This is a genomic window from Flavobacterium sp. 21.1 (assembly GCF_057801535.1).
The window spans coordinates 286,582-401,924 of sequence record NZ_JBYNXA010000002.1; the positions used below are offsets into that span (position 1 = coordinate 286,582).

The following is a 115,343-nucleotide window of genomic DNA, read 5'->3' on the forward strand; positions in this document are numbered from 1 at the left end:
ATGCAGGATATTGTAAAATATTTCCCTAATCTTACTGATAATCAGATAGAACAGTTTCAAAAACTGGAAGAATTGTATAAAGACTGGAACGCAAAAATCAATGTGATTTCGAGAAAAGATATTGATGAATTGTATACCAAACATGTGTTGCATTCGCTAGGAATTGCAAAGGTGATGGAGTTCAAATCGGGCTCTAAAATTCTGGATGTGGGAACAGGAGGAGGATTTCCCGGAATTCCGCTGGCGATTTTATATCCGGAAGTTGATTTTTATCTGATTGATGTGATTGCAAAGAAAATCCGCGTGGTAAATGAAGTAGCCAAAGGACTGGGATTACAAAATGTGAAAGCGGAACAAATGCGGGCCGAAAATGTTAAGGATGAATTCGATTTCGTGGTAAGCCGTGCAGTGACCAATATGCCGGATTTCTATCAATGGGTGAAGGATAAAATAAAAAAGAAACAGAATCACGATTTGAAAAATGGAATCCTATACTTAAAAGGAGGCGATTTAACCGAAGAATTGCAGGGTTTTCCAAAAGCAACTCTTTATGATTTATCCGACTTCTTCGAGGATGAATTTTTTGAAACCAAAAAAGTAGTGCACTTGCCGCTGAAGTATAAAGTTTAAAAATGAAAAGCCTCATGGGATAAGAATAAAAAAGCCGAATCAAGATTGATTCGGCTTTTTGTTTTTATGATGTTCGCGTCTTATTTTAAGAAAGCATAACGATAATCTGTCGGAGTAACGAAAGTTTCTTTGATTGTTCTCGGCGAAACCCAACGTAACAGGTTTAAGATCGATCCTGCTTTGTCATTCGTTCCTGAAGCTCTTGCTCCTCCAAATGGCTGCTGACCTACAACTGCTCCCGTCGGTTTGTCGTTGATATAGAAGTTTCCGGCAGCATTTTCCAATGCTTTTGTAGCTTCCACAATCGCATAACGATCTTGGCTGAAGATGGCTCCTGTCAAGGCGTAGCTTGAAGTTCCGTCAACTAAAGCTAATGTTTCTGTCCATTTCGCATCTTCGTAAACGTAGATTGTCAATACAGGTCCGAATAACTCTGTACACATAGTGTTGTATTTCGGATTTGTAGTTAAGATAACCGTTGGCTGAATGAAATATCCAACCGATTTGTCATAACCTCCACCAGCGATGATTTCCGCATCTGCATCTTTTTTAGCCTGATCAATGAATCCTGCTAGTTTGTCGAAAGACTGCTCTGAAATCACAGAAGAAACATAATTGCTCATGTCTTCCGGTGAACCCATTTTGATGGTAGCTAAGTCCGCCAACAATAATTCTTTAACTTCTGACCAGATTGAAGCCGGAATGTAAGCTCTTGAAGCAGCAGAACATTTTTGTCCCTGGTATTCGAAAGCACCTCTTGTTAAAGCAGTGGCAACCTGAGCCGGAATAGCAGAAGGATGTGCAAGAACGAAATCTTTTCCTCCTGTTTCTCCTACGATTCTAGGATATGTTTTGTAAGTGTTGATGTTCTGACCGATTTTTGCCCACATGTCATTGAAAACTCCGGTTGAACCTGTAAAGTGGATACCTGCGAAATCAGGACTTGCCAATAACGTATCGGAAATCATTCCTGAATTTCCCGTAATCATGTTGATAACACCGGCAGGTAAGCCCGCTTGTTTGAATACTTCCATGATAACGTTTGCAGAATATACCTGCGTTGCAGCCGGTTTCCAGATTACAACATTCCCCATTAAAGCAGCGGATGAAGGTAAGTTTCCTGCAATAGCCGTAAAGTTGAAAGGAGTGATGGCGTACACAAATCCTTCTAACGGACGGTGCTCCATTCTGTTCCAGATACCTTCGGATGAAATTGGTTGTTCTGAGTAAATTTGCGACATGAACTGAACGTTGAAACGTAAAAAGTCGATCAACTCACAAGCGGAATCAATTTCTGCCTGATGCACTGTTTTTGCTTGAGCAATCATAGTGGCAGCATTGATTTTTGCGCGGTATGGTCCGGCTAATAGTTCAGCGGCTTTTAAGAAAATGGAAGCTCTTTGTTCCCAAGGCATGTTTGCCCATTTTTTCTTTGCTTCCATGGCTGATGCAATCGCTTTTTCGATATGCTCTTTGTCAGCTTCATGGTATTGTCCTACCACGTGTTTGTGGTCGAACGGAGGCGTCATGTTTTTGGTTTTTCCGGTACGGATTTCCTCAGCGCCAATATATAAAGGTACATCAACTGTACTGTTGAACATTTGTTTGAAAGCTGCAGCCACAGCTTCTCTTTCAGGGGTTCCGGGAGCGTAAGTTTTAACAGGTTCGTTAACCGCTGTCGGAACATTGTAAATTCCTTTTGGCATAATTTGTTATAATTTGAGTTATCAAAATTTCGCGAAGCGAAGATACAAATTATTAGCCAATTAGTTAATCGGTTAATTGTTAATGCTTTTGTAATTTTTTGGCTTAATTTAAAGCAAAAGGTGCGCTAAGTTTGAAGGTTGGAATGATAACGCGGAAGCTTCTCGTGGAAGTAAAATTCACCATGTTAAAATAACCTCGCATAGCGCCGAAAGGAGAGGTAAGCAGGCAACCGGAACTGTAGATGTGTTTTTCTCCCGGTTTTAGTACCGGTTTTTTTCCGATAACGCCTTCTCCGTCAACAATTTCAATATTGTTTAAGGAATCATGGATTTCCCAGTGGCGTGAGTTTAGCTGAACCGAATCTTTACTTTGATTTTCTATGGTCACTTCATAACTAAAGGCAAAATGAATCTTATAGTTTTTGAAGTAAGTGCCCTCAAAACTAGTTAACACAGAAATTTTAATGCCGCTTGTTATTTGTGAAACCATAATTTTTTATAAAAATGGGTTTAGTAACTCCAAAAATAGCAAATTATTTATTTTCGTTTGTAAAATTTATAACTTTTTTAATTGGTTATGTTTGTTGATGTAGCTATGCCTTTACCAATAACTCTATCGTAACGATCATTGTTCCCTCTGTAATAAACAAGAACGAAATAATTGTTTTCGGTCTGCCAGTAATTTCCGTCTACCGCATTTTTATAGTCCGCCACACCGTTTTTGTCTACGACTGTGTATTCGTAATTCGTAAAACCTTGTTTGATCAGAAGCGCTTTTTCATACAAGCCTTTTTCTGCGTTGTAATCCATTTTATATTCCGGTGTCAAGGCAAAGTTGTTAAACATTCCGCCAATATAAATATCACTTTTGTCCATAAAGTTATTCGTGTTCAGCATGAAATATACCCAGGCGTAATCGGCTTCGATGTTATTGTCCTCCGCATTGATGTTGTTGGGCAGGAAACTTCCGTTGATGTCGGGGTAATACGAATATTGGAGTTTTCTTCTCGCTGTGTTCATGTAGAGGTGCGAATTGTAAATCTCGCCGGCACTCACATGTGCTACATTGTTGGCCACGGCTCTGATGTCTTTGTTTTCGAAATTTAAAAATTCATTACCGGCCCAGAATTGGGTTTCCGTGTTATATCGGTAAATCAATTCGGCACCGATAGTATATTGTGGTTTTATGTTGTAAATGCCTTTGTCTAATCTTCCGTTTTGAAGCAAGGCGACTTTTACATTCTGGTTCGGATTCTGAAGAAGGTAATTTCCGGTATTGATCGTAAAATAGAGTCCCTGCATTTGCTCGATCATCGTTAAGTCACGGGAGCGTTTTACCTGTACCGCAACAGGAACGCGGTCTTCGTAAATGATGAATTTGCGGGAGAAAACCAATTCCTGACTGGAATTGAAAATTTTCAGCATGTAATTGCCGGTTAATATGATCTGATTGAATTTATTCGGGAAATTCTGTGTGTAATGGGAATAAAGCTGAAGCGTGTTGAACGAATTTTTGTAATTAATGATACGTTGATTGTCGATTCCCCTCATGTATTCGGCTTTGCCTAAATCAGTCGGCGTCCAGTCATAATTATACTGAGTCAGTGTGAAGTAGTAATCGGCTTCGTTTCCGTAAACATCATCAAATTCAAATTGAAAAGCTTCTCCTAAACGAAAAATGGGAATCGTAACATTGCCATTCTGTATGAAAGCAGCGGTTTTAATGTTAAAAGGCGGAGCTACTTCGTTTTCAACCTGGGCAAATGAGTGAAAAAAACTCGAGCATAGCAATAAAAGAGTATATACTGTTCTTTGGGTCATCTGTTGAATCTGATGGAATTTAAAATGTAAATATAGTGATTAACATTGATTATTACAGGTTTTTCATTTTTCTGATTTAGAAGGGTTTTTGAGCGTTGTGTTAAAGTATTTATAATAAAAAACCTACTTTAAAATTATATGAATAGCTTTACAGGAAAGATCGGGTCAATCAATCAAAAACCGAACAGTTAAACAAAAAAAACGCTGCCGAAGCAGCGTTTTTTTATTTATAGCAAACCGGAATGATTTCGCCTTTTGCCAGGCAATATTCTGTTACCAGTTCGGGTGCGATCTTGTTTGTGTAATCTTCTTCAACAACTCTGAAACCGATACTTCTTAATTTGTCGAAATAATCTCGTCCGTAAACGCGAACGTGATCGTACTGGCCGAAAATTTTGGCGCGTTCCTTCGGATCGGTTATCGTATCGTCAGCGAATGTTGTGCTTCGGGACAAATCTTGCGGAATCTGGAATATGCCCATTCCGCCCGGTTTTAAAACGCGGTAAAGTTCGTGCATTGCTTTGGTGTCATCGGGAATATGCTCCAGAACGTGGTTACAGAAAATGATGTCATACGAATTGTCTTCAAAAGGCAAATTGCAGATATCGGCTTTTACATCGGCCAACGGTGAGAATAAATCTGTAGTGGTATAGTCAATGTTTTTTTGTTTTTTGAAACGCTTGTAGAATTCCTGTTCCGGTGCAAAGTGCAGTACTTTTTTCTTTTCGGAGGCTGTAAAAAAATCGGTTTCATTTTTCAGATACAGCCAAAGCAAACGATGTCTTTCCAAGGATAAGGTGCTTGGTGACAAAACATTGTTGCGCTGTGTTCCGTAGCCGTAAGGTAAAAACATGCGAAAACTCTTCCCGTCGATTGGATCAGTGAACGTACTTCCCTTTAACAAAAATGCTAAAACGGGACGTACCACTATACTCAAACGAATCAGGATCGGTCGCGGAATCGTATTTAAAATGAACTTGAAAACCTTCTTCATTAGATTACTAACGGTTGTTTTCTGAACTCATTTTCTTCGTTAGAAGTGATTCCCAATGCTTGGTAAATATAAGCGAAAGTGGAAAGCAATTCCGGTTTTCCGTCGATAATTGCCACATCATGTTCAAAATGTGCCGACGGTTTATTATCGGCCGTAGTAATCGTCCAGCCGTCTTTATGTTGTTTGATGTTTTTGGTTCCCTGATTGATCATTGGTTCGATTGCTACTACCATACCTTCAACAAGCAATTTACCGCGTCCTTTTTTCCCGTAATTCGGCATTTCGGGAGCTTCGTGCATGGTTCTTCCGATACCGTGACCTACCAATTCGCGCACCACACCATAGTTAAACCCTTCGCAATACTTCTGAATGGCATTACCGACATCTTCCGTACGGTTACCTACTTTTAATTCACGGATACCCACATAAAGCGATTCTTTAGTGACTTTCAGTAATTTTTTGGTAGCTTCATTGACTTCCCCAACTTCAAAAGTATAAGCATGATCGCCATAAAATCCGTTTTTAAGCGCACCGCAATCTACTGAGATAATATCGCCGCTTTCCAATGGTTTGTCCGTCGGAATTCCATGAACCACCTGAGCGTTCGGACTCATGCAAAGTGAGTTCGGAAAACCGTACATTCCTAAAAAAGCAGGTGTTGCGCCGTGATCGCGAATAAACGCTTCGGCTAATTTATCTAAATACAAAGTGCTTACGCCGGGTTTGATTTCTGAAGCAATCATTCCCAGGGTTTTAGAAACGATCAGAGCACTTTCGCGCATCAATTCAATCTCTTCACGGGTCTTAACGATAATCATATCTTCAAATTGTTGGTCTGCAAAAATACACAATATTCTTATGATAAATTTTTATTTGGTATTTCGTTATGACTTTTGTCACGATTTCGTAACTTAATGGGGTTTAAATTTACTTAAAAATAGGGCGTATGAGTAAGTATGTATCGGCAGCAGAAGCTGTCAAAGTAGTGAAATCCGGAGACCGGGTTTATGTTCAGGCTGCCGCTGCCGCACCGTCTGTTTTGACCAAAGCACTGACTGAAAGAGCATCGGAATTGCGTAATGTCGAGATATGTCATCTCCATACCGAAGGAGAGGCGCCTTATGCTAATCCGGATTTGGCGGAGAGTTTTCACGTGAATTCGTTTTTCATCGGAAGTAATGTCCGCCACACGCTTGCTGCCGGAAACGGTTCTTATACTCCTGTGTTTTTGAGTGAATTACCACAGTTGTTCCGGAAAAAAGTGCTTTCGTTAGACGTAGTTTTTATTCATGTTTCTCCGCCGGACAAGCATGGTTATTGCTCCTTGGGGGTTTCTGTGGAAGCAACTCTTGCAGCTGTCGAAAATGCGACAATCGTAGTAGCGCAGGTTAATCCGAGAATGCCAAGAACGTTCGGTGACGGTATCTTGCATGTTTCCGAAATTAATTATCTGGTGGAAGTTGATGTTTTAATTCACGGTCATGGTATGGCTGAAATTTCTCCCGAAGAAGAGAAAATCGGAGGTTTTGTTGCCAGTCTGATTGAAGACCGAAGCACGCTTCAAATGGGTATCGGTTCCATTCCGAATGCAGCATTGGCCAAACTGACCAATCACAAGAATTTAGGACTGCATACCGAAATGTTTTCCGACGGCGTAATAGACCTTATTGAAAATGACGTTATCAACTGTGATTTCAAAGGGGTAAACCGAGGTAGGGCTTTGGCAACTTTTTTGATAGGTTCCCAACGTTTGTATGATTTTGTGAATGACAACCCATTTATTGAAATGAGAGAGTCATCGTATGTGAATGATACATCTGTGATAAGACGAAATCCGAAAATGGTAGCGATCAATTCGGCCATAGAAGTGGATGCAACCGGACAGGTGTGTGCCGATTCAATTGGACCAAGAATGTATTCGGGCGTTGGCGGACAAATGGATTTTATCCGTGGCGCTTCTTTAAGTGAAGGCGGAAAAGCAATTATTGCATTGCCTTCAGTTACAAAAAGAGGCGAGAGCCGAATTGTTCCCTATCTGAAGCAAGGAGCTGGTGTGGTTACTACACGTTCGCATGTGCAGCACATCATCACCGAAAACGGTATTGCGAATTTGTATGGGAAAACATTAAAACAGCGTATGTCTGAAATGGTGAAAATTGCCCATCCTGATCATCAGGAGTGGATAGAAAAAGAATATTATAAAATGCTGAAAGGTTTATAGAAAAGGGCAGCCTGATAGCTGCCCTTTTTATTTTATCGCTTCATGGCAAAATGCCCTCTAAACTCTTTGGTTACATTGTTTTTGGTATAAATTAATTTGAACCAATAATCATCCGACGGGAGCACTTTGCCGTTGTAAGTTCCGTCCCATCCTTCTCCGGTAGGGCTTAGTTCTTTCAACAGTTTTCCATATCGGTCAAAAATCAGGATTCTGATCGCGTCCAGGATTCTAGAGCCTCTGATGTTCCAGGTGTCATGGTAACCGTCTCCGTTTGGTGTGAAGTAATTAGGGAAATCCACCACACTGAAAGTCGTACTGGTTTCTCCACATCCGTATTTGTTTTTAACGGTCAATATGTAGTCGGCTTCATATAAGTCGGTGAACACATTGCTGGTTTGCCAACCCATATTGTTTACAGAATACAGATAATCGTCCGAAGCAGGGAATGCTATGGCTGTTACCGTATTGTCAATTCCGAAAGCGATTAATTCAGACGGATTTGCGCTAACGGAAAACGGAACAAAAGAATTTTTGGTAGTGAAATTAAATATTGAGGAACAGTTGGCCGCATTGGAAATATTGGTCACTCTTACGGAATACTGACCTTCGACGGATAGGCTACATATACTTGAGTTTTGTCCTGGGAGTTCATTTCCGGACACAGCATTATAACCATTATACCAGACAAAAGTATAGTTGCCTCCGGATAAATAGGTGTCGATGATGGCCGGACTTGTCACGTTGAAATCTTTGTCGACACAGATGATATAAGGATCAGTGTCGAGTTTGTTTTCAGGATAAGGACGCACAAAAAGTTCCAACTCAAGTATTCTGAAACAACTGATGTGCGTTTCGCTGTCGATGTTTACTTTACTGTTCAGTCGGACATACACTCTCTGATAATCTTTAACAGTATTTGTAAAGTTTAATGGATTTGCAATGATATTGGCGTTATTGGCAATTGCATCATTTTGATCAACATAGTATTTGAAATCTATGTCTGAAATAGGTGTGCTTCCCGCCATTTGTGCCTCTCTTGTTCTTAAATTGAAACTTTCATATCCGTAATCATTGCAAAGTTCGATTGGAGTCGGATTATTGGCGTCTCCCGGCAAATCCATTACAAATAAATTCAGGGTCGTTGTGCTGTAACAGTTGTTGTTGGACGGATCAGCTACTTTAATGAATATTGTAGTCGTTCCCGAGGTAAATGTATTCGGAGTAGGTATCGCATTTCCGGCAATTAAATCAGCATTGGACTGATAGAAAGTCACCTGTAAAACCGGATTGTTACGGGTTATTTGCGGAATTCGGATCGTTAAATCGAATGTGGCTGAATTTGTTCCGCAGAGTTTAATCGGTGAAGGTTGTGAAATCAGAGGATTCGGATAAACACGGATGTCGAAATTCACAATAGAAAAGCATTGCGACACGGAATCAAATAATCTGATAAAAATGGTTCTCGTTCCGACGGTTAAAGGAAGCGCCGTATTCGGGTTTATCGGACTTACGTTGTTCTTTGCATCGTTAAAAGTTGCGAAATAGCTGGTCTGGACCGTTGGGCTTTGGCCTGCAAGTGCTTCAGGGTCTTTGGTATTTAATAGAAAAGTGTCCGACTCGCAAAGGTTTACGACAGAAACAACAGTTTGAATAGGGGGTGTTTTAACCGTTACTGTGAAAGTTCCTATACCATCACAATTGTTATTGGTTTCGATTCTTGTGTAAACTAAAGTTACCCCTATTGGTAATTGGGAAGTGTTGGTCAGCGGATTTAATTCTGTCGAAGCATCGGAAGGCGTCGAATAGAACGCAATGTCAACATTCGTGCTAGGGAAATAGGTGTTTTTGATTAGTAGTCGTTGCGTATTGAAATCAGCATAACCATAGTTCAAATTTAATTCCGGGCAAACAGGGGCCATGTTCGGATACGTGCTAACGCTGGTTGGATTTACTTCTAAATTTATTGTTCCTACGCCCAACGAAGTACAATTCGGAGTAATGGCCTCGTTGACGATTTTTACGTAGATAGTCTGTAAAAAAGGCGAGGTGGAGTTTATGTAATGAACCGGATCAGGTATCAGATTGGTCAAAGCGGCGTCCTGATAAAAATAAAGGGTCAGTCCCGGTGTATTGTTTGTTAAATAATTATAGGCCTGCATCAGGTTGATTTCTGCGATACCGTCGAGGGTCGGAGCAATATAATCACACTGTTCCATAGTTAGTGGTGCCGTATTGATCACCGGAAGCGCATTTATTCGAACTGATACAGAATTAGATTGGTTTGTACACAAAGCCTGTTCAGTGGTCTGCAGATAATAGGTTGAAGAGGAATTTACTGCTTGGTTCGCAGCTGCTACTGTATAGGTACTTCCGTTTGCACCAGGAATTGGATTCCCGTCCTGATACCATTGATAGGTAAGGGCGGAGTTTAAAGCACTGTTTGCATTAGCTGATGTTATGGTAAAACTGCTGCCTTCGCATATTGTTGCATCTGATGCAATGGTTACATTTGGATTTGCGATCAGATGTATCGTGTTGGAAACAGCTTCCAGACAAGGGTTGTTGTATGTTTTTACAAAATAATCTCCGGGTAATGTGGGTGTATAGTTGGCTGACGTAGCGCCGGCAATTGCAGTATTGTTCAAAAACCACTGGTAAGTTAAAATATCTACCGTATTGTTTAACTGCGCACTATTGGTTATGATGCTGCTTAACGTTGGACTGGTATTTAAACATTGCGTACCGCTATTTGAAATGCTGACAGCCGGTGTGCTGTGGAATTTTAAAGTTATTTCATCAAAACTTTGTCTTAATCCGACAGTCGAACCTGATGGATTGGTAGTGATGTCATACGCGGTGCTCATTACTTTGTAAAGGCCGCTGTCAGAAACAGTAATGGTGTTTGTTGATGAGGTGGAATTGCTTGTTGAGGTCAGTAACACACCATCTTTATACCAGGTAAAATTAAAGCGAAGATAGGAAGGGATTCCGGGGAAATCTGAAGTGTCAACTCGTGCCATAAGATCTTTAGTCTGTGGCTTGCAATAATCGAGTTGTGTAATTTCCTGACTGGCCGTATCAACTATATCTACAGAAGATAAGAAATCACAATCCGAACTTCCCGTTCCTGCAATCTGTGTAATCTGAATATTTCCCGGAACGTTAGAATAATTGTCGATCAAAAGAACATACAATTGGCCATTGACTGCGTTAGGAATGTTTACATTTTCAATACTGCTGGCGGACCAGCTGCAATCTACTTCTCTAGGAACGTCTAACTGACTGCAAATATTGGTTAGGTTGTTAAATGGGCCCCATAAAACGAAATCCACGTCTGTTCCGGCGCCAGATAAACTGGTTTGTGATATTTGCAGCGTTATCGGACCGCTGTTCTGGATTTCAATAAAAAACCAGGTCGGGCCATGAAACTGTTCACCTATACATGAGGTATTGAACGTTTCGCTGTTTCCTCCGGTTGAGTTTGAAAACGGGATATTTGTCGCGCAGGATTGGTAGAGTTGATAATTGGCTTCCAGCTGGGCACAGGATGACGCGCCTCCTTGAGCAGCGAGATTGCCCGAAATCAGCAGAAATAGCGCTGTAATTAATTTAACAACAGATTTCATTTTTGTTATTTTGGAGAGAAGCAAATGTATGAAATAATTTAGGCCTATTCTGAAAGTCAGAAGACTTTAATTTGTAGGATTAATATAGGTCACTTTTTGCCATGATATAGAAACTGTTGCGTGAGGATTTTATTGTGTGAGATTGTTTATTGATTGTAGAAAAAAATCGCGCGTACATAATGTACGCGCGATAGGAATCTTTTTGCGACTTGTTATCTGTTTGTTACTTAGACTGTTAACTATAATAGTCCCTTAGTTTTGATAAGCATGTTTGTAACTTTGTCCTGAAAGGATTTTAAGCATGTCTTTTTCAAGGGTCTCCATAGGTCGCTCTACGATGCGGTGTATTTCTTTTCCGTTTTTGTAGAAAATAAACGTTGGAACATTGGTGACGTCCAGTCCTTTTTCGAATTGCTCCGGTGTCTTTTTGTTTTTATCAACCGTAATCAGGGTAATATTTGCATTGTCGAACTGCAAGGCTTCCAGAATCTTGTAAAATCCTGGTACCTGTTGCTGACTGTCTTCACACCATGTCCCCATAAAAACAGTAATCGAAACATCTTTTATATGTTTTTTTAATTCGGCTATCGTGGCCGCATTTGGTTTATAGTTTTCATGATTCGGACTGTACCAAAGGCTATAAGGTACTTTTAATAACGCTTCTTTAGGCTGTTTACCAATTAAAGTGTCTTTGGTTTGGACTACCGTGGTTTCCGAACTCATAATAGGAATTGACTTTGATTGCGCATTACAAAACGCAACCGAGGCAGTAATTGCTAATAATGTGAAAATCGTTTTCATAGTTTAGTGAGTATAATTCGGAATAATTTCTTCAATCATTTTGTTTCCGTCTGCATCGCAATAGGTACAAGTCATTGCACTAAAATCGCAAATCCATTTGTAAACGCCTGCTTCTGCTGCCTGATTACAGAATGTTTTGTAATCGGTTTGTCCGGCCTGATGAATTTTAAGAGCGTGTTCCAATGCTAATGTTGAAGGATCATTCGATATTTTTATGGTTTCATATTTCGGTTTATCGCTTACAGTGAAATCATTTGTTCCGAAGTAAACGGTTGTTCCGTCAGCCACTAAATTTTCATATTTCAGAACACCAATGTTTTTCAGTTCGCTTACATAGCGAGGAAAGTCAGCTCCTGATTTTACATAACTGTGCGCTTCATGAATCTGATCCAATGCGAAAGCGGATAATAAAGAATGTCTTGTCATGGCTTGCGGCTTTTCAACGCCCATTAATTCTAGGATCGTCGGAGCTATATCACCTAACACACCGTTATAAATATGTTTCAATTCCTTATCTACCAAAATAAGCGGAACCGGATTGGTAGTATGTGCCGTGTTCGGGCTTCCGTCCGGATTGATCATGGTTTCACAGTTTCCGTGATCGGCAATTACTAATGTAGTGTAATTATTCTCCAATGCCGTTTCGATAACTTGTTTTACGCAGATATCTACGGCTTCGCAGGCTTTGATTGCGGCGGACATAACGCCTGTATGTCCGACCATGTCTCCGTTGGCAAAATTCAAACATACAAAATCCACTTCGCCTTTTTTCAACTCAGCAACCAAAGCGTCTTTTAATTCGAAAGCGCTCATTTCCGGCTGTAAATCGTAAGTAGCTACTTTTGGTGACGGACATAAAATGCGGCTTTCGCCAACAAAAGGTTCTTCGCGGCCTCCGGAAAAGAAAAATGTTACATGCGGGTATTTTTCGGTTTCGGCGATTCGGATTTGTTTTTTGTTGTTTCTCTCAAGAACTTCACCCAAAGTTTCAGTGATGTTGTCTTTGTCGTAAATCACATTGACATTCTCAAAAGTATCATCATAATTGGTCATCGTAACGTAATACAACGCCATTTTGTGCATGTTCTGTTCGTGGAAATCTTTCTGAGACAAAGCTTCGGTTAATTGTCGGCCTCGGTCAGTTCTGAAATTGAAGAAAATCACGACATCATCTTCCTGAATCGTAGCAACCGGTTTGTTGTTCATGTCGACCATTAAAATCGGTTCAATGAATTCATCCGTTACATGATTGTGATAACTTGTCAATATGCTGTTTACGGCGTTAATGGAATGGATTCCGTTTCCGTTTACCAGCAGGTCATATGCTTTTTTTACGCGTTCCCAACGTTTATCTCTATCCATCGCATAATATCGACCTATCACAGAAGCCAGTTTTGCAGAAGAATTTTGCAGGTGCTCCTCTAAATCCTGAATGTATTTTGCACCCGATTTCGGATCTACATCGCGACCATCGGTAAAAGCATGAACAAACACATTTTTTAGCCCGAAATCCTGAGCGGCATCTAATAAACCTCGTAAATGAGAAGTATGGGAATGTACACCGCCATCGGAAACCAAACCTAAAAAATGTACATTTTTATTGTTTTCCTTAGCATAGGCAAAAGCGTCATTCAGCACTTTTTCCTGATTTAATGATTTGTGCTCAACAGCCAGATTGATTTTAGCCAGGTCCTGATAAACAATTCGTCCGGCGCCAAGATTCATGTGACCTACTTCCGAATTTCCCATCTGGCCGTCCGGTAAACCAACGTTTAATCCGTCGGTTCTTAGTTGGGCATTCGGGTATTTGGTATATAAACTGTTTATGAAAGGAACGTTTGCATTGTCGATTGCAGATACTTTCGGATCGGGAGATTTTCCCCAACCGTCCAAAATCATTAAAATTACTTTTTTATTCATGGTGTTACAGCCAGTTTTTGGCTTTGTTATAATCAATAAAATATTTGATACTTACAGAAAAAGTATGAGTCAGATCATTCTGTAAAGTATTTGCTAAGTTATCAATTATATTTTTATTTAAACGCTGTTCGTAATGCGTTGAATAATTTCTGTATAGTACAGACACCTGACTTCCCGGCGCAAACCACCAAACGTAGGACAAATCATAATTCCATGACTTAAAATTGTCGTTGTTGTTTTGTTTGTACTCCGTATTAGGTTCGTAATAACCGTTGTCCAGAAGTGTCAGATAGTTTTTGATTTCCGAATAAGACCAATAATAACGCACTTTCAGATTAAAAGTCATTTTGCTGTTGATGGCATATTTTCCGCCAAGTGAATTTTCAATGGTTGTTACATTTCTGTTGGCGAAAATGATATCTGTGTCGGTTTTGTCCACATAACCTTTGTCGTTATTGTCCCGGGCCATATTCAGTCCGTAAGTCAGAAACATTTTGTCGCTGAAACGGTAACGCGGACTCAGGTTAAATCCGTACGAATTACGCTTGGTTTGTTCATAAACGTAGAAGTATGGATTGAAATCGATCGCAAACGGATTGTTGTAATTGGAAGAATAATAGATATAGCTGCCTATACTTTTCGGACGATACACGTAACGGCCCGCAGTTCTCGGCTGATAAAAATCGTAGGTTACTATCGGATTTAAATCGATCCCGATTCCGAAGTCATCATTCTTTTTGTTTGATGCATTCATACTTCCGCTGAACCAGGCATTCTGAACTAATCCGGTATCGTTTTGCCACTCAAGAGAACTGTTCGCATTCAGATAAAAGGAATTGAAAAGTTTGGTGGGATTTAAGATTCGGTAACTGAAATTAGCAAATACATTGTGATAATTGTTGGTGAAATTAATTCCAAGGTCGTTGATGTCATAATCCTTCGAAACATAATTCCCTCCTCCGTTGAAACGGTATTTTCCAAAAGTTTTCGCGAAATACAGATTGGTGTTGAATCCGTTTTTGTCTTCTACATCATTAATATGGTTGTACTTGAAATTTCCTGAAAGTTTATACGTATTTGCTTTAGTGTTCAGGTCGAATAGCACAGCGGAAACATTCGCATCTTTAAAACTTCCGTCCCGCATAACATTAGTGTTTACAAAACTGATCGAAGAGTTTTTTCTGAAACGCTGGTCAAATACCAATACATTATAATTAGCTAAAGGTTCTACTACTACGCCTCTTCTTTCACCTGTCGCAGTATTGACTACGGTTGCCTTTGTTTCTTTTGTAACCGCATTTAATACGCCGATCCCCAATCCTTTCGAGGTTCTGCCTGAAACTTTTAGCGCGTTTAGAAGGTCAATCGTTTTGGGCATTTTTTCTACTTCTTCGTTTTCACCTAAAACCACATCTCCGGAAGGCGTGCTTCCGATTCTTCTGGAATAGAACAAGTTGCCTTTATTAAACAAATCGGTACCTTCGGTAAAGAAGCTTCGGTTTTCATTCAGTTGTTGTTCGAAGGGTCCGAGATTCAGGATTTTATTGTCGAAGGTCGTCTGCCCGAAATCCGGTACTAAAATGGCATCCAGGGTAAACGAGTCGTTGATTCCGTATTTGATATCCATTCCGCCTTTAAAAGTAGTCTCGGTTCCTTCTTCATTATGATTTACATAACCTGACGCATAGGGAATGAAGAACAGTCGGGTAGGAGGTTTGATGTTTTCGATTCCGGTCAAAATTCCGGCCTGCTGGGTGATGTTCCCGATATTGGCGTCGATTCGGTTCCAGGCATATTTTTGTTTTTTGTAGCGTACTTCCCTAAACAGGTTCAATCCCCAAACCTGCTTATCCTTAGATGAAAATCGGATAGCAGCATATGGGATTTTCATTTCCACGACCCAACCGAAATCGGTTATTTTCACGGCGCTGTGCCACACGGCATCCCAGGAATAGTCTTCGCCGGTTTCCTGAGTGGCGATACAGTCCATTTGTGTTCCGGCAGCGCTGACGATCAATCGGAAATCCTGTTGCCCGTCGTTGTATCCATTCAGGAACACGCCAAAATGATCGGAGGTTCCAAAATTATCTCTTTGGGTGATTTCTTTAAGAAGGGTTTCTTTTTTCTGATACATTTCCGCACCTACATAGATACCTTCATTGTCGTATGCGATTCGTACGATGGTTTTTTCTTCCGGAAGCTCCGGTTTTCCATTGTCCGGCTGAAACATTACGAAATCGGTTGCTTTTTCTGCTGTGCTCCAGAACGGTTCATCTAATTTTCCGTCTATCGTAACATTTTGATCTGTTTTTAGGGCAGTAAGTGTCTTTTTAGCTGGAGTATTCGGCGTTCCCGGCGTTGGATTGTCTTGCGAAAAGACTATGGTAGAACAAATAAAGCTTAAGAAAAAGGACAGCTTTAATTTCATTTTTTTTTGATTTTTTTGATGATTGACATGTCAAAGATAAATATTTCCGGAAACCCTTGTAAATATTAAGAAATGTTTAACTACGAGGATTTTGCACTATCGACGAAATGTTAAATTTTACCGACAAAATGCAAAAAAAATTTGGTAGTCTGAATTATTTATATACTTTTGGCTTATCACAAATGAAGTATAACAAAAAGAATATCAATGAGTTACAGATTATTTACAGTTTTATTTTTATTCCTTTTGTCGTTCAAATCAGTAGCGATAAATGAAAATGGTGACCCGAAAGCTTTGGCCTCAACTACCAAATCTTCAATAGAATTAAAAGTTAAAGATTTATATAGTTCTTTACATTTGAATTCATTCACTCTGCCTAAAATGGAAGCTTTTTCCAAAGCGGTAAGTGGTTATATTCAGTTAAAAGCACAAGGAGTGGTTCAAAAAGATATTTTGACGATAGTGGACTTTAGTTTGTCTTCAACTCAAAAACGTCTTTGGGTAATCGATATGATAACCAATACTGTATTATTACAGTCGGTAGTGTCTCACGGCAGAAACAGCGGTGAGGAATTTGCGAATTCTTTTTCAAACGAATCAAATTCCAATAAAAGCAGTTTAGGTTTTTACACAACGGGCGAAACCTATAACGGAAAACACGGGCTTTCTTTGAAATTGGATGGTTTGGAGTACGGAATCAACGATAATGCAAGAAACAGAGCTGTTGTAATGCACGGTGCCGATTATGCTGCCGAAAGCATTATCAGACAGCAGGGAAGATTAGGGAGAAGTCAGGGATGTCCTGCGATTCCTTATGCGCTTCACAAAGAAATCATCAATCTGATAAAAAATAAATCTTGTTTGTTTATTTATCACCCGTCAAGAACTTATGAAAAACAGTCAAAACTAACTTTGTAGTTTTTCCGATAGACCGGCATCGAGATTGTAAATGTCCGGCCGGAACTGAAATCCATCCTCGTTTATCCACGCTGTCCAATACAGCAGATGAATGAAGATGGGTTTTTTTATAGGAATTCCCGAGGTTTTTTCAGTTGCGATTATTTTTTCAACCCGTTTCTGGTTCATCACATTTGCATCGGTTTCAAGAATGTAATAGGCCAAATCAAGCGGGTTTTCTACGCGTACGCATCCCGAACTTAAAGACCGTCCGGTCAATGCGAACAATTCTTTATGATTAGTGTCATGCAGATAGACCAGATGTCCGTTCGGAAAATTAAATTTAACACGGCCCAATGAATTATTGTCTCCCGGTTTTTGAACATATCTGTAATTATTGGGTTTCTCAGCATTCCAGTACTGCGGATTCACTTCCTGTCCTTTGGAATCGTAGATCGTTATTCTTGTTGCTGCAAAATAACCGCGATTTTGTGAGGCGGTGGGACCTAAATCTTCTTTTATGATCGTTGGGGGAATCGTCCATGTAGGATTGATGACCAGGTTGCTTAAATGGGAGGATAAAACGGGGGTCTGACGTGTATCTTTTCCAACGACTACGTTGTGTGTTCGTACGGTATCTTTTCCTTTTATCGCGTAAAGTTTAAATTCAGGGATGTTGATGATGATATAATCGTCGCCGAAGTGTCTCGGAAACCACCGCCAGCGTTCCATATTCGCAAGAATTTGATTCTTGCGCTGTTCTTTGGAAACATTCATGGCGTTGACTGTATTTTTGCCAATAACCCCGTCAGCGAGTAAACCATGGCGTTTCTGAAAACGTTTTACGGCTTCAACAGTTTTGCGGTCGTAAATGTTTGTGAAGACACTGTCTTTGTTCGTATAGTCTCCCCAGTATGTTAATCTTTTTTTGATTTTCCTGATCGCCGGTTTTATATCGTTTGGATTTATTTTGTCTTTATCACTAATTATGATGGAATCAAAATGATCCTCCGGCATTTCGTTTATTTTTTTAAGACTCTTTTTTAACAGCTGATAGACCATATGATCCGGTTTTAAAGTGTCTAATGTTTTTTGAACATCGTGATGTCTGATGGCCTCCTGAAGCAAATTGATGGCTTTGATCTTTTTATTGCCGGTATCCCAATTGCCGTACAATTGTTGAGGGTTTAACTTCCCATTATATAAGTGGTTGGCAAATTTGTGGAATGATTCTGTTAAAAGGATGTCAAAATTGACCATTTCATCCGGAGTCAGTTTTGTTTTTGTATTGTCCTGTTTTTCAAGTGCGCTTAATTTGTAATCTTCCGGATTCAAACCTTCGCTTCCGGAGTCTTTTACTAAATCGATCAGGGCTTTTCGGTCTTCGTTTTCCGTCCAAACGGTTCTGAAAAGATTGTTGCGGTAGAATTCTTTAACCTGCTCGGATTTATCCCAAAGCAAAGTACTGTCAAAAGCAATGGATTTCGGAGAATATATAGGAATTACCTTTGGAGGATCCTGCTGGCTGTTTTTTGCCAGAACAACTTCTTTTTTACAGTTCATAAAAAGTATGGGGAGTAAAAAAAAGAGGTATTTGCAGGACATGATAAATTTTATTTTTATGATTTGTAAGTTACAAAAAATACTGTCGCTGTCATTGCTTTTTAACATTTTAAAGGCGTTTATACATAATAAAATGAGGGCCGACCCCTTCAATTTCAAAAACATCGCCTTTCGTTTTATAACCTAATTTTTGGTAAAAGGAGACGGCTTTTTGTCTTGCGTTGAACCAAATCAGTTTGCCACTTTTTTCTTTTACGTAATGTTCCGCTTTTTTAACTAATTGTTCACCGAAACCCATGCGTTGGTGGTTTTCAAGAACAGCCATGCCCCGCATCTGGAACTGGTTTTCTATGGTACAATCCGGATATTTTGTTTTGTATATTGAAACGACGGCCAATAATTCTTCGTTTTCGGAAAGGCCAAAGTGTGCCGTGGTTCCTAAATTATCGCCATCGAAATGACAACTTTCGATTGGTTTGCCCGGTCTTAAAACGGGCTGTCTGACAGAAAATGTGTCTTCGGCTTCAATTTGACGGATTAAAATCATAAATTTTCAGTTGTGTTTAATGATAATAACTTGCTAAAAATAAATCGATTATCTATTAGATGACGAAATACTCTAAAAGTTGCTTCAAGTTACACGATATTTTTTAAAAAAAAGTTTGTTTGGAAGAAAAATATTTGTCTATATTTGCACCACAATAATGCGGAAGTAGCTCAGTTGGTAGAGCTCCAGCCTTCCAAGCTGGTTGTCGCGAGTTCGAGCCTCGTCTTCCGCTCCTAAACTTAGATGAAAGTTTTAAAAGATCATCACCTGCGGAAGTAGCTCAGTTGGTAGAGCTCCAGCCTTCCAAGCTGGTTGTCGCGAGTTCGAGCCTCGTCTTCCGCTCCAAGCCTCAAGCGAAAGTTTGAGGCTTTTTTGTTTTTATTAGTTTTCGAACAATTAGTTAGACTACTTTAAACAAGGTCATTATTATTTCGAACGCGATCAGAATAATGATGATCCATTCCAAACGATGGCTTTCCCGCACATTCAAAACATCTGTAAACAGCGTAAGGTTGTCTTCAACGATCTGTAATCGGTAGTCCAGATCTTTAAAGCGGGGATGGATGTCAAAATTATTCTTCAAATTGCGATTAAGAAGGTTGAGTCCTTCATTGTCCCAAACAAGATTGGGGTCGTCCAGGATGTATAAATTGTCAATGATGCTGTTTTTGACATTCAATACTTTTCCGATGTATTTAAGCAAATCGGTTTTTGAGATGCTCAGCCTTCCTTTCTGCTCCAGCTCCAGAATGTAGTGTTTTGATGAAGTGATTAATTCGTCGGTAAGCATTTCATAGTATTCCAGAGCAACGGACTGGCCGGTGTTGAGCATAACGATTCGAAGCAATGCAGGGTCAATCTGAGAAACGACCACATAATCGTTTTTTACCGTAAATCTTTCCACCGGGCCGTTGGTTCGGATGAGGTATTCTTCGAATAAATTTAAATCGACAGGATTGGTGGCGTAATTTTTAACGAAGTTCAGGAATTCGCTTTTGGCAATCGCATCATAATTAGCAAAAACAACCACGCCATAGTCAAAAATATACAAATAACGGTCGCTTTCCGTAAGTGCATAAAATACTTCGGAAGTGGAACCCGAAAAAGCCTCGGTACGAAATTCGGTGCGAAACTTTTTGATATTAAAGGATTCAGCAATCTGGATGGCTTCGATTCGAATTTCCATAACCAACTGATTTCTACAAATTTAAGAAAAATTTCTTACTAAATTTCTAGAAATCAATGGTTTTAATGCTTTATTTCAGGTGCGATAAGTCAGTTCCGCTTTCAACTTCTACCGCTTTCTGATTCTGTTTGAACAATCGTGCCGGCAATGTTCCTTTTAAGGTGATTTTTTTACCATGCACTTCCAGCCAGCTTCCTTCGCGTAATCCCAAAACGGGCTGTGAATTGAAGTTGTGAAATTCGTTAATACGTGTCTCGCGGGTTTCCCCCATATGCGTAGAACCTTCAATTGGGTCAAGGTAGTGCGGATTGATATTGAAAGGAACGAACGCGAGTGTATTAAAACTTGGCGGATAAACAATCGGCATATCATTGGTGGTTCCCATGGTAAGTCCGCAGATGTTACTTCCGGCAGAAGTTCCAAGGTAAGGCGTGCCGTTTTTTACGACTTGCTCCAATGTTTCAATGATTCCGGTTTTATATAGTTGTGTAACTAACAGAAAAGTATTTCCGCCACCGGTAAAAATACCTTCCGCCTGTTGTAATGCTTCAATCTGATTTTCGAATTCGTGAATGCCGTTTACCGCAATGTTGATTTTTGAGAAGGCCTCGCTCACTTTCTTGGTATAATCATCGTGTGAAATTCCGCCCGGTCTCGCATAGGGAATGAAAAGGATTTTGCTGATTCCGCTGAAATGTGTTTTTAAAGTTGGAAGCAGGTATTCCAAATAACTTCCTTCATATAAAGTAGAGGTGCTGGCAATAATTATTCGTTTCATTTTTAAATCTTTGTGACAAAGGTATAGAATTTCAAAAATGAATTGTAGGATTCGGATTTCCGGTTTAACAAAAAATTACAAATTTGTTGGCAGAAATTGGCAAACTTCGCAGATACTTTTACAATCCGATTGGTTTTTTTCTTTTTGCGTTTGGATTCTCTTATTTTGCCGCTGATGCCGGTTTATCGAATTGTCGTCGGATTTTTTAAGAAAAAACGATTATTTGCATTGCGCATGTTTCAGGAATTCAGATAATTAGCGTAACTTTAAGGTGTAATGTTTTCACTACAGTTTTGAGTTATCCGGCAGTTGAGCTAGTGTTTTGGGTTGCAGTTCCAACAAACTGTTTTAAAATTAGTGTAGATGAAAAATATATTACTATTTGTTTCTTTTTTTATTGTGACGGTCTGCGCTGCTCAAAATGCAAAACTCCTTAACGGGAAGGTAGTTTCTGCGGGTAAGGATCTGCAGGGAATTACTGTTTTAAACCGGTCGTCAGGAAAAGAAGTGGCGACTTTGGAAGACGGGTTGTTTTCCATTTATGCAAAAGCAGGTGATACGTTGGTTTTTACCGCGGTCCAGTTACATGAGAAAATCGTTGTAATTGAAAAAGAAGATTTCGATTATCTGCCTTTTTTAGTGAAAATGAAAATGAAAGTAACGCAATTAAAAGAAGTTGTAATTGTTGATAGTGGCATAGATGCAGTTAGTCTGGGGATTATTCCGAAGGGGATGAAAACCTACACCCCGGCAGAACGAAGGCTGATGACGGCAGGTGATTTCAGACCGATTGATCTGTTGGGGATTTTGGGAGGAAGTTTGCCGATAGAGCCGATACTTAATAAAATTAACGGAAGAACCGACAGGATCAAAAAAGAAATTATAGCAGAACGATCAGAAATGCTGCAAGGGAAACTTTCCGGCATGTTCGAGGAATCGTATTTTATTGACGAATTAAAGATACCGCCCACTTATCTAAATGGCTTTTTTGTATTTGCAGCCGAAAATCAAAAATTGGCAACTGTGGTGAAACAAAAAAACAAGTCGCTGATAAAGTTGGAGTTAGTGCAACTGGCGTCAGAATACCTGAAACGATTGGCTGATGAAAAGTAAAATTCTTTTTGTTTTTCTGCTGATGGTAACGGTTTGTACAGCTCAGGATTCCAAACTGCTCAACGGAAGAGTGGTAGCTGATCTTAGAGATTTGGAGGGTATTACTGTGAAAAACCTTGCCTCCATGAAAGAAATGTCGACACGGTACGATGGATCGTTTGCCATGTATGCAAAAGTGGGCGACACTTTGCTTTTTACCTCGGTGCAGTTAAATGACAAGCGAATTGTCATTGAAAAAGAGGATTTCGATTATCTGCCTTTTTTGGTAAAAATGAGCGTTAAGATTATTCAGTTAAAAGAGATTGTAATCGATAAAAGCAACATCACGGCAGAAAGTTTAGGATTGGTGCCGAAAGGAATGAAAATACAGGCCCCTGAAGAAAGAGCTGTAAGAAGGTATTATACGGCACAAACGGGACCATTTGAATCCCTGATTTATGCGCTGGACGGAACGGCCAAACGGCGGAAGAAAGAAATTGGTGTCGTAGTGAGGAATTTACAGTTACAGGACAAACTTAAGCAGATGTTTAATGAAGCTTATTTTGTTGACGAACTAAAGATTCCATCGGAACATTTGTATGGGTTTTATGTTTTTGCTGCCGAAAATCAGGGATTAGCGAATATTATGCAGCAGAAAAACAAATGGCTGATAAAATTTGAATTGATAAAACTGGCTTCAGAATATAATAAAAGAGCGTCCGATGAAAACTAAATTGCTTATTTTTCTGATGCTGTTGTCGTTAACCGCGATGGCTCAGGATGTTAACCGGGTATTGCTCAGAGGAGTAGTGATTGCTGATTCTCTGGACGTGGACAATATTGTTGTGAGAAACACCACATCAAAAAGAATAACCATCACAGATGATAAGGGGAATTTCAGCATGTTCGTCAAAGAAAAGGATACGCTGGTTTTCAGTGCTATCGCCTTTAATTCCTCGGTTTTAGTGATCAATAAAGTACACCTCGAAGATAAAGTGGTTAAAATTCGTCTTTCGGTTAAAGTTACCGAACTTGATGAAGTTCTGGTGCGGCCTTACACCTTAACCGGTAATCTGGAAACAGATTCCAAAAACCTCAGAATCAAAACGGTGGACGTGGATTCCAAAGAAATTGATTTTTCAAACCCTGTTCCGAAATACAATAAAGTAGATAATTCTTTGGCGCAAATCACACCGGGAAGCGGTAACAGTTTCAGTGGTGTGGATTTTGTCGCACTAGGGAAAAAGGCGTCTAAGGCTATTTTTAATCACAAGCCCAAAGAAAAGAAAATCGAATATGTTACCGAAAAAGTCTTCGCTGAAGGTGTCAAGGAAAAATTCGACCCGCAGTTTTTCACCGAAACCCTTAAATTAAAACCCGAAGAAATCGATTTGTTTTTAGCCTACTGCGACGATACTTCTCCAAAAAGCAGAGCGCTGCTTAATCCGAAAAACGAATTCGAACTGATTGAGTTTCTTCAAAAAAAAAGTGAAGAATATCATAAAAAAAATCGGTAAATAGTTTCTTTTACTACATTTGGCACATGAGGAAATATTTTCAGTATTTTTTCCCTGTGTTCCTTTTCGTTGTGCTGAGCTCTTTTGCTTTGCACAAATTCTATGTTGGTGTTTATCAGATCAATTATTCCGATAAGAAAAAAGAGGTGCAGCTAACGGCCCGTATCTTCATTGATGACATCGAAAAAGCACTCGAGGCCAAATACAAAAAGAAGCTGTATCTGGCAACTCCGAAGGAAATTGCGGAGACCAACGAACTTCTCAAAAGTTACCTTTCTGAAAAAATGCAGTTGTCCGTAAACAGAAAGGCCAAAACCCTGAAATTTTTAGGCAAGGAAACCGAGGATAATGTGTTAATCTGCTATCTTACTACTTCTGTGCCCGAAAAAATTACATCGATGGGAATGCACAATTCCATATTGACCGAAATATTTCCCGAACAACAAAATATAGTTCATTTCAATATAAACGGTAACAAAAAAAGTTTGTTGCTGACAGATAGTGAAACAGACGGTGATTTTGAATTTTAGACAAAAACAAACAATAGATAGAATATGAGAAAATCAGTTTCAGTTTTTTCATTGGTTGCGTTGGCGATCCCTTTTATAAGTTTAGCGCAGGAAACAAAGCCTGCTGATAAAAAGAGAGAGCCCGGACATGGAGATACAAACAAGTTCAGCCAGATGTACCATGAAATGGCGACCCCGAATTCCTACCGAACGGCTTCAGGAGCTCCGGGACCGGCTTATTATCAGCAACAGGCAGATTATAAAATCGACATCGAACTGGATGATAAAAACACTAAATTATACGGATCGGAAACGATTACCTATCATAATAATTCACCGGAAACGCTAACTTATCTTTGGGTTCAGCTGGATCAGAATGAAAAGAAAAGAGATGGGAAATCACCTTTGACGCAAGGACAAAGAGTTGGTAGCGCAATGTCTACGGGCGAGTTTTCAAGACAGTTCATGCAGCCTCGTTTTGACGGCGGATTTAACATCGAATATGTAAAAGATTCCAAAGGAAGACCAATGCAATATACCATCAATCAAACGATGATGCGTATTGATTTGGAGAAACCGCTTAAAAAAGGCGATAAGGTTTCTTTCGATATTAAATGGTGGTACAACATCAACAATTATATGGTAGACGGAGGTCGTTCCGGATACGAACATTTTGATAAAGACGGAAACAATCTGTACGTAATTGCACAGTTTTACCCGAGAATGGCCGTTTATAATGACGTGGAAGGATGGCAAAACATGCAGTTCTGGGGTTCCGGTGAATTCGCGCTCCCTTTCGGAAATTTTGAAGTAAATATCACTACGCCTGCCGACCACGTTTTGGAAGGAACGGGAGTGTTACAGAACAGAAAAGATGTATATAATGCCGAGCAGGTAAAGCGTTACGAACTGGCAGAGAAAACCTATGATAAGCCGGTTGTGATTGTGACCCAGCAAGAAGCGGAAGAAGCAGCAAAAGGTTTTTCAACTGAAAAGAAAACATGGAAATTCAAAGCAACGAATGTTCGTGACTTCGGATTCTCAACTTCAAGAAAATTCATTTATGATGCGATGGCCGTTAAATTGGAAAACGGTAAAACGGTAATGGCAATTTCTTGTTATCCGCCGGAAGCCAATCCGCTTTGGGGCGATAATTCTACCCGAGTAGTGGCACATACGTTAAAATCCTATTCAAAATATACTTTTGATTATCCTTATCCGAAAGCGATTTCGATTTCTGCGGAAGACCAGGGAATGGAGTATCCGATGATCTGCTGGAACTATGGTCGTCCAGATGAAAAAGGTTATGTAAGCGATAGAATCAAATACGGAATGATGGGTGTGATCATCCATGAGGTAGGACACAATTTCTTCCCGATGATCGTAAACTCTGACGAGCGTCAGTGGACATGGATGGATGAAGGATTAAATACATTTTTAGAATATCTGACAGAACAAAGCTGGGATAAAAACTTCCCTTCAAGTCGCGGACCGGCGGCTAAAATTGTTCCGTACATGAGCGGTGATCAGAAGTTCTTAGAGCCGATCATGTCGAATTCAGAAACAATCTACAACTTCGGTGCTAACGGATATTCAAAACCCGCTACCGGACTGAATATTCTTCGTGAAACCATTATGGGACATGACTTGTTTGATCATGCGTTCAGAACATACGCACAACGTTGGAAATTCAAGCATCCGACTCCGGAAGATTTCTTCAGGACAATGGAAGATGCTTCAGCTGTGGATTTAGACTGGTTCTGGAGAGGGTGGTTCTATTCAACGGATTATGTTGATATCGGTATTAAAGAAGTGAAACAATTTTACGTAACTGAAAATCCAGGTAAAGCAGTTCAGGAACAATTCAACCGCAGAGGAAGAAAAATCAATTCGGGAGAGCCAATGGTCTACATGGTTGCTGAAGGAGGAGAAGATTTCAAACCGGAAGTGAAGAAGCCATTGAACATACAAGATGTAAAAACATTGTCGGAATATGTGAACCGTCTAAGTCCTGAAGTCCGTAATGAATTAAAACAACCGAAGTATTTCTATGAAGTGGAATTCGACAAACCGGGAGGAATGATGATGCCGGTAATCGTAGAATTGCAGTTTGAAGACGGAACGAAAGAGAACCACCATTTCCCGGTACAGATCTGGAGAAAAGGAAACGATACGGTAAAACGCGTTTTTGCTACAGAGAAACCATTGAAGAAAATCCAATTGGATCCGAAGCTGGAAACGGCGGATATTGATGTAACTAACAATACCTGGCCAAAAGAAGAAGTGAAGTCAAAATTTGACGAACTCTCCCAGAATACAAAATAATTGAAAAAAGCCATCTTAAACGGATGGCTTTTTGGTTTTTAATAACATATTCCATTTTAAAACTTTGTAACTTTGTCGCATTACAACCCGTAATTACAAAATTATGTTCGGAGTAGGAGGAGGAGAAATAATCCTCATTATATTTATAGCTTTGATGTTGTTCGGATCCGATAAGATTCCGGATATCGCACGTACTTTAGGTAAAGGTATGGCGCAGCTTAAAAATGCCACAAACGATATCAAAAATGAAATTCAGAAAAGTGCCGAAGCAAACGGATTGAATGATCTTAATGATCTGAATCCGATGAAGCAATTGGATCTGACTTCCGATATTACCAAAGAAATTGATAAGGCCAAAGAAGATATCGAAGATATGACCGGTCCGATTAAAAGACAGATGTAATTTTGGAAAAAATCATTCAGTTAGATAAACAACTTTTCGTTTTCCTAAACGGATTGGGGTCGGAACAATTTGATGGCTTTTGGCTGTTGATTACCAAACAGCTTCATTGGGCTCCCGTTTTTTTATACGTTTTTTATCTTCTCTACAAAAAGTTAGGCTGGAAACATTTGTTTTTAATTCTTATTTCCATTGCGGCTTTAGTTGCCTTTAGCGATCAATTTTGCAATCTCATAAAAAACAATGTACAACGATTGAGGCCATGTAACGATTTGGAAATTAAAAGCATTATCCGAATTGTAAAAGCGAGTGATACCTACAGCTATTATTCCGGTCACGCAGCCAATTCAATGGCATCAACCCTATTTGTGTTTTTGATTTTGAAGAAATATTACAAATACGCTTTTCTGCTGTTTCTGTTTCCGCTGATATTTGCTTATAGCCGAATTTATCTGGGCTTACATTTTCCGAGCGATATTCTTTCAGGCTATTTCTTCGGAGCGTTATTCGGATACGGCTTTTCAAAATTGTACCTGATTTTCAGAAAGAAATATTTTCCCGAGAGTATATAAAAAATCCCGATTTCAGATCGGGATTTTGTTTTTTATATTACTCTGCTCATGGTCAATCCGTCGCGAATCGGAAGTAAAACTGTTTCCACTCTCGGATCGTTTTTTAGGATTTCGTTATATTCCAACAGTACTTTAGTGCTCTTGTCATTGGCTTTAACTTCTTCCAGTACTTTTCCGCTCCATAAAACATTGTCCGATAAAATCAGACCGCCTTTGTTCATCATCGGCACAATCATATTGAAATAGTGGATGTAGTTTTCCTTGTCGGCATCGATAAAAACCAAATCGAATTTCTTATTTAATGTTGGGATGATTTTCAAGGCATTGCCTAAATGTTGATGAATCTGCTTTCCCCATTGCGATTGGTCGAAATATTTTCTTTGGAAGTCATACAGTTCTTCGTTATTATCGATGGTGTCCAAAGTGCCATTTTCCGGTAGGCCTTCCGCCATACATAAAGCAGCATATCCGGTGTAAGTTCCGATTTCAAGAATGTTCGTCGGACGGATAAGTTTCGACATCATGCTTAGGAAACGCCCCTGAAAATGTCCGCTCAGCATTCTGGGTTGTAATATTTTCTGGTGGGTTTCCTTATTTAGGCGCGCTAACAACTCCGGTTCGTTTTCGGAATGTAGCGCTACGTAGTCTTCTAGAGCTTCGGATATAAAATGCATAGTATTATGATTTTGGTTTCGCGTTTGTTTTTTGGAATAAATCGATTAGGTATTGTATGTTTTTTTCTTCGTTAATTGTAGATGGGTAAAGCCTGATATCGTATTGAAAATCTCCTCTGCCACCTACCAGAGAATATTTGAATAAATTGTCTTCAGTATAACTAAAGGTGTAAAAGGTGACATTGTCAGTAATGTGTTCTTTTATATCAGTAATTTGTTTTTTTACAGTTGTAATATTTGATTTGGCAATTCGTAATTTCATTTCGGCCATTTGTCTTGTATAAGTTCTGATATCCATTCCGGCTTGGTAGTATCCACTATCTCTAAAAAGGCCTATAGAAAATTCAATTTGGTCTTTTTTATCGTTTTCTAAACCGTATGAATGATATCCTACATTTGTCCCATTATGTAATTTGGTGATTTTTGTCCAATGACCAGGAAGACTTATGGTGTCGAATTTATAATGACTTGTAATATAACTAACGTTTTTTGATGCGTCGTAAGTTATAATTTTATCTGGATTAGTTCTGTTTTTGACAGAAGCGCAGTTGATTAGTAAAAAACCGCAAAGGATGAAGACATATTTCATTTAAAAAAGTTTTCACACAAATTTACAAATTAAGCAAGAACCAAATCCATAAATTGTAATTAACTTTGCGCCATGCAAATGGAGAAGAAGGATATACGTGCTTTAACCAAAGACCAGTTACGCGATTTTTTTGTGGCGAATGGCGATAAAGCTTTTCGTGGGAATCAGGTATACGAATGGTTGTGGCAAAAGCGTGCGCACAAGTTTGAGGATATGACCAATGTTTCCAAACACACGCGTGAAATGCTGGAAGCGAATTTTGTGATCAACCATATTAAGGTGGATACGATGCAGCGCAGTTCGGACGGAACAGTGAAAAATGCGGTTCGTTTGCATGATGATCTGATTGTGGAATCGGTTTTGATTCCGACCGAAACCAGGACAACAGCCTGTGTTTCCAGTCAGGTTGGCTGCAGTCTGGATTGTAATTTCTGTGCTACGGCGAAACTGAAAAGAATGCGTAACCTGAATCCGGATGAAATTTACGATCAGGTGGCAGCCATTGACAGTGAAAGTCGTTTGTATTATAACCGACCTTTGTCAAATATCGTTTTCATGGGAATGGGAGAGCCTTTGATGAATTATCCCAATGTGATGAAGGCGATCGATAAAATTACTTCTCCGGAAGGATTGGGCATGTCGCCAAAACGAATTACGGTTTCCACTTCGGGGATTTCCAAAATGATCAAGAAGATGGCTGATGACGAAGTGAAATTCAAACTGGCGGTTTCCCTGCACTCTGCCATTGAGGAAATCCGAAACGAAATCATGCCGTTTACTAAAGATTTCCCATTGCCGGATTTAAAAGAAGCCTTGGAATATTGGTACAAAAAAACAAAAAGTAAAGTTACTTACGAATATGTGGTTTGGCGAGGAATCAACGATGATAAAAAATCGATCGATGCTTTGGTGAAATTCTGCAAATATGTTCCGTGTAAAGTGAATCTGATCGAATACAACCCGATTGATGACGGTCATTTTCAGCAGGCTTCCCAACACGCCATTGAAGATTATATCATCGCTTTGGAAAGAAATGACATCGTAGTCAAGGTACGCCGAAGCAGAGGAAAAGATATAGATGCCGCCTGTGGTCAGTTAGCCAATAAAGAAGCATAAACAAAAACGTTCGCCAGTAAAGCGAACGTTTTTGTTTTAATAAGTTACCAGACTTTTAGTTTCCGAAAGTAAAAGGGGTAGCTGCTCCGCCGTCGATCGAAATGGTGCCGGTATTATCGCAATGCCCGTCTCCGTAATCTACTACTGCGGTATGATTATTTCTGTTTATTGTAATTACACCGAAAACCAATTTGTACGCACAGGCAATTTCTACTCTTAAAGGAGTTGTTATCGTGGATGTATACGAATGGTTTGTGCCTATTGTTGACCAGTTTCCTGTAATGTGGTATACATTGTCAAGGAAAATCATCGGCGTATCATATCCTACGATTAATTCTCTTGTTCTTGTTCCGGTTCTGGAATACATGTTTCCGTTTGGAAGCGTAATGTCTAAATCCAAATCAATAACCACGACGGGATGTGGCGTGGCAAGTGCGCTCGTTTGGTGAATTGTTCTTGAAAGCGTCTTGGTACCTTCCACTAAAATGTTATTATAATAGAAATTGTTGAAGTTGTAGGTCCACACATAAGGCGATTGCTGGAAATCCGTACTGCCGCTGATAATAATCTGGCCTCTTAGCATTGCTCCGTTGTAGTATTGGCATCCGGTAGTGCCAAAATCAACAACACTGGTCCAGGTATTTCCGCTTACGGTTGTGGTAACGGTGGCGCAATCCGGTAAAATAGAATGATGAGTTCTCATTCTTGCTGAGCTTTGTGCATCCAACTGGTCTTCTGCAATTTCAGAAATATCGTTCGATATGGCATCTATTTTTGCATTCACGCTAACGTCGTCAGCAGTCATCTGGTTTGCATTGCTGTTTTCCTCGTCTTTATTACAGCCAATCAAAGAAAGGGCCATGATAAGTACAATCGATTTTAAAAAATTTCTTGTTTTCATAAAGGCAGGTTTTAGTTATTTCTAATAGATGCAAAATACTTAAAAAGGTTTAACGGAAAAACAATATTTTTTATTTCATATAGAATTGTATCTTTGAATTCTACGAAGCAAATTACGATTTCGTTTTCTATAAGTAAAAAAGCACAAGCCCATTAAATGAAAGTCGTTGAGCAGATAAAAGAGCCAATCAGCATGGAGATGGAACTTTTCGAGCGAAAGTTTCGGGATTCCATGTCTTCCAAAGTGGCGCTTTTAAACAGGATTACGCATTACATCGTTAACAGGAAAGGGAAACAGATGCGTCCGATGTTTGTTTTTCTTACTGCTAAAATGGTGTCGGGCGGGACAGTAAATGAGCGCGCCTATCGTGGTGCTTCAGTAATTGAGCTGATCCATACTGCGACTTTAGTCCACGATGATGTGGTTGACGACAGCAACCGAAGACGTGGCTTTTTCTCCGTGAATGCCTTGTGGAAAAATAAGATTGCCGTGTTAGTTGGTGATTTCCTGCTTTCAAAAGGTTTGCTTCTTTCGATTGACAATGGCGATTTCGATCTGCTTAAAATTATCTCGGTAGCCGTTCGGGAAATGAGCGAGGGGGAGTTGCTTCAAATTGAAAAAGCCCGCCGACTGGATATCACAGAAGATGTTTATTATGAAATCATCCGCCAAAAAACCGCTACCCTAATTGCAGCCTGTTGTTCGCTTGGCGCCTGTGCTGTTTATCCGGATAATGATGAGGTGATCGAACGCATGCGTAAATTTGGTGAACTTATCGGGATGGCATTTCAGATCAAAGACGATTTATTCGATTATACGGATGACGCCATCGGAAAACCAACCGGTATCGACATCAAAGAACAAAAAATGACCCTGCCCCTCATTTATGCCCTTAACAACTGTTCTTCCAAAGAAAAAAGCTGGGTGATCAATTCGGTTAAAAATCATAATAAAGACAAAAAACGTGTTCGTGAGGTGATTCAGTTCGTAAAAGACAAAAACGGATTGGGTTATGCCGAACAAAAGATGGTGCAGTTCCAAAAAGACGCCCTTCAACTCATTGAAGATTTTCCCCATTCTGCCTATAAAGATGCCCTTACGTTGATGGTTAATTATGTGATAGAAAGAAAAAAATAATGATCAGTGTGCTGTCGTAGTAATCGATTGTGAAGGCTGCGAACATGAATGATTATTTTTTTTGATTTTTTTTCACTTTAGATACAACCATTTTTAAACTTCACTCGTCTATGCTAATAGAAGTCGGTTATCAATTGATGATCTGGTTTCAAAACACATTTTTTGAATGAAAGTAATAGACTTACATCAGGACGAAAAAGAAATCATACAGTTGGCTGTCGAGAACAACCGACATGCTCAGCATAAGATCTATTCTAAATACGCGCCGAAGATGTTAAGTGTGTGCCGACAGTATATAAAGGATGTGCATCAGGCAGAAGATATAATGATTACGGCTTTCATGAAAGTGTTTTCAAATCTGAAGGCTTTTGAACACAAAGGCAGTTTTGAAGGATGGATCCGAAGGATAATGGTGAACGAAAGTATTTCTTTTCTTAGAGTGCAAAAACAGATAAAGTTTACGGAAGATGAGAATTATTTTGAAGAACGGTTCAATAACATTGAAAGTCAGTTTTCTGTAGAAGATATCCAGTTTTTGATAGACAGTCTCCCGGATGGTTACCGAATGGTTTTTAACCTTTATGCGATTGAAGGATACAAACATCAGGAAATTGCGGAAATATTGAACATCAGTGAAGGAACATCCAAATCACAATTGTCACACGCCCGAAAAATGCTCCAAAGTCAGGTGAATAAACTTAAAAATTATGAAAATGGAACCGAATAAAATGGAAGAGGAATTCAGAAAAAAACTGAATGGAAGGGAGATTCAGCCTTCGGATGTGGCATGGGACCGTTTGGATGCGATGCTTTCGGTGGCCGAAAATAAAAAACCGAAACGCAATTACAGATGGTTATACATAGCTGCGGGTTTTGCACTTTTTTTCGCCATAGGTTTGTTTTTGTTTCAACAGGAAAACGACAAACCTGAAATTAAGATGAATGATTCGACGGTTGTGAAATCCGAAGATAATCAGAAAACTTCGGAAGAGTCAGATTCAGTAATTAGCAATAGTGTGATTTCTGTTTTTAATAGTGGAGCTTCAGTCGCTGATAGTAGTCCGGTTGAAAAAACAAGATCAGTTAAGAAAAAAACGCCTAAGAAAGGGGTGATAGAAACGAATCAGCATAGTGTAAAAGAAGAAGTTGCAGATGTTGTTGTGGATAAAATGCCGGAAATTCAGAAAGTAAAGCCGGAGTCCGAAAAATATTTAGCGAATGTTGATCTGTCTAAAGAAAAACCGCAGGTGAAAGTCAGCGCCAATTCACTACTGAACTCGGTGGAAGGAGAATTAAATCAGGAATTCAGAGAGACAACCTTACAGCGTTTAAACCGTAATTTTAAAACGGTAAAAACAGCTGTAGCCAACAGAAATTACGAGTAATCAATCAAAAATCGAACAGTTAAAATTTTAAATTATGCAAAAGATTATTTTTTATGTAGTGGTCATGTTATGCTTTTTTGTAAGTAAGGTCACTGCGCAGGAAACCTTTGAACAACGTGCCAATGCGATTTCAAAGAACATTGAAAATATTACCAAAGAAGAAAAGCAGTCTTTGAAAGAAGAGGTGGAAGAAGTAAACGAGAAACTTCAGGCCGGAAAGCTGACTCAGGATGAAGCGGATAAAAGAAAAATAGAATTGGCGACAGAACACGCTAATAATATTGAAAGAAGAGTGGCTGTGGAACAGGAAAAATTAAATGTTTTGGTTCAGGAAAAAGTAGATGGGAAATTGCAGGATACCATCAAAATAAAGAAAAAATACACAATTACTTTTCCTGAAAGTGATTATCATAAAAAGACAAAAAGAACCACATCTCAGTTCGTGTTGGCCTTCGGAGTTAATAATTTAGTGACCAACGGTGCTGTCGCAAATTCAGATTTCGGATACTGGCGTTCTACGTTTTATGAGTGGGGAATTACGGGAAGAACCCGTATAGGACATGAGTACAGTCCGGTTCATTTGAAATATGGATTCTCTTTCATGTATAATATTCTTCATGCTACAGACAATCGTTATTTCGTTGATGCCGGTGAGCAGACGGTGTTGGAAACTTATCCGGTAAATCTGAAAGATAATTGCACTTATTTTAAAAATGTATATGTTGCGGTTCCGGTGCACTTGGAGTTTGATTTTTCAGAGAAAAGAGAAATTGACGGAAAAATGTATCGCCGCTCACATAAAGGTTTCCGTTTTGGAATTGGAGGATATGCGGGATACAATACCAATTCAAAACAATTCCTGTCTTATGAAATCGATGATTATAAGATCAAAGAAAAACAAAAAGGGGATTGGAATGTGAACGATTGGATGTATGGATTAAGTACATACGTAGGGTATAAAAACACGAGTTTGTATGTGAAATACGATTTGAACCCGGTATTTGAAAATAATACGGTGGATCAGCGTAACGCGTCATTAGGATTGCGATTTGATTTCAATTAATTTGTTTTAGTTACATACTTTTGTAGCCCTTTCAGAATTTCGATTCTGAAAGGGTTCTTTATTTATAGTGCTTTGTTTGTATTTAAAAAACTGTAACTTTGGTGCATTCCAAAAACTAAAATTTTTCAATTCATTTTGATTTCACAAAACACCATAGAAACCGTTTTTGAAACCGCTCGTGTAGAGGAGGTTATTGGCGATTTTGTGCAGTTAAAGCGCGCCGGTAGTAACCTGAAGGGGCTGAGTCCGTTTTCGAACGAAAAGTCGCCCTCGTTTATGGTGTCGCCGGTGAAACAGATTTGGAAAGATTTCAGTTCGGGAAAAGGCGGTAATGCCGTAACCTTTCTGATGGAACATGAGCATTTTTCTTATCCGGAAGCGATCCGCTATCTGGCAAGAAAATATAATATCGAAATTGAAGAAACCGAGCAGTCCGATGCGGATAAAGAGGAAGCCAATGAAAAGGAAAGCATGTATCTGGTTTCTGAATTTGCCCAAAAGTATTTCCACAATGTTTTAATGCATACCGATGAAGGAAAAGCTATCGGCTATTCCTATTTCAAGGAGCGCGGATTTACAAAAGATACTATCGAAAAATTCGGTTTGGGTTATTCTCCGGAAACCTGGGATGCGCTGACCTTAGAAGCACTTGGTAAAGGATATAAATTGGAGTATCTTGATAAAACCGGACTCACAATCGTAAAAGAAGGAAAGCAGTTTGACCGTTTCAAAGGTCGGGTGATGTTTCCAATCCAAAGTATATCGGGACGTGTTTTAGGATTTGGTGGCCGAATTTTGACCAATGATAAAAAGGCAGCCAAATACCTGAATTCACCGGAAAGTGATATTTACCACAAGAGCAAAGTCCTTTACGGAATTTTTCACGCCAAACAGTCTATCGCTAAATTGGATAACTGTTTTCTTGTTGAAGGATATACGGATGTAATCCAAATGCATCAGGCCGGAATTGAAAACGTAGTGGCTTCATCCGGAACGGCTTTAACTCCGGATCAGATACGATTGGTTAACCGACTTACAAAAAATATTACGGTACTTTTTGATGGTGATGCGGCCGGTCTTCGCGCTTCTATCCGCGGAATTGACCTGATTCTGGAAGAAGGTATGAACGTGAAGGTTTGTACGTTCCCTGAAGGGGATGATCCGGACAGTTTTGCAAAGAAAACGCCGTATGATGATCTGGTGGCTTACCTAAGCGAGAATGCAATGGACTTTATACAGTTCAAGGCTTCATTGCTGATGAAGGAAGCTAAAAATGATCCGATCAAAAAAGCGGAACTTATCAGGGATATGGTAATCAGTATTTCCAAGATTCCTGATAAGATCAAACGCGAGATCTACATTCAGGAATGTTCGCGAATCATGGATATTTCCGAGGATGTGCTTTTCAATACGTTGGCGCAGCTTGTGCAGAAAGATATTCAGGAAGTCGGTAAAAAGCAAAAAACAGAACAGAAAGCTTTTGAAGTAGTGAAAAGTACTCCGGAAGCGACTTCTGCGGCTGTGGATGTTCAGTATGAACTGGAACGAAAAATCATCGAGATCTTACTTTTATACGGAACCGCACAAGAAGAATTCGAAGATGTGTTGCTCAGAACCAATGAGGAGGGTGAAGTCATTGAAGTGAAAGAGATGAATAGTCACAAGGTCTACCAGCGTGTTTATCTTAGTCTGCAGGAAGATGAGGTTGAATTGGCAAATCCTTTATTTCGTGCGATTTATAATGACCTGATCAATTATTTCCACCAGAATGAGAAGTTTGAACTGGAGCAATACCTGATGCGTCTTAATCCGGAACTGGCACAGGAAGTAACGCATATCCTGATGGAAGAGGAAAAGGAAACGCTGCATAATTGGGACGCACAACAAATTGTTGTAAAACAAAAAAACCAAACGATAAGCCAATATGTTTCAGAAACAATATTGACTTTACGTTGGTTTTTAGTGGATAAGATTATTAGTGACTTAAAGAACAGTATTTCAAATGAACCTGAAGCAGACAATTCTGAAATCTTGTCATCCGCTATCGATTATTACACACTGATCAACTCATTTTCGTCCAAGTTAGGTAGAGTTCTTTCCCGATACAGTTAAACGATTTCAAGCGTTTTTGCTTTATTAACTAAATCAACTAAATTTGTTACATGTAGTTTTGTTAACAAGCGTAACTTATAAGTGCTGATGGTTTTTTCGTTCAGAGTTAGCAATTTTGCGATCTCTTTGTTCTTCTTTCCATCACTCAGGTAACGTAAAACTTCAATCTCTCGTGAAGATAATTTTCTATACAAGCGATCCGATTTTTTACCTTTGTTAAGCAGTGCAAGATTCTTTTTTACTGCATCACTAAAGATGACGGCTCCTTCGTTAACTTTTTTAATAGCGCTTTCTAATTCTTCTAGTTTAGAGTTTTTATGAATATAAGCAGATACACCCGCTTTTAAAGCATTAGGTGCGTAAATTTGTTCTCCTAAATTAGTGAAAACCACAACTTTAGTGTCAGAATAGTCTCTTATCAGAGACTTAACCAAATTGATACTAGACAGCCCTTCTAACTCTAAATCAAGAATGACAACGTCCATAGATTTTTTCTTTAGTACTTCGTCCAAATCGTCCAAATTACTAACGACACCTACTAGACTGATATCCGGATTGTCTTTAAAATAGGCTCTCACCCCAAACTGTACGACAGGATGATTGTCGGCTAAACACACTTTTATCATTTCATCAAATATTAATAGTAATTATCTTGTAAAGATACAAAAAATATATAATGTACTGATAATCAATGAAAGAAATTTATTTCAATTCATTTGGCACAAAACATACGGGAATTGGCGTCATTTTGTGCTGATTTACAGTATTTAAACGTAAGAAAATTCTGAAAACATCTTTTTCGCGTCCTTCAAAATCTTCTTCTTTTTTTCCATCCACTAATGCCTGCATAGCGATTTCAAGTTCGTCATAAGTTGCTCCTAACTGATCTTCGTCGCTTCGGTCGGTCTCCTGGTCTGCATCCGTAAATAATCCGTCAGTTGGTTTTGCCGTTAAAATGCTTTCCGGAACCTGAAGATAAGTGGCAAGTTTTCGGACCTCGCTTTTTAATAAGTCGGCAATCGGGCTGATATCCACACCACCGTCGCCATATTTCGTGAAGAAACCAACGCCGAAATCTTCAACTTTATTTCCGGTACCAGCTACCAAAGCGCTGTGTAATCCGGCAAAATAATAAAGGGTCGTCATTCGCAACCTGGCACGCGTATTGGCTAGTGTAAGATGTAACAAATCCTGATTTTCCGAAACAGGAACTTCGGTTCGGAATTCTTCAAATACCGGTGTCAGATCTGCAACCGTACTTGAAACATTAGGGAATTTTTTCTTTAATTGTTCGATGTGTTCTTTTCCTCTGGAAACCTGGTTCGGCGCCTGGTGAATCGGCATTTCTACACATAAAGTGGGGAATCCGGTTTGAGCACATAATGTTGAGGTTAATGCGGAATCGATTCCACCCGAAATACCAACAACAAAACCTTTTACTTTTGCGTTTGTAGCATAATCGCGTAACCACGTAACTATTAACGTGTTGATTTTATCGGCCTGAAAACTATCTGTTGAAGTCATGATTATTTATGATTTTTTTTTAAAAGTGTGGCGTATATTTGCGCCGAATTTATTTGCTATAAAAGTATAAATTTTGACAAAAATTATGAAGAAGTATTTGTTGCTGGTTGTTTTTGCTGCTTTTGCTGTTTCTTGTAAAAAGGAAGACAAAGTGACGGAAGCAGTTGAGGCTATCCCGGTTCAAGTTAAAATTGAACGTTTTGATAAGCTTTTCTATGAGTCGAATCCCGAAGAATTGGGGCAATTGAAAAGTAAATACCCTTTTTTCTTCCCGGCCGGTAATCCTGATACCGTTTGGACAAACAAAATAAAAAATCCGCTGTTGCGCGAATTGTACGGGGAAGTAGAAAAGAAATACCCGAACAATTCGGCTTTTGAAAATGATCTGGAAGAGCTCTTCAAACACATTCAGTATTATTATCCGGAACAAAAAACACCAAAAGTAATCACGTTGATTTCCGAAGTAGACAGAGAAGTTAAGGCGATTTACACAGACAGTCTTGTGTTACTTTCATTGGATACGTACTTAGGGAAAGACCACCGTTTTTACGAAGGATTTCCAAAATATATGCGACAGGGATTTGAGCCTTCCCAAATGATGCCGGATCTGGTAAGTAGTTTTGCGATAGGTAAGATAGCGCAACCGAAAGACAGAACGCTTCTGTCGCAGATGATTTACTTCGGAAAGGAATTGTATCTGAAAGATAGGTTACTTCCCGGTGCAACAGATGGTGCAAAGATTGAATATACAGAAGATCAGATCAAATGGTGTAAAGAAAATGAAAGCGAAATGTGGAAGTATTTCATCAATAATAAATTGTTGTATGATACCGATACCAAGCTGATGCAGCGTTTCGTGGCCATCGGTCCGTACTCGAAATTCTATTTGGAGATCGATAATGAATCGCCGGGGAGAGTCGGGCAGTGGCTTGGATGGCAAATCGTTCGTTCCTATATGGAAAACAACGACGTGACCCTGCAAAAGATGTTGGCAATGGATGCTAAGGAAATATTCGATAATTCAAAATACAAACCAAAGAAATAATGGCAAATACAATAACTTCCGAAATTAAACTGACTGTTGAATTGGACGAAAACCGCGTGCCGGAAAAAATAAAATGGACGGCACAGGACGGCGGCGTGAATAATGAAGAGGCAAAGGCGATGTTGCTTTCTATCTGGGACAGCAAGGTGCAGGAAACCTTACGTATCGATTTATGGACGAAAGACATGCCGGTGGATGAAATGAAAGTGTTCTTTCATCAGACCTTAGTAGCAATGGCCGATACATTTCACCGTGCTACCGAAGACGAAAAAATGACAGCGACAATGAGGGATTTCTGTGATTATTTTGCAGAAAAACTGGAGCTGAATAAATAAAAAAACGCGGTCATTTGACCGCGTTTTTTTATTTAAAACCCATTACTGTTAAATATCTCCTGATTCACACCGTCGATGAATTCCAATAACGGTTCTCTTCCGGTTTCTTCCGTAGATGAGGTGACGAAATACTGTGGCATTTCTTCCCAGTTATTCGCTAATAATGCTTTTCTGTAAGCGGCAACATGCTGATCTATTTTACCGCGGCTTATTTTGTCGGCTTTGGTGAAAATAATGCAGAACGGAACTTCGGTCTCTCCTAAGTAGGTGATGAATTCCAGATCTATTTTCTGTGCTTCGTGGCGAATGTCGATCAAAACGAAAGCGCAAACCAATTGCTCTCTGGTTTCAAAATAATCCGTGATGAACTTTTGGAAAACTTCTTTTGTTTTTTTTGAAACGCGGGCATAACCATAACCGGGCAAATCCACCAAAAACCAATTACTGTTTATTTTGAAATGATTGATTAATTGCGTTTTTCCTGGTCTTCCGGATGTTTTTGCCAAATTTTTATGGTTGGTCAGCATGTTGATCAATGACGACTTTCCAACATTAGACCGGCCAATAAAAGCGTATTCCGGAAGCGGTTCTTTCGGGCATTTGCTAACTTCAGAGTTGCTGATTATGAATTCGGCGGTATTGATTTTCATAGTTTCTTAAATTTAAAAAGTTACAGTTGCCTGTAACTTTTCATATTATAAATTCGATTTTTTTAGCCAGTCCATCATTAATCTGTTGAACTCGTCCGGATGTTCCATCATGGCAGCGTGGCCGCAATTTTCAATCCAGTATAAATCAGAGTTTGGTAATAATCGGTCAAAATCCTCTGCAACGTTCGGAGGCGTAACGATGTCGTTTTTTCCCCAGATAATACAGGTTGGTGTTGTCATTTTTGGCAGATCTTTCGCCATGTTGTGACGAATAGCACTTTTAGCGATCGTAAGCGTTTTGATCAGCTTGATCCTGTCATTTACCGTTGCATAAACATCATCTACAATTTCCTTGGTAGCGACTTTTGGATCGTAGAAAACATCTTCCGCTTTTTTTCTGATGTATTCGTAATCGCCTCTTTTTGGATAGCTTTCGCCCATGGCACTTTCATATAATCCTGAACTTCCGGTGATCACCAATCCGGCCATTTTTTCGGGATACATTTTAGTGTGGTATAAAGCAATATGTCCGCCAAGTGAATTCCCAAGTAAAATTACTTTGTCAAATCCTTTATAAGTGATAAAGTCTTTTACGAATTTCGAAAAAGCCTTCACGTTTGTCTTTAAAATATTGTTGGTGTACAATGGTAATTCAGGAATTACAACTTTGTATCCGTGTTTCGGAAAGAAATTCGCAACGCCGTCAAAGTTGCTTAAACCTCCCATAAGTCCGTGTAAAATAATGATAGGCGTGCCTTCTCCAGCTTCAAAATATCGGTATTTGCCTTCGCTTTTCAACATGTTTTTTTGGTGTATAATTATCCAATATCAATATCAGACAAATATATGATTTTCTCCACAAATAGGAAGCTTTGGAATTGAAATTCGAAAATACTTTCTTATTAAAACGGAATTCGGCGGTAATAAGTTAGTAATCAATAAATTTCGTTTGCAGTTTCACAAAAAGATCTTCTATTCTGATTTTTTTGAATCGGTAATAAATGTTATTAAAAGAAGGTGTTTTTTGAATATTTTTTGCTGATTCTTTTAAAATCTTAAACTATCGCTAATTATTAAGAATGAACGATTTAGCATATTTTCTTACGAACAGGTTGCAGAGTGGAAAAACTTATCAACAAAGTGGGAGTTTGTGGTAAAAAGTGGTAAAAAAATCCATACTTTTGCTATAAATCATTTCAAATACGATTTAAGTTGACGAACATAATCGGGACATATGAGTGTAAAATCGATGCAAAAGGAAGGCTGATGGTGCCTGCGCCTTTGAAGAAGCAATTGCCTTCTTTGGAGAGCGGTTTTGTATTGAAACGCTCTGTTTTTGATAAATGTGTGGAGCTTTGGCCGAAGTCGGAATGGGATGTGATGATGCTGAAAATCAACAAGCTGAATCGTTTCGTAAAAAAGAACAATGATTTTATCCGCAAGTTTATGGCGGGTGTGAAGATGGTGGAAATTGACGATGCGGGCCGGCTTTTGATAACCAAAGATCTGATAGATTTTGCAGGCATTTCAAAAGATTTGGTACTGACTTCAAAAGTGAATATTATCGAAATCTGGGATAAAGATCTTTATGAGGAATCAATTTCCGGTGATGATATGGATTTTGCTGATTTAGCTGAAGATGTAATGGGTAATTTAAATGACGATGAAAATGGAATATCATAATCCGGTATTGCTGAAAGAAACGGTGGATGGTTTGGATATCAAGCCGGACGGAATTTACGTGGATGTGACTTTCGGCGGCGGCGGGCATTCGAGAGAGATTATGCGTCGTCTGGGGCCGAACGGAAGATTGTTTGCTTTCGATCAGGATACGGATGCGCTTGCAAATGCTATCGATGATGAGCGCTTTACTTTGATCAATGAGAATTTCCGTTTTATAAAAAGGTTTCTTCGTTTTCACGGAGTTCGTGAAGTGGATGGGATTTTAGGTGACTTAGGAGTTTCGTCGCACCAGTTTGATGTTCCGGAACGCGGTTTTTCAACCCGTTTTGAAGGTGAATTGGACATGCGAATGAATCAGAAGGATGCGATAAGTGCTTACAATGTGGTAAATGAATACGCTGAAGCAGATTTGCGTCGCATATTCGCTGACTATGGTGAATTAACAACTGCAAAAGGGCTTGCAAATGCAATCGTTCAGGCCAGAGAAACGCACCCGATAAAAAATACAGAACAATTAAAACAGGTGTTGAGCCGATTTTTACCGGCACACAAAAGCAATAAGATTTTAGCACAGATCTACCAGGCGATTAGAATTGAGGTGAATCAGGAAATGGAAGTGCTGAAAGAATTTTTAGAGCAGTCTCTTGAGGTTTTGAAGCCGGGCGGAAGATTAAGCGTGATTTCGTACCATTCCTTGGAAGACCGATTGGTAAAACGTTTCATGAAAAACGGGATGTTTGAAGGAGAGCCGGAGCGTGATTTCTTTGGAAGATTCGAAGTTCCGTTCAAATTAATAGGTAAGATGGTTGTGCCTTCCGATGAGGAAATCAAGATCAATAGTCGTGCACGAAGTGCCAAATTGCGAATAGCAGAAAAGAAATAAAAAATGAAGGGCGGAGTATACAGTTTGCTGAAGGCAAAATTTCTGATCGACGACGATGCATTAAAAAACTGGAAGTTTATCGTTTTCCTGATTTTGCTGGCCATGATAATGATCGGAAATGCACACCGATACGAGCAAAAGAATTACAGAATTACCGAGCTGACCAATGAAGTGAAAGAATTGCGATCAGAATTTGTAGACCGACGTTCGGAACTGATGGAACTCAAAATGGAATCAACGATTTCGACGCAGATGGAACCGCACGGGATTTTACCGTCGTCCGTTCCGCCGAAGAAAATAAAAGTGAAAGAAGAAGAAAGCAGTATTCTTAAAAAGATATGGCAGTAGAAAATAAAAATATTTCGTACAGAATTTATTTGGTAGCCTTCATGATTTTCATGATGGCTATTTTCGTTGCTGTAAAACTGACCAACATCCAGTGGGTAGAAGGTGATCATTACAGGCAATTAGCCAAGGAAAGAACGGTGCGAAATATGGTGATCCCGGCCAACAAAGGGAATGTTTATTCTGCTGACGGGAGTTTGCTCGCAACTTCGATTCCGAATTACACCATACGTTTTGATGCTGTAGCGCCGAAAAAAGAACATTTTAATGATAATGTAAAAGCTTTGTCGGATTCGCTTTCCGTAATGTTTGGTAAACCATCCGGGTTTTATCAGCGAGAATTGCGAAAAGCAAGAACGAATAAAAACCGTTATTATCTGGTTGCTCGAAAACTGAGCTATACCGAATATATGCGCATAAAAAGTTTTCCGCTTTTCAATTTAGGTGCTTATAAAGGAGGTGTCATTACAGAGCAAAAAACGGTTCGCGAGCACCCGATCGGTAAAATTGCAGAAAGAACTATTGGTTACGAGCGTTTTGATGAGAGCGGTAAAGAAACCCGTGTTGGTATCGAAGGAGCGTTTGGCGAATATATCAACGGGAAAGACGGAAAACGTCTGATGCAGAAAATCGCTAAAAACCAGTGGAAACCCATTAGTGATAATAATGAAATTGAGCCTCGTGACGGTTACGATATCATTTCAACCATCGATGTATATATTCAGGACATTGCACATCACGCCTTGCTGAAACAGTTGGAATATTACCAGGCGGATCATGGATGCGTGGTAGTGATGGAGACAAAAACGGGTGAAGTAAAAGCAATTTCGAATTTAGGCCGCGCGGAAAGCGGATCATACTACGAAACAATTAATTACGCTGTAGCAGAATCACACGAACCGGGATCAACATTCAAATTAGTGGATCTGATTGCTTTGTTGGACGATGAAAAAGTAGACACGAGTCATGTGTATGATTCAAAAGGGGGCGATATCACTTATAGAGGAAGACATGTTCGTGATTCTCATAAGGGAGGTTATGGGAAAATTTCACTGGCCAGAGGTTTTGAAGTGTCGTCTAATACAGTTTTGGTACAGGCAGTTTATGAAAATTATAAAAACAATCCGGAAGAGTTCGTGAACCGTCTGAATGGTTTAGGCTTGAATAAGCCTTTGGGATTGCCGTTTAAAGGAGAAGGAAAACCAAGAATTCCACAACCTAGTGAAAAGAGTTGGTCGGCTATTTCACTTCCATGGATGGCTTTCGGTTATGGGGTTTCCATGACGCCATTGCAGACACTTACGTTGTATAATGCCGTTGCGAATAATGGAGAAATGGTAAAACCGAAATTCGTTCGTGAGATCAAGGAATGGAATAAGGTGATCAAGAAATTTGATAAAGTGGTGATCAATCCGAAAATCTGTTCGGACGAGGCTTTGGCAAAAATTAAAGCGATTTTGGGGAATGTGGTCAAAAAGGGAACCGGTTCAAAATTGTATTCTAAAGATTTCTCCATGGCCGGGAAAACAGGAACAGCTCAGGTGGATTACCATAAAGGCGACGGAAACATGTATTACGCTTCGTCTTTTGTTGGATTCTTCCCTGCTGATGAGCCAAAGTATTCCTGCGTAGTGGTAGTTCATAAGCCTAATGTGGCAAGCGGATATTACGGAGCAGACGTGGCCGGGCCGGTTTTCAAAAGAATCGCACAAAAGATTTTTACCGATGTACCGTCTACAAACGAAATCAAAACGCTGAATGTGAAAATCACACATCAGGAAAAAAATTACGCTGAATATTATAATAGAGCGCAGAAAAAAGAGAATACCGTTCCTAATGTAAAAGGTATGGCCGGTATGGATGCCATCGCTTTGCTGGAAAACTTCGGGATGAAAGTAAAAATAGTCGGAAGCGGAAAAGTGAAACGGCAATCCATCCAACCGGGACAACGATTCAACAGAAATCAAATCATAACCATAGAATTATTGTGATGATTTTAAAAGACATATTATATAAAGTAGCCATTGAAGCCGTAAAAGGTTCCACTGATATCGAGGTGAATAAAATCGAATTCGATTCAAGAAAGATCGTTTCGGATGATGTTTTCGTGGCTATAAAAGGAACCATTTCCGATGGTCATGATTTTATAGAGAAAGCTATCAATCTTGGGGCTACTGTAGTAGTTTGTGAAACCTTTCCGGATTTAATTATCGACGGAATCACTTACATTCAGGTTAAAGATACCAGCTCTGCTTTGGCTTTTATGGCGGCTAATTTTTACGGAAACCCGTCAGCAAACCTTAAATTGGTAGGTGTTACGGGAACCAACGGGAAAACAACAATTGCATCCCTATTGTTTCAGTTGTTCAAAAAAGCGGGATTTAAAGTAGGATTGCTTTCCACCGTTAAAATTCTGGTAGATGAAACGGAATACAAAGCTACACATACAACGCCGGATTCACTTACGATTAACCATTATCTGAATGAAATGGCTGAAGAAGGGTGTGAGTTTTGTTTCATGGAAGTAAGTTCGCACGGAATCCATCAGAAAAGAACGGAAGGACTTCATTTTGTAGGCGGAATTTTCACAAACCTGTCACACGATCATTTGGATTACCATACCACTTTCGCGGAATACCGTGACGTGAAGAAGTCATACTTCGATAATTTGCCGAAATCAGCTTTTGCAATTTCAAATATCGATGACAAAAACGGAGCTGTAATGCTTCAGAATACGAAGGCCAAGAAACTTACGTATGCTCTGAAATCGTACGCGGATTACCGTGCACAGATTTTGGAAAACCAACTTTCCGGATTGTTGCTAAAGATTAACGATCAAGAGGTTTGGGTGCGTTTAATAGGTTCGTTCAATGCCTATAATTTGCTGGCAATCTATGCAACTGCGGTAGAATTGGGTTTGGAAAATCTTGAGGTTTTACGACTGTTAAGCGAATTGGAAAGTGTTTCGGGACGTTTTCAGTTCATTGTGTCGGACTCGAATATTACGGCTATTGTTGATTATGCACATACGCCCGATGCTTTGGAAAACGTATTGAAAACCATCGTCGATATCCGGACTAAAAACGAACAATTGATTACTGTTGTAGGCTGCGGAGGGGATCGCGATACTGCCAAAAGACCGATCATGGCCAAAATTGCTTCCGAAATGAGCGATAAAGCCATTTTTACTTCTGATAATCCAAGAAGTGAAGATCCGGAAATGATTATAGCTGAAATGGAAAAAGGTGTGGAGCCTCAAAATTTTAAAAGAACGCTTTCGATTACCGACAGAAAGCAGGCGATAAAAACAGCCTGTCAACTGGCGCAAAGCGGAGATATCATTCTGATTGCCGGAAAAGGACACGAAACCTATCAGGAAATTCAAGGTGTCCGTCACGATTTCGACGATATGAAAATAGTAAAAGAATTATTAGATCAATTAAACAAATAAGATATGCTGTATTATTTATTTCAATATTTAGACAAGACATTGGATGTGCCGGGAACGGGAGTATTCCAGTATATCACCTTTCGATCGGGTTTAGCCATCATTTTATCGTTGATGATTTCCACCATATTCGGAAAAAGGATCATCAACTATTTACGCCGACTTCAGATTGGAGAAACCGTTCGTGAGCTAGGTTTGGAAGGTCAGACACAAAAAGCGGGAACGCCAACCATGGGTGGTTTGATCATTATTTTTTCGACACTTATTCCGGTATTGTTATTGGCAAAACTGGATAATATTTATGTGATTTTGCTGATTGTAACCACGCTTTGGATGGGGACTATCGGTTTCATCGACGATTATATCAAGATTTTCAAAAAAGATAAAGAAGGCTTAAAAGGGATTTTCAAAGTTATCGGACAAGTAGGTTTAGGTTTGATTGTGGGTTCTGTTTTGTATTTCCATCCGGCCGTTACGGTTAGAACAGATACATCGACTACCGATATTTTTAAAGAGGGTGCTGTAGTTTCGGCAATGGCCAAAGAAGAGAAATCTACCGCAACTACGATTCCGTTCTTCAAAAACAATGAAATGGATTATGCGGAATTGTTAGCATGGGCAGGCGATGATTACAAAGATTATGCTTGGCTGATTTTTATTCCGGTTGTGATTTTTATCATCACGGCAGTTTCAAACGGAGCGAACTTAACAGACGGGATTGATGGTCTCGCCGCGGGAACGTCTGCTATTTCGGTGCTCACCCTCGGAATTTTTGCCTTTGTGTCGGGTAACATCATTTTCTCGAATTACCTGAACATTATGTACATACCCAATTCCGGAGAAATGACGGTCTACATTGCGGCCTTTGTAGGGTCGCTCATCGGGTTTTTGTGGTACAATACGTTTCCGGCATCGGTATTTATGGGTGATACGGGAAGTTTGACCATTGGAGGTATTATCGCTGTTTTAGCAATCGCTGTTCGCAAAGAACTTTTGATTCCGGTTTTATGCGGAATCTTCTTAGCGGAAAATTTATCTGTGGTGCTTCAGGTTTCATACTTCAAATACACTAAAAAGAAATTTGGCGAAGGCCGACGAATTTTTCTGATGTCGCCGCTGCATCACCACTATCAGAAGAAAGGTTATCACGAAAGTAAGATTGTGACCCGATTCTGGATCGTGGCCATATTGTTGTCGATTTTTTCACTAGTATCCTTAAAATTACGATAAGATGAGGCTAGTGATTTTAGGAGGAGGAGAGAGCGGAGTAGGAACCGCTATCCTGGGAAAGAAAAAAGGCTACGATGTTTTTGTTTCGGATTACGGAGAGATACGGAATAATTATAAGGAAGTGTTGATTTTAAATCAGATTCCGTGGGAAGAAAAACAACATACTGAAGAATTGATTTTAAACGCAGATGTGGTTATGAAAAGCCCCGGTATTCCGGATAAATCAAACATCGTAAAGCAGCTCAAAAAAAACAACGTTCCTATTATTTCTGAGATCGAATTTGCCAGTCAGTTCATTGATTTTATTACCATCGGGATTACGGGTAGTAACGGTAAAACGACAACGACAATGTTAACGCATCATTTGCTGAAACAAGGCGGGATGAATATCGGAATTGCCGGTAACATCGGAAAAAGCTTTGCCTGGCAGGTGGCTGAAAATAAATTTGAAGCTTACGTTTTGGAATTAAGCAGTTTTCAGTTAGACGGAATTGAGAATTATCGCCCGCATATCGCGGTGATGACCAACATCAGTCCGGACCACCTGGATCGTTACAATTACGATTATAATTTATATATCGAGGCTAAATTCCGAATTACAAAGAACCAAACCGAAGAGGATTATTTTATATACGATGACGATGATGAGGCAATAGTGAAATGGTTATCCGAAAATACAATACGAGCCAAAAAAATTCCTTTCTCGCTGATCAAAGAATTAGAAGAAGGTGCTTATGCAGACGAACAAAACATAACAACTCACATTAACAACGAAGAATTTACTATGCCAATCAACGAACTAGCTTTAGAAGGAAAACACAATGTGAAAAACGCAATGGCGGCTACAACAGTGGCTCAGTTAATGCGTATCCGTAAAGAAACTATCCGTGAAAGTCTGTCCAATTTCCAGGGCGTGGAACACCGATTGGAAAAAGTGCTGAAAATTCAGAATGTACAGTATATCAACGATTCTAAAGCAACGAATGTTAATGCGACCTTCTTTGCGCTTGACAGTATGAACACGCCTACAATCTGGATTGTTGGTGGCGTTGATAAAGGAAATGATTACAGTGAGTTAATGCCATTGGTTCGTGAAAAGGTAAAAGGAATCATCTGTCTTGGCGTGGATAATTCGAAAATAATGAAAGCGTTTGAAAACGTGGTTGATGTTATGATTGAAACAGCGAATATGACGGATGCAGTTAAAATTGCGCAGCGCATGGCCGAAAAAGGAGATACGGTTTTATTATCGCCGGCTTGTGCCAGTTTTGATCTGTTTGAAAACTATGAAGACCGCGGTAAACAATTCAAAAACGCGGTGCAGAATTTATAATAAGTGGGCTTTAGAACAGCAAACAAATACTAATACACTCAGCGCCTCTGTGCCTAAGTAACTTAGAAACGTAAAAGAAGATGAAAGAACTAATTGGTAAACTTAAAGGAGACAGAGGAATTTGGGCATTCGTGGCCCTATTGTCGCTATTTTCCTTTATGCCTGTATTCAGTGCGAGTACCAATCTTGTGTATGTGGTAGGAAATGGTTCGATAGTTGGGCATTTGATCAAACATTTGGTGCATGTTTTTATCGGTTTCTGTTTTATTTATTTCGTTCACAGAACGCCATATCATTACTTCAAAGCATTTTCCTGGTGGCTCATGCCGCTGGCCCTTATCTTGTTATTGTTTACAATGCTTCAGGGGAATACTATTGGTGGTGCCAATGCGAGCCGATGGCTGACAATTCCGTTTGCGGGAGTGTCGTTTCAGCCGTCTGCCTTTGCTTTTATTGTTATGATGGTCTATGTGGCGCGTTATCTTTCGAAGATCGAAGAAAAAGAGTATACTTTTAAATCCTCCCTATTTGAACTTTGGATGCCGGTTTTCGGTATAATCGGTCTAATTTTGCCGGCCAATTTTTCCACTGCAGCCCTGATGTTTTCAATGGTTTGTATGCTGGTTTTTGTTGGGAAGTACAGACTGCAGTATCTCTTCACGATTATCGGGATGGGAATTGCCGGTTTATTAATGTTCATCTTGATTGCCAAAGCCTTTCCGGATAATAAATTAACCAGTCGTGTTAATACCTGGATGAGCCGTATCGAACGTTTCCGTTCTGATGAGGAAAATGAAGACGATTACCAGATCGAAAAAGCAAAAATTGCTATTGCATCGGGTAAAATATACGGATTGGGTCCGGGGAAAAGTGTCCAGAAGAACTTTCTGCCGCAGTCATCCTCAGATTTTATCTTTGCCATCATTGTAGAAGAATATGGTTTGTTGGGCGGATTTGCCATTATGGGATTGTACCTGTTGTTGTTTTTCCGATTCCTGATTGCGTCGCATAAAGCACCAACAATGTTTGGAAAACTATTGATTGTCGGACTTGGATTTCCGATTGTTTTTCAGGCGTTCACCAATATGGGTGTAGCTGTTGAATTGCTGCCGACGACCGGACAAACACTACCTTTAATCAGTAGCGGAGGAACGTCCATCTGGATGACCTGTATCGCGGTCGGAATCATATTAAGCGTAACTAAAAAAGAAGAAGAAATTGCGCAAATCGAAGCGGAAGCTAAATTGAGGGACGAAGCATTGCAACGCATTATTGACCGTGAAGTGTCGCTTGAAATGGAAAGTGCAAACGAAAATGAAAATGGAAGTGTTAATGAAATCAATGAGATAGTCGACAGAGCTAAAAAAGCACAGAACGGTGAAAATTATTCCATAGAAGACCAAAGCGATAATCCGATGAATGCGGTTTTGAATAAGAAGTAGGTAGGAAGAGGATGGACTATAGAATAAAGAGAATATAAAGAACTTAGAGACTTTGTGTCTTTGCGGCAAATAAGGAATAACTCAGCAACAAAAAAAATGAAAAACAATCCAAAATTCATAATCAGCGGAGGAGGAACCGGAGGGCATATTTACCCTGCGGTGGCAATTGCAAACGAGCTGAAAAGTCGTTTTCCGGAGGCTGATATCCTTTTTGTGGGTGCCAAAGATAAAATGGAGATGCAGAAAGTGCCACAGGCAGGTTATCCGATCAAAGGGTTATGGATTGCAGGAATTCAACGAAAACTGACTTTAGAAAACGCGATGTTTCCGCTGAAACTAATTTCAAGTTTGTCCACATCATTCGGGATTATTAGAAATTTCAGACCGGATGTGGTTGTAGGAACCGGAGGATTTGCCAGCGGGGCTGTTTTGAAAGTGGCTTCCATGATGGGAATTCCAACGGTAATCCAGGAGCAAAATTCCTATCCCGGAATCACGAACAAACTGCTGAGTAAAAAAGCGAATAAGATTTGTGTAGCGTACGAAAATTTAGAGCGCTTTTTTCCAAAAGAAAATATGATACTAACCGGCAATCCGGTGCGTCAGGATTTGATTTCGATCAGTGAGAAAAAGAACGAAGCCCAAACACACTTCAATTTGGATTCTTCCAAGAAAACCTTGCTTGTTTTAGGCGGAAGTTTGGGGGCGCGAAGAATTAACCAATTGCTCGCAAAAGAATTAGATTTTCTGCTATCGCAAAATATTCAGATTATCTGGCAATGTGGGAAACTATATTTCGAAGAATACAAGCATTTCTCGGGCAAAGAAAATGTTCAGGTGCTTGCCTTTATAGATCGTATGGATTTGGTTTATGCGGCAGCTGATGTAGTGATTTCCCGCGCTGGTGCTTCTTCAGTGTCTGAACTGTGCATCGTTGGTAAACCGGTAGTTTTTATCCCGTCACCCAATGTGGCTGAAGACCATCAAACCAAAAATGCAAAAGCGATCACGGATAAAAATGGTGCTATTTTGCTTAAAGAGGCGGAATTGGATGCGCAGTTTGAAATTGTTTTTCAGCAATTGATTTCTAATGAAGAACAACAAAAGCAATTAAGCGCAAACATAAAGCAATTGGCTTTGCCTAACGCTACAAAAAATATAGTTGATGAGATTGTAAAACTGATAAAATAATCTTTAAATTATTAAATCGTTCAATCTTTAAATTAAGAAAAAACATGAACCTAAATCAAATACAGAACGTCTATTTCATTGGAATCGGAGGCATCGGAATGAGCGCCCTGGCCCGTTATTTCAAATTCATCGGAAAAAATGTGGCGGGTTATGATAAAACGCATACGCATTTAACGGGAGAATTGGAGGAAAGCGGTATTTCGATCCATTTCGAAGACGATGTGAATTTGATCGGTCAGGAATATTTGAACAAAGAAAATACGTTGGTGGTAATTACGCCGGCTGTGCCTAAGCATCATTCGGAATGGAATTACTTTCTCGATAACGGATTCGAAGTGAAAAAACGCGCCGAGGTTTTAGGGATAATTACCAAAGATACGTTCTGTTTTGCTGTGGCCGGAACACACGGAAAAACGACGACTTCCAGTATTTTGGGGCATGTACTGTATGAAAGTGGGGCCGATGTTACTGCTTTTTTAGGAGGAATTGTGGAAAACTACGATTCAAACTTAATAGGGAGCGGGAAAACCGTAACGGTGGTGGAAGCAGACGAATTTGACCGTTCATTTTTACACCTGCATCCTAATATTGCCTGTGTGACTTCAATGGATGCGGATCATTTGGATATCTACGGTGATGCGTCAGCGATAGAAGCTTCGTTCGTGGAATTTGCGAATAAAATCGAAGACAAAGAAAATCTTTTCATTAATAACGGATTGCCATTAGATGCGATAACGGTTGGTGTAGATGATGGTTCTGATTTTGTGGCAAAAAACATAAGAATAGAAAATGGTTGGTATGTTTTTGATGTGAAAACGCCAACGGAAGAAATAAAAGATTTGCGATTTGGCCTACCGGGCAGACATAATCTGACCAATGCTTTGCTGGCTTTGGCGATGGCACGTACTTTCGGCACCCCGACCGAGGACATTGCCAAGGCTTTTTTAACATTCAAAGGAGTAAGACGCCGTTTTTCATTCCAGATCAGAAGACCCGAGTTTGTGTATATCGATGATTATGCACATCATCCGACGGAAATAAATGCCGTACATCAGGCGGTTCGCGAGCTGTATCCGGGTAAGAAGGTATTGGCTGTTTTTCAGCCCCATTTATTCAGCAGAACTAAGGATTTTGCAGATGATTTCGCCAAGAGTTTATCGCAGTTTGATGAAGTGATGTTGATGGAGATTTATCCGGCCAGAGAATTACCGATGGAAGGGGTTACTTCTCAGTGGCTATTGGATAAGATGAAAAATGATAATAAAAGACTGGTTCAGAAGGAAGAATTGATTTCCCTGATGAAAGCATCTGATGCTCAGGTGCTTGTTACAATCGGAGCAGGAGATGTCGGCGAAATGGTGCCGGATATTAAAAAAGCCTTAGAAGATAACAGAAGTCATTAATAAATTGCAAGCATTCAATTGCCAGTGCATTGAATACTATGGGAAAATAAACTTGATGAGATGAAAAAGATTAAATGGACAGACGTTCGGATAGTGCTCATGATAGGAGTGCTGATTTTTCTGTATTCGTTCTCGGCAAAACGAAATGAAGACAGAAAACTGGTAAAAACGGAAGTTAAATTCATTGGCGAAAACACGCCTTTTGTCACCGATGAAATGGTTAATAACTTGTTAATACAAAATTTTAACAGTGTTACGAGTATACGAAAAGATAAAGTAGATTTGAATAGATTAGAGCGTGAACTCGATCATCATGAAATGATTGCTGACGCACAGGTTTACGCTACTGTTGACGGAACTCTAAAAGCACTCGTAACGCAAAAGACCCCAATCGCTAGAGTGAGTAACGAAAGAAGTTCATATTACATTGACTACGAAGGGAATAAAATGCCTTTGTCGGATAATTTTTCCGCAAGAGTGCCGCTTGTTTTAGGGGAAATAAATGAAGAAAACAGAAAAGGTCTGACGGAAGTGTTTCAAAAAATTCACGATGATGATTTTTTGAAAAAAAACATTACCGGCGCTAAGATTTTGGAGTCAGGAAGCTTATTGATGACGAACAGGAATTACAATTATGAGATTCTTTTCGGTAAACCGATCAATGTTGATAAGAAGTTTAATAATTACAAAGCGTTCTTTCAGCATGCGATCAAAGACACTTTGATAGGCGAGTATAAAATGATTAATTTGAAGTTTACACAGCAGGTTGTGTGCACCAAATAGAAGGAGATTATGGAAAAAGAAAGTATTGCAGTAGGGTTAGACATCGGGACAACGAAGATCGTTGCGATGATTGGCAAGAAAAATGAGTATGGGAAGTTAGAGATTTTAGGCGTTGGAAAATCCAAAAGCCTTGGTGTAGCTCGCGGTGTTGTGAATAATATTACGCAGACAATCCAGTCGATCCAGCAGGCTATTGTTGAAGCGGAGGCGGATTCCGGTTACAAGATCAATGATGTGGTGGTTGGTATAGCCGGTCAGCATATTCGTAGTATTCAGCACAGCGATTACATCAGCAGAAGCAATCCTGAAGAAGTAATCGGAGATGCGGATATCGATTTGTTGATCAATCAGGTGCACAAACTGGCGATGTTGCCGGGGGAGGAAATCATCCATGTGTTACCGCAGGAATTTAAGATTGACGGTGAAGCCGAAATAAAAGAACCTATCGGGATGTATGGCGGACGTTTGGAAGCCAGTTTCCACGTGGTGGTAGGTCAGGCGTCTTCCATCAGAAATGTGGGTAGATGTATTAAAAGTGCCGGATTGGATCTGTCGGGATTGACTTTAGAGCCATTGGCGTCTGCAGATGCGGTTTTAAGTCAGGAAGAAAAGGAAGCCGGAGTTGCTCTTATCGATATCGGTGGGGGAACAACAGATTTGGCTATTTTCAAAGATGGGATTATTCGTCATACCGCCGTTATTCCTTTTGGAGGTAACGTAATTACTGAGGATATCAAGGAAGGCTGTTCGATTATTGAAAAACAGGCGGAATTATTGAAAGTAAAATTCGGTTCGGCTTGGCCGGGTGAAAATAAAGACAATGAAATTGTTTCTATCCCTGGATTAAGAGGTCGTGAGCCTAAAGAGATTTCGTTAAAGAACCTTTCAAAAATTATTCATGCCCGTGTGGTTGAAATCGTTGAGCAGGTTTTTGCGGAAATCAAAGCTTACGGACACGAAGATCCGCGTAAAAAACTGATTGCAGGAATTGTGTTGACCGGAGGTGGGGCACAATTGAATCATATCAAACAATTAGTGGAATATATTACGGGTATGGACACTCGAATCGGATATCCAAACGAGCATTTGGCTGGAAATTCTGATGAGGAAATATCAAGTCCGATGTACGCCACTGCTGTTGGTTTAGTAATGAACAGTATTCGTAATAATACCAGAAGTGCAACGCCTTTGGTACAAATGAAAAAAGAAGAGCCGAAAATTGAAATCAGACCTCAGGTTGTAATTGAGGAACGAGTAGAAGAAGTTTTGGAAACGGTAGAGCCAATACAGCCGGTGCAACAGCATGTGACTTATGAAAAGCAACCGCAAGTAGTACACGAATCTACCGGAGATAAAATAAAGCGAGGCTTTTTTGATAAATATATAGACAGAATTAAGGAATTTTTAGATAACGCAGAATAAAACCGATACAGTATGGAAAGCAATTCAGATTTTGGAAGCATCTCATTTGATTTACCAAAAAATCAATCAAATGTGATTAAAGTTATTGGTGTAGGTGGAGGTGGTAGTAATGCCATCAATCACATGTTTAAACAAGGGATTAAAGGAGTAGACTTTATTGTTTGTAATACCGATTCACAGGCGTTGCAAAACAGTGCGGTACCAAATAAAATCCAGTTGGGCGTTAATTTGACGGAAGGTCTTGGGGCAGGTGCAAATCCTGAAGTAGGACAGCAATCCGCTTTGGAAAGCATCGAGGAAATTGAAAAAATGTTGGATGTCAACACTAAAATGGTATTCATTACGGCAGGTATGGGTGGTGGAACTGGAACAGGAGCTGCTCCGGTTATTGCCCAGTTGGCAAAGGAAAGGGATATTTTGACTGTAGGGATTGTTACCATTCCGTTCCAATTTGAAGGTAAAGTTCGTCAGGACCAAGCGTTATCTGGTGTTGAGAGACTTAGAAAACAAGTGGATTCCTTAATCGTTATCAATAATAATAAGTTAAGAGAAGTTTACGGTAACCTTGGTTTTAAGGCCGGATTCTCTAAGGCTGACGAGGTTTTAGCAACAGCTTCACGCGGTATTGCGGAGGTAATTACGCACCACTATACGCAAAATATCGACTTGAAAGATGCTAAAACTGTATTGTCTAACAGTGGAACAGCAATTATGGGTTCGGCAACGGCATCCGGTGAAAACCGTGCAAAAGATGCTATTATCAATGCATTGGATTCTCCATTGTTGAATGATAATAAGATTACAGGCGCTAAAAACGTATTGTTGCTTATCGTTTCGGGAACAAATGAAATTACCATTGACGAGATCGGTGAAATCAACGATCATATTCAGACAGAGGCAGGTTTCAATGCTAACATTATTATGGGGGTTGGTGAAGACGAATCATTAGGAGATGCAGTAGCGGTGACTATCATCGCGACAGGCTTTAACGTGGAACAACAGGCAGAAATTGTAAATACAGAGCCAAAGAAAATTATTCACACTTTAGAAGGTGAGCAAAAATTGGTTCAGGATTTAACTCAGAAACCGATTGTGCCGTCATTTGATTTTTCAATCCCGACAGAACAGCCAAAAGCTGAGCCGGTTGTAGCGGAAGTTACGCCTGCAGTTGAGGAAAAGGTTGTATTTACGTTGGAAGAGGAGGTGGAAGTTGTTGAAGTAAAAAAGCCGATGGCAGAAGTGGATTTAATTCCGACTTCTGAATTCATCAATAACTTAGACGTATTTTTCGAAATCGTTTCCCCGGCCGTAGAACAGCCAAAATTTGAAATTAAAGACGTTCGAGAAATAGAGGTTTTCGGTGCAGAGATTGTAAGACCGGAAATTATTAAATCTGAGATTGAGCAAGTTCAGGAGCAAATTACTTTTTCTTTTGATCTGACTAACGGCGGTGTTTCTACCAACGATGACCGTATGGTTTTTGACCTGACGGAAGAAACCCGTGAAATGAAGGTTAACGAACCGGTTCAGGTAGTTCCTGTAACGGAAGTAAATCAGTCAGGTGTGATTCGTTATTCTTTGGATGATTACATGGAAAAAGAAAACGAGTTGGCTAATTCAAAACCGGTAGTGGAAGAAGTGAAAGAAGAGCCAATTCCGGCTGAGTTGAACTTCACCATGAAAAAGACGGAAGAAGCTCCGGTAGCGACAATTCCGACTCCGGCGCCAGTACAAACGCAAGCACATTACGACGAAATTTCTCCGGTAGAAATGACTATTGAAGAAACATTGCGTATGCGTGCTGAAGAGCGCAAAAGAAAAATGAAGGAGTTCAATTATAAATTCAACAACAGCGCAACCCGTGTTAATGAATTGGAAAAAGAACCGGCTTATAAAAGAATGGGAGTGGATTTGAACTCGGCTTCCATCGATAACAGTAAATCCCGCATGTCTTTGGGAATGGATAGTAACGACGATATTCAGTTGCGTTCCAACAATTCCTTCCTTCATGATAATGTGGACTAACTAACCTTTTTTGAGAAACCTTTAACCCGAAGCAGTAATGTTTCGGGTTATTTTTTTATCTTCGCATAGCAAAATAAAAATGAGTTTTGTCCTGCTGGTTTTAGAGAAAAGATTTAGGGATAAGTCTTTGAATTTTAGGATCAAAGTCGGATAATCGAATAAATAGATACAGAAATATGAGTTTAGCAACAAAAATCATGGACGAAATGAAAACCGCCATGAAAGCAAAAGATACAGTAGCTTTGGAAGCTTTACGTGCGATAAAATCAGAATTGTTATTAGCGCAGACCGCTTCAGGCTCAAAAGAAGAAATCTCGGAAGCAGAAGAGATCAAATTATTGCAAAGACTTGTAAAAATGCGTAAGGACAGTGCAGCTATCTTTACAACTCAGAACCGTCCTGATTTAGCAGAACCGGAATTGGCTCAGGTAGCAGTAATCGAGAAGTTCCTGCCGGCTCAGCTTTCTGAAGCGGAAGTAGAAGCGATAGTGGCAAAAATCATTGCGGAAACCGGAGCATCAGGAATTGCGTCTATGGGTAAAGTGATGGGATTGGCTACTGCGGAGTTGGGTGGAACCGCTGAAGGAAAAACCATTTCTGCTATCGTAAAAAAATTATTGGCATAAAATAGAATATAGAGAATAGAACAAAGAGAATAGACTTAAGAAGTTTGAAACAGTCTTTTTTCTATTTTCTTTGTTCTATTCTCTAAATACCGGCCTCGTAGTTCAACTGGATAGAATATCAGATTTCGGCTCTGAGGGTTGGGGGTTCGAACCCCTCCGAGGTCACTAAAAAAGTCTGTTTATAAGACTTTTCAGAGCTTTTAGTTAACATTTAGTTAACCGCTTAAAAAAATGCCCTTAATTATTAATTCAAGGGCATTTTTATTCTGTTATTTGAGTTTCGTACAAACTTCTTTTATCGTTTCTGATAACTCTTTAAAAAGTAAGTCTTGAACTTGATAAACTTCTTTATCATTTAACTTTTCGATTATGAAAGAATTTAATTCATTTAAAAATTCAAAATCAGAACTTAAATAATCTTTAATATTGCTTGATGAATATCTACTGCCAAGTAAGTCATTGAGCTCTGACAATGTTTCGTTCTCAACAGATTCTAATATCTCAAACAATTTCTTTGGTACTAAAAGTTCAAATAACATTTTTTGTCCTTGATACTTATCAAAGATATCTTTAATCAATTCATGATTGTTTTCTGCAAGAGCAACTATTAATTGATTGACTTTGGTAGCTTCTTTTTTTGCTTCGATGGCATTATGAGCCTCTTTTATTAAATTAGAAATGATTGTGTCGTCTTTATCTCTTCCGAAATGAAAAATAGATTTGTAAAGTTTATTGTCGCTTTCCTCTCTTAATTTTGCAATTTGAATACCATCAGATAAAGCGCTTTGGATTTCTTGAATAGAAACTTGTATTAATTTGTTTTCAGAAAAAAAATTAAAAAAACTCGAAATTTGTAAATAATCATAGATGCTATATTTGCCCTCTTTTGAATATCCAAGAACCTCTTCAGAAAGCTTTGAAAATTCGTCGTTTTTCAAAACTCTAAAACCATAATTTAACAATTTTCTAAAAGCTAAAATTTCTTTTGGGATTACTACAGGATACCTTGATTTTAACTCGTCTGATAATTTTTCTTTGTCAAGATAACCAGTTAAAATGAATTGATATATCGAAGCATAAAAGTGATATTTGGTAATGTTATTTTGTAAATATTGTTCATGAAATATTTCTAATTCAGATTTAGGTTCTTCTTTTTCAGTTTCGTTAGTTACAAAATAACTGTTTTCTTTAGGTTTCGAGAAGTTGAACAAAGTGAATGCGGAATCTATGCCATCATATCCTTTAAAATCTTCATAATCATTTGAAGTCAATTTGCCAGCTTTAAATTCAATAGTCATAATTAAAGAGAATAATAAAACTTCATCAGTATAGTCAATATGATTTTTTAAAGTGGAATAGATTTTATTTAAACTTTCGAGGTAAAAAGCTATGTTTCTTAGGTTTTCTTCTTTGTATTCAGATAATAGACTAAGGATAAAATCACTCTTACTATGTAAAAATGTATAAAAATCTTTATCAGAGGTTTTATACTTTTCAATTATTAGAGGCAAAGTGTCCTTTAAACTATTTTTAAAATTGAGAATACGACCTACTACTTTTTCTTTTATTGAATTATAGTTTTCTTCTTTAATGTTTGCTATTTTACTTTCGTCCGATAAGAATACTACCTTTAAATTTTTGTGTTCAACAAAATCATTTACATATCCTAATACTTCTGATAAAGGCACTTTACAGCGCTCTAAATCATCAAAGCAGATAATTTTATTTGAAAACAAAGTTAAATCAATCTCGACGTCCTTAATGATGTTTTCAGGGTCAATACTCCATTTACCTTTAATTAACTCAAATAATATATTTTTTGTGAGATTACCTGCCGAGGCAGTTTTCTTTACATCTAACTTGTTTAAAAGGGGGATTAGTTTGATTTTTAATTGATAATCAAGAGTTTCAATTTTATTAATTCCATTCAGTGATAAATAAACTGGTGTTATATTCGCTTTTTCTGAAAGTTCAGTTAGTTTAGTTTTCCAAAAATATGTTTTGCCACTACCCCAAGAACCATTGATTAAAATGGCATAATTGGTTTTTTCAGTTGCCAAGTAATCTTCAAAAATGTCTTCAATGTATTTACTTTCCATAAATAAAGTTTCATATCAATGGGTTTATAAAAAACGGCTCTATTTCGAGCCGTGTAATTCAATTTGTGAAAATCTTAGTATGACTTCAAATGTTATTTTTTAGTTTTCTCATATAAATCTATAACATCTTTTTTCAATGTATTTATTTCAACATCTTTAGAGACTGGAATTTGGTTAACAGCCTCAATGAGTTGCTCGATATATTCTGAATCAATTAAAATTTCCTCTCTTGCATAATTCAGTATGGCTATCCAGTTCAATTCTCTATGATTTATAATTTTTGTTTGATCAATAGCATCCAAATACAACTTTCTGCCTATATCAATCATTCCTTTTCTGAAAAAAGCTAAACCTTGAGTAGCTGTTAAACATGCTTGTGTTATTTCATCATAGTCAGAAATATTTTTAATCTTATCCAATTCGATAAACGCATCATTAGGTCTGCCGTCAAGTGTTAATGAGTATGCCAAATTGTTTATTAGCATTGGGTCATTTGGATGACTAATAAGACCTGCATTTAAAAACGAAATGGCTTTTGATTGATCTTTTAAAATTGTGCTTGATAAATTTGACCCGAACATTACAGCTCTTTTTGAAAAGGGCATATCAACAAACCAATTTGCTGCATGTTCAAGGGAGTCTTCAAAATTACTATTGTGAAAACTATCCAGCGCCAATGCTTCAAAATTCATTTCAACTTTAAAATTGGATGGATTAATTTCTAATTGATTATCTTTTGTTGATGCCCATTCTAACTGTGCAAGGCTGTTATCATTTGGACTTATTAAAGATTTGTTGAAAAATTCACGACTTTTTTTTGTGCTTCCGTTTAAGAGTTCGACAGTACCAATACTACTTGCTAACTCTGTAAAGTTGAATGGGGAAATATTTTTTGAATTAATTAAATCAACCCCTTTTTTGATAAATTTTGAATTCCTTCCCCTAACTGTAGCAATTGAAATCTCAGTAGAAGTTAACCAAGGGTCATAAGGGGTTAAAGGGCTTTTTCTCAAAAAGTCATGGATGTAATCCAAATAATCATTATTATCACTCGCATAATGAATAAATAATCTTGTGGCGCATCTAAGAATAAACCTGTTGTTTGGAAATAGATGTAAGGCAACCCTCATAGCTTTTATAGCGCTGATTTCTTGACCTAAAATTGAATAATATCTCGATAACTCAACATAAACAATCGCGTTGTAAGGATTTATTTTGAGTAAACTTTTACTTTCTTTTATTTTTGATTTAATCTGTTCGATGTCAATGGACTCAGAAAGACTTTCAAGATTAATAACATTTAAAGAATTATAAATATTTTCCTTTGAGCCATTGTACAGTATTATATTAGCTAATGAGATTTGTGATTTTGAAGATTTATCTTTATTATCTAAAATAAATTTTGCGGCATCTAATACAAATTGATTATCCTTCTTATTGTTGACAATTCCAGCACTTAATAAATCTGCTGCATGAACAGTTGTTTTATTTAATTGCCAATCTATGATATATTCATCGATATTTGTTTTCGGTCTTACAAATGGCTGATCAATTTGAAATGAATTAAGTTCACCCAATACGGTGGTCTTTCCAAAACTTCTCCAGTTTGGAATTACTCTACGTTCTTTATGTTCAAAAAAATTAGCCAAATTGGAAGTTTTTTATTTTTAGTTCTGATTTTCTTTTTAATAAATCTAATGATGCAATAAACCTTTCCATATTGTAGTTATTGCCCCTTAAACTGATGTTTTTAGGGTGTCCTCTTTTTTCTGGGAAAGGGTTACATAAATATTTCACTAAAGTTACCAATTCATTTTTAATGTTAGGTCTATTTATATTTGATTCAAACTCAATTAATGCATTTGTAAATCCATTTTCAAGATATGGAATGATTTCTTCATAAGAACCCCTCCACAATTCCCAGCTAAAATTATCAGGGATATGTTTTCTTAATAGTGCTGTCATACTTATTCCGGCAAAATAAAAGGTAATTAAACTGCCTAATAAATAACAGTCAGTTGCAAATACCCTTTTTAACCAATCTCTTTCAAAATAACCATACATTAATTCAGGTGGAGCATAAGTCCAATCTCCTGTGAAAACTTCTCTATTGTAAGGACCATCTATATTTCTGCAAATAGACCTTCCTAAATCGCCAATTTTACTTTCACTATTTGAAAATGTAAGAACATTTGAAGGTTTTAAGTCTTGATGTGTTACCTCAATAGAATGTAATTGCTTTAATCCAACAGCAATATCATGTAGCGATTTAAATCTCATCGCATAATCAAGTTCTGAAGAGAATTCTAACTTTTTACGTATGTCACCTTCAGCAAGGTCAAAGATCAAATATGGAACAATTGATATCGGATAACCTACAACCAATTCTTCATCTGCCTCTCTAACAAATGAAACTTTATTTATACTATTGTTTTTGCAATGTTCTGATAAATCTCTTTCATATCTATAAGCTGTCAACATATCGTTCATTACATCAACGATTTTCTTCCCTTGCTCGGAAATACTTAGAAATTTGGAAAAATCAAAGGCTTTCATAAAACATGTTTCGCCTTCTTTTTCTACTAAATAGCAAACTGAAAAAAAAGAACCTGTTTGATTATCCGTCTTTTGTATTTTTTGCTTTACATGCCAACCTGTAGTAAGAGTTAGATTTAATAGATTATGTGCAGCATTATCACTCATAAGTATTTTTTAAAAGTATATTTTACGAATATAATGAATTTCATACATTTTAGTTGGTTAATCAGATTCAATTTGTATCATGGTTGAAATAAAAAAAAGGCTCAAATTTGAGCCTTTTTTAAAATGGTTGGTTTAAAGAAAACTTTTCGTTGAAGAGGTTGTAATAGTCAATTAAAACTTTAAAATGCTTCTGAAGCTTTTCTGTGCCGTTTGGGATATCAATTTCGGCATATTTGCCATCACGCTTATTGGTATATCTAATATTTAAACCAGTTTTATGCTCTAAGATGTACTTTATTAATGTTTTTACATTTTCATCTGCGATTAAATCTGATTTTTCAGAAATGCCACGGTTTACATCTCTTTTTGTTTCATCATCAATTGTTTTAAACACTACTCCTTTGCCGTATTTAACTTCTTTTCGAGTTCCAAATAAATAACTTACTTCATCAAAGAAAATCCAATCTCGGTCTTTATATTTATTAACTAAATGAATTGGTGTCATGTATTGCTTTCCGTCTTTTACATACATTCCGAAATAAATTTGAATATAAGTAACAGAGTAGGGGCTAATGGTAAAATCTTTTGAGACTAATGGGATTGGTTTTGATTTTATCCAGGAAATGTTTTCGTGATAATCATTTTCAACTTCAACTCCTTTTAGTTTTATTGGGTCTTCTTTTTTTTCTTGTGCAAATAGTGCTGTGGAAAATAAAGTTGACAAAGCAACGATGATAATTTTCTTCATGATTCTTAATTTAGATTGTTCTTAAAAAAGTTAATGTCTTTGATGTATTTAAAATTGTATTTTGTTGAAAAGCCAAGTGATACTTCAATTTCCCTTATTTGGCTTTGTTTGAAATAATTGATGTCATTTTCATTTAAAAGAATCAAATGTGCTTTTCTTTCATTGATACGATTTGAGATACTTGTAAAATTTACAAAATCAGTGCGGTCATCATTATAAGTAGTGAAGTAAAAATTAAAACTGACAATATCAGAGTTCTCATAATCATTTGTGTATAGTTCGTCATCAATGATTATTTCTAAAAAATTATAATTATCAATCTTTAATATTCGACCTTTAATTTCAATTAATTTTTTAGGAGAGAAATAGCCAATTGTGGTAAAATCGGTTATGGATGGGTTTGTAACGGAGTTTTGTCCTTGCATAGCACCATTCATGAAGAAAATAAGTGTAAATGCGAGAAATGTTTTTTTCATTTTTTATAGTTTTTGTTACCGTTCCTAATAACATTAAACAATAAAAAAAGCGTGGAACTTAATCTACTTCTGCTTTCGGAGGTACTGGCATACCTAAAAACTACAAAATAGACAAGCCCACGCCAGAGCGTGAGCATTATCCTATTATCCTTGTAGTTTTTTAGAAAGTTTTGCCAGTTTTCCGAAAACAAGAATAAAGACTAACGCTTTATTATATTTTAAAATTCAAATTTGTTCTATCTCATAGAGAAAATTACTTTATACAAGCAAATATAAGCTGTTTTCTTGGAAATTGTGTGCTGTTTGTAAGTTTAGTCTTGAACGTTCTTAAAAAGGAAGATTTGCTGTGTATTAGTAGAATATTTTGTGCAAACATAAAAGTAAACCTAAAATGAAGCTTTATTTGTAGGGTGTGGAAATTTACAGCATACATTAAGTGTCAAAATTCGTACCCTTTAAGGAATCTATTTTCTTTCCCATTATTTCGGTTAGTTGGTTTTGCATTTTAGCAGAGTTGTTTAATGTTAATTGTTGAAGTTGATTTCTATGTTTTCTATAAAGGCTGTCGCTTTTGTGTTTTATCATTTCTTTCCAATAAAGAGGGTTTTTATATTTCAATAACAATTTGCGGTCTGATTTTATTGTTTTGTCATAAAATAAGATGCTATTCCATTCTTTAATGATCATTTCTTTAAAGTTTTCGTAATCAAAATTTACTAAGTCGTTCAGGTTAAAAATTCCAAGTTTGTTCAATTTTTCCATTTTGGTGTATTTTATTTCAAAACGCATTATTTCATTATCAATTTTGTAGCCTTTACTTCTATAATGCAATGCTTTGTCATAAAGCTTTATAATATACTGGGTATGTCTTACTTGTTTGTAATTTCCTTCGTCTGAATGGTATTTGCGTTCAAATGTTTTTTTTGAATGTAGGAAACAGTAATCTAAAATCTCGTTTGTTGGTACGGGTGGAATGATATTTATTCCGATTTCTAAACACTTTATAATTGATTGTTCGGGGATTATGCCAAACTTTACTTTTAAGTCCGTTAATACCTCTATAAATGCCTTTTGGTCAAAATCATTGTAGTTGTGCATTCCCTCATTCCAATATTTATGTAGACTACCTTCAATAGTTACAGTTCCATTTTCATAGATTTTGAATTCCAAACTTCGGTAATATGCGTTTTTATAGGGCGTTTTTTTTGTTCCATTTCGATTTACATCTCTAATTTTTCCAGTTGTGTTGGTTTCCCCGAAAAACTCCAATAGAGGATTTGCTTCTAAAATAGAAGAAGTTAAGTTTTTTGGTATGATTTTCATGAAGTCTTTCAAAAAAAATGCCCTATTTGTTGAGTTTTTTATGGGTAAAATTTCTCCCTACGCGTGCGTGCGCGTATAGGTTGCGTATTTATGTACAGGTTAAGTAATGGTCTAAAAAAGTTAATCTTATGACCTGTGATGATGTGTTTTGAGAATGTCAGTTTAGTCCACTATTTAAAAGTGAAATACTTTTTAACCATTTAATCGATTAATGGCTTTTAGGACTTCGCTACGTTTGTATAGGACGCGCTTGCCTATGCCAAAACTTGTAAGACGCCCACTTTTAGTGTGCTTCCAGAGGGTTGTTTTGTTAATGTTAAGAAGTTTACAAACCTCATCTCGTGTTAAAAGTTCTTCTTGAGGTTGCTGTGGAGTGTTATTTTGTTGAGATTCAAGTAACGGTTTTAAGGCTTCTACCAATTGCTCGAGTGTAATACCGTTTAAGAAAATTTGTGTGCTCATTGTACTTACTTTTTTAATGAGTACAAGCATATTTAAGAAATAAGGGGGTAAAAAAGGGTGTTTTTAGGTATAAAAAAGGTATTTTTAGGTATTATGTATTTATTTGAATTATTTGCCTCTAAATTGCTGCTCAAGTGAACTTAAAGTTCCCATTTCTTCTTCAAATTTCTGTTCAGCCGTTTGGTATTTTTTAATTTCAATATCATAGTTGGTTTTTATGAATTCGGTATATTCGCGTTGCTTAAAATTAAAAGTATAGTTTGCTTTTTCGATTCTCTTCTTGAAGAAGTAGAATATGTTGATAAATTTGATTTTACCCTCTTTTTTATAATTTTCAACTAAATAGATAAAAAGATTAAACGAGTTTTTGCAAAAATGGTTAGCATCAAAATGGATACTATTGCCTGACTCATTATTTTTATCGGTAGAGCTTTCATTGTTTTTCTCAATAAATATACACTCCCATAATTCGTCAATATTTTTTTTAATTGACTTTAAATATTCTAAAGTTTGATTTGGTGCTGCAAATTTATGTTGAAGTGCCGCAAGGTCAGCTAATTTTGCACGCTTATCTTCTATTTCAGCAAATATTTCTATTTTGTCATATTCCTCTCCAGTTGGTTTAAATATAGCGTAATAGCCTTTCTCGTCATACCCCTGATATAAAACGTTTCCTTCTTTTCTTTCGTTAGGATATTGATATTTTGGGCTGTTTTTTAAGACATCTTTTTCCTCTCCTCTTACTTTATATTGTTCGTAAAGGGCATCGATATATTTGGCTCTTTTTTTTGGAGTGAGAACTTCGCGTCTATCACTATGGGGTGATATTATTATTTCGGCATTTACATTTTTCATTTAGGTGATAATTTTAATTTGCAACCGTTTTATGTATTACCTCCATTTGAGATGTTTTTTCTTTAGGCTTCAATCTATTAAAGTATTCAACCATTTGATAGGCATTGTCATAGGATGTTTTTCCTATGTATTGTAAAAACATACCTTCAGTTCCGTGGGCGGTTATTCTCATTAATACAGGTGTTGGAATGCGTCCATAAAAATTGGTTGCAAATGAGCGTCGACAAACATGTGAAGTTATTAAGTCGCATTTTCGATACATCCCTGAAACATTCAATTTTGTTTTTTCGGAAATAAGTTTTCCAGTTTTTTTTGAAACAACTTTTCTTCCGGTTTCTGTGGTTGTTGATTTACTGCCTTGAATCATATGAGTTAGTCCGGCAGCCTCACAAATATCTTTTATGTATTCGTTAAAACGTGCAATTGATATTTTATAAGGTAAGCCACTTTCAATTATTTCAAGGGCATCAGGTAATAATGGAATGGCAACCAGTTTTCCTGTTTTTTGTTGCTGAAGCTCTATTATTTTAATACCTTCTAACTCTTTTATGTTTTTATTGGTAATATTAAGTAGGTCGCCACCGCGTTGCCCTATTAAACAGCCAAGTAATAGCCATTTTCGAGCATTGATTAATGCTTCTCGAATTAAAGGAGCTTTTTTTATGAGCTCTTGCTCATCATCATTTAAAGTTATAATTTGTTCAGGGGGTTTACTTTCTGAAATCCCTTTGATATTTTTTATTTGTGTTGAGGTTTCAATGTCATTTTTATAGGCATCATTGCAAATTGTTTTAATATTTGCAATATTCTTACCAACATAATTTACAGAATAGTTTTTACTGAATAACCACGTTTTGAATTTCTCAACAAATAGCAAATTGATTTCTTTTATTAAAATACTCTTGCCATTAAAAGCTTCAGTCTCATAGCGCAGGATAGTCTCTTTGAATAGCTTTAGGTTTTGAATACGACCACTACTTAATCCAATTTCTTTTTTTTGATTTTGTTTGTATGGAGCTTCGTCTATAAATTTTTGAATATAATTTGTCAATACATCAAGTTCTATAACTTGTTTTTTGTTATTAAAAATATCTATTTGTTCTTGAAGCCAATCTCCATTGTGATCTATTCCGTTGCTAATAGAATTGTTGTAAGCATTCTCTATGTGAATAACCAATTTATCAAGTTTTGTTTTTAAAACTTTTAATTCGTCATTTTTTTGGATTGGTTGTGCTTTAGTTGTACTCCAGTCTTTTGGATTTATGACTAATCCAGTTTTGCGTTTTAATACTTTTTTTCTACTAATTGAAAATTGAGCATAAATATTTGCATTTTCACTTTTACTTTGAAGTAAGAAATTTATCTTTGCCATAACAAGGTAACTTATTTGAACAAACCAAATATAATATTTTTAGTTAACCATTAGTTAGCAAAAAGTGTATTTGAATAAATTTTAGTTAACCTGAATAAATTGTATTTTTTTAAAAGCTTCTGGAATTGATACATTTAAGTTTTTTTAAAAATAATGAAATCGAGGGGTTATGCCCCCTCCGAGGTCACGAATAAATAAGAACAACACAAAAATGTAAAGCTTGCTTTTAAATTTTTGTGTTTTTTTATTTTCAAAACGGAGCTTTGAGGGGAAGACTTTGTCAACCCCTCCGAGGTCACAAATAAAAAAGAAACAAAATGTTGGGTTTTGTTTCTTTTTTGTATTTTTAGGCGGTTCGTTAGAAATAATGGCTCTTGTATTTTAAACAAGTAAAAATAACTAAGCCCCAAAAATCTATAAATTGGAATTGTTAGAAACTTATCTTTTCGGTTTTGTTGCGTTTGTTTTTGTCGGATTGTTCCTTTTTAAGGTTTTCGAGAAAGCATACGTTGCCTATTTCAATAAACCTCTTTATATTCACTTTTATCCTTTTCTGAAGCGTTTAAAACGATCACAGCGTTCAATTTTAAAGAGTGAATTTGTTTTCTATAACAAGCTTACCCGAAAAGAAAAAAAGTATTTTGAACACCGTGTAGTGAATTTTATTGCCGAATATGAATTTGTAGGAAAATCAGGGTTGGTCGTGAATGATCAGATGAAGGTACATATCGCGGCTACTTCTACTATGCTGACTTTCGGCATGAAAAATTATCTCTATGATGTTTTTGAACATATATTGATTTATCCTGATGAATATTATTCTATCTCCACCGAAAAATATCATAAGGGGGAATTTAATCCCCTGGTTAAGGTAATTGCTTTTTCCTGGAAAGATTTTCAACAGGGATTCAGTATTCAAAATGACAACCATAATCTGGGACTTCACGAATTTGCCCATGCGCTTAACTTCCAGGCCATGAAAAGTTATAATACCAGCATGAATATATTTTCGGATATGTTTGATGATATCATGCGATATATCCATCATTTACCCAATGCAAAACGCTTGGTTGACTCTAACTATTTCCGCATTTATGCCTACACCAACAAATACGAATTTTTAGCCGTAGTACTCGAACATTTTTTTGAGAGCCCCGACCAATTCAAAAGAGAATTTCCCGAACTGTATCACAAAGTTGAATTGATGATCAACTTCAAAGGAGGGCGCTAAATTTTTGTTAAATACTGTCCTAAAGGGATGTTAAAAAAGAGATTAAGAAGTAGCTTTGTTTAAACCAAATCTTAGAATTGGAGTCCTAAAGTACATATCTTATATCTTATGAAACCCAAATACATCATTTACTTACTGCTCTCCGTCGTTTTGGGAGGGCTGATTTTTTACAGAATATCGCAAAATCAAGAAAAGGAAGGAAAAGGAAAAGAGAAAGGCGGAGATAAAAAACCGGCTAAAGTTACTGGTATCGTTCTGAAGCCCCGCATTTTTTCAGACAATCTTTCACTTTCCGGTTCGATTGACGCTAATGAGCAGGTGGAAATCCGAAGCGAAGTTTCCGGTATAGTTGAAAGCATCAATTTTGAAGAAGGAACAGTTGTTTCCAAAGGACAACAGCTTTTTAAAATCAATGATCTTGAACTTCGCGCCCAGTTGTCTCAGGCAAAGACAAAACAAACATTAGCTTCAGAGAACGAAAGAAGAGCACGCTTATTATTAGAAAAAGAAGCCATAAGCCAGGAAGAGTATGACATCGCGAGTGCCGATTTTCGTTCGGCTAAGGCACAAACGCAATTGATACAGGCCCAGATTGCCAAAACTTCCGTGAAAGCTCCTTTTGCGGGTAAAATCGGACTTCGTTCCATCTCAAAAGGAACCTACGCTACCCCGACCACAGTTATCGCAAACCTGGTAAATACCAATCAGGTGAAAATTACGTTCTCCATTCCTGAAAAATATGCTACACAAATGAAGATCAATACTGAACTGTCATTCACGGTAGCCGGTTCCACGGAAAGATTCATGGCTAAAATTTATGCCATCGAGCCAGGAATAGAAGTGGAAACCCGAACGTTAAAAATGAGAGCAATTGCCAATAATCCAAACGGTAAACTGATTCCGGGAACATTTGCCAGCATAGCCTTGCCGTTGGATAAAATTAATGACGCCATATTGGTGCCGACCGAAGCTTTGATTCCGGTTCAAAACGGTAAAAAAGTGTTTGTTTCAGTCGGAGGAAAAGCAAAAGAAGTAATGGTGGAAACGGGAGCCCGAACCGATAAAGAAGTTTTGGTGTTGTCCGGACTTAAAGCAGGAGATACTCTTTTAACCAGTGGCGTAATGATGCTGAAAGACGATTCCCCCGTAAAAGTGAATTTAAAGTAAGATAAAAATACAGATTATGAGTTTATCCACTTTAAGTATAAAAAGACCCGTACTTACGATTGTACTTAACCTATTGCTGATACTTTTCGGAATTATAGGGTATACTTTTCTGGGAGTACGTGAATTTCCGTCGATTGACCCGGCACAAATATCGGTGCAGACGAATTATTCCGGTGCGAATGCCGATATTATCGAATCACAGATTACAGAACCTTTAGAGAAGGCGGTGAATTCCATTGACGGAATCCGTAATATATCTTCTTCCAGCAGTCAGGGACGAAGTAATATCAATATCGAATTTGACCTTGATAAAAACCTGGAAGAGGCAGCTAATGATGTACGCGATAAAGTGTCTCAGGCGATTCGAAGTTTGCCTCAGGATATTGATGCGCCGCCGGTAGTTTCTAAAGCCGATGCGGATTCAGAGCCGATTATCACCATGACGGTGCAGAGTGATAATAAAAATGTTCTTGAGCTCACGGATTATGCCGATAATGTGCTTTCCCAACGTCTGCAAACTATTCCTGGCGTGAGTAGCGTTCAGATTTGGGGGCAGCGAAAATATGCTATGCGTTTATGGATTGATCCGGTAAAACTGGCTTCCTATGGCTGTACGGTGGCGGATGTACGTTCCGCACTGAACAAACAGAATGTGGAATTGCCATCAGGAAAATTAACAGGCGCCAATACAGAGCTTACGGTTAAAACTATAGGAAATATTTCTACCGAAGAAGGTTTCAATAATATTATCATTAAGGCAGAAGGAGACATAATTGTTCGTCTGAGCGATGTCGGTAAAGCTTCTTTGGAAGCGGAAAACCTGGAAACGAAATTGTCGGATTCCGGCCAGCCGATGGTTGGTTTGGCCATCATTCCACAGCCGGGGACAAACTATCTGGATATCGCTGAAAAATTCTACGAAAAATACGATCAGCTGAAGAAAGACCTGCCGAAAGACTTTAAATTGAATATAGCCGTTGACAATACCGTTTTTGTAAAGAAAGCGGTTTTGGAAGTTGCAGAAACATTAGGATTGTCAATTGTTCTTGTGGTATTGATCATCTATCTTTTCTTCAGGGATTGGGCGATTGCCTTTCGTCCGCTAATTGATATTCCGGTTTCCTTAATAGCTACTTTTTTCATCATGTACCTGTGCGGATTTTCGGTGAATGTATTGACATTGCTGGCCATCGTATTAGCGACAGGTTTAGTGGTGGACGACGGAATCGTGGTAACCGAAAATATTTTCAAAAAAGTAGAAGAGGGAATGACACCAATTGAAGCGGCTATTAAAGGTTCCAATGAAATCTTCTTTGCTGTAATTTCTATTTCGATCACGCTGGCAGCGGTTTTCTTGCCGGTGATTTTCCTGGAAGGATTTGTGGGAAGGTTGTTCCGTGAATTCGGAGTGGTAATTGGAGCCGCAGTATTGATTTCGGCATTCGTGTCGTTAACGCTAACGCCGATGCTAAATGCTTATCTGATGAAAGGCGGCGTTCAGAAAAAATCCAAAATGTATGATTTGACGGAACCGTTTTTTCAGAAAATGAATTCGTCCTATGCCGAAACACTGACGGCTTTTCTGAAGAAAAAGTGGTTGAGTTTTCCAATACTGATTGGTTGTTTCGGACTGATTTTTGTGTTTTTCAATGTACTACAGAAAGAAACGGCTCCGTACGATGACCGTAGTTTTATCAGCGTAAACGTAACGGCTCCGGAAGGTGCGTCTTATGATTACATGGATCGTTTCATGAGCGAGCTGACCGAGTTGGTAAACGATTCGATTCCGGAGAAAAAGGTGAGTTTGATTATTACATCTCCAGGATTTGGTTCTTCTTCTGTGAATTCAGGAAGGGCTAGAATTGCATTGGTTCAGCCGGAAGAAAGGAAAAAGACTCAGAAACAAATTGCCGAAGATCTGACCAAGTGGACCAAACAGTATTCTGAGGCGAAATTAAATGTTTCGGAATCACCAACAATTGCCGTAAATCGAAGAGGAGGAATGCCGATCCAGTTCGTAATTCAGGCGCCGAATTTTAAAAAACTGGAAGAGAAAATTCCGAAGTTTATGGAGGAAGTGGAAAATGATCCAACCTTCTCGAACTCAGATGTCAACCTAAAATTCAACAAACCTGAAATCTACGTTACCATCGACAGGGAAAAAGCACAAAGTCTTGGTGTTTCGGTAATCGATGTGGCGCAAACGTTACAGCTTTCTTTAAGCGGACAGCGTTTCGGTTATTTCATGATGAACGGAAAACAGTATCAGGTAATGGGGCAATTCGACAAAAAAGACCGAAATGCTCCGATGGATCTGACCTCGATTTTTGTAAAAAGTACGAATGGTCAGTTGATTCAGTTGGATAATCTGGTTACTGTCGAAGAGCAAAGCAGTCCACCACAGTTGTATCACAATAATCGTTATATGTCGGCGACGGTTTCTGCCGGTTTATCTCCGGGAAAAAGTATTGGAGACGGAATTGATGCAATGGAACGCATTAAAGAAAAAGTGCTGGACGACAGCTTTACCACCGATTTAAGTGGTGAATCGCGAGATTTTCAGGAGAGTAGTTCAAATACCTCTTTTGCGTTCGGATTGGCGTTGTTGCTGATATTTTTGATTTTAGCGGCACAGTTTGAGAGTTTTATCGATCCGTTCATAATAATTTTAACGGTTCCAATGGCGGTAGCAGGAGCGTTGTTCTCACTTTGGCTGTTTGGCCAAACCTGGAATATCTTCAGTCAGATCGGAACGGTGATGCTGATCGGACTAGTAACAAAGAACGGTATCTTAATTGTGGAATTTGCAAACCAGTTGAGGGAAGAGGGAAAATCAAAATATCAGGCGATAATAGAAGCTTCCGAATCGCGATTACGTCCTATTTTGATGACGAGTTTAGCAATTGCTTTGGGAGCCTTGCCTATTGCGTTGTCTTTGGGTGCTGCTTCAACTAGCCGAATTGGAATGGGTGTTGTAATTGTAGGCGGAACTTTATTCTCTTTATTGTTAACGTTATTCGTGATCCCTGCAGTTTATTTAATGTGGTCAAGGGAAAGAAAACACCGACCTGAATTTGATAATATTGAAGAATATGAAAAATAAGATACTGTTTCAAATCACATTTTTGTTAGTAGCTGTTTTTAACTGTTCTGCCCAAGAGGTCTTGACGGTTGAAGAGGCTGTGCAGATCGCTTTGAAGAACAATTATGATATTAAGATCGCTTCCAATGAATTGGAGGTAAGTAAAGAGAATAACAATATTGCCAATGCGGGAATGTTGCCTAAAATAGACGGAACATTTACGCAAAACAATAATGTCCAAAATACCAAACAAACCCAGTCGACGGGCGAGGTTCGTGAACTGAACAATGCTAAAAACAACAACATGACGTATGGTGCGAATTTAGGATGGACCGTTTTTGATGGCTTTAAGATGTTTGCCCGTTATGATCAGTTGCAAACTTTGGAAAAGCAAGGTGAGACACAATTAAAACTTACTGTTTTAACTAGAGTCAGTGATGTTATGACCACGTATTATGATTTAGTGAAACAGCAACAGTTGATACAAGCTTTAGATACCACTATCATGATTTCGAAACAACGCTTAAAGTTAGCTGAGAACCGTTTTTCAATTGGAAAGGCATCCAAACTGGAAGTGTTAAATGCAGAGGTTGATCTGAATCAGGATTTGTCTAATATTTTACTGTTGAAACAGGTTTTTCAGGTCACAAAAGTAAATCTAAACGAACTTCTGGCACGTGATATGGCAACCGATTTTAGCGTAGTGGAAGAAGTTCAGATCGACGATAACCTGCAGTTAAAGGATTTACAGGATTTAGTAGAGAAGCAGAACTTGCAACTGCAATTGGCTGTGATCAATAAAAGAGTAGCTGAACTGGATCTGAAACAGGTGCGTGCCGAGAGGTATCCGACCGTAAGGTTGAACACGGGTTACAATTTCAATAAGACAGAGTCGAGTCTGGGGTTTGTTTCGCAATCGCAAAGCAACGGATTTAATTACGGTGTATCAGCTACATTGAATATTTTTAATGGATTTCTACAGACGAAACACGAGAAAGTGGCCAAACTTCAGGTGGAAAACTCCAGTCTTTTTGTAGAACAGCAAAAACAAGTGGTCAGTTCCCAGTTGCATTCGACTTATCAAATGTATCTGACCAATGTGGCTTTGTCAAAATTGGAAGAACACAATGAAGCGATTGCTAAAAAGAACCTTGAGATTACCTTGGAGAAATTCAAATTAGGATCGATTCCGACTATCGAATTCAGAAATGCTCAGGAGAATTTTATCAATGTCAAGGCAAGAAATACCAGTGCTAAATTTCAGGCGAAAATTTCAGAAGTAATGCTGCAGGAGATTGCCGGAAATATCAAATTCTAATTTGCTGGGGATTTGCTATCTATTTTGTAACTTTATGATGGTAAATTATTCATTGTCAAAATAGTAAGATTATGAAAAAGCATGTCGACGTGTCAACCATTATGACGCAAAATATAGTAAAACTGAATTTGACCGATGATTTGACCAAAGCTGAAAGTTTGTTCAAAGAACATAAGATCCGTCATATTCCGGTGGTCAGTGGGAACAAGATTTTAGGCATTTTGAGTTATACGGATTTGCTTCGCATATCGTATGCAGACGCGGCCGATGAAGAGGACGAAGTGATCGATGTGACGGTTTACAATATGTTTACCATTGAACAAGTGATGAGCAAACGGCTGGTGAAAATTACTCCGGACACGACAATAAAGAAAGCAGCCGAGATATTGGCAAATAATGAATTCCATGCATTACCCGTTTGTGAAGGTGATTTGCTGGTGGGAATTGTAACGACAACTGATTTGATTCGATATCTTATCGAGCAGTACGAATAAAAAAAGGCGCCGATTTAGGCGCCTTTTTTATTATATTTCAGTGATTTTTTTCAGATTGGAAATGGTTGCGATCGGATCGTCAGCTTTGAAAACATAACTTCCGGCAACAAGAACATCTGCTCCTGCTTCTACCAGTTGTTTAGCGTTTTTATTGGTTACTCCACCGTCGATTTCGATTAACGTCGAAGCACCATTTCGGACAATGATTTCTTTCAGTTGTCTGATTTTTTTATACGTGTTTTCAATGAAAGATTGGCCTCCGAATCCGGGATTCACACTCATGATGCAAACCAAATCGATATCATTGATCAGATCTTCCAAAAGCGAAACGCTCGTATGTGGATTTAGTGCCACTCCCGCTTTCATTCCTTCCGCTTTGATGGCCTGAAGCGTTCTGTGTAAATGCGTGCTGGCCTCATAATGTACCACAAGAATGTCAGAACCTAATTCTTTAAATGTTTTGATGTAACGGTCCGGATCCACGATCATTAAGTGAACGTCGATGGTTTTTTTTGCATGTTTGTTGATTGCTTCCAAAACCGGCATTCCAAAAGAAATGTTCGGAACGAAAACACCGTCCATAATGTCAATGTGGAACCAATCGGCCTCACTTTGGTTGATCATTTCGACATCGCGTTGTAAATTGGCGAAATCGGCAGCAAGTACCGACGGTGCTATAATTGCTTGTTTACCCATTTTTTATGATTGTATTGTTGTGTTGTTGTGTTTGCTGGTGCAAAGATAGTATAAAAAGCAAAACTCCGGACACCCGAGCAATTTTGCGAACAGACTGGAGTTTTGATTGCTTAAAAAGCAAAACTCCGGAAACCCGAGCAATTTTGCGAACAGACTGGAGTTTTGATTGCTTAAAAAGCAAAACTCCGGTAATCAGCCGGAGTTTCAATCATCAATCAAAAAACGAACAGTTATTGAAACTGTTGTTATTTTCAATATTTTTAGGACTGTATGTCAAATTTTAAGATCGTAAAGTTAAAATAAACAATTTAAATTACAACTTTTTTTTGAGATTTCAAACTATCCTAAGTAAGTTTTAAGAATTTTACTTCTTGATGTATGTTTCAATCTGCGGATTGCTTTCTCTTTAATCTGACGAACACGCTCGCGGGTCAAGTCAAAAGTTTCTCCGATTTCTTCTAATGTCATCGGGTGCTGGTCGCCCAAACCGAAATACAAACGAACCACGTCAGCCTCTCTGGGAGTAAGTGTTTCCAAAGCTCTCTCGATTTCTGTGCGCAAGGATTCGTGTATTAATTCTCTGTCCGGATTTGGTGATTCACCTGAACGCAATACATCATATAAGTTAGAATCTTCACCTTCCACAAGAGGAGCATCCATTGATAAATGACGGCCTGAGTTTTTCATGCTCTCTTTTACGTCATTAACGGTCATGTCCAATTCCTGTGCAATCTCTTCTGCTGAAGGAGCGCGCTCGTTAGACTGCTCTAACAAAGCATACATTTTATTGATTTTATTAATCGAACCAATTTTATTCAACGGTAAACGAACAATACGAGACTGTTCGGCTAATGCCTGAAGGATCGATTGACGGATCCACCATACGGCATATGATATAAATTTAAATCCGCGGGTTTCATCGAAACGTTGTGCGGCCTTAATTAACCCTAAGTTACCTTCGTTGATCAAATCCGGTAAAGTTAGTCCCTGGTTTTGATACTGTTTTGCCACTGAAACCACGAAACGCAAGTTGGCTTTTGTTAGCTTTTCCAATGCTCTCTGATCTCCGGCTTTGATTCGCTGTGCTAATTCTACTTCTTCATCTGCAGTAATCAAATCAACTTTTCCAATTTCCTGAAGGTATTTGTCTAAGGAAGCAGTTTCACGGTTGGTAACCTGCTTGGTGATTTTAAGTTGTCTCATTTAAGAATCTCCTTGTCTTTTAAGTGTTCAAGTGGTTATACGTATAAGTTTCAGAAAAAGTTACACAGTTTTAAAAAAAATAACAGCTCTCTCAGAATTTTGTTGCTGAAAGAGCTGTTAAAAACAGAATAACTAACTCTATAATTTTCGCGTCGCCTTCCAGCTGCCGCTTTGTGGTGTCTCATTTTGCCAATTGCCGCTCATGCTGTTTTTGCTGATGGAGCCAGTGAAGGTGCCTCCCTCAAACATACCGGAAATTGATGTTCGGCTCAAGGTACCGTCCAGATAAATGGCTTCGGTTTCACCTTTTGTAACGGCCAGTCCAAGGGCATAGTTGTCTTTTGGGCTTTCTGAATCCGAGGTGGTTGCCACATTAAAAACGCCGCTTTCATCACCATTGAAAGTTCCGAGATAACATTTGATATGTTCGAAAGAATACTCTTTGAGTATCTGTGCAAATGGGTTGGCGTGACCACTGATGTGTATATTGTCCACAACCGGATTTTCCCCGTCCGCCTCTACACTGAAATCAAATGACGAACTTCCGTTTGTAAAAGTCAGACCCGTGATGGCCTGCCCTTCCGTTACCTTTTCCGATGTTGTAAAATTATAATTGACATCATTAATTTTCATTTTTGCCGAAACCTTCCCGTTATTGTATATGTTAACATAAACCGTTCCTGATGAACCTACAAAAATGCCTTTATAGACGCCGTAGCTAGTGGCATCATATTCGGATTTTGCCTCAGGTCCCACAGAGAGCTGGTCTTCAACGGGAGTTACCGCATTAGAATTGTTATCATCCGAACAACGAAAGAAAAGTAAACTAATGATCAAAAGAAAAGTAATTTTTTTCATGTTCCCCGATGTTGATGATGAGCATAAAGTTAACTACTTTCCTTTTCAGAAAAAGAATCCTGAATCGGTTAATCGATTAAATGTCAGTTATTTCAGTTGATTATTCGATGCGTATGTCTTTTTTAATGGAGATAGCCTCTCCTTTGGTGGTAAAGCCTTCGATGGAAATTTCGAAGGTTCCTTTTATGTCGGAAGTGTAGAAAAAAAGTGCTGTTTCCTTTTCAGTCAGTGCTACTTCCGGCTCCCACAGCAGTTGGTAGCGGTAGTCGGGGATTTTCTCCATTTCTTTTTTAGAGTAATCAGGTGCAAAGTATTTTTTTCTTGTCAGCGGTCGGTCCAGAGTTGCCGATTTGAAGAATTCGCCAGAAGCTTTGGTTTGGTAATCCGCCTGTTTGGTGATAAAATTAATGACCCCGTTGAACACTTTGGGTCCGTATACATACCCACGACGGATCAGACTTACCTTGTAAATATTCTGCATGTCATAATCAAACAGTTCATTGACATCCTGGATGAGCAGTCCATCTACCATTACCAGGGCTTCACCGTAAGCATTGTCTTGTCCGTAACTATTTCTCAGATGAATGGAATATCCTTGTTCGTTTTTTGTGTAATATACATCTTCTAAGATCTCTACGATGGTTTCTTTCAAGGATGGAAAACGGGTATAATCATCCAAAACGTATTCTTTTTCCATCGGATGGTAGAATGCCGGAACCTTAGGTTGATTAAAGAGGCTGTCCTGCTTCTTGTGAAAATAATTGTTTTCTATCTGATTGGCGATCGATCGGTCTTCAATCGCGATTTTGTTTTTTGGCGCTACCTCCAACGGATTGGAAACCGTCAGTTTGCTGAAATCAGGGCTGTTGCTTTCGTCGAGCGAGATGCTGTAATCGTTTCGGTCTTTTTCAGAAATTTGAATTATCGCATTTGAGGCATCCGGAACATCATCAAGAATAAAATTGAATCTGCCTTCTTCGTTGGTTTTTACCATCTTCAATCCGAAACTTTTGCCTGGAATGGAAAGCGATACCGTTTTATTTTTAAGGTCTTTGGAATTTTTTACGGAAGTGATTTTTCCCGATATGATTTCACCTCGTAATTCTGGTAAAAATTTGCTCTTTTCGATATTTGAATTGTTTTCAACTCCGGCCAAATTTAAAAATGCTGTAGATGTTGCTGGTCGGGAAACGGGTAAACTGTCTTTTTTTCGTACGGAAACGGAAAAACTTCCTTTACTGTTATTTGTTGATACATTCAATAAAGTAAGGCTTGCTTTTTCACGAAGTGTATATTTTGTTTTGTCGGTTTTAATCTGAAGAATATTGTTTTGTACATCAGTCAGGACGTCCTTTTTTTCGGAAGAGAAGTTGTTTAGCGCTGTTTTTTCCGCAGATTTTGAGCCGTCACTTTCCTTCAAAGGAATTCTTTCATACGGATTTATTATAAAGATATCGGTTTTATAAATTCCTTTTACTCCCTTATTAAGTGTCCAGTTTGTATAAGCTATAAGTTTGTAGTTTCCTGTTTTTAGTGAGGTTGTGATAAAACAGTCGCCTTGCCCGGTTCCGTTAGTCAGAGCTATTTTCTGTTTCAGGACACTTTGATTTTGGTCGTCCAGTAATTCAACATAGCCTATTTTGCTTATCGTGGTGAGTTTTTTTTGTGCTGGATTCAGAACATACAACTTGTATAAAAGGGTTTCTCCCGAAAGGAGTGTTGTGGTGTTACAATGCAGGTAAACACTTTCTTCAATGGTGCTGATCTGGCTTATTGATTTTGCACCATTGGTATTCTGTCCAAGAATAAGATTGCTGGTTAAAAGTGTCAGAAAGAGGATGTTAATTATATTTCTCATTGCCAAAAAGGAGGGACTACATTAGATGAAAAAGTGGTACAATCACCACAAATTGGTTTGACCATAGTATAGAAAGAAAATGCTTTTTTATAAAAAATCAGATTCCCCATCCTGATCGCTGATCGTAACGCTGCTCCCGGTCCACCGGTTCCGCAGGGAACTTCCGGAGTTGGATGAGGGTTTTCGCCAAAATCCAGACTGTCAAAAGAATACTCAAGGCATTCGTAGGGGTAGGGAGGGACCTGGGTAGTCGGGAAAATATCATCGAAATTGAAAAAAATCCTTTTCGATGACACGGAAGCTACTTCAAAAAATCCGATTACTTTTTCTTTTGGATTGGAAACGGATTTTAGATTTCCACCGAAAAAACCGGGCTGATTAGGTGATAGAAGACTTTCTGAACCTGACATGTCCTTCAGTGTTTTGTAAAATGTGTACGCTTCAAAACTCTGAACATATTGTGTCACCATAATACTGTAGCGCTCTGCTATTGTATAGTCGGTATTGGCAATAAAACGAACAGGGAAGTTGATAACCCTGTCTTCGTTCAGAATACTGGTATTGTAAATGAAAATTTGATTTGAGTGATGTGTAGTATAACAGACTCTTGTGTTTGGATCCCTTGGTACAAGGGCAATAGTTTCAAATCCGGGGAATTCTGTTCCGGCGCAAACGCGGGGATGTTCTAACAAAATAGTGTTATAGGCGCTCCATTTCGGAGCGGTAATTTTTGCAGTTTCTTCGTATATGTAACGGTAATATTTTGAAGTACCGGTCGGATCATAACTGTTCACCCCGATTTCAACGCCGGTTTGCCCGTCTTTCGAAACCACTGTGGTGCTCAGACTTTCAATTTCATTAACTGTGGTTAAGGTTTCTTTTGCGGATGTATATTCGTGACCATCTGCAGTAATGATAAATAACTGGTAGTTCCTTCCTGGTAGTGCCTGAAATTCGGTAGTTGATTCGTAAATATGGTCGCCTTCCGCAAATTCATAGTGATTGCCTAAATCGTCCGTCATATACACTTCCGCTCCGGATTCAAAGGTTGGCCCGTTTTCTTCCAATCGATACGTTTTGCTAACTTTCACCTGCTGTTTTTTCAGTTCATTGGTTATTGTGGCTTCTATCACAATGGCCTCTTCGAACGTATTGGTTTGTATCTGATATGGTTCGGTACAGCCTGTTACGCCGGAAAAAAACAGCAATATGGCAATGGCTTTCAGAATATATGTTGTTGTTGTTGTTTTCATTCGATTTTAATTAAAACGCACTAAAATGGTTTCGCACGCAACTATTTTTCTCCTATTTTTCATTGCCAAAAAGGAGGTACTATATTAGATCCAACGGTGGTGCAATCACCACATTGGGGTTTGACCATAACAAAGATCGGAAAGAATTCTCTGTAAAAGAGTAATGTACCACTTCTTATACCTGATCTTAATGCTTTTCCTTCTCCTTCGGTTCCGCAAGGATATTCCGGAGTCGGATGGGGATTGCTTCCGAAGTCCTCACTATTATAAGAGTATTCACTACATTCGTAAGGATATGGAGGTACTTGCGTAGTGGGAAAAATATCATCGAAATTGAAAAATATCCTTTTCGATGACACGGAAGCTACCTCGAAAAAGCCGATTACTTTTTCCTTCGGATTGGAAATTGATTTTAGATTTCCGCTGAAAAAACCGGGTTGATTAGGTGATAGCAGACTCTCTGAGCCTGACAGGTCCTTCAGCGTTTTGTAAAAAGTATATGCTTCAAAACTCTGAACATACTGTGTTACCATAATAGTGTAGCGCTCTGCAATGGTGTAATCCGTGTTAGCAATAAAACGAATGGGGAAGTTGATCACCCGGTCTTCGCTTAAGGCGCTGGTAGTATTGATCAGGATCTGATTGGAGTTCTTGGTAATGTAGCAGGTTCTTGTGCTTGGATCCCGCGGCTCAAATCCGATGGTTTCAAATCCGGGGAACACGGTTCCGGCGCATATCCTGGGCTGGTCTAACAAAATTGTATTGAACGGATTCCATTTAGGAGTCGTAATTTTTGAAGTTTCTTCGTATTCATAACGGTAATATTTTGATGTACCCGTTGGATCATAACTGTTTACCCCGATTTCAACACCCGTTTGTCCGTCTTTTGAAACCACTGTGGTGCTCAGACTCTCAATTTCAGTGGCTGTGGTTAGGACTTCTTTTGCTGATGTATATTCGCTGCCATCTTCTGTGATGACAAATAACTGATACTGCCTTCCGGGAAGCGCCTGAAATTCTGTAGTGGATTCGTAAATATGATCTCCTTCCGAAAATTCGTAGTGATTGCCTAAATCGTCGGTCATATACACTTCCGCTCCGGACTCAAAGGTTGGTCCGTTTTCTTCCAATCGATATGTTTTGCTGACTTTTACCTGTTGTTTTTTCAATTCATTTGTTATCGTGGCTTCAATCACAATGGCCTCTTCGAATGTGTTCGTTTCGATCTGATAGGGTTCGGTGCAACCTGTTATACTTGAAAAAAACAGCAGTACAGCGAGTGTTTTCAGAATGTATGTTGTTTTTATTTTCATTTGATTTAAAACTTGAAATTATAGGATATTGTTGGTACGGGAACCGAAAATATGGTTGTTTTATAGGCTTGGATATCACCATTTTTAGTTACGAAAAATACGGAATACGGATTGTTTCTCCCTAGCACATTATAAACGGATATATTCCAAAAACTATGTGCGAGCTTTTTTATTTTATGATTTCCTTCAATGTTTACACCGATATCCAATCGGTAATAATCCGGTATACGGAACTGGTTTCTATCACTGTAAAGCGTATATTCTGCGTTACCGTAAGTGTATTTACCAACGGGATAGGTAATAGGTCTGCCGGTTTGGTAAATGAAATTAGTGGAAACACTGTATCTCTTCGTAAATCTGTAATTTAAAACAGCGCTCAAGTCATGTGGTTTGTCGTAATTGGCAGGAAACCAGTCTCCATTGTTAACTTTGTCGCTCTCAAATTGACTGTCCAGTTTTATAAAGGTCCTTGAGTAGGTGTACCCCAACCATCCGTTCAGTCGTCCTGAATTTTTTTTCAAGAGAAATTCAATCCCATACGCTTTTCCTTTTCCTCTTAGTAATTCAGTTTCGATGTTTTCATTTAATAACAATTCGGCTCCAACTCTGTAATCTAAAATGTTGTTCGTTTTTTTGTAATATCCTTCGACGCTCACTTCGCAATCTTTTTCAATGAAATTTTTGTATACTCCCAATGAAAATTGATTCGCATCTTGAGGCGAAATATTCAAGTCGGAAAGTTTCCAGGTATCAGTGGGCGATTGCGTTGTGTTGCTGGAGAGTAAGTGCAGGTACTGATACGTTTTGTCGTAACTTGCTTTAACGGATAGATCATTGGTGAGGAAATAGCGTACCGAGACCCTTGGTTCGAATCCATTGTAGGTTTTTACAACCTCATTGTTTCCAAAGTCTTTGGTTTCAGTTACCGTTGCGTCTGTAATTGGCGACCCGGCCTGATAAGTTCTTTGTGTGGATGGGCCCAACGCGGCATAAAAGGAATATCGTATTCCTGCATTAAGCAATAGTTTTTCTGATATTTTGAACGCATCAGAAAGGTATATTCCTGATTCCAGTGCTTTTTCTTTGTCTATTGTTACAGGAGTAATTATAGTTCCTTGACCGGTAGGGTTTAATTCTCCGGGTTCTATCTGATACAGTTTCGAACTTAAACCGTAACTTATTTTGTGTTTGTCATTTAAAGCGTAACCGAACTTAAACTGGAATTGGTTTTCATTGATTTTGTATCCGAAATCGAATGATTTTGTGGGATCGGTTGCTTTGTCATATTCGATATTGAATTTGTACTGACTGTTAGAATATAACACCGCTGCTTTGTGTTTGGAATTAAACGAATGATCCCATTTTAAAGTGAAAAGGCGGTTGCTGTATTTGTACAGTGAGTCGGAAGAAACGCTGAACTTGTCATGGCTGTAATAAGCGGTTGCTTCCAGATCATTCTTTTCGTTGATTTTATGGTTGTATTTCACTACTCCGTCGTAAAATGACGCCTGGCTGTTTTGAAGGGATTTCTCGTCTAAAGTTTTTAGAATCCAATCGGAATAAGTGGCCCGGCCGCCAACCAAAAGACTTGATTTTCCTTTAATTATCGGAATTCCTACCGTTAGGTTACTGGTGACCGGTCCGATCCCGCCTTCTCCGGTCAGTTTTACGTTATTGGCATTTTTGGTTTTAATATCGAAGACAGAGGAAAGACGACCTCCGTATTCGGCTGGAATACTCCCTTTGTAGATGTCGGCCGTGCCGATGGTAAACGGATTAATTCCGGAAAAGAAGCCGAAGAAATGTGCCGGATTGTAAATGACGCCATTGTCGAGAAGGATTAGATTCTGGTCTGTTTTTCCACCGCGTACATTAAATCCTGCGGATCCTTCACCGGCTGTTTTGATACCGGGAATTGTGGTAGCCACTTTAAAGATATCGCGCTCGCCAAGCACCATCGGAATGTTCTTCATTCCTTCGATATCGATTGAAGTTACGCCGGTATTTGCGCTTTTTACAGTCTCGCTTTTTTTGCCTTTTACGACTACTTCTTTGAGTTGGTTCACATTTTCTGAAACAGCAAAATCCATTTTACCGTTATTGTACATCATGACTTTACGGGTTTCTTTCTTGTACAGAAAGGTTTCGGTTTCGATGATATTCAGACCGGCAGGTAAAGTTATGGTGTAGAATCCCTGGTCATCAGTAATGGCTGTAGCATCACTGTTTTTAGCTTTTATGATAATGTCCGGAAGGGGTTTTCCGGTTTTGGTGTCTTTTATATGACCGGATAAGGTAAAGGATTTTCCGTTTTGCGTTTTATTTTCTTTTCCTATTAAACTTACGTTGTTTTCCTTTGTGTTTTGGCCTTTTTGGAAAACCGGAGCACCTTGTATTACTACTGCGTTGTTGTTTTGTGGTTTTGTTTTTTCGTTGTTAAAATAATTCTCCGGCAACTTGTCATAAATCATGCTGTTTTTCGTCAGAATTACTTTTTTATCGGTAATGTAAAAATTGAGCGTCGTGTTTTGAAACAATGTGTTTAAAACAGTTTCCATGGTTTCATTTGAAAACCGGTAAGTAATTAATTCCGGTTGATTTTTGAGCCAATCCCGGTCAAAATAGAAAGAGTAATCCGATTCTTGTTCGATGGATTCGATAGCTTTTTCTAAGGTGATGTTTTCGAAGTTGAAGGAGAATTTCTTTTCTTCAACCTGAGCCGTTGCTAATTGATGTACCAGCGCAACCAATATAGTAATAAGAAGTCTTTTCATTGGTTATTCGGCATTGCTGGCCATTGCGTTATTAAGGTAGATCATCATTTTTTCGTAAAAAGTCGGGGCGTCGGATTTTAGCAGATTTTTATAAGAAGAATAGAAATCGTTTATTTTTCTTTTCTGCTCCGGAAAAAGTTTGATCAGCTCTTTTTTTGAACTGATCCTGTTGAAGGCACCGTCTTTTTTGACAAAGTATTCATAATTGTCGTCGAATTCATAAAATATGGATATGCCTTTAACTACTTCTCTTTTATCCCGATGATGTTTTATGTAAAAAGTAAAAGTTTTACCAATTACATTTTCTTCGTAATAACCAGGTTTTAATTGATTTGCCTGAAAATAAACATTGTTGATATAAATGAATTTCCTGTTGTTTACGCTAAATGAGGATGTTTTTTCCGGGGCCAGTTCAATGCTGATAACATCCGATTCTTGGGGTTGGAAGATTACAATGTCTTTGAAAAGATCGTATTTGATTGGTATGTCGAAATAGTTCTGATTGTTGTAAACAACATTGCCGTTTGCGAATTTTTCGGTGGGATAGTATCGGTGTTTGTTGTTTAGGACACGGTACTCGTTAACATGTACTGCGCCGTTGTTGATCGCTAAATTGTCTTTTCCGATTGCCAGATCAAAAGATTTTATAAGCGCTTCATCTGTGGATTGGCCGTGAAGAAGGTTTTGATTGAAAAGTACAATGGTGAGCACAATTAAAAGTTTTTGTAAAGCTCTTTTGGGTTTAGTTTTCATTTTTAATTCGTACAAAAAATACTGGATAATTCTTACGCAAAATAGAGATTAATTTAATGTGAAAATGTTAAATAGTATTTTATTTTAGAAAAAATGCGATTTATTGTAACAAAAAAGGAAAACCCTGTCTCGAATCCGAAACAGGGTTTACTATGAATTAATCTTATTGAAAAAAATTAACCTTTTTGAGGAACTTCTTTTTTCTCCTCACGCGGAGGTCTAGGCAATAAAGCTTTTTTAGAAACTTTTTCTTTTCTTGTTTTTGGATCAATACCAAGATATTTTACCATAAACACATCGCCCATATTAACTACGTCAGCAACATTTTCGGTGCGCTCCCAAGCTAATTCCGATACGTGAAGCAATACTTCATTTCCAGGTACTTTGGTATATTCTACTACGGCTCCGAAGTCAAGCATCTTAACCACTTTTACTTCATAAGCCTCGCCAACTTGAGGTTTGAAAGTAATAGCATCGATTTTTGCCAATACAGCATCGATTCCTTCTGGGTTGGTTCCTAAGATCTCAACTACACCTTGCTCATCCACTTCATTGATAACGATAGTAGTACCGGTAGCTTTCTGTAATTCCTGAATTACTTTTCCACCCGGTCCGATTAAAGCACCAATAAAGTTTCCTGGGATGGTAACGGTAATAATTTTAGGAGCTTTAGGTTTTACAGTAGCATTTGGTCTTGCAATAGTTCCTGTTAATTTACCTAAAATATGTAAACGTCCGTCACGAGCCTGGTCTAAAGCCTGCTCCATGATGTCATAACGTAAACCGTCGATTTTGATATCCATCTGACAAGCCGTGATACCGTCTGCTGTTCCGGTTACTTTGAAGTCCATGTCACCTAAGTGATCTTCATCTCCTAAGATATCCGATAAAACTGCGAATTTCTCACCGTCAGTGATCAATCCCATAGCGATACCTGAAACCGGTTTGATCATTTGAACTCCGGCATCCATCAAAGCTAATGTTCCTGAACAAACTGTCGCCATAGAAGACGAACCGTTTGATTCCAATACTTCAGAAACTACACGGATAGTGTAAGGGCAATCAGCAGGGATCATGTTAGCTAAAGCACGTTGTGCCAAGTTTCCGTGACCTACTTCTCTTCTTGAAGTTCCTCTTAGTGGTTTTGCTTCACCGGTAGAGAAAGGAGGGAAGTTATAGTGTAAGTAGAAACGCTCTTCACCTTGCTCTGAAGGTAAATCGATAACGTTCGCTTCTCTTGAAGTACCAAGAGTAACGGTAGCTAACGCCTGAGTTTCCCCACGTGTAAAGATAGCTGATCCGTGCGCTGATGGTAAATAATCCACTTCACACCAGATTGGTCTGATTTCTGTAGTTTTTCTACCGTCCAAACGAGTTCCTTTTTCAAGGATTACATTACGAACCGCTTCTTTTTGTGTTTTGTAGATGTATTTTGAAACCAATTCTGCTAAATCAGCGTTTTCAGCATGTTCTTCTTCTGTGAATAATGCTTTAACTTCGTCTTTGATTGCGCTGAATTTTTCGCTACGCTCCTGTTTTGAGGAAGCTTCCTGAGCGATAGCGTAATATTTGTCGTATGACGCTGCTTTTACTCTTGCGTAAACAGTTTCATCGCTTTTATCTCCTTCGTATTCTCTGTAAGCCGGGGAACCAATAGCGGCTCTCATGCGCTCCTGAGCAGCAATCTGAATTTTGATAGCTTCATGTGCAAATTTAATTGCTTCGATCATTTCAGCTTCAGAAATCTCTTTCATCTCACCTTCCACCATACAAACAGAGTCAGAAGAAGCACCGATCATCATGTCGATGTCAGAAACTTCCAATTGCTCACGGCTTGGGTTGATGATGAATTTTCCATCCACACGACCAACGCGTACTTCGGAAATCAGGTTGTAGAAAGGAATATCAGATACAGCTAAACATGCAGAAGCAGCTAAACCAGCCAATGCATCCGGCATTACGTTATCGTCATGTGACATTAACTGAATCATGATTTGCGTTTCCGCATGGTAATCATCCGGGAATAACGGACGTAATACACGGTCTACCAAACGCATGGTAAGTACTTCGCTGTCACTTGGACGCGCTTCTCTCTTGAAAAAACCTCCAGGGAAACGTCCTGCAGCAGCAAATTTTTCGCGGTAATCTACCGTTAGCGGAAGAAAATCCACGCCTGGGTTCGCAGTACGGGCAGATACTGCCGTTGCTAATAACATTGCATCGCCCATACGAACCACGACAGAACCGTCGGCTTGTTTGGCAAGTTTTCCTGTTTCGATCGAGATGGATCTTCCGTCTCCTAAATCGATAATTTCTTGGGTAACTTTAGGAATCATAAAATTTAATTCTTAATTAAACAAAGGGTGTCAGTTGTGTTGTTGTGTGTTGTTGTGTAGTTGTCTAATACCCAATGAAAAACCAAACTTTTTTCTGTAAAATATATAAAACAAAAAGAGGCGCGCGGGCACCTCTTCTCATGATTATTTTCTGATGTTTAATTCTTTGATAATCGCACGATATCTGTTGATATCTTTTTTCTTTAAGTAGTCAAGAAGACTTCTTCTTTTACCTACTAATAAAACTAACGAACGCTCAGTGTTGAAATCGTGACGATTTTTTTTCAAGTGCTCAGTTAAGTGTGAGATTCTGAAAGTGAACAAAGCGATTTGTCCTTCAGCAGAACCAGTGTTTTCAGCTTTCCCTGCGTGTTTAGCGAAGATGTCAGCTTTTACCTCTTTAGATAAATACATGCTAATATTATTAAAATGATTATTATGTAGATTGGGACTATCCCAATACGGGTGCAAAGGTAATCTTATTTTTTAAATGTGCAAAATATATATTAATTGAATTGCCTCTTCAAATAATTAACGATACAGGTTTCGATATAGGTCATGGTGTTTTCTGAAATTAAAATTGACTTTACTTTACGCAGTTCCGCTGGGGAATTGGCCTGCTCATTGTACCATAATCCCAAACCGGGGCTTTTTTGGTTTCGCCATTCCTTTATTTGTTCCGGAGAATTTTTTTCCCAGTCTAATTTGTCAAAAGTATTGTCGACGGTTGCTTTGAAATAAATTATTCGGTTGTCGGAACTCTTTAGAGGAACGATAAATTCCGACCAACTATGGTTCCCGTTTGTAATGACTTTGCCTTCATAGCCTAAAGTTTTTAAGGAACAGACAAAGGCCATTTCTCTTTCACTGCACCAGCCGAACGTTCTGAAATTTCCGTTCGCTTGCGTAAAATAATTTGGTTGGTCACTTAAAAGGTCTTTCATGAACAAAGAGGGAATCCGGTCCACATCAGCCAGGGATTTATATTTCTGAAACTCTTTCGGAGGTTTGACCTTGTTCAGTTTTTGATTGGAGGCCATAAATACAATCTCATGGCGGGGATTCGGATCGGTCCAATGCCAAAAATAAGGGATGTTTAGAATTTCTCCTTTGGAATTGTTGGTGGCACTTTTGCTGGTAAAGAGTTTGTGCAGGATCTTAAACGTAAAAAAGGTCTTAGTATTTAAGGAGTCCTTCTGGTTGATTTCATTTTCAGAAAATAACTGTTTGATGTCGGAATCTTCTAAAATATAAAAATCTCTGTAATGGTTTTGGACTACCTGTGCAAAGAACTCAGGGGCCTGCATCTTTTTATAAATAAAGGTTTTGGGATGAAAATCGCTTATGGTCTCCTGAGAGTGGTTTTTGCATCCGATCAGAGCAAAAATGACAAGTAATACAGAGGAATGTTTCAGGGACATCTTAAAATAATTTGGCAACTTCCTGATTTACAAATTCTAAAAAGTCTTCGTCGTCTTTTGTGAACGGATCCAGTACATGGCTGTCAATGTCAATCTGTCCGATGTTTTTTCCGTCCACAAATAGCGGAACTACAATTTCCGATTTCACGGTAAGACTGCAGGCGATGTAATTGTCCTGAGCTTTAACATCGGGAACAACGAAATTAGCATTGGATTCGGCTACCTGTCCGCAAATCCCTTTTCCAAACGGAATCACGGTATGGTCGGTCTCTGCTCCAACATAGGGTCCAAGATGCAGCGTTCGGGTTTCGTGATCGGCAAAATAAAAGCCTACCCAGTCATAATGGCTGACGTTGTCGCTCAATAAGCCGCATAGGTTTTTTAATTTCTCGTCGCGTGAAATGCTGTTTTGCGAAAGTAACGCGGTAACTTTGGGTTGTAATTCCTGAAATGTCATGTTTTTTGGTTTTAAGCAAAAGTATTTAATTGTACTCTTTTAAATTTTATATTTTTGTTAAAATCATTCCAGTGAAAAAACTCTTTTTGCAATACAAACCTTTTTTTCTTTTCCTGATAAAGTTTTTTGCACTTTATGTTCTTTTGACCGTCGGATATAGATTTTATCTGAATCAATTCGATGCGGCGACTTTTGAAGTGGATGGTTTTACCCGTTCCGTGGCGGGACAGGCTGAAAGTGTGTTGCGATTTTTAGGCAAGGAAGTAACGGTGGAACGGAATGTTTTCGAACCTTGCATGAATCTTATTTACAAGGGGAAATTCGTTGCCCGCATCGTGGAGGGTTGTAATGCGTTGAGCGTAATGATTCTTTTTGCGGCTTTTGTATTTGCGTTTTCGACCAGATGGATAAAAACAATAGTATATATACTGATAGGATGTCTGGTTATTCACGTATTGAATGTGCTTCGGATTGTATTGCTGGCCATGGCGCTATATGATATGCCGGAATATGAACATTTACTGCACGGCGTGATTTTTCCTTTGTTTATTTATACTGCGGTTTTTATTTTGTGGGTATTATGGATTCAGAAATTTTCAGGTCATGCTAAAAGAAATTCTGAGAAATAGAAGTAAAATAGTCTGGCTCGTTGTTTTGGTCGGTCTGCTGGTGGTAATACGTATGTTTGAACAGGACTTGTTTTCGGACCCTTTCCTGCTGTTTTTCAAAAACGAATTTCAGAATGTTCCCTTGCCGCATTATGAAGTATTTCCGCTGTTTTTTGGTATGTCTTTGCGCTATTTTCTGAATTCGGCACTTTCGGTAGCTATAATTTATGTGGTTTTTAAAGATGTGCAGCTCGTAAAGGTAACTTCTGTTTTATATCTAACTTTCTTTGCTGTCCTTATGGCCGTGTTTTTCGGTATTTTGTATTTTTCAGAGAAACCGGATTTGATGTTGCTGTTTTATGTCAGACGCTTTCTGATTCAGCCCTTATTTTTAGTGATTTTTCTTCCGGCCTTTTATTATCAGAAAAAGAATTTCTGAGATAATTTCGTACCTTTATGTAAACTTTTTCGGTTATGAAGGTCGTTAAGCAATCAGGTGACATCGTATATTTTGATAGGGAAAAACTACGCAATTCACTTTTGCTCACCGGTGCCCACTACGAGAAAATTGAAGATATCCTGAGTATTATCGAAAGGGAGATTTACGATGGGATGCCAACGCGCAAGATTTACAAAATGGCATTTCAGCTGCTAAAAAAAACTTCCAAAACACATGCCGCAAGATACAATCTGAAAGCTGCCGTTCAGGCTTTGGGACCGGCCGGATTCTTTTTTGAGAAATACATTGCCTTACTATTCAAAACGGAAGGTTTTGAAACAAAAACCAATCTCATACTGAACGGGAATTGTGTTTCCCACGAAATAGACATCGTGGTAAAAAAGGAAAATAAGATAGCGATGGTGGAGTGCAAGTTTCACGGGAGCAACGAAATTAAATCCGATGTCAAAATTCCCATGTACATTCTGTCGCGTTTCAATGATCTGAAAGAAAAAACGCATCCGATTTTCAGTGAAAGGGATAAAATAACCAAATGTTGGGTAATCACCAATAACCGTTTTACCACCGAAGCGATTCAGTTTGGCCAATGTTCCAATTTGAAACTCGTTAGTTGGGATTTTCCGATTAAAGAATGTCTGAAATATAAAATTGAAGAAAACGGATTGTATCCGGTGACCTGTCTGACCACTTTAACGCTGCATGAAAAAGAGAAATTACTCATTCAGAATGTGCTCCTCGCATCAGAGTTAATTAATAATAGTGGAATATTGATGGAAATCGGCATTAATAACCGACGGGTAAAAAATATTATCAGGGAAGCTTCAGATTTGTGCGAGAACAAAGGGGATAAAAGTTTTATTTTTAATGATTAGACCATGAAAATACAGTTTTTGGGTGCTGCAGGCACAGTAACAGGTTCCAAAACTTTAATCGATTCAAAAGGGATCCGCATTTTAATGGATTGCGGAATGTTTCAGGGAGGTAGGGAAATCAGGCAACTCAATTGGGAACCGCTGCCGGTTTTGCCTTCAACGATCGATTTTGTATTGCTGACACACGGTCATCTGGATCATTGTGGTTGGCTTCCGCTCTTAATTAAACAGGGTTTTGAGGGGAAGATTTTCTGCACTAGTCCCACCAAGGCGATTACCAGATTGATTCTTATGGACAGTGCCAAAATTCAGGAAGAGGAAGCAGAAAGAGCCAATAAGGAACAGTATTCCAGACACAATCCGGCGCAACCACTGTACACGGTTGAAGAGGCCGAAGAAGTCTTGCCTTTTTTCAGGATTATCCAGCCCGATACGTCTTTTGATATTGACGCCGAAATTTCAGCACGTTATTTTTCGGCAGGCCACATTTTGGGAGCTTGTTCGATTGAATTGATGATTGAAGGTAAGCGACTCGTTTTTTCAGGTGACATCGGAAGGGATAATGATGACCTGATGTTTCCGCCTGTGAAACCCAAAACTGCAGATTATGTTTTTCTGGAAAGTACCTATGGTGACAGAATGCACCCGGATAATGATCCCAAAACCGAACTGAAAAACTGCATCAATGAAGCTTTTGAAAAAGGCGGTAATGTAATAATTCCAAGTTTTGCTGTTGAACGCGCTCAGGCGATTATGTACCTGATCTGGCAACTTAAAAAAGCCGGTGAAATTCCGGATATGCCTTATATTATCGATACGCCGATGGGAATCAAGGTAATCGATATTTTTGAAAACAACCGGGAATGGCATAAATTGAATTTGGAGGAGTGCAGGGAGATGGGCAATGTTTTTTCCATGATCACCGAATATGAGGATACGATTGCTGCCATTTATGATGATCAGCCCAAAGTCGTTATAGCTGCCAGTGGCATGATTACGGGAGGCCGCGTTCTGAGTTACCTGGAGCGTTATATTATCCGGCCGGAAACTACCGTGATTATTGTGGGTTATCAGGCCGAAGGAACCCGTGGAAGAAAATTGCTCGACGGAGAGAAAGAAATTAAAATGTTTGGCAAATATTTTCCCGTGGAAGCTAAAATAGTTGAGATAGAGGGGCTTTCTGCTCATGGTGATCAGGAGGATCTGTCCAACTGGCTTTCTGAATTGGAAGAGAAACCACAAACGGTTTTCCTGGTACATGGTGAAACAGAAGCACTGGTTGCCTTGAAGAGTAAAATTGAAGAACGATATTCCATAAATTGCGAGATACCTTATCAGGGTCAGATAGTTGAAATCAATTAAGAGTATTTTATGTTTTACAATTGGAAAAAAGAATTACTTTTGACATGATTTTATAAAAATGAAAATAAATAAGCACATAAGTTTTGTTTTAGCACTTCTGATATTGGTTTCCAATGTTGGATTGGCGTTCAATGTGCATTATTGCGGCGGCGAACTGGCCGGCATTTCATTAGATTATAAAAAAGCAGTGGCTTCTGAAGTAAAGAAAATTGAAAAAGAAGATTCCTGTTGTGCTGCTCCGAAAGAAGAAAATCAAAAAGACAGTTGCTGTTCTAACAGTAAAGTCAACTTGAAAAAATCCATTTCTGATGAAGTTCTTGTAAAAAGTTTTCAGTTAGACTTAAGTACTTTTACTTTTTCGAATGTTTGGAAACCTATTGCGTTTACAGCGGTTGAGCAATCGGAAGAAAAAAGCGATGTGCCTTCTTTTTATTGTGACAGCAACGCACCGCCACTCTATAAACTATATTGTCAATACGTTTTCTACGAAAGATTTTAATGTTTTTCAGATTTCCGATATAATCGGAGTGAAGTTCTAATAAACATTAAAACAAAAATCATGTATAAATATTTTATGATTTTCCTTATGCTGACAGCCAATGTTGTCTTAGCGCAGGAAAACGTGTCGGGTACCATAACCGACGAAAAAAATAATCCGATGCCCGGTGCTTCTATTGTGTGGAAGGATACGGACAAAGGAGCCACGGCCGACGAAAATGGTTTTTTTACCTTGGCGATGAATCCCGGAAGCCACGAAATAACCGTGAGTTATGTTGGATATCAAACTATGTCTCTTATGGTTCATGAACCAAAGGAAATCAAGGTACAGCTGAAACCCAATAAGAGTCTGGATGAAGTGGTGGTGACGACCAAACGAAACTCACTTCAGAAATCCTACGTAAAAACAGCCAATGTGACCACCATGAGCAGTAAGGAACTGCTAAAAGCGGCTTGTTGTAATCTGTCCGAAAGTTTTGAAACCAATCCGTCCATAGATGTGAATTTCTCCGATGCCGTTTCAGGTAGCAAACAAATCAAGATGCTGGGATTAACCAGTCCGTATATTTTGATCGCTGAAGAAAATATCCCTTCGGTTCGTGGCGCTTCTCAGGCGTATGGCTTGTCTTTTATTCCCGGAACCTGGGTGGAAAGCATCCAGATTACAAAAGGCGCGGGAAGTGTAGTGAATGGTTATGAGAGTATTTCAGGACAGATCAATACTGAATTGCTTAAACCGGCCAATGACATTCCGTTTTACCTGAATGCTTATGGCTCGACCGACAGCCGTTTCGAACTGAATACGCATTTCAACCGAAAATTTACCGATAAATTGAGCAGCAGTCTGTTTGTTCACGGAAGTACACGTGTGTCTAAAAAAGATATGAATGACGACGGGTTTTTAGATAATCCGCTTGGGAACCAGATCAATGTGATGAACCGCTGGCAGTACAATGACTTGGAAAACGGATGGGTGAGTTTCCTTAATGTTCGTTACATGAGAGATGAAAAGCAAGCCGGTCAGGTGGCTTTTGATCCTGATACGGATAAAGGTACGACCACGCATTGGGGTTCCGAAATTAATACCGACAAGGTAGAAGTATCTTCCAAGGTGGGTTATGTTTTTCCGGATATGCCTTGGAAAAGTATCGGTTTTCAAAATTCGTATAACTATCACAGACAGCAATCCTATTTTGGTTTAAATCAATACAATATTCAGCAGAACAGCTTGTATTCCAATCTGATTTTTAATTCAATCATCAGCAATACCTTAAATAAATTTGCGACCGGTCTGAATTTCACTTCCGATGATTACAATGAATTTGTGATGGTAAATTTGCCGATGGATGTTAGCCGACGCGATAATTCCCTGGGCGCTTTCTTTGAATATACTTACGATAATACGGATAATTTCAGTTTGGTGGCTGGTGGTCGTGTTGATATGCATAATCGCTTGGGCGTGTTTTTTACACCAAGGGTTCATATGCGTTATAATCCATGGGAGAAAGCGGTATTACGCGTGTCCGCCGGAAGAGGAAAACGCAGTGCTAATATTTTTGCCGAGAACCAAAACCTTTTTGCTAGTTCAAGAGATTTTTCTGTAATCAATGCCAATGGTAAGATCTACGGATTAGATCCGGAAATCGCGTGGAACTATGGATTAAGTTTTATGCAGGGTTTTCAATTGTTCGGAAAGAAAGCGGAAGTAACATTGGATTACTACAGAACGGATTTTCAAAATCAGGCGGTTGTTGATGTGGATTATAGTCCGCAGGCCGTCGTATTCCATAATTTGGATGGTAAGTCGTACGCGAACAGTTTACAGATCGATTTCAATGTAGATCTGATGACGCATTTATCGGTGCGTACTGCTTATAAATTCTATGACATCAAAACCGATTATCTGACAGGAACGTTAGAACGTCCTTTGCAGGCAAAACACCGGTTTTTTACCAATTTGGCTTACGAAACCCATATCAAAGAAAAGGGAAAGCAATGGAAATTTGACTTTACGTATAACTGGATGGGTAAACAGCGTCTGCCTAATACAGCAACCAATCCCGAGCCCTACAGGCTGAATGAGTTTTCAAATCCGTTTTCCGTAATGAATACGCAGGTTACAAGAACGTTCTCAAGTGTGTTTGAAGCTTATGTAGGAGGAGAGAATATTGGAAATTATAAGCAAAAAAATGCTATTTTAGGCGCGGATGATCCGTTTGGCCCGTATTTTGACAGTTCAATGATATATGCTCCGGTTTTCGGGCAGATGTATTATGCAGGAATCCGATTTAAAATTAAATAACAAGACACAAAAACGATACATAATGAAAAAATTAATGATAGTATTGCTGGTTTCCCTTTTCGGGTTCGCGGTACAGGCACAGGAAAAAAAGAACAAAAACGCAAAAGCCGATATTGAGGTAAAAGGCAACTGCGACATGTGTAAAAAGAGAATTGAAAAAGCGGCTTATTCCGTTGCAGGAGTAAAATCAGCCGTTTGGAAATCGGACGATCAGGTTTTGCATTTGGTTTATAACGAACAAAAATGTTCTATGGAGGAGGTTGAAACGGCGGTGGCCAAAGCGGGACATGATACAAAGGATGTGAAAGCCCCGGCGGAATCCTACAATAGCCTACATACCTGTTGTCAATACGACCGATAATAAAAAAGCCGACTATATCATACAGTCGGCTTTTTTTATAACTCAAAAATTTTTAGTGTATCTGTTGTTTTGTCTTTAAAAGCTATCATTTTTAAGTTCCAAACAATTTAATTCAAAAAACAACGTTACTACAATACCTGCTTGTTAGCCACCTGTGTTTCTTAGTTTAAACATTGTTTCAGTTTTCCACTGATGTATGTTGAAGATTAAGTTCGAAAAAGAAAGGCTTCGGTTATACAATAAAGATTTAGTTGGTTATTATTAAAAAGCCGTTCAGAATTTCTGACCGGCTTTGTTTTTTATGGGATTTCAATGATTTTTGTTTCCGAGATTATTTGTCCGTCTGAAGATATACCTTCGATAATTACTTTAACGGATTTCAGATAATAGTTAGGAATCGAGAATCTGAAAATTCCGTTAGCATCCGTCTCAACATACGGCTGCCAGTGAATCGTACCAAAATCTAAAAATCCGGCATCCTTAAAGCTTGTGTATTTCGGATTTACAAATTGTTTGGTTTTCTCAAAGCCATCCTTAATCAAAATTGCCTGTGAATTGGTTCGTATGCTTGATTGATTTACCATTAATTTTTTCGTATAGATTCGGATTACACCATTGGAAGCTCCCATCCCGCCGCCAAATCCATTTTTGTTAATGTAAATTTCATCAACAAACCTCAGACTGTATCCGAGTAGCATGTTGAAGTCGGTTACAGGAACATCGTCCATATAAATAAGAGGGCTCTTTGATCCTAAAAAGGAAGTGGATCTTCGGCCTAAAATTGTAACATTCATTCCGTTTTGGCTAACATCGAATCCGTTAGCTGCTATAAATTGTAAAATGTCTCTTGAAGCGTCTCGGTCTGAAATCTTAAATCCTTTTGACATATTGTTGCCAAAACGGGTAACATTTGTAAGTTTTACTGTTTTGGTTTTGCTTTTAAGAGTTACGGTATCCAATTGTACGGTGTTGGCAATTTTTGGGAACGAATACCCGGGATCGACGCTTTCAGTGGCCAATAAAGGACATTCTTTTAACTGGTTTTTAAAAGGCTTAATGAATGTTCGATTGTTGTTTAAGATTTGTGTGGCCAGTTTTATTTCGGTACTCTTTCCTTTTCTGTCCAATAGCGAATAATGAACTAAGGTAGAATCCGAGACTAATATGTTCTTAAAATAAAATTCATTTTTTTCATTTAGTGAAGAAGATACGTTTATTTGGGACGTTACAGCGGTCATGTTCACTTTAGAGTCCCTGTCTTTAGGAGGAATGTTTAAGGTTCCTTTGATCGTTAATCCGCTGTCGAATTCGTATTTTTCTTTTGGCGCTGAGGTTAAGATTGTTTGCCAGTTGTATTTTGATTTCTGGGCAATTAAGTAAGTGTCCAATTCGTAATGTTTTCTCCTTGAAAAATTGGAAAGCAAAATATTGCCGTCGGGCGACTTATCATTTAATTCGTTGTCCAGTAAAAAGGAGTTGTACATGGTTTTATGACCGGCTAGTGATTTGGTTTCGTTTGGTAAAACAGAAACACTTAGGGTTCCCATCAGTATGGTGCTGGTACCGCTGATTGCGATGGAATCGTTTTGTTTTCTCAGGACCTGAAGATTGATGTTTTGTTCAAACTTTAAAGGCTGATAGATTAATCTTTCGGCAATTTTTTTATCGTTTTTGTCAACCAGATATATTGAATTGATACCATTCATGAAGTTTTCATTCGTTAAGGTTAACAACTGTTCTGTACTGTTTTCTTTGAACGTAAAAGGAAGGTAAGAAATATAATCGTCCTGCTGGATGACAAGCTTTAAAGGTTCGTTTTTGTATTCGGTCAGACTTTTAGCATTAGTCTTAACCTTTAAAGTGGTCTTGTTTTCGAAAGTGTAGTTGTTTGCGGAGAAGGTTATTCCCTTAGCCTCCGGCCATGGTAATGGTTTTTCGGTTCTGGTTTCGTTGATCGTAAAAGCAGCTTTGTACAATTCGTTTTTTGTCTGAAGAATTTCGAATTTGCCATAACCTAGTTCGTTAGTGCTGAACGTCGTAATGGTAACGCCTTGTGGATTGATAATTTCTCCGTCTTTCACACTGACTCCGTTTCCATTGCAATCCGTAATTTTGATGGCGATGGTATTGGAAGTGCCTTCTAAAAACACATTTCCTTCCGGGAAAAATTCGGTGGTTATTGTGTTTGGATTGACTTTCGTAGTGTTGGGAATGGATCTTCCGTCCGTCGGATTGATGATTTTAAGTTTAAAAACAGATGATTCATCCTCCGCGAAATTATTCATGTAATTAGTGTAAACCTGAAGGTAATAGGTGCCTGTAGTAAGGTTGTCGTCCAATTTGATATTACCGTCAAAAATACTATTGTCGGCAAAGAACAGATAGGTTTTTATTTTTGTGCCATTTTCATCAATTAGGTTGATGTGTACGTTGGATGTAGGCAAATAAGGTTTTTTGTTTTTCTTTTCGATTATGTATCCCTTAAACCAGATTTCATCAGTGGTTAGGAACGTGTTTTTATTTAAATGAAGGTGGATATTTTCCCTGTCCAGTTTAAAATACTCAGTAAAGGCATCGTTCACTTTATCGTTTCCGTTGGTTGTTTCGGCCTGTGAGAAGGCTAAAGTCTGGATTGACAGGATGATAAGTGAGAAGATCGTTTTTTTTAAATTCATTATGTGTGTTATTTGACGCACAAAGATAAAAAAAAACTGTCTGAATAGTACTTCAGACAGTTTTTTGTAAGAATTTATTTATGAATAAATTACATCATTCCCGGCATTCCGCCTCCCATAGGCATTCCGCCTCCGGCATTTTCTTCTTTAATTTCTACTAAAGCACACTCTGTAGTTAAGATCATTCCGGCAACCGAAGCAGCATTTTCCAAGGCTACACGGGTTACTTTTTTAGGATCGATAATTCCTGCTTTAAGCATGTCTACGTATTCGTCAGTCTTAGCGTTGTACCCAAAGTTGTCTTTTCCTTCTGCTACTTTTGCCACTACTACAGATCCTTCTAAACCTGCATTTTCCACGATTGTTCTTAACGGAGCTTCCACAGCGCGTGATACGATTTGGATTCCTGTTGCTTCGTCAGCATTTTCAGCTTTGATTTTATCCAATACTTTTTTAGCTCGAAGTAAAGCGACACCGCCACCGGCAACGATACCTTCTTCCACCGCCGCACGTGTTGCGTGTAAAGCATCATCCACACGGTCTTTTTTCTCTTTCATTTCTACTTCAGATGCAGCACCAACGTAAAGTACAGCAACACCTCCGGCTAATTTAGCCAAACGCTCCTGTAATTTTTCTTTGTCGTATTCCGAAGTTGATGTTTCCATCTGAGCTTTGATTTGGTTTACACGGTTTTTGATTGTATCGTGTTCGCCATTTCCGCTAACTACCGTTGTGTTGTCTTTGTCGATAGTAACGCGTTTGCAGGTGCCCAACATTTCTAAAGTAGTATGTTCTAAAGTGAAACCTCTTTCTTCAGAAATTACAGTACCACCAGTTAAGATAGCAATATCTTCTAACATTGCTTTTCTTCGGTCACCGAAACCTGGAGCTTTAACTGCTGCTATTTTTAAGGCACCGCGTAATTTGTTAACTACTAAAGTGGAAAGTGCTTCACCGTCTACATCTTCAGCGATGATCAACAATGGTTTTCCTGATTGTGCAACCGGCTCTAATATTGGAAGTAATTCTTTTAAAGAAGATACTTTTTTGTCGTATAATAAAATGTACGGATTTTCCAGTTCCGCTTCCATTTTTTCAGGATTGGTCACGAAGTAAGGGGATAAGTATCCTCTGTCGAACTGCATTCCTTCAACCACATCCACATAAGTGTCGGTTCCTTTTGCTTCTTCAACAGTGATTACACCTTCTTTTCCAACTTTTCCGAAAGCCATTGCGATAAGCTCTCCGATAACGTCGTCATTGTTAGCTGAAATTGAAGCTACTTGTTTTATTTTGTCTGTAGAACTTCCTACTTCTTTGGCTTGTTTTTGTAAATCGGAAACGATAGCTTCCACAGCTTTATCGATACCGCGTTTTAAATCCATTGGGTTAGCGCCTGCTGCAACGTTTTTCAATCCTTCTTTAACGATGGCTTGTGCTAAAACAGTTGCTGTTGTAGTTCCGTCGCCGGCTAAATCATTGGTTTTGGAAGCTACTTCTTTTACCATTTGCGCACCCATGTTTTCAAGAGTGTCTTTCAATTCAACTTCTTTTGCTACTGAAACACCATCTTTAGTAACAGTTGGTGCTCCGAATGATTTGCTGATGATTACGTTACGTCCTTTTGGACCTAAAGTTACTTTTACCGCATTTGCCAATGCATCAACTCCGCGTTTTAAACCGTCGCGAGCTTCAATATCAAATTTTATATCTTTTGCCATTTTTTATTTATTTGTTGATTTGTCTCGTCAGTTAACTGAATTTTGAGAATGTTTTTGATTATTTTGGATTAAATAATTGCAAGGATGTCATCCTCACGCATGATAAGGTAATCTTTGCCTTCAAATTTCAAATCGGTTCCGGCATATTTTCCGTATAAAACAGTATCACCAACTTGTACCGTCATGGTGTGTTCTTTGGTTCCGTTTCCTACAGCAACTACCGTCCCTTTTTGAGGTTTTTCTTTAGCAGTGTCCGGGATGAAGATTCCCGAAGCAGTTTGAGTTTCTGCTGCCATAGGTTCTACAAGAACGCGGTCTGAAAGTGGTCTGATGTTTAATGCCATAGCTCTTTTATTTATATGTTATTAATTTTTGATAGTTTACTTTTTTAATCTGTTTTTTGAGCCGATTGGATTTGCTGAAAATCTTCATGTCGGTTTCAAAAATTTGCTAGCCTCATTTCAGAAATTATGCCAAGCGTTTCTGACTGCCAAATTTACTAAATAAAAATGCCAGCACTGACAGGCTGGCATTTTAAAAGCGTTCAATAAAGAAATATTATTTTGCAGCTTCTTCTGTAGCAGCCGGTTTGGCAGCTTCAGTAGTAGCCGGAGTTTCTTGTTTTGCAGCCTCCTGTGTTGCCGGAGCAGCAGCTGGAGCTGGAGCAGCAACCGGTGCTGGAGCAGCAGCGCTGTTGTCAATGATTTTTGAACCGTTGTCACTTAAGTTTCCGGTGAAGCTTAAGCTTGATAATAAGATTAAAGCGATTAATAAACCAGCCAATGTCCAAGTACTTTTATCAAGGAAATCATTTGTTTTCTGTACACCGCCCATCATTTGTGATCCTCCGATAGAAGAAGATAATCCTCCTCCTTTAGGATTTTGAACCATAACTACCACTACAAGTAAAAAACATACGATTGTGATTAACACTAAAAAAATTGAAAACATATTTAATTCTTTAATTATTATTTTGTTGTAAAAGTCTAATATCCGAAATACGGTCTGCAAAGAAAGTACTTTTTTCCGGATATTTCAAAATTAAAATCTCATAAGCTTGAATTGCTTTCTGATATTTTTTCTGTTCCAAATATACTTTGGCTAAAGTTTCCGTCATCAAGTAAGAGTTGTCCTGTGTGGATTTCTCAATGTTTATAGGGGTTATGACAGCATTTTTAACCGGAGATATTTTTGGATTATTCTCTATGAACTTGTCAATCAGTTCTGATTTTTTCTTTTTCTCTTCGTCAGATTCTGTTTCTTTCGGCTCATTTTCCCTGTTAATAGGAGTAACTTTTGCTAATTGCAGCCATTCCTGGAATGAATGTTTTTCCTGAACAGAGAATTCCAGCGGTTTTCCGATTTCAAGTTTTTCTTCCAGCGACTTCGGTTTTTCGTCTTCTGCGGCAATAGGTTCGGGCTGAATTTGTTCAGTAGAAATTGATTCTGTCGAAGGTTGTTCTGTTGCTGTTTCCGGTTCGGAAATCTGGATAGAAGTCAGAATGGACTGTTCCAAAGGATTTGCCTTGGGCTTAACTTCAATAGCCTGCGGAATGACAATTTTATATTGATTGACAATTATATCATTGATCGCCGCTTCTTTTTCTTCTAAAAAGGCTTTGTGAACGGAGGTGAAATTTTCGGAAGTGATGAATTCAAACAAAACACTTCGATCGGCCGTGTAAGCCGCTGTTTTTTTCAATTCCTGATTGTAACGGAAACTTTTCTGATTATGAAGTCCTTTCAGATGAATGGCCCTTGCCGATTGGAAATACGGAAATTGATCCAAGACCGTTTCCAGTTCAATGGTCTGCCTTCCGTTCAATGAGGCGGGTTTGGTAATCAGGTATGTTAAATCGTGTACGTTCAAGTCCGTTTTTATCTTTTATGCGACAATTTATGGAATTATCCGGAGATTGTCGGTGCATTATTCAAAAATTACCATTTTGCCAGAGAGGCATTGAAAATATCCTGTGTGATCCTTTCGAAAATTACATCTAATGCTGCGGTCAGTCTGGAACCTACCAATTGTTCGTTGGCAGGAAAATCATAGTAAAAGGAAAACGCTTTTTCGAAATCATCATCCGCTTTTTTCCTGTTGGTAAAACGCACATTTACTGTTATGGTAAGTCGGTTTTGTGCTGCTTGCTGATCGGCGGTTGCCGTCATGGGCGTAATTCGGTATTCTTTGATTTCACCTTCGTAAACCAAATCTCCACCCGAATTCGTTAAATTAAGATTGGTCTGATTTTGGATCAATTCCTGCAGTTCCAATGTGAAAGTCCGTTCGATTCCTGGCTCAATTAAAGACGCATTGTTCTGGAAATAGTTTACCTGAAAGGTTTTGGCGTCGATTTTTCCGGTTCCTGTAAAGTTGTAGACCGAACAACTGCTGAAAAAAGACAGCGTGATTACGGCAATGATATATTGTAAATGTCTCATCTGATTTTTAAAATCCAAATATATTATAAATCGAATTGTTTTATTTTACGGTATAAGGTTCTTTCTGAAATCCCCAATTCATCCGCAGCGGCTTTTCGTTTGCCTTTATTGCGTTCCAATGCTTTTTTGATGAGTTCGATTTCTTTTTCGTCCAGACGAAGTGAATCCTCTTCTTCCACAGTTTCGGCAAAAAGATAATTCTGATCGTCATCATCATCTTCAAATTCTTCCTGAAGATTTTGATTCTGCACCGGAAAGGCTGTTAATGAAGGTTCTTCAAATGGCACTTCGGTTTCTTCTTTTTGTCCGTAAATACGCTGGATAAGATTCTTGTTTGTTTCCTGAACATTTTTGACATTACCGCTTTGCATTAGTTCCAAAGTCAGTTTCTTCAAATCGTTCAGGTCGCTTTTCATGTCGAAAAGGATCTTGTACAAAATCTCGCGTTCCGAACTGAAATCGCTTTCCGATTTTTTAGTACCGATTACGGATGGCAAATTGCTACCTTCTGTCGGAAGATAGGTCTGTAAGGTAGCCAGTGTGATGTCGCGATTGGTTTCCAGAACTGAAATTTGTTCGGCGGCATTCCTCAACTGACGGATATTTCCTCCCCAACGGTATTTTGTCAGGTATTGTATGGCGTTGTCGTCCAGTTTAATGGGCGGCATTTTGTATTTGTGTGCAAAATCCGACGCAAATTTTCGGAACAATAAATGAATGTCATCCTCTCTTTCGCGCAATGGCGGCAGCATAATTTCTACCGTGCTTAAACGATAATATAAGTCTTCACGGAATTTTCCTTTTTCAATGGCTTCAAACATGTTTACGTTTGTTGCCGCCACGATACGAACATTGGTTTTTTGTACTTGCGATGAACCCACTTTAATGAACTCACCGTTTTCCAGAACACGCAATAAACGAACTTGAGTGGTTAACGGTAATTCGCCCACTTCGTCAAGGAAGATTGTTCCGCCGTCCGCAACTTCAAAATAACCTTCACGGGTTCCGGTTGCTCCTGTAAATGACCCTTTTTCGTGTCCGAACAATTCACTGTCGATGGTTCCTTCCGGAATGGCTCCACAGTTTACGGCAATGTATTTTCCGTGTTTTCGGTGCGAAAGGGAATGTATTATTTTCGGAATGCTTTCTTTACCCACGCCACTTTCTCCGGTAACCAAAACCGAAATGTCGGTCGGAGCTACCTGAATGGCTTTTTCAATCGCACGATTGAGCTTTGGGTCGTTCCCAATAATCTCAAATCGCTGTTTTATGGCTTGAACTGATTCCATTTTAATTATTGATTGTGTTGCAATTGATGATATTTATTGCATTTCACTGTATCCGATCGCTTCTCCGATAAGAGTCGCTGTCGTACAGTCGTCTACTTTTACCAGTACAAAATCACCTGGTTTGTAATTGCCTTTCGGGAAAACCGTGACCACATTTTCAGAATTTCTTCCGCTCCAGTGGGCATCCGATCTTTTTGATTCTTTTTCAACCAAGACTTCAACCACTTGATTTACAAAACGTGAGGTTCTCTTATGGCTTATTTCCTGTTGTAAATCAACAACTTCCTGTAAACGACGTTTTTTAACTTCTTCGGGAACATCATCTTCCATTTTTCGGGCAGCTAAAGTTCCGGGTCTTTCTGAATACGCAAACATATAACCAAAGTCATATTGCACATATTCCATCAGACTTAAGGTGTCCTGATGATCTTCTTCAGTTTCAGTTGGGAAACCTGTGATCATATCTTGTGAAATCGCACATCCCGGAATGATAGCCTTGATTTTGTCTACCAATGCCATGTATTCTTCACGGGTGTGCTGACGGTTCATTTCTTTTAATATACGTGTACTTCCCGATTGTACCGGTAAGTGAATGTAATTACAGATATTATGGTGTTTCGCAATAACATGCAACACTTCTTCATGCATGTCCTGCGGATTCGAAGTCGAAAAACGGAAACGCATCTTCGGAAACTGAATCGCACACATATCCAATAACTGTGCAAAATCCACAGCGGTAGCTTTCTGCATTTCAGTGGCTTTGTCGTAGTCTTTTTTCAAACCACCGCCATACCAAAGGTAACTGTCTACGTTCTGACCCAAAAGCGTAATTTCTTTAAATCCTCTCTCGAACAGGTCTTTGATTTCTTCTAAAATGGATTGCGGTTCACGGCTGCGCTCGCGTCCGCGGGTAAACGGAACTACACAGAACGTGCACATATTGTCACATCCGCGCGTGATGGAAACAAAAGCATTGATACCGTTGCTCTGTAAACGTACCGGTGAAATATCACCATAAGTTTCATCTTTCGATAAAATTACGTTGATGGCGTCGCGGCCTTCTTCTACTTCTTTTAAAAGATTCGGTAAGTCCTTGTAAGCATCAGGTCCTACAACCATGTCCACGATTTTTTCTTCCTCGAGGAACTGGCTTTTCAGACGTTCGGCCATACATCCCAAAACGCCCACTTTCATGCCCGGGTTGATACTGCGTTTTACCGCATTGTATTTTTCCAGACGTTTGCGAACGGTTTGTTCTGCTTTATCGCGAATCGAACAGGTGTTTACCAAAACCAAATCAGCTTCTTCCAGATTTTGGGTGGTGTTGTAACCTTGTTCGGTTAATATGGAAGCTACAATCTCGCTGTCCGAAAAATTCATCGCACAACCGTAACTTTCAATAAATAGTTTCTTAGTATTCTCTTCTTTTTGTTCTAAAACCAGGCTCGTACCTTGTTTCTTCTCATCAATTTCCTTTTCCATAAAGCACTTAAAAGTGTAAAATCTATGGGCAAAGATAGTACTAAATTTTATTTTCTGACAAGATGGCAGATTTGTTTAACAAAAGTTTTGGGAGCTCAATTGCAGATAGGAGCAGAGCGTCAACAATAATAAGGCAAAACAAACTTTATTCCTGAGGGCAGAATGACTTTTAAGCTGGTAAATATCCTTTGAAAAGAGCCTTATTTAAGAAGATAACCCTGGGCGACTTTTTTGAAATCGGTAATTTGATTTTCTTTCCAATCCGCATTTTTATTTAGCTCTTTTGATAAAAGACTGGCGACTTTTTCACTGCATTCTATGGCGGCGGCGGCATCTAAAAACAGCAATCGAAGTCGTCTGGCTAGAATGTCTTCAACCGTTCTTGCCATTTCATTTCGTACGCCCCAAACCACTTCCGATAACGTATACGGGTAATCGGGATGTAATTTTTCTTTTAATTCCGGTTCGTTTTCCTGTAGTTTCAAAAGTTCGGAAATATTCGATCCATAAACAACTAAGTGATTTTTCTGTTCGGATTCTTTTGAGACCAGGTGACCGTGGATAGGAATATGTCGCGTTTTGCATTTGACTTTTGCCAGATGATGGATTTCAATGGCTTTGTCAATTACATCTTCAGCAATTTTGCGGTAAGTGGTCCATTTGCCGCCAATAACGGAAATTAAACCGGAGTCGGAAATAAGAATTTGATGGTTTCGGGATATTTCTTTGGGTTGTACGCCTTCTTTTTTTGGAAGTACCAATGGGCGTAGTCCGGCAAAAACGGAGAGAACATCGCTTCGTTGCGGTTTTTTCGATAGAAATTTTTGAGCAGTTTCAAGAATGAAATTGATTTCCGCTTCTAATGGCTGTGGCTCTAAAGTAGGTTCGTCCACCGGCGTATCGGTAGTGCCTACAATGATCTTGTTCTGCCAGGGAACGATGAAAAGTACTCTGCCGTCGCTGGTTTTCGGAATCAAAAGTGCATTCTCGGTAGGTAGAAAAGATTTGTCGAAAACAAGATGGATTCCCTGACTTGGAATAATGTGCTTTCCTTTTTTTGAATTGTCCAGACTCATGATGTCACCGGTAAAAACTCCAGTTGCATTGATGACGATATTTCCTTTTAATGTATAGGTTTCGCCTGTTTCCTGATCTTCTGCTGTAATCCCTGAAATTTTAGTTTCCTCATTTTTTAAGATGTTGACGGCTTTCGTATAATTTAAGATGCAAGCGCCATGTTCAATAGCTGTCTGGGCAAGATTTATGGCAAAAAGGGCATCGTCAAATTGACCGTCATGGTAAATAATGCCTCCCTGTAAGCCTTCTTGTACTATCGTAGGCAACAATTCAATTGTTTTTTCTTTCGATAGCGATTGCGAACTTCCAAAACGGGTGCTTCCGGCAAGTAAGTCATACAGCTTTAATCCTGCTGAGAAATAATAACCGTTCAAACGACTATAAATAGGAATCACAAAGGATTGGTTTTTTACCAAGTGACCTGCATTTTTCAGCATCAGTTCTCTTTCTTTCAGGGCTTCGCGTATTAATGCTACATTCAATTGTTCTAAATACCGAATCCCACCGTGGGCTAATTTTGTGCTTCGGCTGGATGTTCCTTTTGCGAAATCAACCGCTTCAATTAAAACAGTTTTGTAACCTCTGCTTGCTGAATCGAGCGCAATTCCCAAGCCGGATGCGCCGCCTCCAATTATAATAACATCCCAAAATTCGGTTTGTTTTAATTTGGCTAATTGTTCGTCTCGATTCATTGAACAGTTGCTTTTTGTGCTTTGGTTCTATCAACAAATTACAAATTTGCTGTCTGATGTGCAATGAAATGGGCGGAAATATTTTTGAAGGTGATTATCTTAAAAAAGTTACTATATATATAGGTATAACTTTTTGGTTTCGGATGTTTGAATTATTTTTTTTAAGACGTGAGCACAATCTTTTCTCATGACTTTAATCGACAAAATTTACATTTAAAATAGGTGAAAATGCAATATTTAAAAAATTCCTATACTTTTGCGGCATAAATTAAAAGTAAATGGCAAAGAATTTAGTGATCGTTGAGTCACCGGCAAAGGCGAAAACCATAGAGAAGTTTTTAGGAAGCGAGTATCAGGTAGAATCAAGCTACGGACACATCGCCGACTTACCTTCAAAGGAAATTGGTGTAGATGTGGAGAATGGTTTCAAACCGAAATATGAAGTCTCTCCGGATAAAAAAGCCTTGGTGAGTAAATTGAAAACGTTATCTAAAGCTGCCGATATGGTTTGGTTGGCTTCCGATGAGGACCGCGAGGGAGAGGCTATTTCATGGCACTTGGCGGAAGAATTAAAATTGGATCCGAAAAAGACCAAACGTATCGTTTTTCACGAAATCACGAAAACTGCTATACAGAAAGCAATCGAAAATCCAAGAGGTATTGATTATAACCTAGTGAATGCGCAACAGGCGAGAAGGGTTTTGGACCGTTTGGTGGGTTATGAATTGTCACCGGTTTTATGGCGTAAGATCAAAGGCGGATTGTCTGCCGGTCGTGTGCAGTCGGTATCGGTTCGTCTGATCGTGGAACGTGAACGTGAAATCCAGAACTTCAATGCAGTTGCTTCTTATTCGGTTGTAGCCGAATTTACAAATGAAGCGGGAAGAGCGTTTAAAGCGAAATTGCCAAAGAACTTCAATACGAAAAAAGAAGCCGAAGATTTTCTGAATCAGAATATCGGCTCTATATATAAGGTAGCGGATTTGGAAACAAAACCTACCAAAAAATCACCAGCAGCTCCTTTTACAACATCAACTTTACAACAGGAAGCGGCCCGTAAATTGTATTTGCCGGTTGGAATTACCATGCAGTTAGCACAGCGTCTGTATGAGGCCGGACTTATTACTTATATGAGAACGGACAGTGTGAACCTTTCCAAAGAAGCAATGGATGCTGCGCAGGCTGAAATCATCTCATCTTACGGAAAAGAGTTCTCTAAGCCGAGAACGTTTGCTACCAAAAGCAAAGGGGCACAGGAAGCGCACGAAGCGATTCGTCCGACAGATATGACACGTCATTCGGTAAACATTGATCGCGATCAGGCACGTTTATATGATCTGATCTGGAAAAGAACCTTGGCGTCTCAAATGAGCGATGCCGAATTGGAGCGCACCAATGTTAAAATCGAAGCGAATAATCACAGTGAACTTTTTGCAGCAACCGGTGAAGTGATCAAATTTGAAGGCTTCCTGAAAGTGTATCTGGAAGGTCACGATGATGATGAAGAAGAACAGGAAGGGATGTTGCCGGCCATGAAAGTCAGCGAAAGACTTCAGAATAATTACATTACAGCAACGGAACGATATACACGTCCTGCTGCCCGTTATACCGAAGCGTCTTTAGTGAAAAAGCTGGAGGAACTGGGGATCGGACGTCCGTCAACTTATGCGCCGACAATTTCGACTATCATCAACAGAAATTATGTTGAGAAAGGGAACTTGGAGGGTCAGGAAAGAAAATATACGCAATTAGTGCTTCAATCCGGGAAAATGGAAGAGAAGCAACTAAAAGAAAATACGGGTTCGGATAAAGGAAAATTAGTTCCAACCGATATCGGAACTATTGTAACCGACTTTTTGGTTAAGAATTTCGAAACAATCCTTGATTATAATTTCACTGCAAAAGTAGAGCAGGATTTTGACGAAATTGCTGAAGGAAATATCGAATGGGCTAAAATGATGAGCGATTTTTACAATCATTTCCATCCAACGGTTAAAAATGTTGAAGAGAATGCCGAGAGAGAAAGCGGTGAACGTATTTTAGGAACGGATCCGAAAACCGGAAGGCAAGTGAGTGTTCGTTTGGGTAAATTTGGGCCAATGGCACAAATCGGAGATGCTGATGACGAGAACAAGCAGTTCGCAAGTTTGCGTACGGAACAGAATATCGGCAGTATCACTTTGGAAGAAGCATTGAATCTGTTTTTACTTCCAAAAGTGTTAGGTACATATATAGGAGAAGAAGTGGAAGTGAGCAATGGACGTTTTGGTCCTTATGTGCGTCATGGAAGTGTATTTATTTCTTTACCGAAAGGAGAAGATCCATTGGATGTAACCATGGAAAGAGCGCAAGAGCTTATTGATGAGAAAGCGAAAGCTGATGCGCCGATCGCCATGTATAAAAATGAGCCGGTTCAGAAAGGGGTAGGCCGTTTTGGTCCTTTCATCAAATGGAATGGTGTGTTTATTAATGTAAGCAAGAAATATAATTTTGATAATCTTTCACAATCCGATGTGGAAGAATTGATCGAAGATAAATTGCAGAAGAATATCGATAAGGTTATCCATAATTGGGAATCCGAAGGAATTGTTGTGGAAAAAGCACGTTGGGGTCGTTCGGTTATCCTTAAAGGAAAAATTAAAATCGAATTGAGCAAGGATGTGGATGCGGCGGCAATGACATTAGAGCAAGTGAAGGAATTGATTGAGAAAAAAACTCCGGCAAAGAAAACCGCAGCCAAAAAAACAACAACTAAGAAAGCACCTGCTAAAAAGAAATAACTATGGTATTTGATTTTTTTCAACCACTTGATTCTGAGTTTTTTGAGTTCGTTCAGGGCTTGAGCAGTCAGGCGTTGGGTAAAAAAGTTGTTTTTCATTCGGAAGCCGAATTTCCGGTTATCGAAAAAGCTGCGATTGCAATTATCGGTGTGACGGATAACCGTGGTTCGGGTGAAGGGAACTACGATGTGGATCTTACACATGTGCGTAAAGAGTTTTACAGTCTGTTTCCGGGAAACTGGGAATCACAGATTGTGGATTTGGGAAATATTGTTCCGGGGAATTCATTGGAAGATACTTATTATGTGTTGAAAAATGCTGTGGCGCATCTGATAAAGAATAAGGTTGTTCCCGTTGTTATTGGCGGATCGCAGGATTTGACGTATGCCATGTACCGTGCTTACGACCAGTTGGAGCAAATGGTGAATGTGGTTTCTGTAGACAGTAAATTCGATTTTGCGAAGGAGACCGGTGTGCCGGCAAATTCTTTTTTGTCAAGTATGATTGTAGAAGAGCCGTCTAATTTGTTCAATTATAGCAACATCGGATATCAGACGTATTTCAATTCACAGGAAGAAATCGATTTGATAGAGAAATTGTATTTTGATGCCTACCGCTTGGGGGAAATTTGCAATAATTCGGCCATAGCGGAGCCTGTTTTCAGAGATGCAGACCTGGTTTCGGTAGATTTGACTTCCGTAAAATCGGCGGATTCAGGAAATTTTGTGAAATTTAATCCCAATGGATTCAATGGAAAGGAAATTTGTGTACTTTCGCGCTACTCCGGAATCAGCGATAAGGTGACTTCGTTTGGAGTGTTCAATCATAACGGTTCTGTGGCAGAATCTGTATTGGCAGCGCAGGTTCTTTGGTATTTTATTGAAGGATTTCATTATCGTTCCAAAGAATATCCGTTTGGGGATAGAGAAGAGTATTTGAAATATATTGTTCCGCTTGAAGATGAAGAGTTGATTTTCTTTAAAAGCGATAAGACCGAGAGATGGTGGATAGAAATACCTTTTTTGTCGGGTATTAACAATAAATTAAGAAGAAGTACGTTATTACCATGCACCTATGAAGATTATTTGGGTGCGATAAGTCAGGAAATTCCTGAAAGATGGTGGAAAGCGCAGAAAAAAAATTTAGTATAAATAGAAAGAATTGCGATAAGCCTTGTCTGTTTTGTGACAATTTGTTTTTTTTTAAGTTTTTTTTAGGTAAAAAAATTGTTTTTTAAAAAATAAATAGATAGGTTTACGCCCTTAAAAATGTATATATAATTAACCCAGATTTATATGAAGAAGTTCATAGCATTTACAGCACTTGTTTCATTGTTCTTTAGTAGCTGTCACAAAAACGACAGAGGAGAGCTAGTAGGAGTTAAAGGAAGAAAATGGCATCCAGAGAAGCCATTTGGAATGACTTTGGTTCCTGGCGGTGCATTTATTATGGGAAAATCAGATGATGATTTAGCTAATGTTCAGGATGCTCCCACTAAAACGGTTACTGTACGTTCATTCTATATGGATGAAACGGAAATTACAAATAGTGAGTACCGTCAGTTTGTGGAATGGGTAAAGGATTCAATTACCAGAACAAGATTGGCTATTCTTGCTGATGAACAAGGTATAAAACCTGGTGGAGGAAACGGGAAAACTGGAAGTATTGGTGATTTTGCCTTTAAAGATCAGGATCCTGCTAAAATGTCTGCGTATGATAAATATATGTATGAGAACTATTATAGTGTTGGTACCGATGAGGATCCATACGCTGGAAGACGTTTGAATAGAAAAGTTAAATTGCATAATGATGTTCAGAAATATCCGGACGAGCACTATGTAGAGGTAATGGATTCGTTGTATTTACCGGCTACAGAATCATATAACGGATTAAGAACATTTGATGTTTCTAAATTGAAATTCCGTTATACGTGGATGGATATTCAGGCAGCTGCAAAAGATAAAACTGTTGGAAGCAGCAGAACTAAGAGAAGTAAGTACATGAAAACTGAAAATGTTGAGATCTATCCGGATACAACAGTTTGGATCAAAGACTTTGCTTACTCTTATAATGAGCCAATGCATAATGATTATTTCTGGCACCAGGCGTATGGTGAGTATCCTGTAGTTGGGGTATCTTGGAAACAGGCTAAGGCGTTTTGTGCATGGAGAACTATGAATAAGAATTCATACATCAAAAAGAAAAAAGGAAGAGATCAGGTGAACTCATTCCGTTTGCCAACAGAGGCAGAGTGGGAGTATTCAGCTAGAGGAGGTCTGGAGTCAGGAACTTATCCTTGGGGAGGTCCTTATGCTAAAAATGACAGAGGTTGTTTCTTAGCTAACTTTAAGCCAAACCGTGGAGATTACGCTGCAGACGGTGCTTTATATACTGTAGAAGCAAAATCGTATGAGCCGAATGAATATCACTTATATAATATGGCTGGTAACGTAGCTGAGTGGACGGATTCTTCTTATGATCCTGCAGCTTACGAGTACGTGTCAACAATGAACCCGAATGTTCCGGATTTATCGAACATGCGTAAAGTAACACGTGGAGGTTCTTGGAAAGATGTTGCTTATTTCTTACAGGTAAGTACACGTGATTATGAATATGCTGACTCTGCAAGATCTTATATCGGATTCAGAACAGTTCAGGATTACATGGGTACAAGCAACACGAAAAACCAAAAATAATTCGAAAAAATTAACCAATTTTTATATTAACTTAACTAACTAAAATTTATTTATTATGGCAGTATTACCAAAAAAAGTGATGAGTTTTGCCTACGGTATGGGGGCAGCAGTAGTAATTATCGGAGCATTATTTAAAATTATGCACTGGCCAGGAGCAGGAACATTCCTTATCATTGGTTTGGGAACTGAGGCTTTAATCTTCGGATTGTCAGCTTTCGAAACTGAAACAGAATTGGATTGGACTTTGGTTTACCCGGAATTAGCTGGAGGTGAAGCTAAAAAGAAAGAAGCTAAGAAAGTTGAAAACCCAACAGAAGCTCAAGGTTTGTTATCTCAGAAATTAGATAACATGTTGAAAGAAGCTAAAATTGACGGTGAGTTAATGGCAAGTTTAGGAAACAGCATTAAGAACTTCGAAGGTGCTGCTAAAAACATGGCTCCAACAGTTGATGCTATCGCTTCTCAGAAAAAATATGCTGAAGAAATGGGCTTAGCAGCTACTCAGTTAGAGACTTTGAACGGTATGTATAAAGTACAGTTAGAAAGCGCTACTCGTAATGCTGAAATCAACCAGGAAGTTGCTGAAAACAACTTAAAATTAAAAGATCAAATGCAATCATTGACTGCAAACTTATCTTCATTAAATAATGTATATGGCGGAATGCTTTCTGCAATGAGTAACAGAGGCTAATTAGTTTCAAAATCATTAACTTTTTTTAAAAACTAATTAGAAAATGGCAGGAGGAAAATTAAGTCCTAGACAGAAGATGATTAACCTAATGTACCTGGTTTTCATCGCGATGTTGGCATTAAATATGTCAAAAGAAGTATTAACAGCTTTCGGTTTGATGAATGAGAAATTCGAAGGTGTTAATAAATTCTCTGAAGAATATAACGGAAGCTTATACGGTCAATTAGAATCTAAAGCTGGAGAAAATGCTGCACAGTTTGGTGCTCCGTTTGCAATGGCTAAAGAAGTTAAGCCGATCGTTAAGGAATTTAACGATTATATCCAGGCTTTAAAGAATGATGTCACTAAAGATATTGAAAAAGATAAGGATGGTAAATTACCATACGAGTCTATGGATAAAGGTGATAAAATTGATGAGGCATGGTTTAGCGGTGACGGATATTCTAAAAAAGGAAAAGAAATCATTGCTGCTTTTGATAAATTCAAAAGCGGAATTGCTGGAGTTATCGGTAAGGATGTGAAGTATCAGATCATCATGAAAGATTTGAATGCTAAATTCAGTACTGCTGATGTTAAAGATCATGAAGGTGTAACTAAATTATTTTTAGATTACCACTTCAAAGGATTCCCTGCAGTAGCATCTTTAACAAAATTATCTGCTATTCAAAGTGATATCAAAAAAACAGAGCAGGATATTTATAATGCTTTGATTGGTAACACAACTGCAAAAGCAGCGTCTATGTCAAACTACAAAGCTATTGTAGTTTTCGAAAAGTCTGTAGTTTTCCAAGGAGAGGCTGTTAAAGGAAAAGTAGTATTAGGTCGTTATGATGAATCAACTGTTCCTAACTCTTTCAATGTAAACGGAGCTAGCTCTAAAATTGAAAACGGTCAGGCAGTATTCAACGCTACAGCTGGTGGTGTAGGTGAAAAAGAAATCTCTGGTAAATTTACATTTATCGAAGATGGAAAATCTATCCCGGTTGAGTTCAAAGAGAAGTACGTTGTAGTACCAAGACCAAACTCAGCTAACATCTCTGCTGATAAAATGAATGTTGTTTATAGAGGGTTAGCTAACCCGATGACAATTTCATTTGCTGGTATCTCTGATGATAAAGTAAGTGCTTCTGCTCCAGGTTTAGCTAGAGCTGGTAAACCAGGTCAGTATAACTTGACGCCAGGTTCAGGTACTGAAGTTCTTGTTA

99 protein-coding genes and 3 tRNA genes (1 of these 102 running past the window's edge) are annotated in these 115,343 nt (G+C 38.6%); 52 read left to right on the plus strand and 50 right to left on the minus strand.

The genetic code is table 11. The annotated features are described in order from the left end of the window. On the plus strand, positions 1–630 hold the full coding sequence (gene rsmG / locus AC3E9U_RS04660) for a 16S rRNA (guanine(527)-N(7))-methyltransferase RsmG (RefSeq protein ID WP_488745749.1): 630 nt from the start codon (positions 1–3) through the stop codon (positions 628–630). An 80-nt stretch (positions 631–710) separates the two neighbouring features. Here rsmG and pruA read toward each other — a convergent pair whose 3' ends face one another. The 5 genes from pruA to map all read right to left on the minus strand — a co-directional run bounded on the left by pruA (position 711) and on the right by map (position 5,969). Then, positions 711–2,336 carry an L-glutamate gamma-semialdehyde dehydrogenase gene (pruA, locus tag AC3E9U_RS04665; RefSeq protein WP_488745750.1) on the minus strand — a complete coding sequence of 542 codons (1,626 nt, stop codon included), beginning with the start codon at positions 2,334–2,336 and terminating at the stop codon, positions 711–713. 103 nt (positions 2,337–2,439) lie between these two features. After that, complete coding sequence (apaG, locus tag AC3E9U_RS04670) at positions 2,440–2,826, minus strand: Co2+/Mg2+ efflux protein ApaG (RefSeq protein ID WP_488745751.1); 387 nt, start codon at positions 2,824–2,826, stop codon at positions 2,440–2,442. A 77-nt stretch (positions 2,827–2,903) separates the two neighbouring features. Then, positions 2,904–4,157, minus strand: a complete 1,254-nt coding sequence (locus AC3E9U_RS04675) for a type IX secretion system plug protein (protein WP_488745752.1) — start codon at positions 4,155–4,157, stop codon at positions 2,904–2,906. Positions 4,158–4,380: 223 nt separating this feature from the next. Beyond that, positions 4,381–5,151, minus strand: coding sequence for a class I SAM-dependent methyltransferase (locus AC3E9U_RS04680; protein WP_488745753.1), 771 nt, complete (start codon positions 5,149–5,151; stop codon positions 4,381–4,383). Then, positions 5,151–5,969 carry a type I methionyl aminopeptidase gene (gene map, locus AC3E9U_RS04685; protein ID WP_488745754.1) on the minus strand — a complete coding sequence of 273 codons (819 nt, stop codon included), beginning with the start codon at positions 5,967–5,969 and terminating at the stop codon, positions 5,151–5,153. The genes AC3E9U_RS04680 and map overlap by 1 nt, the downstream gene beginning before the upstream one ends. A 128-nt stretch (positions 5,970–6,097) precedes the next feature. Between map and AC3E9U_RS04690 the strand changes: the two genes are divergently transcribed. Then, positions 6,098–7,372 carry an acetyl-CoA hydrolase/transferase family protein gene (locus AC3E9U_RS04690; protein ID WP_488745755.1) on the plus strand — a complete coding sequence of 425 codons (1,275 nt, stop codon included), beginning with the start codon at positions 6,098–6,100 and terminating at the stop codon, positions 7,370–7,372. A gap of 32 nt (positions 7,373–7,404) precedes the next feature. Here AC3E9U_RS04690 and AC3E9U_RS04695 read toward each other — a convergent pair whose 3' ends face one another. From AC3E9U_RS04695 to AC3E9U_RS04710, 4 genes are all read right to left on the minus strand, one after another. Next, positions 7,405–10,998: a T9SS type B sorting domain-containing protein gene (locus AC3E9U_RS04695; RefSeq protein WP_488745756.1), complete on the minus strand. Its 3,594-nt coding sequence runs from the start codon at positions 10,996–10,998 to the stop codon at positions 7,405–7,407. Positions 10,999–11,250: 252 nt separating this feature from the next. After that, positions 11,251–11,799, minus strand: coding sequence for a thioredoxin family protein (locus tag AC3E9U_RS04700; protein ID WP_488745757.1), 549 nt, complete (start codon positions 11,797–11,799; stop codon positions 11,251–11,253). A gap of 3 nt (positions 11,800–11,802) precedes the next feature. After that, the gene (gene gpmI, locus AC3E9U_RS04705) at positions 11,803–13,719 is read right to left on the minus strand and encodes a 2,3-bisphosphoglycerate-independent phosphoglycerate mutase (protein WP_488745758.1); all 1,917 of its coding nucleotides are present in this window, start codon (positions 13,717–13,719) and stop codon (positions 11,803–11,805) included. Between the two features lie 4 nt (positions 13,720–13,723). Next, entirely contained in the window at positions 13,724–16,147 is a 2,424-nt protein-coding gene (locus AC3E9U_RS04710; protein WP_488745759.1) for a DUF5916 domain-containing protein, read from the minus strand. A gap of 207 nt (positions 16,148–16,354) precedes the next feature. On the opposite strand from AC3E9U_RS04710, the gene AC3E9U_RS04715 reads away from it, so the two are divergent. Then, the gene (locus tag AC3E9U_RS04715) at positions 16,355–17,065 is read left to right on the plus strand and encodes a murein L,D-transpeptidase catalytic domain family protein (RefSeq protein ID WP_488745760.1); all 711 of its coding nucleotides are present in this window, start codon (positions 16,355–16,357) and stop codon (positions 17,063–17,065) included. Here the strand turns inward: AC3E9U_RS04715 and AC3E9U_RS04720 are convergent. Both AC3E9U_RS04720 and AC3E9U_RS04725 read right to left on the minus strand, forming a co-directional pair. Beyond that, positions 17,054–18,607, minus strand: coding sequence for a L,D-transpeptidase family protein (locus AC3E9U_RS04720; RefSeq protein ID WP_488745761.1), 1,554 nt, complete (start codon positions 18,605–18,607; stop codon positions 17,054–17,056). The two genes, AC3E9U_RS04715 and AC3E9U_RS04720, sit on opposite strands and share 12 nt — an antisense overlap. Positions 18,608–18,716: 109 nt before the next feature. After that, the gene (locus tag AC3E9U_RS04725) at positions 18,717–19,154 is read right to left on the minus strand and encodes a GNAT family N-acetyltransferase (RefSeq protein WP_488745762.1); all 438 of its coding nucleotides are present in this window, start codon (positions 19,152–19,154) and stop codon (positions 18,717–18,719) included. Between the two features lie 159 nt (positions 19,155–19,313). On the opposite strand from AC3E9U_RS04725, the gene AC3E9U_RS04730 reads away from it, so the two are divergent. After that, positions 19,314–19,386 (plus strand) — tRNA-Gly (locus tag AC3E9U_RS04730). A gap of 37 nt (positions 19,387–19,423) precedes the next feature. Next, positions 19,424–19,499, plus strand: a tRNA-Gly gene (locus AC3E9U_RS04735). Positions 19,500–19,554: 55 nt separating this feature from the next. Here AC3E9U_RS04735 and AC3E9U_RS04740 read toward each other — a convergent pair. Together AC3E9U_RS04740 and pepE are read right to left on the minus strand one after the other, a co-directional pair. Next, on the minus strand, positions 19,555–20,340 hold the full coding sequence (locus tag AC3E9U_RS04740; RefSeq protein WP_488745763.1) for an RMD1 family protein: 786 nt from the start codon (positions 20,338–20,340) through the stop codon (positions 19,555–19,557). A 70-nt stretch (positions 20,341–20,410) separates the two neighbouring features. Continuing rightward, positions 20,411–21,118, minus strand: a complete 708-nt coding sequence (gene pepE, locus AC3E9U_RS04745; RefSeq protein WP_488745764.1) for a dipeptidase PepE — start codon at positions 21,116–21,118, stop codon at positions 20,411–20,413. Between the two features lie 363 nt (positions 21,119–21,481). On the opposite strand from pepE, the gene AC3E9U_RS04750 reads away from it, so the two are divergent. The 7 genes from AC3E9U_RS04750 to AC3E9U_RS04780 all read left to right on the plus strand — a co-directional run bounded on the left by AC3E9U_RS04750 (position 21,482) and on the right by AC3E9U_RS04780 (position 27,533). Then, positions 21,482–22,231 (plus strand): hypothetical protein, encoded by a 750-nt coding sequence (locus tag AC3E9U_RS04750; protein ID WP_488745765.1) that lies wholly within the window; start codon positions 21,482–21,484, stop codon positions 22,229–22,231. Then, positions 22,221–22,943, plus strand: a complete 723-nt coding sequence (locus AC3E9U_RS04755) for a hypothetical protein (protein WP_488745766.1) — start codon at positions 22,221–22,223, stop codon at positions 22,941–22,943. The genes AC3E9U_RS04750 and AC3E9U_RS04755 overlap by 11 nt, the downstream gene beginning before the upstream one ends. Then, positions 22,933–23,727, plus strand: a complete 795-nt coding sequence (locus AC3E9U_RS04760; protein WP_488745767.1) for a hypothetical protein — start codon at positions 22,933–22,935, stop codon at positions 23,725–23,727. Before AC3E9U_RS04755 ends, AC3E9U_RS04760 begins: the two co-directional genes overlap by 11 nt. A 26-nt stretch (positions 23,728–23,753) precedes the next feature. Then, a complete protein-coding gene (locus AC3E9U_RS04765) occupies positions 23,754–24,257 on the plus strand; it encodes a DUF6702 family protein (protein ID WP_488745768.1) in 504 nt (167 codons plus the stop codon). A gap of 24 nt (positions 24,258–24,281) precedes the next feature. Continuing rightward, positions 24,282–26,561: a M1 family metallopeptidase gene (locus AC3E9U_RS04770; protein ID WP_488745769.1), complete on the plus strand. Its 2,280-nt coding sequence runs from the start codon at positions 24,282–24,284 to the stop codon at positions 26,559–26,561. Between the two features lie 103 nt (positions 26,562–26,664). Continuing rightward, the gene (locus tag AC3E9U_RS04775) at positions 26,665–26,964 is read left to right on the plus strand and encodes a twin-arginine translocase TatA/TatE family subunit (protein WP_488745770.1); all 300 of its coding nucleotides are present in this window, start codon (positions 26,665–26,667) and stop codon (positions 26,962–26,964) included. After that, positions 26,964–27,533, plus strand: a complete 570-nt coding sequence (locus AC3E9U_RS04780; protein ID WP_488746135.1) for a phosphatase PAP2 family protein — start codon at positions 26,964–26,966, stop codon at positions 27,531–27,533. The genes AC3E9U_RS04775 and AC3E9U_RS04780 overlap by 1 nt, the downstream gene beginning before the upstream one ends. Positions 27,534–27,565: 32 nt before the next feature. Here AC3E9U_RS04780 and AC3E9U_RS04785 read toward each other — a convergent pair whose 3' ends face one another. Both AC3E9U_RS04785 and AC3E9U_RS04790 read right to left on the minus strand, forming a co-directional pair. Beyond that, on the minus strand, positions 27,566–28,207 hold the full coding sequence (locus tag AC3E9U_RS04785) for an O-methyltransferase (protein WP_488745771.1): 642 nt from the start codon (positions 28,205–28,207) through the stop codon (positions 27,566–27,568). 4 nt (positions 28,208–28,211) lie between these two features. Then, entirely contained in the window at positions 28,212–28,796 is a 585-nt protein-coding gene (locus AC3E9U_RS04790; protein ID WP_488745772.1) for a hypothetical protein, read from the minus strand. A 72-nt stretch (positions 28,797–28,868) separates the two neighbouring features. Between AC3E9U_RS04790 and rlmN the strand changes: the two genes are divergently transcribed. Continuing rightward, positions 28,869–29,912 (plus strand): dual-specificity RNA methyltransferase RlmN, encoded by a 1,044-nt coding sequence (rlmN, locus tag AC3E9U_RS04795; protein ID WP_488745773.1) that lies wholly within the window; start codon positions 28,869–28,871, stop codon positions 29,910–29,912. 55 nt (positions 29,913–29,967) lie between these two features. On the opposite strand, the gene AC3E9U_RS04800 is transcribed toward rlmN, so the two are convergent. Then, positions 29,968–30,813, minus strand: coding sequence for a hypothetical protein (locus AC3E9U_RS04800; RefSeq protein WP_488745774.1), 846 nt, complete (start codon positions 30,811–30,813; stop codon positions 29,968–29,970). Positions 30,814–30,969: 156 nt separating this feature from the next. On the opposite strand from AC3E9U_RS04800, the gene AC3E9U_RS04805 reads away from it, so the two are divergent. From AC3E9U_RS04805 to dnaG, 5 genes are all read left to right on the plus strand, one after another. Next, positions 30,970–31,950 (plus strand): polyprenyl synthetase family protein, encoded by a 981-nt coding sequence (locus AC3E9U_RS04805; protein WP_488745775.1) that lies wholly within the window; start codon positions 30,970–30,972, stop codon positions 31,948–31,950. Between the two features lie 166 nt (positions 31,951–32,116). After that, entirely contained in the window at positions 32,117–32,677 is a 561-nt protein-coding gene (locus AC3E9U_RS04810; RefSeq protein ID WP_488745776.1) for an RNA polymerase sigma factor, read from the plus strand. Continuing rightward, positions 32,664–33,335, plus strand: a complete 672-nt coding sequence (locus tag AC3E9U_RS04815) for a hypothetical protein (protein WP_488745777.1) — start codon at positions 32,664–32,666, stop codon at positions 33,333–33,335. The genes AC3E9U_RS04810 and AC3E9U_RS04815 overlap by 14 nt, the downstream gene beginning before the upstream one ends. Positions 33,336–33,369: 34 nt before the next feature. Beyond that, positions 33,370–34,398, plus strand: coding sequence for a hypothetical protein (locus AC3E9U_RS04820; protein ID WP_488745778.1), 1,029 nt, complete (start codon positions 33,370–33,372; stop codon positions 34,396–34,398). Between the two features lie 135 nt (positions 34,399–34,533). Continuing rightward, entirely contained in the window at positions 34,534–36,510 is a 1,977-nt protein-coding gene (dnaG, locus tag AC3E9U_RS04825; protein ID WP_488745779.1) for a DNA primase, read from the plus strand. On the opposite strand, the gene AC3E9U_RS04830 is transcribed toward dnaG, so the two are convergent. Next, positions 36,507–37,136, minus strand: a complete 630-nt coding sequence (locus AC3E9U_RS04830) for a response regulator transcription factor (protein ID WP_488745780.1) — start codon at positions 37,134–37,136, stop codon at positions 36,507–36,509. The genes dnaG and AC3E9U_RS04830 overlap by 4 nt on opposite strands. 76 nt (positions 37,137–37,212) lie before the next feature. Further along, positions 37,213–38,034, minus strand: coding sequence for an NAD(+) synthase (gene nadE, locus AC3E9U_RS04835; protein WP_488745781.1), 822 nt, complete (start codon positions 38,032–38,034; stop codon positions 37,213–37,215). Positions 38,035–38,119: 85 nt separating this feature from the next. Between nadE and gldB the strand changes: the two genes are divergently transcribed. Together gldB and gldC are read left to right on the plus strand one after the other, a co-directional pair. Then, positions 38,120–39,079 carry a gliding motility lipoprotein GldB gene (gldB, locus tag AC3E9U_RS04840; RefSeq protein ID WP_488745782.1) on the plus strand — a complete coding sequence of 320 codons (960 nt, stop codon included), beginning with the start codon at positions 38,120–38,122 and terminating at the stop codon, positions 39,077–39,079. Next, the gene (gene gldC, locus AC3E9U_RS04845) at positions 39,079–39,414 is read left to right on the plus strand and encodes a gliding motility protein GldC (RefSeq protein WP_488745783.1); all 336 of its coding nucleotides are present in this window, start codon (positions 39,079–39,081) and stop codon (positions 39,412–39,414) included. The genes gldB and gldC overlap by 1 nt, the downstream gene beginning before the upstream one ends. A 32-nt stretch (positions 39,415–39,446) precedes the next feature. Here the strand turns inward: gldC and yihA are convergent, their stop codons facing one another. Together yihA and AC3E9U_RS04855 are read right to left on the minus strand one after the other, a co-directional pair. Beyond that, positions 39,447–40,064, minus strand: a complete 618-nt coding sequence (gene yihA, locus AC3E9U_RS04850) for a ribosome biogenesis GTP-binding protein YihA/YsxC (RefSeq protein ID WP_488745784.1) — start codon at positions 40,062–40,064, stop codon at positions 39,447–39,449. A gap of 45 nt (positions 40,065–40,109) precedes the next feature. Then, positions 40,110–40,865 carry an alpha/beta fold hydrolase gene (locus AC3E9U_RS04855; RefSeq protein WP_488745785.1) on the minus strand — a complete coding sequence of 252 codons (756 nt, stop codon included), beginning with the start codon at positions 40,863–40,865 and terminating at the stop codon, positions 40,110–40,112. Between the two features lie 411 nt (positions 40,866–41,276). Between AC3E9U_RS04855 and mraZ the strand changes: the two genes are divergently transcribed. The 15 genes from mraZ (at position 41,277) to AC3E9U_RS04930 (ending at position 58,043) form a co-directional block, all read left to right on the plus strand. Then, entirely contained in the window at positions 41,277–41,747 is a 471-nt protein-coding gene (mraZ, locus tag AC3E9U_RS04860; protein ID WP_488745786.1) for a division/cell wall cluster transcriptional repressor MraZ, read from the plus strand. After that, complete coding sequence (gene rsmH / locus AC3E9U_RS04865) at positions 41,722–42,630, plus strand: 16S rRNA (cytosine(1402)-N(4))-methyltransferase RsmH (protein ID WP_488745787.1); 909 nt, start codon at positions 41,722–41,724, stop codon at positions 42,628–42,630. The genes mraZ and rsmH overlap by 26 nt, the downstream gene beginning before the upstream one ends. A 3-nt stretch (positions 42,631–42,633) precedes the next feature. Then, positions 42,634–42,978, plus strand: a complete 345-nt coding sequence (locus AC3E9U_RS04870) for an FtsL-like putative cell division protein (protein ID WP_325201829.1) — start codon at positions 42,634–42,636, stop codon at positions 42,976–42,978. After that, positions 42,969–44,966, plus strand: a complete 1,998-nt coding sequence (locus tag AC3E9U_RS04875; protein ID WP_488745788.1) for a penicillin-binding protein — start codon at positions 42,969–42,971, stop codon at positions 44,964–44,966. The genes AC3E9U_RS04870 and AC3E9U_RS04875 overlap by 10 nt, the downstream gene beginning before the upstream one ends. Continuing rightward, entirely contained in the window at positions 44,966–46,426 is a 1,461-nt protein-coding gene (locus tag AC3E9U_RS04880; protein WP_488745789.1) for a UDP-N-acetylmuramoyl-L-alanyl-D-glutamate--2,6-diaminopimelate ligase, read from the plus strand. Before AC3E9U_RS04875 ends, AC3E9U_RS04880 begins: the two co-directional genes overlap by 1 nt. A 3-nt stretch (positions 46,427–46,429) precedes the next feature. Then, entirely contained in the window at positions 46,430–47,653 is a 1,224-nt protein-coding gene (mraY, locus tag AC3E9U_RS04885; protein WP_488745790.1) for a phospho-N-acetylmuramoyl-pentapeptide-transferase, read from the plus strand. A gap of 1 nt (position 47,654) precedes the next feature. Further along, on the plus strand, positions 47,655–48,986 hold the full coding sequence (gene murD / locus AC3E9U_RS04890) for a UDP-N-acetylmuramoyl-L-alanine--D-glutamate ligase (protein ID WP_488745791.1): 1,332 nt from the start codon (positions 47,655–47,657) through the stop codon (positions 48,984–48,986). 80 nt (positions 48,987–49,066) lie between these two features. Next, positions 49,067–50,428 carry an FtsW/RodA/SpoVE family cell cycle protein gene (locus AC3E9U_RS04895; protein ID WP_488745792.1) on the plus strand — a complete coding sequence of 454 codons (1,362 nt, stop codon included), beginning with the start codon at positions 49,067–49,069 and terminating at the stop codon, positions 50,426–50,428. 96 nt (positions 50,429–50,524) lie between these two features. Then, the gene (gene murG, locus AC3E9U_RS04900) at positions 50,525–51,619 is read left to right on the plus strand and encodes an undecaprenyldiphospho-muramoylpentapeptide beta-N-acetylglucosaminyltransferase (protein ID WP_488745793.1); all 1,095 of its coding nucleotides are present in this window, start codon (positions 50,525–50,527) and stop codon (positions 51,617–51,619) included. Positions 51,620–51,663: 44 nt separating this feature from the next. Further along, positions 51,664–53,022 carry a UDP-N-acetylmuramate--L-alanine ligase gene (gene murC / locus AC3E9U_RS04905; protein ID WP_488745794.1) on the plus strand — a complete coding sequence of 453 codons (1,359 nt, stop codon included), beginning with the start codon at positions 51,664–51,666 and terminating at the stop codon, positions 53,020–53,022. 60 nt (positions 53,023–53,082) lie between these two features. Beyond that, a complete protein-coding gene (locus tag AC3E9U_RS04910) occupies positions 53,083–53,805 on the plus strand; it encodes a cell division protein FtsQ/DivIB (protein ID WP_488745795.1) in 723 nt (240 codons plus the stop codon). A gap of 9 nt (positions 53,806–53,814) precedes the next feature. Beyond that, complete coding sequence (ftsA, locus tag AC3E9U_RS04915) at positions 53,815–55,227, plus strand: cell division protein FtsA (protein ID WP_488745796.1); 1,413 nt, start codon at positions 53,815–53,817, stop codon at positions 55,225–55,227. Positions 55,228–55,239: 12 nt separating this feature from the next. Next, positions 55,240–57,252, plus strand: a complete 2,013-nt coding sequence (gene ftsZ, locus AC3E9U_RS04920) for a cell division protein FtsZ (RefSeq protein WP_488745797.1) — start codon at positions 55,240–55,242, stop codon at positions 57,250–57,252. Between the two features lie 176 nt (positions 57,253–57,428). After that, the gene (locus tag AC3E9U_RS04925) at positions 57,429–57,878 is read left to right on the plus strand and encodes a GatB/YqeY domain-containing protein (protein ID WP_488745798.1); all 450 of its coding nucleotides are present in this window, start codon (positions 57,429–57,431) and stop codon (positions 57,876–57,878) included. Between the two features lie 91 nt (positions 57,879–57,969). Further along, positions 57,970–58,043 (plus strand) — tRNA-Arg (locus tag AC3E9U_RS04930). A 104-nt stretch (positions 58,044–58,147) separates the two neighbouring features. Here AC3E9U_RS04930 and AC3E9U_RS04935 read toward each other — a convergent pair. From AC3E9U_RS04935 to AC3E9U_RS04975, 9 genes are all read right to left on the minus strand, one after another. After that, on the minus strand, positions 58,148–59,977 hold the full coding sequence (locus AC3E9U_RS04935) for a P-loop NTPase fold protein (RefSeq protein ID WP_488745799.1): 1,830 nt from the start codon (positions 59,975–59,977) through the stop codon (positions 58,148–58,150). 92 nt (positions 59,978–60,069) lie between these two features. Beyond that, positions 60,070–61,626: a tetratricopeptide repeat protein gene (locus AC3E9U_RS04940; RefSeq protein WP_488745800.1), complete on the minus strand. Its 1,557-nt coding sequence runs from the start codon at positions 61,624–61,626 to the stop codon at positions 60,070–60,072. After that, positions 61,619–62,680: a protein kinase domain-containing protein gene (locus AC3E9U_RS04945; RefSeq protein WP_488745801.1), complete on the minus strand. Its 1,062-nt coding sequence runs from the start codon at positions 62,678–62,680 to the stop codon at positions 61,619–61,621. Before AC3E9U_RS04945 ends, AC3E9U_RS04940 begins: the two co-directional genes overlap by 8 nt. Before the next feature lie 118 nt (positions 62,681–62,798). Next, on the minus strand, positions 62,799–63,428 hold the full coding sequence (locus AC3E9U_RS04950; protein WP_488745802.1) for a hypothetical protein: 630 nt from the start codon (positions 63,426–63,428) through the stop codon (positions 62,799–62,801). 5 nt (positions 63,429–63,433) lie between these two features. Further along, complete coding sequence (locus tag AC3E9U_RS04955; protein ID WP_488745803.1) at positions 63,434–63,904, minus strand: hypothetical protein; 471 nt, start codon at positions 63,902–63,904, stop codon at positions 63,434–63,436. A 432-nt stretch (positions 63,905–64,336) separates the two neighbouring features. Continuing rightward, the gene (locus AC3E9U_RS04960) at positions 64,337–65,227 is read right to left on the minus strand and encodes a hypothetical protein (protein ID WP_488745804.1); all 891 of its coding nucleotides are present in this window, start codon (positions 65,225–65,227) and stop codon (positions 64,337–64,339) included. A 192-nt stretch (positions 65,228–65,419) separates the two neighbouring features. Next, entirely contained in the window at positions 65,420–65,689 is a 270-nt protein-coding gene (locus tag AC3E9U_RS04965) for a helix-turn-helix domain-containing protein (protein ID WP_488745805.1), read from the minus strand. Positions 65,690–65,797: 108 nt separating this feature from the next. Further along, positions 65,798–66,544 carry a hypothetical protein gene (locus AC3E9U_RS04970; RefSeq protein WP_488745806.1) on the minus strand — a complete coding sequence of 249 codons (747 nt, stop codon included), beginning with the start codon at positions 66,542–66,544 and terminating at the stop codon, positions 65,798–65,800. Between the two features lie 13 nt (positions 66,545–66,557). Further along, positions 66,558–67,916 (minus strand): site-specific integrase, encoded by a 1,359-nt coding sequence (locus tag AC3E9U_RS04975; RefSeq protein WP_488745807.1) that lies wholly within the window; start codon positions 67,914–67,916, stop codon positions 66,558–66,560. 421 nt (positions 67,917–68,337) lie between these two features. Here AC3E9U_RS04975 and AC3E9U_RS04980 point away from each other — a divergent pair, with 421 nt between their 5' ends. The 5 genes from AC3E9U_RS04980 to AC3E9U_RS05000 all read left to right on the plus strand — a co-directional run bounded on the left by AC3E9U_RS04980 (position 68,338) and on the right by AC3E9U_RS05000 (position 75,208). Beyond that, positions 68,338–69,147 (plus strand): zinc-dependent peptidase, encoded by an 810-nt coding sequence (locus AC3E9U_RS04980; RefSeq protein ID WP_488745808.1) that lies wholly within the window; start codon positions 68,338–68,340, stop codon positions 69,145–69,147. Between the two features lie 108 nt (positions 69,148–69,255). Further along, entirely contained in the window at positions 69,256–70,314 is a 1,059-nt protein-coding gene (locus AC3E9U_RS04985) for an efflux RND transporter periplasmic adaptor subunit (protein ID WP_488745809.1), read from the plus strand. 16 nt (positions 70,315–70,330) lie between these two features. After that, positions 70,331–73,417: an efflux RND transporter permease subunit gene (locus AC3E9U_RS04990; RefSeq protein WP_488745810.1), complete on the plus strand. Its 3,087-nt coding sequence runs from the start codon at positions 70,331–70,333 to the stop codon at positions 73,415–73,417. Then, complete coding sequence (locus tag AC3E9U_RS04995; protein WP_488745811.1) at positions 73,407–74,714, plus strand: TolC family protein; 1,308 nt, start codon at positions 73,407–73,409, stop codon at positions 74,712–74,714. The genes AC3E9U_RS04990 and AC3E9U_RS04995 overlap by 11 nt, the downstream gene beginning before the upstream one ends. A gap of 71 nt (positions 74,715–74,785) precedes the next feature. Next, a complete protein-coding gene (locus AC3E9U_RS05000) occupies positions 74,786–75,208 on the plus strand; it encodes a CBS domain-containing protein (RefSeq protein WP_488745812.1) in 423 nt (140 codons plus the stop codon). A 30-nt stretch (positions 75,209–75,238) separates the two neighbouring features. Here the strand turns inward: AC3E9U_RS05000 and rpe are convergent, their stop codons facing one another. The 12 genes from rpe to AC3E9U_RS05060 form a co-directional block, all read right to left on the minus strand. Further along, positions 75,239–75,904, minus strand: coding sequence for a ribulose-phosphate 3-epimerase (rpe, locus tag AC3E9U_RS05005; RefSeq protein ID WP_488745813.1), 666 nt, complete (start codon positions 75,902–75,904; stop codon positions 75,239–75,241). 339 nt (positions 75,905–76,243) lie between these two features. Beyond that, positions 76,244–77,107 (minus strand): sigma-70 family RNA polymerase sigma factor, encoded by an 864-nt coding sequence (locus AC3E9U_RS05010; protein ID WP_023573483.1) that lies wholly within the window; start codon positions 77,105–77,107, stop codon positions 76,244–76,246. Positions 77,108–77,245: 138 nt separating this feature from the next. Beyond that, positions 77,246–77,965, minus strand: coding sequence for a hypothetical protein (locus AC3E9U_RS05015; protein ID WP_488745814.1), 720 nt, complete (start codon positions 77,963–77,965; stop codon positions 77,246–77,248). A gap of 100 nt (positions 77,966–78,065) precedes the next feature. Continuing rightward, positions 78,066–79,823: a hypothetical protein gene (locus AC3E9U_RS05020; RefSeq protein WP_488745815.1), complete on the minus strand. Its 1,758-nt coding sequence runs from the start codon at positions 79,821–79,823 to the stop codon at positions 78,066–78,068. Further along, on the minus strand, positions 79,820–81,076 hold the full coding sequence (locus AC3E9U_RS05025; protein ID WP_488745816.1) for a DUF4249 domain-containing protein: 1,257 nt from the start codon (positions 81,074–81,076) through the stop codon (positions 79,820–79,822). The genes AC3E9U_RS05020 and AC3E9U_RS05025 overlap by 4 nt, the downstream gene beginning before the upstream one ends. Positions 81,077–81,135: 59 nt before the next feature. Next, positions 81,136–82,389, minus strand: a complete 1,254-nt coding sequence (locus tag AC3E9U_RS05030; RefSeq protein WP_488745817.1) for a DUF4249 domain-containing protein — start codon at positions 82,387–82,389, stop codon at positions 81,136–81,138. Positions 82,390–82,394: 5 nt separating this feature from the next. Next, a complete protein-coding gene (locus AC3E9U_RS05035) occupies positions 82,395–85,163 on the minus strand; it encodes a TonB-dependent receptor domain-containing protein (RefSeq protein ID WP_488745818.1) in 2,769 nt (922 codons plus the stop codon). A 3-nt stretch (positions 85,164–85,166) separates the two neighbouring features. Next, positions 85,167–85,916 carry a hypothetical protein gene (locus AC3E9U_RS05040; protein ID WP_488745819.1) on the minus strand — a complete coding sequence of 250 codons (750 nt, stop codon included), beginning with the start codon at positions 85,914–85,916 and terminating at the stop codon, positions 85,167–85,169. A 176-nt stretch (positions 85,917–86,092) separates the two neighbouring features. Next, the gene (locus AC3E9U_RS05045) at positions 86,093–88,252 is read right to left on the minus strand and encodes a polyribonucleotide nucleotidyltransferase (protein ID WP_488745820.1); all 2,160 of its coding nucleotides are present in this window, start codon (positions 88,250–88,252) and stop codon (positions 86,093–86,095) included. Positions 88,253–88,396: 144 nt separating this feature from the next. Next, positions 88,397–88,666 carry a 30S ribosomal protein S15 gene (rpsO, locus tag AC3E9U_RS05050; protein WP_488745821.1) on the minus strand — a complete coding sequence of 90 codons (270 nt, stop codon included), beginning with the start codon at positions 88,664–88,666 and terminating at the stop codon, positions 88,397–88,399. Between the two features lie 92 nt (positions 88,667–88,758). Next, positions 88,759–89,673: a hypothetical protein gene (locus AC3E9U_RS05055; protein WP_488745822.1), complete on the minus strand. Its 915-nt coding sequence runs from the start codon at positions 89,671–89,673 to the stop codon at positions 88,759–88,761. A gap of 1 nt (position 89,674) precedes the next feature. Beyond that, entirely contained in the window at positions 89,675–90,130 is a 456-nt protein-coding gene (locus tag AC3E9U_RS05060) for a GAF domain-containing protein (protein WP_488745823.1), read from the minus strand. Positions 90,131–90,201: 71 nt separating this feature from the next. Between AC3E9U_RS05060 and xrtF the strand changes: the two genes are divergently transcribed. From xrtF to AC3E9U_RS05095, 7 genes are read left to right on the plus strand one after another with little or no spacing between them, the layout of a single operon-like run. After that, the gene (gene xrtF, locus AC3E9U_RS05065; RefSeq protein ID WP_488745824.1) at positions 90,202–90,759 is read left to right on the plus strand and encodes an exosortase family protein XrtF; all 558 of its coding nucleotides are present in this window, start codon (positions 90,202–90,204) and stop codon (positions 90,757–90,759) included. After that, positions 90,734–91,177, plus strand: coding sequence for an exosortase F system-associated membrane protein (locus AC3E9U_RS05070; RefSeq protein ID WP_488745825.1), 444 nt, complete (start codon positions 90,734–90,736; stop codon positions 91,175–91,177). The genes xrtF and AC3E9U_RS05070 overlap by 26 nt, the downstream gene beginning before the upstream one ends. Before the next feature lie 35 nt (positions 91,178–91,212). After that, positions 91,213–92,070 carry a restriction endonuclease gene (locus AC3E9U_RS05075; RefSeq protein ID WP_488745826.1) on the plus strand — a complete coding sequence of 286 codons (858 nt, stop codon included), beginning with the start codon at positions 91,213–91,215 and terminating at the stop codon, positions 92,068–92,070. A 3-nt stretch (positions 92,071–92,073) separates the two neighbouring features. After that, positions 92,074–93,432, plus strand: coding sequence for an MBL fold metallo-hydrolase RNA specificity domain-containing protein (locus AC3E9U_RS05080; protein WP_488745827.1), 1,359 nt, complete (start codon positions 92,074–92,076; stop codon positions 93,430–93,432). 58 nt (positions 93,433–93,490) lie between these two features. Then, positions 93,491–93,931 carry an HYC_CC_PP family protein gene (locus AC3E9U_RS05085; RefSeq protein WP_488745828.1) on the plus strand — a complete coding sequence of 147 codons (441 nt, stop codon included), beginning with the start codon at positions 93,491–93,493 and terminating at the stop codon, positions 93,929–93,931. A gap of 60 nt (positions 93,932–93,991) precedes the next feature. After that, the gene (locus AC3E9U_RS05090; RefSeq protein WP_488745829.1) at positions 93,992–96,232 is read left to right on the plus strand and encodes a TonB-dependent receptor; all 2,241 of its coding nucleotides are present in this window, start codon (positions 93,992–93,994) and stop codon (positions 96,230–96,232) included. A 22-nt stretch (positions 96,233–96,254) separates the two neighbouring features. Continuing rightward, entirely contained in the window at positions 96,255–96,593 is a 339-nt protein-coding gene (locus AC3E9U_RS05095) for a heavy-metal-associated domain-containing protein (protein ID WP_488745830.1), read from the plus strand. 299 nt (positions 96,594–96,892) lie between these two features. On the opposite strand, the gene AC3E9U_RS05100 is transcribed toward AC3E9U_RS05095, so the two are convergent. The 9 genes from AC3E9U_RS05100 to AC3E9U_RS05140 form a co-directional block, all read right to left on the minus strand. Further along, entirely contained in the window at positions 96,893–99,268 is a 2,376-nt protein-coding gene (locus AC3E9U_RS05100; RefSeq protein ID WP_488745831.1) for a hypothetical protein, read from the minus strand. Between the two features lie 89 nt (positions 99,269–99,357). After that, positions 99,358–100,989: a chaperonin GroEL gene (gene groL, locus AC3E9U_RS05105; protein ID WP_488745832.1), complete on the minus strand. Its 1,632-nt coding sequence runs from the start codon at positions 100,987–100,989 to the stop codon at positions 99,358–99,360. A 68-nt stretch (positions 100,990–101,057) separates the two neighbouring features. Then, the gene (locus tag AC3E9U_RS05110; RefSeq protein WP_488745833.1) at positions 101,058–101,333 is read right to left on the minus strand and encodes a co-chaperone GroES; all 276 of its coding nucleotides are present in this window, start codon (positions 101,331–101,333) and stop codon (positions 101,058–101,060) included. 214 nt (positions 101,334–101,547) lie between these two features. After that, positions 101,548–101,940, minus strand: a complete 393-nt coding sequence (gene secG, locus AC3E9U_RS05115) for a preprotein translocase subunit SecG (RefSeq protein WP_488745834.1) — start codon at positions 101,938–101,940, stop codon at positions 101,548–101,550. Between the two features lie 10 nt (positions 101,941–101,950). After that, complete coding sequence (locus AC3E9U_RS05120) at positions 101,951–102,859, minus strand: tetratricopeptide repeat protein (RefSeq protein WP_488745835.1); 909 nt, start codon at positions 102,857–102,859, stop codon at positions 101,951–101,953. 68 nt (positions 102,860–102,927) lie between these two features. Further along, a complete protein-coding gene (locus tag AC3E9U_RS05125) occupies positions 102,928–103,431 on the minus strand; it encodes an LptE family protein (RefSeq protein ID WP_488745836.1) in 504 nt (167 codons plus the stop codon). Between the two features lie 23 nt (positions 103,432–103,454). Then, complete coding sequence (locus tag AC3E9U_RS05130) at positions 103,455–104,720, minus strand: sigma-54 interaction domain-containing protein (protein WP_488745837.1); 1,266 nt, start codon at positions 104,718–104,720, stop codon at positions 103,455–103,457. Positions 104,721–104,753: 33 nt separating this feature from the next. After that, entirely contained in the window at positions 104,754–106,202 is a 1,449-nt protein-coding gene (gene miaB / locus AC3E9U_RS05135; RefSeq protein ID WP_488745838.1) for a tRNA (N6-isopentenyl adenosine(37)-C2)-methylthiotransferase MiaB, read from the minus strand. A 200-nt stretch (positions 106,203–106,402) separates the two neighbouring features. Continuing rightward, positions 106,403–107,971, minus strand: coding sequence for a glycerol-3-phosphate dehydrogenase/oxidase (locus AC3E9U_RS05140; RefSeq protein ID WP_488745839.1), 1,569 nt, complete (start codon positions 107,969–107,971; stop codon positions 106,403–106,405). Positions 107,972–108,249: 278 nt separating this feature from the next. On the opposite strand from AC3E9U_RS05140, the gene topA reads away from it, so the two are divergent. The 5 genes from topA to porM all read left to right on the plus strand — a co-directional run. Beyond that, positions 108,250–110,751, plus strand: a complete 2,502-nt coding sequence (gene topA, locus AC3E9U_RS05145; RefSeq protein WP_488745840.1) for a type I DNA topoisomerase — start codon at positions 108,250–108,252, stop codon at positions 110,749–110,751. A gap of 2 nt (positions 110,752–110,753) precedes the next feature. Further along, positions 110,754–111,902: a formimidoylglutamase gene (locus AC3E9U_RS05150; protein ID WP_488745841.1), complete on the plus strand. Its 1,149-nt coding sequence runs from the start codon at positions 110,754–110,756 to the stop codon at positions 111,900–111,902. A gap of 144 nt (positions 111,903–112,046) precedes the next feature. After that, positions 112,047–113,447: a T9SS ring complex lipoprotein PorK/GldK gene (gene porK / locus AC3E9U_RS05155; protein WP_488745842.1), complete on the plus strand. Its 1,401-nt coding sequence runs from the start codon at positions 112,047–112,049 to the stop codon at positions 113,445–113,447. A 55-nt stretch (positions 113,448–113,502) separates the two neighbouring features. Then, a complete protein-coding gene (porL, locus tag AC3E9U_RS05160; RefSeq protein WP_488745843.1) occupies positions 113,503–114,138 on the plus strand; it encodes a type IX secretion system motor protein PorL/GldL in 636 nt (211 codons plus the stop codon). A gap of 43 nt (positions 114,139–114,181) precedes the next feature. Next, positions 114,182–115,343, plus strand: the 5' portion of a protein-coding gene (gene porM / locus AC3E9U_RS05165; protein ID WP_488745844.1) for a type IX secretion system motor protein PorM/GldM. Its footprint extends 389 nt past the window's final position; only the first 1,162 of its 1,551 coding nucleotides appear in the window; the start codon lies at positions 114,182–114,184; its stop codon lies off the right edge, out of view.

What these genes read in the sequence shown, in the direction of transcription:
- rsmG (WP_488745749.1), top strand. Translation starts at nt 1, where the DNA reads ATGCAGGATATTGTAAAATATTTCCCTAATCTTACTGATAATCAGATA.
- pruA (WP_488745750.1), bottom strand. Translation starts at nt 2,336, where the DNA reads ATGCCAAAAGGAATTTACAATGTTCCGACAGCGGTTAACGAACCTGTT.
- apaG (WP_488745751.1), bottom strand. Translation starts at nt 2,826, where the DNA reads ATGGTTTCACAAATAACAAGCGGCATTAAAATTTCTGTGTTAACTAGT.
- AC3E9U_RS04675 (WP_488745752.1), bottom strand. Translation starts at nt 4,157, where the DNA reads ATGACCCAAAGAACAGTATATACTCTTTTATTGCTATGCTCGAGTTTT.
- AC3E9U_RS04680 (WP_488745753.1), bottom strand. Translation starts at nt 5,151, where the DNA reads ATGAAGAAGGTTTTCAAGTTCATTTTAAATACGATTCCGCGACCGATC.
- map (WP_488745754.1), bottom strand. Translation starts at nt 5,969, where the DNA reads ATGATTATCGTTAAGACCCGTGAAGAGATTGAATTGATGCGCGAAAGT.
- AC3E9U_RS04690 (WP_488745755.1), top strand. Translation starts at nt 6,098, where the DNA reads ATGAGTAAGTATGTATCGGCAGCAGAAGCTGTCAAAGTAGTGAAATCC.
- AC3E9U_RS04695 (WP_488745756.1), bottom strand. Translation starts at nt 10,998, where the DNA reads ATGAAATCTGTTGTTAAATTAATTACAGCGCTATTTCTGCTGATTTCG.
- AC3E9U_RS04700 (WP_488745757.1), bottom strand. Translation starts at nt 11,799, where the DNA reads ATGAAAACGATTTTCACATTATTAGCAATTACTGCCTCGGTTGCGTTT.
- gpmI (WP_488745758.1), bottom strand. Translation starts at nt 13,719, where the DNA reads ATGAATAAAAAAGTAATTTTAATGATTTTGGACGGTTGGGGAAAATCT.
- AC3E9U_RS04710 (WP_488745759.1), bottom strand. Translation starts at nt 16,147, where the DNA reads ATGAAATTAAAGCTGTCCTTTTTCTTAAGCTTTATTTGTTCTACCATA.
- AC3E9U_RS04715 (WP_488745760.1), top strand. Translation starts at nt 16,355, where the DNA reads ATGAGTTACAGATTATTTACAGTTTTATTTTTATTCCTTTTGTCGTTC.
- AC3E9U_RS04720 (WP_488745761.1), bottom strand. Translation starts at nt 18,607, where the DNA reads ATGAACTGTAAAAAAGAAGTTGTTCTGGCAAAAAACAGCCAGCAGGAT.
- AC3E9U_RS04725 (WP_488745762.1), bottom strand. Translation starts at nt 19,154, where the DNA reads ATGATTTTAATCCGTCAAATTGAAGCCGAAGACACATTTTCTGTCAGA.
- AC3E9U_RS04740 (WP_488745763.1), bottom strand. Translation starts at nt 20,340, where the DNA reads ATGGAAATTCGAATCGAAGCCATCCAGATTGCTGAATCCTTTAATATC.
- pepE (WP_488745764.1), bottom strand. Translation starts at nt 21,118, where the DNA reads ATGAAACGAATAATTATTGCCAGCACCTCTACTTTATATGAAGGAAGT.
- AC3E9U_RS04750 (WP_488745765.1), top strand. Translation starts at nt 21,482, where the DNA reads ATGAAAAATATATTACTATTTGTTTCTTTTTTTATTGTGACGGTCTGC.
- AC3E9U_RS04755 (WP_488745766.1), top strand. Translation starts at nt 22,221, where the DNA reads ATGAAAAGTAAAATTCTTTTTGTTTTTCTGCTGATGGTAACGGTTTGT.
- AC3E9U_RS04760 (WP_488745767.1), top strand. Translation starts at nt 22,933, where the DNA reads ATGAAAACTAAATTGCTTATTTTTCTGATGCTGTTGTCGTTAACCGCG.
- AC3E9U_RS04765 (WP_488745768.1), top strand. Translation starts at nt 23,754, where the DNA reads ATGAGGAAATATTTTCAGTATTTTTTCCCTGTGTTCCTTTTCGTTGTG.
- AC3E9U_RS04770 (WP_488745769.1), top strand. Translation starts at nt 24,282, where the DNA reads ATGAGAAAATCAGTTTCAGTTTTTTCATTGGTTGCGTTGGCGATCCCT.
- AC3E9U_RS04775 (WP_488745770.1), top strand. Translation starts at nt 26,665, where the DNA reads ATGTTCGGAGTAGGAGGAGGAGAAATAATCCTCATTATATTTATAGCT.
- AC3E9U_RS04785 (WP_488745771.1), bottom strand. Translation starts at nt 28,207, where the DNA reads ATGCATTTTATATCCGAAGCTCTAGAAGACTACGTAGCGCTACATTCC.
- AC3E9U_RS04790 (WP_488745772.1), bottom strand. Translation starts at nt 28,796, where the DNA reads ATGAAATATGTCTTCATCCTTTGCGGTTTTTTACTAATCAACTGCGCT.
- rlmN (WP_488745773.1), top strand. Translation starts at nt 28,869, where the DNA reads ATGCAAATGGAGAAGAAGGATATACGTGCTTTAACCAAAGACCAGTTA.
- AC3E9U_RS04800 (WP_488745774.1), bottom strand. Translation starts at nt 30,813, where the DNA reads ATGAAAACAAGAAATTTTTTAAAATCGATTGTACTTATCATGGCCCTT.
- AC3E9U_RS04805 (WP_488745775.1), top strand. Translation starts at nt 30,970, where the DNA reads ATGAAAGTCGTTGAGCAGATAAAAGAGCCAATCAGCATGGAGATGGAA.
- AC3E9U_RS04810 (WP_488745776.1), top strand. Translation starts at nt 32,117, where the DNA reads ATGAAAGTAATAGACTTACATCAGGACGAAAAAGAAATCATACAGTTG.
- AC3E9U_RS04815 (WP_488745777.1), top strand. Translation starts at nt 32,664, where the DNA reads ATGGAACCGAATAAAATGGAAGAGGAATTCAGAAAAAAACTGAATGGA.
- AC3E9U_RS04820 (WP_488745778.1), top strand. Translation starts at nt 33,370, where the DNA reads ATGCAAAAGATTATTTTTTATGTAGTGGTCATGTTATGCTTTTTTGTA.
- AC3E9U_RS04830 (WP_488745780.1), bottom strand. Translation starts at nt 37,136, where the DNA reads ATGATAAAAGTGTGTTTAGCCGACAATCATCCTGTCGTACAGTTTGGG.
- nadE (WP_488745781.1), bottom strand. Translation starts at nt 38,034, where the DNA reads ATGACTTCAACAGATAGTTTTCAGGCCGATAAAATCAACACGTTAATA.
- gldB (WP_488745782.1), top strand. Translation starts at nt 38,120, where the DNA reads ATGAAGAAGTATTTGTTGCTGGTTGTTTTTGCTGCTTTTGCTGTTTCT.
- gldC (WP_488745783.1), top strand. Translation starts at nt 39,079, where the DNA reads ATGGCAAATACAATAACTTCCGAAATTAAACTGACTGTTGAATTGGAC.
- yihA (WP_488745784.1), bottom strand. Translation starts at nt 40,064, where the DNA reads ATGAAAATCAATACCGCCGAATTCATAATCAGCAACTCTGAAGTTAGC.
- AC3E9U_RS04855 (WP_488745785.1), bottom strand. Translation starts at nt 40,865, where the DNA reads ATGTTGAAAAGCGAAGGCAAATACCGATATTTTGAAGCTGGAGAAGGC.
- rsmH (WP_488745787.1), top strand. Translation starts at nt 41,722, where the DNA reads ATGACGATGAAAATGGAATATCATAATCCGGTATTGCTGAAAGAAACG.
- AC3E9U_RS04870 (WP_325201829.1), top strand. Translation starts at nt 42,634, where the DNA reads ATGAAGGGCGGAGTATACAGTTTGCTGAAGGCAAAATTTCTGATCGAC.
- AC3E9U_RS04875 (WP_488745788.1), top strand. Translation starts at nt 42,969, where the DNA reads ATGGCAGTAGAAAATAAAAATATTTCGTACAGAATTTATTTGGTAGCC.
- AC3E9U_RS04880 (WP_488745789.1), top strand. Translation starts at nt 44,966, where the DNA reads ATGATTTTAAAAGACATATTATATAAAGTAGCCATTGAAGCCGTAAAA.
- mraY (WP_488745790.1), top strand. Translation starts at nt 46,430, where the DNA reads ATGCTGTATTATTTATTTCAATATTTAGACAAGACATTGGATGTGCCG.
- murD (WP_488745791.1), top strand. Translation starts at nt 47,655, where the DNA reads ATGAGGCTAGTGATTTTAGGAGGAGGAGAGAGCGGAGTAGGAACCGCT.
- AC3E9U_RS04895 (WP_488745792.1), top strand. Translation starts at nt 49,067, where the DNA reads ATGAAAGAACTAATTGGTAAACTTAAAGGAGACAGAGGAATTTGGGCA.
- murG (WP_488745793.1), top strand. Translation starts at nt 50,525, where the DNA reads ATGAAAAACAATCCAAAATTCATAATCAGCGGAGGAGGAACCGGAGGG.
- murC (WP_488745794.1), top strand. Translation starts at nt 51,664, where the DNA reads ATGAACCTAAATCAAATACAGAACGTCTATTTCATTGGAATCGGAGGC.
- AC3E9U_RS04910 (WP_488745795.1), top strand. Translation starts at nt 53,083, where the DNA reads ATGAAAAAGATTAAATGGACAGACGTTCGGATAGTGCTCATGATAGGA.
- ftsA (WP_488745796.1), top strand. Translation starts at nt 53,815, where the DNA reads ATGGAAAAAGAAAGTATTGCAGTAGGGTTAGACATCGGGACAACGAAG.
- ftsZ (WP_488745797.1), top strand. Translation starts at nt 55,240, where the DNA reads ATGGAAAGCAATTCAGATTTTGGAAGCATCTCATTTGATTTACCAAAA.
- AC3E9U_RS04925 (WP_488745798.1), top strand. Translation starts at nt 57,429, where the DNA reads ATGAGTTTAGCAACAAAAATCATGGACGAAATGAAAACCGCCATGAAA.
- AC3E9U_RS04935 (WP_488745799.1), bottom strand. Translation starts at nt 59,977, where the DNA reads ATGGAAAGTAAATACATTGAAGACATTTTTGAAGATTACTTGGCAACT.
- AC3E9U_RS04945 (WP_488745801.1), bottom strand. Translation starts at nt 62,680, where the DNA reads ATGAGTGATAATGCTGCACATAATCTATTAAATCTAACTCTTACTACA.
- AC3E9U_RS04950 (WP_488745802.1), bottom strand. Translation starts at nt 63,428, where the DNA reads ATGAAGAAAATTATCATCGTTGCTTTGTCAACTTTATTTTCCACAGCA.
- AC3E9U_RS04955 (WP_488745803.1), bottom strand. Translation starts at nt 63,904, where the DNA reads ATGAAAAAAACATTTCTCGCATTTACACTTATTTTCTTCATGAATGGT.
- AC3E9U_RS04960 (WP_488745804.1), bottom strand. Translation starts at nt 65,227, where the DNA reads ATGAAAATCATACCAAAAAACTTAACTTCTTCTATTTTAGAAGCAAAT.
- AC3E9U_RS04965 (WP_488745805.1), bottom strand. Translation starts at nt 65,689, where the DNA reads ATGAGCACACAAATTTTCTTAAACGGTATTACACTCGAGCAATTGGTA.
- AC3E9U_RS04970 (WP_488745806.1), bottom strand. Translation starts at nt 66,544, where the DNA reads ATGAAAAATGTAAATGCCGAAATAATAATATCACCCCATAGTGATAGA.
- AC3E9U_RS04975 (WP_488745807.1), bottom strand. Translation starts at nt 67,916, where the DNA reads ATGGCAAAGATAAATTTCTTACTTCAAAGTAAAAGTGAAAATGCAAAT.
- AC3E9U_RS04985 (WP_488745809.1), top strand. Translation starts at nt 69,256, where the DNA reads ATGAAACCCAAATACATCATTTACTTACTGCTCTCCGTCGTTTTGGGA.
- AC3E9U_RS04990 (WP_488745810.1), top strand. Translation starts at nt 70,331, where the DNA reads ATGAGTTTATCCACTTTAAGTATAAAAAGACCCGTACTTACGATTGTA.
- AC3E9U_RS04995 (WP_488745811.1), top strand. Translation starts at nt 73,407, where the DNA reads ATGAAAAATAAGATACTGTTTCAAATCACATTTTTGTTAGTAGCTGTT.
- AC3E9U_RS05000 (WP_488745812.1), top strand. Translation starts at nt 74,786, where the DNA reads ATGAAAAAGCATGTCGACGTGTCAACCATTATGACGCAAAATATAGTA.
- rpe (WP_488745813.1), bottom strand. Translation starts at nt 75,904, where the DNA reads ATGGGTAAACAAGCAATTATAGCACCGTCGGTACTTGCTGCCGATTTC.
- AC3E9U_RS05010 (WP_023573483.1), bottom strand. Translation starts at nt 77,107, where the DNA reads ATGAGACAACTTAAAATCACCAAGCAGGTTACCAACCGTGAAACTGCT.
- AC3E9U_RS05015 (WP_488745814.1), bottom strand. Translation starts at nt 77,965, where the DNA reads ATGAAAAAAATTACTTTTCTTTTGATCATTAGTTTACTTTTCTTTCGT.
- AC3E9U_RS05020 (WP_488745815.1), bottom strand. Translation starts at nt 79,823, where the DNA reads ATGAGAAATATAATTAACATCCTCTTTCTGACACTTTTAACCAGCAAT.
- AC3E9U_RS05025 (WP_488745816.1), bottom strand. Translation starts at nt 81,076, where the DNA reads ATGAAAACAACAACAACAACATATATTCTGAAAGCCATTGCCATATTG.
- AC3E9U_RS05030 (WP_488745817.1), bottom strand. Translation starts at nt 82,389, where the DNA reads ATGAAAATAAAAACAACATACATTCTGAAAACACTCGCTGTACTGCTG.
- AC3E9U_RS05035 (WP_488745818.1), bottom strand. Translation starts at nt 85,163, where the DNA reads ATGAAAAGACTTCTTATTACTATATTGGTTGCGCTGGTACATCAATTA.
- AC3E9U_RS05040 (WP_488745819.1), bottom strand. Translation starts at nt 85,916, where the DNA reads ATGAAAACTAAACCCAAAAGAGCTTTACAAAAACTTTTAATTGTGCTC.
- AC3E9U_RS05045 (WP_488745820.1), bottom strand. Translation starts at nt 88,252, where the DNA reads ATGATTCCTAAAGTTACCCAAGAAATTATCGATTTAGGAGACGGAAGA.
- rpsO (WP_488745821.1), bottom strand. Translation starts at nt 88,666, where the DNA reads ATGTATTTATCTAAAGAGGTAAAAGCTGACATCTTCGCTAAACACGCA.
- AC3E9U_RS05055 (WP_488745822.1), bottom strand. Translation starts at nt 89,673, where the DNA reads ATGTCCCTGAAACATTCCTCTGTATTACTTGTCATTTTTGCTCTGATC.
- AC3E9U_RS05060 (WP_488745823.1), bottom strand. Translation starts at nt 90,130, where the DNA reads ATGACATTTCAGGAATTACAACCCAAAGTTACCGCGTTACTTTCGCAA.
- AC3E9U_RS05070 (WP_488745825.1), top strand. Translation starts at nt 90,734, where the DNA reads ATGCTAAAAGAAATTCTGAGAAATAGAAGTAAAATAGTCTGGCTCGTT.
- AC3E9U_RS05075 (WP_488745826.1), top strand. Translation starts at nt 91,213, where the DNA reads ATGAAGGTCGTTAAGCAATCAGGTGACATCGTATATTTTGATAGGGAA.
- AC3E9U_RS05080 (WP_488745827.1), top strand. Translation starts at nt 92,074, where the DNA reads ATGAAAATACAGTTTTTGGGTGCTGCAGGCACAGTAACAGGTTCCAAA.
- AC3E9U_RS05085 (WP_488745828.1), top strand. Translation starts at nt 93,491, where the DNA reads ATGAAAATAAATAAGCACATAAGTTTTGTTTTAGCACTTCTGATATTG.
- AC3E9U_RS05090 (WP_488745829.1), top strand. Translation starts at nt 93,992, where the DNA reads ATGTATAAATATTTTATGATTTTCCTTATGCTGACAGCCAATGTTGTC.
- AC3E9U_RS05095 (WP_488745830.1), top strand. Translation starts at nt 96,255, where the DNA reads ATGAAAAAATTAATGATAGTATTGCTGGTTTCCCTTTTCGGGTTCGCG.
- AC3E9U_RS05100 (WP_488745831.1), bottom strand. Translation starts at nt 99,268, where the DNA reads ATGAATTTAAAAAAAACGATCTTCTCACTTATCATCCTGTCAATCCAG.
- groL (WP_488745832.1), bottom strand. Translation starts at nt 100,989, where the DNA reads ATGGCAAAAGATATAAAATTTGATATTGAAGCTCGCGACGGTTTAAAA.
- AC3E9U_RS05110 (WP_488745833.1), bottom strand. Translation starts at nt 101,333, where the DNA reads ATGGCATTAAACATCAGACCACTTTCAGACCGCGTTCTTGTAGAACCT.
- secG (WP_488745834.1), bottom strand. Translation starts at nt 101,940, where the DNA reads ATGTTTTCAATTTTTTTAGTGTTAATCACAATCGTATGTTTTTTACTT.
- AC3E9U_RS05125 (WP_488745836.1), bottom strand. Translation starts at nt 103,431, where the DNA reads ATGAGACATTTACAATATATCATTGCCGTAATCACGCTGTCTTTTTTC.
- AC3E9U_RS05130 (WP_488745837.1), bottom strand. Translation starts at nt 104,720, where the DNA reads ATGGAATCAGTTCAAGCCATAAAACAGCGATTTGAGATTATTGGGAAC.
- miaB (WP_488745838.1), bottom strand. Translation starts at nt 106,202, where the DNA reads ATGGAAAAGGAAATTGATGAGAAGAAACAAGGTACGAGCCTGGTTTTA.
- AC3E9U_RS05140 (WP_488745839.1), bottom strand. Translation starts at nt 107,971, where the DNA reads ATGAATCGAGACGAACAATTAGCCAAATTAAAACAAACCGAATTTTGG.
- topA (WP_488745840.1), top strand. Translation starts at nt 108,250, where the DNA reads ATGGCAAAGAATTTAGTGATCGTTGAGTCACCGGCAAAGGCGAAAACC.
- AC3E9U_RS05150 (WP_488745841.1), top strand. Translation starts at nt 110,754, where the DNA reads ATGGTATTTGATTTTTTTCAACCACTTGATTCTGAGTTTTTTGAGTTC.
- porK (WP_488745842.1), top strand. Translation starts at nt 112,047, where the DNA reads ATGAAGAAGTTCATAGCATTTACAGCACTTGTTTCATTGTTCTTTAGT.
- porL (WP_488745843.1), top strand. Translation starts at nt 113,503, where the DNA reads ATGGCAGTATTACCAAAAAAAGTGATGAGTTTTGCCTACGGTATGGGG.